This window comes from Arenibacter sp. F26102 (genome assembly GCF_023015865.1).
In the GTDB taxonomy this organism is placed as follows: Bacteria; Bacteroidota; Bacteroidia; order Flavobacteriales; family Flavobacteriaceae; genus Arenibacter.
Window position 1 is genome coordinate 57,672 of the sequence record NZ_JALKBC010000012.1, and the last position, 105,436, is coordinate 163,107.

The window sequence follows — 105,436 nt, forward strand, 5'->3', positions numbered from 1 at the left end:
ATGAAAAGGGCTTAAAGTTTGGTGTTTGGATTATCCGGGGAATCCCAAAAGTAGCAGTGGAAAAGAATCTGCCGATAAAAGGGACACGATATAGAGCAAGGGACATAGCAGACACAACAAGTATATGTGTGTGGAGCGATAAGAATTATGGCGTTGACATGAGTAAACCCGGAGCACAGGAATACTATAATTCATTGATAGATAAATTAGCATCGTGGGGCGTTGACTATATCAAAGTCGATGATATGGTACCAAATCCAAAAGAAATTATGGCAATTGCCAAGGCCATAGAAAATGGTGGGCATAAGATGATGTACAGTCTTTCGCCCGGCGATGTTAATTCCATGGATAATTTACCTTATTACAAAAAAGCTAACATGTTGCGTATTACGGCGGATATATGGGATAACATGTTAAGCATTGAAAAAGGGTTTTATGCTTGGGAAAAGTTTTTCGGTTTGGAAGGGAATGATTTTTGGCCCGACCTGGATATGATCCCGTTCGGTAGATTATGTGTAGAATCTCCTGATTTTTTGGAAGACATACCTGAAGAAGCAAAAAGTAGACAAAGCCTTTTTACACAGGATCAAATGAAAACATTTATAACACAAAGGGCACTCGCCGCGTCCCCATTATTTATAGGTGGCGACTTGCTAACGATGGATGATTTTTCGTATTCCTTGCTTACAAATAAAAACATGCTTGCTTGTAACCAAAATGGTGTAATGGGTGTAAATATTTATCGTGCTGGTAATCTTGATGTTTGGTTAACACCTAACAAAGAAGACCCTGGAAAAGGTTGGGTCGGAATTTTTAATCGAACCACCACAGACCGGAAGGTTAAATTATCAAAGTATGATCTTGGATTTACTGAATTCAAGGATAGTTACAACGTGGTTGAAAACACAAATGCCTTTAAATTGAAAGACATATGGAATGATTCTGAATTTATAATTGACAGTGATTATAAGTTCTTTGTTCCTGCCAACGGTGTAGTTTTTTTGGAGTATTCGGAATTATCAACTATTAAATAAACTATTTCGTAACGCCCAATAAAAGCCCCGAGGTAAAAATTATATAAATTGATGAATAAATTAGTTTTTTTTATGTCTGTCGCACTCGTTTTCTCTTGTTCGATAAAGCAGAACTTTAGACCTCAAAAAACAGATCTTGTAAACAAATGGGATACCCTTCGCCCGCTTGTTAATCCAGATAAAGGTTGGTATCATCATATGCTGGATAACGGTATTGAAAGCTACCTTGTTCAGGATGAAAATGATCTAACCACATTTATTGGAATGGACCATCTGTATCTTCGTCTGGCATGGGCTTTTCTTGAACCGGAAGAAGGGAAATATGACTGGTCCTATATTGATGATATAGTGGAGAAATACGTACCAATGGGGTATAAGATTTCTTTTCGTATCACCTGTAAAGAAACAGGGGGGGCTCCCGGCAGTGTTCCTATCGAAGTAGATGGAATAAGGTTTGCTACACCTTATTGGGTGAAAGAAGCCGGTGCAACCGGCATAGAGCGTCCTGAGTATGGATCAGCCTCATGGACTCCCGAATGGGGCAATCCGATCTACCTAGAGAAATTGGATAATTTCCATAGGGCTTTTGCACAAAAATATGATGGTAAACCTTGGGTTAGATACATTGATGTGGGAAGTATTGGTGAGTGGGGTGAAGGTCATACTTATTATTCTACACGTATTCCTCCTTCCAAGGAAGAGATCAAATCACATTTGAATTTATTTTTAAAACATTACCAAAATTCATTATTGGTTGTTGCGGACGATTTGCTCAAATATGGCAAGTCTGAAAAAGATGTTATTGAGTTGTTGATCTTTGCCAAAGAAAAAGGATTTACAATACGTGACGATAGTCCGATGGTAGAAAGTTATATAGAAGATTACAGGGATACATGGAGCGTTAGTCACCCGCATTTTTTCGAGGAGGTGTACAAGACCAGGCCCACTATTTTTGAGTCGGAACATTATGCTACAGTAAAAAAGGATGGAAACTGGATTGGTCAAAATGGTGCTGGCGTTATTCCAGGAGAAAAAGTAAGTGGTGCTGAAATATTCAGAAATGCAATGAAATTAATACACCCTACTTACATTGGGTTTCATGGTTATTTGAGGGAATGGTTAGCTGACAATCCGGAATTAACATTAGAGTTACTCAATCTTAGTGGGTATTGGTATTTCCCTCAATCTATTTATACTACAAATTATGTCGATGGTGAATTATCATTTGAGATCACATGGGAAAATAAAGGTGTTGCACCAGCATATTCTGTATATCAATTAAAGGGAAAATTAATTCCAGAGGATAATTCAAATGAAACTATCGAATTTGTAATTCAGGATTCAGGAAATAAAGACTTGATGCCTTTGGAGAAAACAACCTTAAAATATAAGGCCGCTCTACCTGTAGATCCTAACGGAAATTACCAATTAGCCATTCAGCTTTTTGATAAAAATTCAGGAGATCCGGTTGATATTGGATTAACTACCAATATAAAAAACAACGATTATTTTGTGATTCAAAATCTTTCTTTTTGAACCATGAATACAATTTTTTAAGTGGAATTTATGAAACGGGGGGGACAAGGTTAAAACTGTAAATAGTATTAAATGACAAGAATTAAAAATTACATATTTGTGTTTTGTGGGGTATTATTGTTTGCTACCGAATTGTCCGCACAACAATTAATCAGGTCCCGGCCTATAAAGGTTGATAATGTTTTGACTAATTCCGGAATGGGAAAAGATATTGATAGTTGTTATTCGTTTGGACAATTAATAATTAAGAATTCTAAATTTTAATCAATATGAAAATTAAATTTTCGTTTTTAATACTGCTGCTTACTAGTTTTTTTATTTCATGTACAGAAGAAGACCATTCTTTGAAAATTACCGAAATAAATATTAAGGCACCTTTTGAAATGCCAACCATTAAGATACCCGATTTTAGTAATTGTAAGGAGTTTTTAATAACCAGTTTTGGTGCAGTACAGGGAGATCAAGACAAAACAACAAAAGCTATTGCCGACGCAATTTTTCAAGCAAACAAAATTGGAGGAGGAATTGTGGTCATTCCTAAAGGAGTGTGGTCTACGGGAAAAATTCATTTTAAAAGTAATGTCAATCTACATCTAAATGACGAGGCCGTTCTTTTGTTTTCAGATAATCCGGAGGATTATTTACCTGCAGTTTCATCAACTTGGGAAGGATTGGAATGCTACAACTATTCACCATTAATTTATGCTTTCCAATGCAAGAATATAGCCATAACCGGTAAGGGTATATTAAAAGCTAAAATGGATGTGTGGACCGAATGGTTCAAACGCCCAAAAGCTCATATGGATGGACTTGTCCGATTGTATCATATGGGGGCAAAAGGCGTTCCCGTTAAAGGGCGTCAAATGGTTGGTGACAATGCCAATTTCCGCCCACATTTTATTCAATTTAACCGCTGTGAGAATATTTTGGTGGAAGGTATTTCAATTCAGGATAGTCCATTCTGGGTAATTCATCCTTTCCTTTCGAAAGATATTGTAATAAGGGATGTAAAAGTAAAGGCACACGGGCATAATAACGATGGGGTAGATCCAGAAATGAGCCAAAATATTTTAATTGAGAATTGCACTTTTGATCAGGGCGATGATGCAATAGCGGTAAAATCAGGCCGGAATCAAGATTCATGGCGCCTAAATACACCATCAAAAAATATTGTTATACGAAACTGCATTGTAAAAAATGGTCACGAGCTACTGGCAATTGGAAGCGAATTGTCTGGCGGAATTGAAAATATTTTTGTGGATAATTGTATTGTTACCGAAGAAGCAATGTCTTCAATGGATCACTTGGTATTTATAAAAACCAATGAACGTAGGGGCGGTTTTGTTAAAAATATATTTGTAAGTAACATTAAGGCCGATCATATAAAAGGTGGGATACTTGGGATTGAAACAGATGTGTTATATCAATGGCGTGATTTAGTTCCCACCTATGAGCGCAAGCTAACTTCAATAGAAAGTATTTTTATCGAAAATATTCAGGTGTCGGATGCACAGTTTATTTCTAAGATTTTGGGGCAGAAAGAGCTTCCTGTTCAAACGGTGATATTAAAAAATGTGAGAGTTGATTCGATTCATAATAAAAAGATAATACATGAGAATATTGAAGGTTTTAATTGGGTTGAATAAGAGATTCTGAACCATATTTTTAACAAATTACTATTCATATTTGACTATTTGGACATCTATGTATAGTTATTTGGAATTAGAAAAATAATTGATTGCCAGGAGACAATAGAGCCATATACCGTTGAACATGCCTTTCCCAAATATACCGGAAACAAAATTCAAGTAATTCCTCGGTTTATGGTTTAGATGCCCAACCTAAGAAATATTGACCAAAGTGAATTTGAATTTGTAAAAGACAGGTCTGGTGTAGATAACAGTGTATTTTCTATTGTTGAAGGTGATATGGTCCGTGTTGGGGCCCAGATTGTCCAAGTATTAAGTATTAATTAGAATACCGAGTATTTGTTACTCAGAAACTGTAAAATTAAAAAAATAAATAAAATGCTTGTAAAGCTTCATTAACAAACAAAAATTATGATTAAACAAAGTACCTTTTTGCTAGTGACCTTATGTTCGGTGTATTCATTTGCCCAAACCTCCGTTGTAGAAATTCCCGATGTCGGTGCTGCCGTGGCAACCAATATGGTTGATCTAACACAGAAATCTCCTTCGATATTGGTTGAAAGAGGTCCATATTTACAGAGTGGCACACCAACCAGCGTTATTGTAAGATGGCGAACGGATACAGCAACCGAATCAGTTGTCAATTATGGTACCAAATTAGGTGCTATGTCCAAAAATGTAACAAGCTCTGATTTAATTACAGAACACGAAGTTACCGTATCCGGATTAGTTCCCAATACAAAATATTATTTCAATATAGGCAACCGAACAGAGGTCCTGTCCGAAAGCGTTACTGGCGATATGTACGTAATTACAGCACCTACTGCGGGCACCAAACAATATGTGCGTGCATGGATTTTGGGCGATCCAGGAACGGGAAATAGTAGCCAAAGGGATGTTCGTGATGCGTACTACGATTACGTTGCTACTGCCCCAACAAACCAAGGCAAAACGGATATGATGTTGTTTTTAGGGGATAATGCCTATAACACGGGACAGGATGCAGAATATCAAAATGCTTTTTTTGATGTTTACGACGATATGTTCAAAAAATCCGTGGCATGGTCCTGTATAGGGAACCATGATGGCGATTCTGCAGATTCCGACACACAATCAGGTCCGTATTACGATATATTTACGTTCCCAACTGCTGGAGAAGCTGGAGGAACTCCATCGGGAACAGAGGCCTATTATTCCTTTGATTATGCCAATATCCACTTTATAATACTGGACTCCCATCACACGAGTCGCACAGTCGGAGGCCCTATGTACAATTGGGCACAGACCGATATTCAAAACACCTCACAAGATTGGATCGTAACCCTGTTTCATCATCCGGCATACTCCAAAGGGTCACATGACTCCGATGTTGACCATCGACCTATTGAAATGAGGGAAAACTTTATGCCCATGTTGGAAGCCAACGGGGTAGACCTTGTTTTAAATGGACATAGCCACTCCTATGAACGCTCTTATTTCTTGAAGGGACATCAAGGTTTTGCCCATACTTTCAACCCGGACGAAATTTCGAATGGCGGCCATACCGTAGGGGCAACAGGAAATGGGGACGGTAAGGAGGATAGCGATGGGGCATACCAAAAAACCAGTGAAGCTACAGAAGGTGCCGTATACATAACTACCGGGTCCGCAGGTCAAATATCTGGAGGCGATCTAAATCACCAAGCTATGTTTATATCCTTAAATAAACTAGGTTCATGTGTTATGGAAATAGAAGATGATGGAATGGGCGGACAAAACCTGATCGTGAAGTTTATAAGGGAAACAGATGAGATCGATGATTATTTCACTATCAACAAAACAGGTATCACCCTTAAAGCAAATGCAAACGGAAAAGGGCAAAAAAGTGCAGGGCTATTTTATGATTCAGACAATAATTTGGTCAAGCTCAAATTAGATAAAAAAGAACGGCTAAAGAAAGTGAAATTCTATAACAACATTGGAAAATTGGTAAAGAAAAGTAGAAAGAAAACTATCAATATCGGCAAGATGCCACAAGGGCTGTATGTTATTGAGGTCATTACAAACAAAAAAACGTATAACGAATCCTTGATCATAGAATGATTTTGCTAATTGATTAACAATCGGTGTACTTCGTATCAGAAGTTAAATTACAAACTTTTTATTTCTTGAATTTTGAAAATGAAAAAGGACGTTTAATGCTTCCTTGAATTGTCTAGAACGCCATTCGCAATGGAAATGCAAGGAAACAGGGCACATTAAATAGACAAAGGTTTGTTGTTAGCGGTTGGTGCGGCAAATAACAAATGAAGGGAACGAAATTGTGTACACCCCTGAAGGCTTTTTATAAGAAATGAATGCAAATACAACTATAGTCTTATAAGAGTTCCAAAAATTATTTCTATTAGGCTAATGAAATTAATTATGATGCTGATTTGATCGAGAAAATTGAAATTAAAAAATCAAAAAAAAAATGAAGGATAGAAGTAATACTTTCAAGTCTTCATCATATTATACCATTTTAATATCTATCTATTTATATTTAATTATTACTCTATGACCGCACAAAAAGACGCAAAACAATCTAGATTACTATCACTTGATTTTTTTAGGGGATTTACAATGTTTTTATTGATCGTAGAGTTTACTCTTCTGTTTGATCACCTTACCTCACCCCAACTTGAGGGCACATTTATTTATAATATTGGCCATCAGTTTCATCATCATCCCTGGCATGGCTTGAGGTTTTGGGATTTAATACAACCGTTTTTCATGTTTATTGTGGGGGTAGCAATGCCTTTATCATTCTTCAAAAGAATGAGCAAAGGAGATAGTTATAAATCCATATTGAAACATATACTAAAGCGCTGCCTACTCCTTCTTATATTGGGTTGGGCATTAAATTGTATTCCTGATGGAGTGGTTTTTCGTTTTCAAAATGTCTTGGCACAACTTTCTGTTACAATTATTGTGGCCTTTCTTTTAATGCGAAAACCTGCCATAACGCAAATTGCTGTTTCCCTTGGACTGTTGGTTCTAACAGAGATTATATACCGAAGTTTTTGGGTTGAGGGATTTGACCAACCATTTGTTTCCGACCAAAATTTTGGATCATGGTTAGATATGTTGATTTCAGGACAATTGTCACCTGGACATTGGGTTACCTTTAATGCAATCCCAACTTCTGCACATACAATTTGGGGCGTGTTGGCAGGCAGTCTACTGATGGGAAAAAGAACAAACAAACAAAAACTTCTATATTTAGTTATTGCAGGTGTAACCGGATTAATTATTGGTTATGGCCTAGATCCAATAACACCGATCATAAAACGAATTGCAACAACATCCTTTGTACTTGTAAGTGGGGGATGGGCTTTGCTAGCTCTTGCGGCCTCTTTCTGGTTAATTGATATGATGAAAGTGCATAGAGGGGTACAGTTTTTTGCAGTGGTTGGAATGAACCCTTTGTTTATTTATATTTTCGCGAGTGTGGGTGGAGCCGATCTTCTAGGGCGAATTATAAAGCCATTTTCAACAGCATTGTTTGGATGGACAGGGGAATTGGGTACAAATATAAGTACTTCCTTATTTGTAGCTTTTGGGCTATGGTACATTTGTTATTGGATGTATAAACGGAAACTTTTCATCAAAATATAATAATTTAAAAATCCGCATAATAGAATAACCATCATGGGGAATCCATTTTTTTAAAATGAATTTGTTTGTCCACACCAAGGATTAGAAATGGTGAAAACCCGGTTTATACTTTGCGACGATAATAATAAAGTGACAAGCCTTGGTAGGCTAAAAAAATTATCTAATGTTAATATTCTTTCAAATGTTCAATTTACCAAAATAGAGATTATGAAAAAAATTCAAAAACCCGCTCAATCAATTGTTTACATTTTGACAATTATTTTATTGATTTCCTGTAAAAATAAAAATATAGAGATTGAACCCAGTAGGCCAAACATCCTGTTTGCTATTATGGATGATGCTACATATGAACATATGGGGATTTACGGATGCGATTGGATAAAAACACCGAATTTTGACAGGGTAGCCAAAGAAGGCCTTCTGTTTTCCAAGGCATATACACCGAATCCCAAATGTGCTCCCTCGAGGTCGATAATATTAACTGGCAGAAATTCCTGGCAATTGGAGGAGGCAGCAAATCATTGGGGATATTTCCCAACAAAATTCAAGACCTATGCCGAAGTATTGGAAGATAACGGGTATCACGTTGGTTATACGGATAAAGGATGGGCACCAGGTATAGCAAAAAGCGAAAATGGTAGTGAACGTTTTTTAGTTGGAAAACCATACAATGAAAAACGTACAGATCCCCCTGGTGATTTTATTTCAACAAATGATTATGCCGCTAATTTTTCGGACTTTCTATCTGATAATAAGGAAGGTTCTCCATTCTGCTTCTGGTTTGGATCACAGGAACCCCATAGAGCTTACGATAAAGGAATCGGTATCAAACTGGGAGGTAAAAAACTTGAAGAAATTGACAAAGTCTATTCGTTTTGGCCAGATAACGAGACAGTAAGGGGAGATCTGTTGGATTATGCCTATGAAATTGAATATTTTGACCATCAATTGGGCAAAATGTTGAAAACTTTGGAAGATAGAGAAGAATTGGACAATACCGTCATAATTGTAACTTCAGATAATGGAATGCCTTTTCCAAGAGTGAAAGGCCAGGAATATGAACTTTCCAGTCACCTGCCATTGGCTGTTATGTGGAAAAACGGAATAAAATCTCCTGGGCGTACTATAAATGATATGGTATCCTTTGCAGATTTCGCCCCCACCTTTTTAGAATTGGCCAATGTAGAGCCTTCCAAAAATGAGATGAAGCCAATTATAGGTAAAAGTTTAATACCCATCTTCAATTCTACCAAATCAAAAAATATAGACAATTCAAGAGATGACTTCGTTTTATTAGGAAAAGAGAGACATGATGTTGGTAGACCTAATGATTGGGGTTATCCTATCCGTGGAATTGTCAAGGGAGACTTCCTCTTTATTCAAAATTTTGAAACTTCCCGTTGGCCAGCCGGAAATCCTATTACCGGATATTTAAATTGTGATGGTTCTCCTACTAAAACAGAATTGTTGGCATTAAGGAAAAACCCTGAAACATTCCATTACTGGGATTCAAGTTTTGGAAAAAGACCGGAGTTTGAACTGTATAATATAAAACAAGACCCTGAATGTATGGTGAATATTTTTGACAATCCTGATTATTCCAAAAAAGCAGAGGAATTGAAAATGCTTATGACAGATGAGCTAAAAAGACAAGAAGACCCGAGAATATTGGGAAATGGACAAATATTCGACAACTATGTATATGCCGATTCAAAAGGGGTTAATTTTTACGAAAGATATTTAGACGGTGAAGAACTTGGCACGAGTTGGGTCAACCCTTCTGACTTTGAGGATATGGACTTTGAAGACATAAATGACTGATAGACCGATTTCTTCTTTAAAGCAATGATTTAAAATTGATAAGCCTAACGAATTTCATTAAATATCAGAACCTCAAAAATATATTGTTACCTAATTAAATCCATATTGGATAATATAATTTCACCTATTTGTTAAAATTGAAAAACAAGAATAAAAGACTATGAAAAAATTACTATTAATTTCACTATTACTAATAACAACCTATAAGACATATTCCCAGAATAAGGAAAAAGTAGAGATAGCAATACTACAAGATGAATATTGGTGGGGTGGACTTAGTGCTATTGGCCATAACACTCCTTATGATTCAGAAACTATTGAGAGTCATGACCTTTGGGGAGATAACAAAGGAAATCAAGCGCAACCATTGTTGTTATCCAGTAAAGGCAGATACGTTTGGAGTGAATCTCCAATAAAGTATGTCTTTGATAAAGGAAAGATAACGGTCACCACAAGAAGCGGGGAAATCCAATCTGGAAGTGCTGGTGAAAATTTACGGGATGCCTACAATTTCGCCGTGTCCAATTTTTTTCCTCCAAACGGCAAAACGCCCGAAAAGCTTTTGTTTACGAAACCTCAATACAACACTTGGATAGAGTTGATCTATAACCAAAATGAGGATGATATTTTAAAATATGCCCAAGCAATAATTGATAAGGGTTACCCACCGGGGGTGTTAATGATAGATGACAATTGGCAGGAAAGTTATGGCACTTGGGAATTTTCACCGCGTAGATTCAAAGACCCTAAAGGAATGATCAAAAAGTTACATGGTATGGGATTCAAGGTTATGCTATGGGTTTGCCCTTTTGTAAGCGCGGACACAGAAATTTTCAGACATTTGGCCAAAGAAGGAATGCTGTTATTGGATGCCGATAGAACACAAGAGGTACTCTGGGCCAATACAGAAAACAAAGCAGCAATTATTAGATGGTGGAATGGGGCAAGTGCCTGCTTGGATTTAAGTAATCCTAGGACCCAAGACTGGTTTGAGCAAAGGCTAAAATTCTTAATGGATGAATACGGTGTGGATGGTTTTAAATTTGACGCGGGCGACGCTGATTTTTATACCGATGATATTATATCTTTTGTACCAGAAATCAACCCTAATGATCATACTACTTACTTTGCAAAATTAGGATTACAATTTCCTTTAAATGAATATCGAGCGTCGTGGAAAATGGCAGGTTTACCTTTGGCGCAGCGATTGAGGGACAAGAACCATAGTTGGAACGACCTCGAAAAGCTTATTCCTGATTTGATGTCCCAAAGTTTAATGGGATATGCATATACCTGTCCTGATATGATCGGTGGAGGAGAGCACCAGTCTTTTGAAAATTCCACAACAATTGACCAGGAGTTGGTGGTACGTTCGGCTCAGGTTCATGCTTTAATGCCAATGATGCAGTTCTCTGTGGCACCATGGCGAGTTTTGTCCGAAGAAAATAATCAGTTATGTCTTGAAGCCTCCCTTTTGCATGCCAAAATGGGAAGTTTAATACAAGAATTGGCGGAAGAAGCTTCAAGAACCGGAGAGCCTATAGTAAAGCCTATGGCCTTAGCATATCCAAATAGCGGATATGAAACCATAAAAGACCAATTCATGCTTGGAGACCATATATTGGTTACCCCGGTAATCAAAAAGGGAGAAAGAAAACGAAAAGTAGTTCTACCCAAAGGAAAATGGAAAGCGGAGAACGGTGAAACTTTTAGAGGAGGCCGCACCATTGAGATTGATGTTCCTTTGAGTCGTTTGCCCTATTTTACCAAAAAATAATACCTTAATAAGTAAGCTATGGCTTTCTTATAAAGTGTAAAATTTGAGTTGAGTTAGTTTAATCGAATGGGGAACAATGGGAAACTATTGTTCCTTTTTTTTTATTTAATTGAAGCGCTACTCTCCTATATACTTAGAAACGTCATTAATAATTACCATAAAAAATTGCTTTTCATTTCTAAATTCCTTCCTAATCTTTTTAAATGCAATGCGCATTTGACTTTCTACCGTCTTTTCAGAAATTGCCATTCTTATTGCTATTTCCTTGTATTTTATACCATCCCTTTTATTGAGTAGTAATATCTCCTGACACTTGGGTGGCAATTGGGCAATAACTAGTTTTAATCTCTTAATCTTAAAGTCAAGGTTGCTGTCTTCTTCGATTATATTTTCCTTCGCCATGCTATATTTCAGCTCATCCAGGATTTTATTTGTGCGTTGATTTTTTCGATATAGGTCTATAAAGGAATTATAGGCGCTAGTGAATAGAAAGTTCTTTAAAGATGGGCTTTCGAGTAAGTCAGGACGTTTCTGCCATAAACTAATAAAACAATTTTGGACTATATCCTTTGCCTGGTCGTGATTGTTGGTAAGTGTTTTAGTATACGCTAGTAATGGCCCATAAAGTTGATCAAATACTATTTTAAAGACATCTTTCTGCTGCGGCATATATGATAAAAAGTCTCCTCAGTATATAAGGGGGGTTGGTGGGTAAAGATAGCTGGTTAGTTACAAACTTTAAAAAAAAATAATTTTTTTAAGGGTTTTTTGCTTTCTATGCGTTCATGCTATGAATGTGCCATTTAATGTGTTAAAAATTAAGAGAAACCAAATTGAGAAAAATAATAAACAAATATTTAGGTGATACCATTGATGGTGTAGAAATGGAAAGACTTATGGTTTGGTTGGAAAAAGAAAAAAACCAAACCAAGTTTAAAGCCATGGTTGAGAACCATTATCATTTAAATTTGGGCCTACAAGAGGTGGATTTGGAAATGGAGTATTCCTTGCTGTTGACTAAACTGGACGGCCATAGCATTAATACAAGGCGTTCAATTTTCAAATGGTACCAAAGTGCCGCTGTTCTAATTGCACTGTTGGGGTTAGGTTATATTATGTATTTAACTCTAGGCTCTTCGGATGAAACCTATATTGATGCCAACGCCATTACTATAAAACAGGAGAATGGAAATATTCAAGTAATTAAGGAAGATGGTAGTGTTGAAATTGTTGATAGTAAAGGTAAAGTCATTGGCCGTCAAAATGGAGGTAATTTGGATTATAAAAATGTAGGGTCTACAAATGTGTACAATCAAGTTGATGAAATCCTGGCTTACAACGAATTGGTTGTGCCGAATGGGAAGAAAATGAAATTGATTCTTTCGGATAGCACCATAGTCCATATTAATGCTGGCACCCGTTTTAAGTATCCCATTAGATTTTTAAAAAATCAGGATAGAAAAGTGTTCTTGGAGGGGGAGGCCTTTTTTGAAGTGACGGAAGATAAGAGCAACCCCTTTATTATCAACGCCGATGATATAGACATCCGTGTACTGGGTACCAAGTTTAATGTTAGCTCCTATAACAACGATGAAAGTATAAGCACTGTCCTAGTCGAAGGCTCTGTTGAATTGTATCATGTTGGTAAAGATCAAGATAATAAAGACAAATATTTATTAGCCCCTGGTCATATAGCTTCTTGGAAAAAATCAGAAAACAATATGGCTATCAATATGGTTGATGTCAATGAATATACCTCATGGGTCAATGGACAAATTATATTCAAGATAAGACCATTTCCTGAAATTATAAAAGTATTGGAGCGGCATTACGATGTCTCAATTACCAATAATTATGATTTTTTAAATAGTCAACAATTTTTTGCGAAGTTCGATACTGAAACTATCGAGCAGGTAATGACCTATTTTCAGAATAGTATTCCCTTTTCATATACTAGGGTAGAGAATGAAATTATAATTAACAAACCATAAAACCGGATGCCTATGATTGAATTTTTTTTTTAGTCTCACCTTAAACTAAAAAAATCGGAATATGCTCTAACATATCCCGATTATAATAGGTGATTAATTTAATAACCACAAAAACGTATACAAAAGTATGAATAAAAAAATTACTCGTTTGGGGATAATATGTCAATTATTTCCCAATATCAGTTTAAAAATGAAGTTGACTACTCTTTTTTTAATATTAACCCTTTTTAGAATAGAAGCTAGTACCTACTCCCAAAATACCAAAATTTCATTGGACTTGGAATCAGTAAGTATTATGACTGTATTCAATGAAATTGAAGCTAAAAGTGAATTTAAGTTTTTGGGCAACCAGGATGTGATAGACAAAGGAATGTTAGTTTCTGTTCATGTCAACAAGGAACGAATCGATAAAATATTGACCGATTTGTTCAAAGGTACTAACATTTCCTTCGTAATTATTGATAGACAGATTGTCTTAAAGAAAGAAAAACCCAAAGTACAATTAATGGAATCTTCAACCTTTGGGTTGAAGGAGGAATTGGAGAAGCAAAACATTGTTACGGGAACAGTTACCGATGAAAATGGTACCCCATTACCTGGTGCCAATATTCTTGAAAAGGGAACCACGAATGGTACACAAGCGGATTTTGATGGTAATTTTTCCATTGTTATGGAAAATGAAAATGCCATTTTAGTGATTTCTTATATTGGATTTACCAATAAAGAAGTTCCCATAAACGGCCAATCGGTTCTTCAAGTGACCTTGGTTGAAGATTCTGCCAAGTTGGATGAAGTTGTGGTAACGGCATTGGGAATTACCCGTGATGAGAAATCGGTAGGTTATTCTGTTTCTCAGGTAGGTGAACTAGAAAAAACGGGAGCTTATAATGTGGCCAATGCACTATCCGGAAAGGTTGCAGGTGTTAATATATCTCAATCCGCATCGGGGATAGGTGGCTCTTCAAAGGTTATTATTCGTGGTAATAATTCATTGGTTGGTAACGGTCAACCGTTATATGTAGTCGATGGTATACCATTGAATAATGATGTCAGAGATGAGGCCGATAAGTGGGGAGGTACTGATTACGGAGATGGTATTTCAAGTATCAATCAAGATGATATAAAAAGTATTTCGGTTTTAAAAGGGCCTAACGCCGCCTCATTATACGGGCAAAGAGGAAGTAATGGTGTTATCTTGATAACTACCAAATCAGGGAAGTCTAGAAAAGGAATAGGTGTAACCATAAATAGTGCCTTTTCAATTGGAGACGCTGCGGTATTGCCAGATTTTCAAGATACCTATGGACAAGGATTAAATGGTGACTTTACACACCTTAGGGCGGAAGATGGTACTATATATAGTATGTCCGATGCAATCTCTGGAGGCTATACAGGTATACCTAAAGCTAGCGCAGGAAGAGATAGGCTAACAAGAGGAAGTTGGGGAGCAGCATATAATAACGAATTGTATGAAGATCAATTCGGTAATGTGCTTCCATATGTTGCCCAGCCCAATACTTTTCAAGAATACTTTCAACCCCAGATAACACAAAATAATACTGTTAGTTTAACGGGAGGTAATGAGGATGTAACTTATTTTTCTTCGTTTTCAAATTTTGAAGTTGACGGCTATGTTCCAACCAATGAAATTACAAGGAATACTTTTAATTTGAGGGTGAACGCCCAAGTTACACCGAAGTTAAAACTTGATGCCAAAATCAACTATTCCATTCAAACCGGCGTTAATAGACCCCAATTGAGTGATGCTGCGGCGAACCCGGTATATTTGCTAATAAGCCAGCCACGAAGCATCGCTGCTTCATCTCTTGAAGATTATACTTGGACAGAGGAGCAATTGGCTGGAGCGTTAGGAGTGGGAAGTAGAGCAATCCCAGGAAACGAAAAAACCTATGCAACCAATGGTTCAACGGCTAATCAATATTGGACAATCAATAATACACATAACTCTGATAAAAGAGATCGCATATTAGCTTCTTTGAATCTGAATTATAACTTTACAGACAATATTAGTCTTAATTTAAGAGGGGGTACAGATAGTTATACCTTTCAAAGACATGAATACCGTGCTATCGGTACTCGAATAACCTCAGACCAAAGAGGTGATATGGTAGAAGTTGTAGACAGGGTAAAGGATAATAATTTTGAGGCTTTAGCTACCTTTAAGCTCAATCCAATAAATGATTTTAACATTGAATTTAGCGCTGGTACAAGTCTTCAGAACAAGTTTTTTAGACGTGTAGGAAATACGGGTGAGCGTTTTAAAGTACCAGACCTTTTTATAATTCAGAACACAGAGCAGGTGACCCCAATATATGATCTTGTTGAATCTGAGATACAATCGGTTTATGGTTTAGCTCAAATATCTTATAAGAATTATCTATATGTGGATATTACTGGTAGAAACGACTGGTCATCTACTTTGTCCAAAGATAACAATTCGTTCTTTTACCCATCCGTTAGTACTAGTATAGTAGTTAGTGATGCCTTAAATATTTCAAGTCCTTTTTTAACTTTTCTTAAAGTAAGAGGATCCGTTGCACAAGCCGGAAATTCTGGTGATCCTTATCAATTAACGGGAGCCTATTCTGTTGCAAGTACTAGTTTTGTGGGTCATCCGACAGCTACTTTTTCGCAGACGATTGTGGATCCAAATTTAAAAAATGAGCTGACTACTTCTTATGAGTTCGGGGCAGACCTTAACCTTTTCCAAAATCGTTTGGGCCTTAATTTCACCTATTATTCCGCAAGTACTAAAAATCAAATTGTTAGTGTACCTGTTTCTGAAACGACTAATTATAATAATTTCAGGTTCAATTCCGGGGAAATCACCAATAAAGGGATAGAGGTATTATTAACTGCTACGCCAGTAAAATTTGAGAGTGGTTTTAGCTGGGAGACATCTTTTACTTTTGCAAAAAATAAAAATCAGGTTGTAACCCTGGCCGATGGTGTAGAATCCTTTCTGCTTGGAGAGGATAGAGGTATCAGTATTCTGGCTATACCAGGTGAGGCATTTGGTGAAATGTATGGAACAAGCTTTGCATGGTTAAAAGACAATGAGGGTAATATTCTAATTGATCCTTCAAGTGGTCTACCATTGAAAACAGCTGATAAATCTCCGCACCGAATTGGAAATGCGTTGCCCGATTGGACAGGCGGCTTTTCCAATACTTTTAGATATAAAAATTTGTCATTATCCGCACTTGTTGATATAAGGCAGGGGGGGCAAATATATTCACAAAGTTTACGTGAAGAAATTATTTATGGTACCACCAATAAGACTATTGAGGGTAGAGATGGTACTTATGTTGCCAAAGGTGTAATTGCAGAAAAGAACGTTTCCGGTGAGTGGGTGAGTACAGGAGCAACAAATACGCAACAAGTAAACGCACAAGATTATTGGAATGTAGTGGCAAGTTCTAAAGAAGATGTTATTTCTGAGGAAATGTTACAGGATGCCAGTTATATATCTATGCGTGAATTGACTTTGGGCTACCAGTTGCCACGAAAGATACTTTCAAAAACTCCTTTTGAAAATATAGGAATCTCTATTTATGGCAGAAACCTTTTCTATTTTGAAAGGCACACGGACGGATTTGCTCCTGAAGCAAGTGCGTTTAACGTAAATAATTCTTCAGTAGGTCTGGAATCTACGGCACTTCCATTATTGAGAACCTTTGGAATTAACTTGAATTTAGGATTTTAAAAACACATTTAATTATGAATAATAATAAAAATATAGTAAGTAATACCTTGCAAATTGCAGTGTTTTTAACTTTTGTATTCTTGCAGTCTGGTTGCACTGGTGATTTTGAAGAACTTAATACACCGCCAAAATCGGTAGTTTCTGTAGATCCCGGTTTGTTGCTTACAGATGTCCAAAAGAATATTGTTTTGGATGAGTTGGGAGAACTACCCAATAACATTCAAGGGTCATGGATCCAGCATTGGGCAGGAGGACAAATTTTAGGCCAATCAAGGTATATAGCACAACCTTTTGATTTTGATAGTTATGATAAATTGAGAAGTTTGGCTCTAATTAAACATGAACTACTTGAAGGCTTGGAAGAGGATCCAAAAGGTAGAACCAAACTCGCTATCGCGAAAATAATGGAGATCTATACTTGGCAAGGTCTGACCGATAAATTTGGTCCTATACCATATACTGAATCAGGAAAACCCATTGATGAGCTAATTATGCAACCCAAGTATGATTCACAAGAAAGCATCTATCAATCTTTGATTGTTGAGCTTGACTCTGCAGTGGCACAGTTAAATGCCACCGATGAATCTTTTGGAGATGCAGACCTGTTTTATAATGGAGATGTTTCACTTTGGACAAAATTTGCAAATTCCCTTAAATTGAGATTAGGTATGCGAATTAAATATGCAGATGCCGCATTATCTAAGACTACAGTTGAAAGTGCTTTGTCCCGTTTATTGATCGACAGTAATTCTGAGAATGCAAAAGTGCCAACAAGTAATGATATTACAAGCAATAGAAATCCTAACCTACGTCAATTTTCGTCAGGTAGTCCAGATTTGTTTTATTTGGCCGAAAAGTTTATCAATGTGCTTGTTGAGACTGAGGACCCAAGATTGCCACTTTTAGCGGCACCAAATGTTGCTGGTCAATTACCTGAATATCAAGGGGTAAAAGTTGCTGAAACTGACAATTACTACTCGGGCATTATTCGTAATCAGTTTTCAACACCATCAATTTATTTTGATGATAGTTATGAGATTCCGGTGTATGCATTTAGTTATGCTGAAGTCTGTTTCTTTAAAGCTGAAGCTGCCCTGGAAAATTGGGGAGGTTTTACAGATTTAGATGCTGAAATCTTTTACAAACAAGGAGTAATTGCAGCAATGTCTATGGAACCTTTTAATATTTCTGAAGCTGACATACCTGTATCCTATGCTACTGCAGAGTTTTCACTTACTGGAACCAAAGAGCAGAAATTGGAAAAAATAATGACCCAAAAGTGGATTCATTTATTTGGAAGGAACCAAGAGGCTTGGTCGGAATGGAGAAGAACAGGATATCCTGTTTTGAATCCTGGACCTTTTGCAGGGGGTGCTCAACTGATTCCTAGGAGATTAATTTATTCATCCGAAGAACAGTTTGTAAATAAGGATAATTATGATGCAGCAGTATCTACTCTAAGTGATGGAGATAGTTATGTATCAAAAGTTTGGTGGGATAAAAAATAACTTGGCCCAACCTACTTAAAAGTCTTTACAGGTTATTTATTTTTTATAAATAGGGGAGGGAAATTATTTTCCTCCCTTTTTTATGCTTAATTTTTTTGAGAACCCTTAACGCCTGCACTTTACCCCAATTTTGCTATAGTGTTGGAATTGAAGAGGACAACGGACGGACATATGGAATACCAACTAGAAACAAAGTGAGTTTTAAAATCTCATAACAAAGCCTTTCAAGTGCTTTTAACTTTCATTTCCGCATTTAATATCTGATCCACGGCAAGTCTGTATTTTACAGGATTTGAAGCCTTTTTTATGGCTTTATATGTTTTTTGGGGGTTGGAGGTAGATTGGGAAAAGAACTCCCAAAAACCTAGCATTTTCATCTTTATAGGTGTTGGCCCGGACAGGTACTCGTCATATTGCTGGTAAATGGTGTCATGAAATTCCGAAAATATGGACCATCGGTTTGAGGGATATTCAGTGGTGTTATTTTTTATCATACTGGGCAAAAAAGGATCGGCAATCAAACCGCGCCCGATCATAAAATGATCAATACTGGGAAAGCGTTTTTCCATAGCCTTAAAAGCGGCTACGCTGGTAATGTCCCCGTTATAGTACAACTTGTGTTTGGTGCTGCCAATGCATTTTTCGAATGCCGCCAGATCAACAGGGCCTTTGTAGAGTTGCTTTCCAATTCGAGCGTGGATAGCAATGTTTTTAAGCGGGTATTTATCTAAAATAAGAAAGGCCTCCAGAATTTCTTCCGGGTTCTCGTATCCCATCCTCATTTTCATCGATACCAAAATATCCGTTTCATTATGTGCTCTGTGCAAGACCTCGTTAATTCTATCAGGATTGCAGATTAGACCGGAGCCCATTCCGGATTTGGCCACCATAGGGTAGGGACAGCCTAAATTCCAATTCAATTCCTTATATCCTAAAGTTTGCACGTATTTGGCAACAAAAACAAACTCCTCTGGGTCGTTGGTGATTATTTGTGGAATCACCTCTAAAGAGGTGTTGTTTTCCGGTAGTATATCGTTCTGATAGGATTGCTTAATCTTTAGCTTGCCATTTAGCCTAATGTAGGGCGAATAAAAAGTATCTATACCCCCAAAGTAATGATTGAAGGCATTGCGAAACCTGAAATCGGTAAATCCTTGTAAGGGTGATGAAAGTAGGGTAGAGGCCATCTTTTTGTTTAGCTGGGCAAAGATAGGATAATTGGTTGATGGTTTTCACTAAGTGATTAAAATCAATAAATAGCTTCTGCCCATAGAGTTCATCCAGTTTTACCTTTCCAATCAACTATGGTTTAGCAAAATATAGTGGAATTATACAACACTTGGTAATAATTATGTAACGCGAGAACTTGGGAATAAGCTCACCTTTGTATGTTGGCCTCTGAAAAACGGCAACACTAAAAATTTAAAAAATAAACAAATGAAAAATTTATTATTTAGTGCAGTGCTTCTAATTTCTGGAACACTATTGGCTCAGGAAAATCCGAAGGAAGTAAAACAAGAGACCGAAGTAACAACTGTGAAAACAAACCATGGTAATAAAATATCCGCAAAGAGTGTAAAAGTAGTTACTAAAGAAACATCGGATATTAAGTTGGATAAAAGCAACCAAGACCGTGTAAAATCGGATACAAAAGTAGAAAAAGAAGTATATGTTGATAACGATGATAATACTGGTTATCAGTTTTTAACCAAAGAGACATATTTTATTTCCGATGGTGGTAAGTATGCCTTTTCTCCTAATGATAAAGGTTTTGGTATAAATTTTAATCCAGATAATGCCACATCGATAGAAAGTGCAAAATCATGGGCCTCAAGTAACGATGATTATTATATTGTAGAAGGGGAAACACATTCCGGTATTGGTCGTTTCAATACTAATGGGGATTTTGTGGTAGAATATTACAACAAAGACACCCAACAGGTGGAGGTAAAAATATATAAGAAAAACTAACATATAGTATTCACACAATTCGACGAGTCCTGATTTATTCAGGACTTTTTGTGTTTTAGAGGTTCAATATATCAGCAATAGTATTTAGAATCGAGGCCTGGATTTCGTCAATAAAACGGGAAAAATAACCACCGCTACTGGTTTCGTGAAAATAAGTTGGTATATAAAAGTCTAAAAAGAGGTTGGTCTTTTAATATAACCCTTGGTGGTAGGAGAGGAACGCCAATTGGAGGTGTTTTTGCCCTAGCTCAAACTATGAATAGAAGCCATCTTTTTGTTTAGCTGGGCAGAGATAGGATAATTGGTTGATGGTTTTCACGAAGTGATCAAAACCAATAAATCGTTTATGAAAGTCACCAAGCTTTATAGGGAACATATGGCTTAGGTCTGGAAGGAAACCTAGAGGAGGAACTTAAAAACCGATAGGACCAACCTTATGTTTTCCTAATACAGTTTAGCTTGTTAATTTATAATATTAATAGATCAAAAAATGTATTATGCATAATATTGATGTGTGTAAAAATGGTTATCCGTTATTCTGGGCTCCAAAGTTTTTTCAATTTTATTTTTAGGTTAAATTTAACGGCTAATCTTATATTCATGCCCCCGAAAAATGAAAATATTAAAGGCGAATCCAATTATTTATTAAATATTAACAACAACGGTGAATTTGATATTATTTTCAAATTATACTATCCAAGACTTTTGCTGATTGCTAATAATTATGTAGCCAGCAAGGAGGAGGCAGAAGAAATAGTTCAAGAAGTTTTTATCAAATTATGGAAGAATAGATCGGGCATTAATATAAAAACAAATAATATTAATGGCTATCTTTTTAAGATGGTCAAAAATGGTTGTCTAGATTATTTGAGAAAGAGCAAGAGGAAACTGGACTTGCATGGTTCCCATAAGCAAATAGAGGATGCGTTAAATTATGAAGCACTGTCCGATAATGATGCTTCAGATATAATAGTGGATGAATTGGCGGAGCAAATTAGGCATGCTATAGATCTTCTTCCTGAAAAATGTAAAGATGTTTTTGTAAAAAGCAGGATAGACGGTTTGGCTCATAAAGACATTTCGGAGAAACTTCACATTTCTGTAAAAACCGTAGAGAACCACATAGGACGGGCAATAAAACATATGCGCTTTCATTTACAGGATTATTTAAATTTATTTTAAAAAAAATCCCATTACGCTTGGGGGGTAGTTGGATTTATTTCGTCTTTATTATAAAGACATTATCTAAATGCAAGAAGATTTACTTCAAAAATACCTGGAAAACAAACTTGGCCCAGAAGAGAAAGAGCTTGTGTTTCGTTGGATAAAAAAGGGTGGTGGGAATCAGAAGAAGTTCAATGTACTAAAAGCTAAGCACGTTGCCGGTGCTTTAAAGAGCATTTCCAGAGAAGAGCCTGTATCCGCTTTCAACATATTCCAAAAAAAACGAAATCTAAAAAGGCTGTACCGTTCCCTTTCCTATGCAGCAATTGTTGTTCTATTAATATCTATCAGCTTTACTTTTTATAAGGATCACTTTAACATCCAACAGAAAAATTCATCCAACGCAAATCAGGATATTCTAATTGCTCATTCAGAAAATGGGGCTAAAAAGAAAATTATACTTCCCGATGGCAGTACCGTAATATTAAATATTGACAGTTATATAGAATATCCGATAAATTTTAAAAAGGAAACAAGGGAAGTTTCCCTTATCGGGGAAGCAACATTTGATATAGTCCACGATTCCCTGCGGCCATTTATAGTGATGACAGAACATTACAATGTTAAAGTTTTGGGCACCACTTTTAATGTAAAGTCATATCCTAATGATACGCAAACGGAAACCACCCTTATTACTGGCAAAGTAGAGCTGGTAAGGGAAAAAGAAGAGCCTATTATTCTTGCGCCTTCCCAGCAAGCGGTATTTAATAAAGCAAAAAATAAAATAAAAATCGGAAAAGTAATTTCCGAGGATGTAGTTGCTTGGCAAAAAGGAACCCTTGTATTTAAAAATACCCCTATGCAACAGGTTGCTCTGGATTTGGAGAGAAATCATAATAAAAAAATAATTATCAAATCATCTAAATTATTGGAATATGAATACACAGGAACATTGGACAACTTGAGTTTGGAGGAATCCCTTCAATTATTAAAGGTATCCTCCCCAATTGATTTTAAAATATTAAAATATGAAATTATACTGAATATGAAAGAATAAAAAAAAAGAGGATGTTCCAGCATCCCCTTTTTATAATATCAATCAATAAAATTATTGACTAATATCCAAACATTTCAAAATTATGAAAAAAAGCGAACAAAATGTGTTTTCGCTTAGAAAACAATTTCTAAGAATTATGAAGGTCTACGTAGTTTTAGTATGCATTAGTATGGCAAAGTTACTTGCTTCAAATGCGAACGCACAGACCATTACTTTAAAAGAAGAGGATACGGAACTAAGAAATATTCTAAATAGAATAGAATCCGAAAGTGCCTATTATTTCTTTTACAATAATAGTTTAATCAATGTTTCCGAGAAAACAAGTATAAATGTTGAAAAACAGGAAATTAAGTATGTGCTGAACCAGCTATTATCCGAAACGGAAATAAATTTTAAAATTTTTAAAAATCAAATTGTATTATTCCCTAGAAATGACCCTTCCCAATTAAGTTTTTTGAAAAAATTGGAGGATCTGGAAAAACAGGGGGATAATTTAGATAGTAAAAACGCTTCTCAAATTGATGAAGTAATCCAAAACCTCATTACCGGATCTGTAACCGATGAACAGGGGGAACCTCTGCCTGGGGTCTCAATTGTAATTCAGGGAACTACAACGGGCGTACAAACCGATTTTGATGGTAATTATGAAATTACCGCAAATAATGATGACGTACTGGTGTTTTCATACCTCGGAATGGATACACAAACCGTTATTGTTGGTGCGGAGATGACATTAAACGTAGTACTCAAAGAAAACTCGACCCAGCTTAATGAAGTTGTTGTAGTTGCCTATGGTACCTCGAGGAAAGAAGCAATAACAGGTTCTATCTCCTCGATTGCTTCAGAAAACATAGAGAAAAGAAGCATTACCAATATATCCAATGTTATAGAAGGCTCCTCGCCCGGTGTTATAGTAACGGCCCCATTAGGTCAGCCAGGTTCGGGACAAAGTATCCGTATTAGAGGATTTGGATCTTATGGATCTTCCAACGATGTCTTGTACGTTGTAGACGGAATTCCAATAAACGGTGATCTAAGTAGTTTAAATCCTGCCGATATAGAAAGTGTTAACATCCTAAAAGATGCGGGCTCAACAGCTTTATACGGCAACAAGGCCGCAAATGGCGTAGTATTGGTTACTACCAAAAGCGGTAAAAGTAAGGACGGACAGCTTAGGGTAAATATTTCTAGTTCTGTAATTAATAGGGGCACCAAAGAGTACGATAGATTGGGACCTGCAGATTTTTATGAAGCTTATTGGGATGCGAGACGTAATGCAATTGCAGTACCAGGGGTTGCCACCAGCGATGAACTTGCGGCAGCAAACCAAGCGACGGCAATCGGTATTTATGATGATCTGCTAAAGAACCCTTTTAATGTACCCAACGATCAAATTGTAGGTGTTGATGGAAAAATAAATCCAAATGCAACGCTTTTATATCCTGATGATCTTGACTGGGTAGGTGCATTGACAAGAACAGGAATTCGACGTACTGCCGACTTGAGTTTTAATAGCAAATCTGAGAAGAGCGACCTCTATGGCTCGTTGGGATATCTTGATGAGGAGGGCTATTTGATCAATTCTGATTTTAATAGAATTACGGCAAGGGTCAAGGGTAGTTATAACGCAACTTCTTGGTTACAGACCGGGATTAATTTATCGGGAACCCTTTCAAAGGCAAACCAGGCTCAAACGGCAGTTTCAGGAAGTACCATTAATCCATTTAGGTTTACCCGTAATATGGGATCCATTTATCCTATCTACGAACATGACCCTGTTACGGGTGATTATGTGCTGGATGATAGTGGGGAGAGAACTCTGGATCTAATAAGAGGGCCCGGAGCAAGTAGTGCCAGGCATATTCTATACGAAATTGAAAATGACACCCATTTGGAAGAAAGAAATAGACTTGATGGCAAAATGTTTGCTAAAATACAGCTGGCAAAGGGGTTGACTTTCACCAATAACATGTCTTACGAGACAGAAAATTTCTATGCCAGTGATTATTACAATGCGGAAATAGGGGATGCTGCACCCAGTGGAGAGGCTGCAAGAACATATATACGTACGTCAACCGCTGCTTTCAATCAATTGTTGAATTATGATTTTAACATCAACGATATACATTCCCTAGATATTTTGGCAGGGCATGAAACTCAGGATTTTAAAAGGACTTATTTATATACCAACATGTCAACCCAAATTTTCCAGGGTAATGAGGAACTCGCAAATTTTGTTTCCCCAAATGGTACAACATCATATATAGACGAAGTAAAAGAGGACAGTTACTTTGGAAGAGTAGGTTACAATTATGACTATAAATACTTTCTAAGCGGGTCTATTCGTACAGACGGTAATTCAAAATTCGCTGATGGTAACAAATGGGGTGTTTTTTATTCACTGGGAGGTTCCTGGAGTGTTCATCGTGAAAAATTCCTAGAGGATGTAAGTTGGATCGATAATTTAAAGCTTAGGGCGTCACAAGGGGAGTTGGGAAATGCCAATTTAGGAGATGGTGTATACTACCCATATCTTCCGCTCTTGGGTCTTGGTTATAATAACCAAAATGAGGCAGGGGTTTTAACGTCCTCATTAGGCTCTTCTGATTTGAAATGGGAAAAATCGGTACATACCGATGTTGCATTGGAATTTAGCCTTTTCCGTCGCTTGAGGGGATCGGTTGAGTATTTTAAAAAATTATCCAAGGATTTAATTTTCGCGGTGCCACTTCCCTTATCTGCCGGAGGAATAGTCTATGGCGATAGCCAACTGCAAAATGTGGGTGAGTTATATAACAAGGGGATTGAAATGTCCTTGACCTATGATATTATACAAAAGGAAGATTTTGGATGGTCTGCGACCATAAATGCTTCTACCATTCAAAACGAAATAACAAAATTACCTGAAGGACAAGAAACCATTTTAACGGATGACAACAAAAGACTTGAAGTAGGTAGAAGTCTATTTGATTATTATTTAAGGGATTGGTATGGTGTAGATCCTGCCGATGGGTCTGGGTTATATGTTGCAAATGATCCCACCGCCAGCGATGTTAGAACTATAGACGGCGTAGTCGTAACACCATTTGCCAATAACGCAAAAGAGGTTTACGCAGGTTCCGTTTTGCCGGATGTTTATGGATCTGTCAATTCTAATTTTAGATACAAGAACTTTAATTTCGATTTCTTGTTTACCTATCAGATCGGGGGAAATAATCTTGATAACAACTATGGGGATTTAATGTCTACTGGTACCTATGGAGCAGCGCTTCATACAGATATCTTAAATCGCTGGCAAGAGCCCGGTGATATCACTGATGTTCCTAGGGCAGATGCCACCATGGATGCACAATGGCAACAAACTTCAAACAGATTCCTAACGGATGCATCTTATTTAAGCTTGAGACAAATTAACGCTTCATATAATCTTCCGGATTCAATAAGCCAGAAAATAGGTGCCTCAAGTATAAGGTTCTTTGCGAACGCAGAGAATGTATTCAATCTCAACGCTCGAAAAGGCTTTAATCAGCAGCAGGATTATAGCGGAAACACATCCAATGTGTATATTCCAGCTAAATCATTTTCTTTTGGGCTAAACATAACCTTATAAAAATATAAATATGAAAAATATAATTATAAAACTAACCTTGGTCCTTCTTTTTAGTGTAGTGACCACTGGGTGTGATGATGAGTTTTTGGAAACCCAACCCACTAATCAAGTTTCTGCTGATCTTGCAGTGGAAACTACCGCAAATGGGATGATCCTTTTAAACGGATTACACAGGTCTTTGTATCACAAATTTTATACGCGTATAATTTTTAACGGTATTGGAAGTCAACTAATTATTAATGAACTGGCCGGTGATGATTTTGTTGATACCGGAAGTAATAATACTTGGACCACCGTTTATAAGTGGACAGCTTCTACAAGTGATACGGATTTGTTCACCGATTTTGCCTGGAGCTTTTATTACCACCTTATTGCCAATGCCAATATTCTCATCAATGGAATAGATGGAGCCACTGGAAGTCAGGCTGAAAGGGATTACATTAAAGGTCAAGCGTTGGTTTATAGGGCATTTGCGCACTATCAATTGGTTCAACTGTTTGCCGGGAGATATGATCAAGAAGGCGAAAACGCACAATTGGGTGTTCCTTACAAATTAAATACTGAAAATTTATTGGTGCCAAGGGATACGGTAGATAAAGTATACGAATTGTTGAATGCGGATTTGGATTTGGCCATTGAACTACTTGACGCAAAAAGTAGATTGAACAAATCGCACATTAATCAATCGGTCGCATTAGGAATTAAAGCTAGGGTAGCGCTTACTCAGGGTAGGTATGATGTAGCCATAACCAATGCCACTGAGGCCCTTGCCGATTTTACATTAATGAGTCAGGAAACTTATGCCGCAGGTTTCAAGAGCGATTCTGAAAATAACCCCGAATTTATGTGGGCTTCCCAAATAATTGCCGGTGATCAAGCAATTCCGTTTTCGGATTATGGCGCTTGGGTATCTAGGAACTTCAACGGGAATGCCGTTAGGGGGAATCCTAGGGCAATTACAAAAGTGTTGTATGATGAAATTTCGGCTACAGATGTTCGAAAAACATTATGGGACCCCACTGGTGAGCATCCTGATGTTGAATTGACAAGTAATCATAATAAGCACCCCTATACCAATCAAAAGTTTCTTGTGTTGGACATTGCCGACAGTAGAATTGATATTCCCTTGATGCGAGCTGCCGAAATGTATTTGATCATTGCAGAAGCCAATGCGCGTAAAGGTGGTGCAGACGGAGAAGCTGCCCAAGCCCTATTTAATTTGATTTCAACCAGAGATCTGGAATATACTTTATCTACCAATACCGGACAGGCATTGATAGATGAGATCATGATAAACAGAAGAGTTGAGCTTTGGGGCGAAGGTTTTAGATTTTATGATTTAAAACGTTTGAATCAGGATTTGGTCAGGGAAGTTGGTCCTGCCGATACCGGTACGCATCAAGCCTCATTCATAGGTAATGTTTCTTATGTGCCTGCAGGGGATAAAAGATGGGTGTTTTTGATTCCAAAATCGGAAATCGACGCCAATCCGTTAATAGAGCAAAATCCATTATAATAACCCAAGTTCTACCATTGGAAGGTGATAAGATCGGAGTTTAAAAGAAACTATCATCCTTATCCAAAATTTAAGTTTAAGCACTAGTAGAATAAGGTAATAAGCCCTGTGACCAATGCACTAACATCGTTGTTGTATTGTGAACGGGGTTTATAAAACAGCCAAACATTATCCAAGTTGATTTATCTCAAAAAGGTGTAGATCAATCTTCTATACCAGAATTTAAGTACAATTGAAAAACTGGGTTTTTAACAACTTTCCAATCCTATCTTAATACATAAACACCATCGAATGAAAAAATACTTAATACTAGGGATACTTTTTTTAAATATTTTGATCGGTTTTTCCCAGGAAGTTAAAAGAAACATGTCTATAAAAGACTTTTTAAGTATCCCTAGCATTTCCGATATCCAAATTTCCCCGGATGGCAACTCCCTACTTTACATTTTTACGGAAAGCAATTGGAATGCCAATAGGCAAATTAGTCATATTTGGCAAGTTGATAAAGATGGTAAAAATACAAAGCAACTAACCTTTGGGCTGGACAATGAAAGCGAGCCACTATGGTCTCCAGATGGAGAATGGATCAGCTTTTTAGCTAAAAGAAAGGAAGATAAGTACAGTCAAATTTATATAATGCCGACAGATGGTGGGGAGAGTAAGCGGCTTACGAATCATAAAACCTCTGTTTCCAATGTGAGCTGGTCGCCGGACAGCAAAAAACTTTATTTTACGGCTAACGACCCTTTTACAGTGGAAGAAGAAAATTTAAAAAGTGCTAAAATAGATGTGTATCCTTTTGAAGAAAACTACAAACAAAAACATTTGTGGGAGATAGATTTAGCAACCAATGAAAAAAAAATAACTTCGGGAAATTTTTCCATTCTAACCTATAGTCTTTCCAATGATGGAAATAGAATAGCAGTACATAAGTCTCCCAGTCCACTTTTGGACGACTCCTTTAAAAGTGAAATTTGGTTGATCAATAATGATGGAAGTGGTGAAATTCAACTTACGGACAACGGTGTTTCCGAAATTACAAATAACAGGCTATTTAAAACAGGGGCCCGAATTTCTCCCAACAATACATCCGTACTATTTACTGCTGCAGTGAACGGTAAAATGGAAGATTACTATAATAATAAATTATTCCTTTTGGCCAGCGATGGCAGCTCTGATATCGATTTGCTTACAAAAGATTTTCCTTATGAGGTTTCTGCCGCAGAATGGACTTCAGATGGCCGTAAGATAGTTTTAGTGGCAAATATGGGGTCACAATTCCAATTATGGCAGTACGAAACGTCTTCTAGAAAGTTGGTTCAGCTTACAGAAGGAAATCATTCCATAGGGCAGTGGACATATAGTCCCAACCAGGATGAGCATTTTGTTACCATTAAAACAATGGAAAATCCAGGGGAGATTTTCTCCTTTAAAAAGGGAAAACTAAAACAAATAACCCATCATAACGATTCACTAAAAGAAAAGTTCAATTTACCAAGACAGGAGGTTATTAGCTGGAAAGGAGAGGATGGAGTAACCGTGGAGGGAATGATCTACTATCCGCATAATTATAATCCTGAAAAAAAGTATCCATTGGTGGTGCAAACGCATGGGGGCCCTAGGGCTTCAGAAAAATACGGTATGTCCTTGCGCTACACTACCTATGTTCCAGTACTTACCGGAATGGAATATGTGGTGCTTCAACCAAACTATAGGGGGAGCACGGGTTATGGGGATGATTTCTTACGCGGAATGGTCGGCGGATATTATGACCAATCTCATCTCGATGTAATGACCGGAGTTGATTTTTTAATAGAAAAAGGTATAGCCGATCCGGAAAGAATGATAAAAATGGGCTGGAGTGCAGGAGGACATATGACCAATAAAATAATAACGTTTACCAACCGTTTTAAGGCCGCATCCTCCGGAGCTGGGGCAGTAAATTGGATAAGCATGTATTCCCAAAGCAATGTAAGATATAACAGAGATCCTTGGTTTGGGGGATCTCCTTGGCAAAAGGATGCACCAATTGAAGTTTATTGGAACCATTCTCCCTTAAAGGACATAAGTAATGTTGAAACGCCCACCCTTGTTATCGTAGGGGAAAATGACCCAGTGGTTCCAAAGGAACAATCGGTAGAATTGTTCCGAGCATTACAAAGCAACAATGTTCCATCACATTTATACATTGCTCCCAGAGAAGCTCATAGGTGGATGGAATTACAACATCGCTTGTATAAGATAAATGTTGAATTGGAGTGGTTTGCCAAATATGCGCTAAACAAGCCATATGAGTGGGAATATGTAAAATAACAGTGGTAAGGCCCTAGGTTTCAATTCGCGGATTACCAGAATGCTAATGGTGGATCAGACGATTTAAATTAAGGAGTTGATTTAATAAAATCGGTTTAAAAAATTATTCATTCAAGTAAAATAATAAATTATGGGCAAAGGGACTTTATTGATATTGATTAGTGTTTGTTTACTATCATGCTCGGGTAAAAAGGAAAGCATTGCCAAAGCACCCAACTTTGTTATTATTATGGCAGATGATCTTGGGTACGGGGATATTTCGTGTTATGGAAATCAAGTCACAAAGACCCCTAATATTGACCAACTTGCCAGGGAAGGAACCAGGTTTATAGATTTTCATTCCAATGGGGCAGTATGCAGCCCTACACGTGCAGCATTAATGACTGGAAAATACCAACAGCGTACAGGAATAGAGGGCGTGGTAACTTCCAAAAACCATAGGGATGTAGGCCTAGGGCTCAATGAAATTACCATAGCGGAAGAATTAAAAAAATATGATTATAATACCGGTATATATGGGAAGTGGCATTTAGGATATGCAAAGGAATTCAATCCCACGGAACAGGGTTTTGACGATTATGCCGGCTTTGTTAGTGGTGGTATAGATTATCATGCACATATTGATCAGGAGGGTAACCGTGACTGGTGGAAAGGAAATAAGATGGAGGATGAAAGTGGTTATGTCACAGATCTGATAACACAGTACGGATTAAAGTTTGTAAAAGAAAACAATCCCAAGGAAACCAACAAACCGTTCTTTTTATACCTACCGCACGAGTCCCCACATAGACCTTATCAAAGACGTATAGACCGAGTTCTGAGGGAGGTTGGTAAAGTGGGTAATCTGGCTGTTCAGGACAGCATTCAGGTCATTTACAAAGAAATGGTAGAGGTGATGGATGAGGGAATTGGTGAAATTATTGGTGCTCTAAAAGAAATTGGCGAGTATGAAAATACGGTAGTGATCTTCATATCCGATAATGGGGCCAATGAATACGGGAGTAATGGTGTTCTAAGAGGATTTAAAAATGAGGTTTATGAAGGTGGTAGCAGGGTGCCGGCCATTATTTCCTATCCCGGTCAGATAAAGGGAGGGACAATTAATTCCGAAACCGTTCTTACCATGGACCTACTTCCTACCGTGCTCGACTTTATTGGGGAGAAGCCCGAGGCTGCACAAATAGATGGTATCAGTATTAAGGACAACCTTCTTAATGCCTCCAGCTTACCGGAAAGGGATGTTTTTTTTGCGTATGAAGACTTAAGTTTTGTACGAAGTGGAAAATGGAAAATGGTTAGGATAACAGGGGAAAATGAATCTAATTATGAACTCTATGATCTATCAACCGATTTGTCCGAGAGCCATGATATTGGATCGGAGAATCCAGCTTTATTGAACGAAATGAAAATAAAGCTTTCAATGTGGGACACGGAAGTTAGAAAAGGGGTGAAGATGGTGACCCAATAACAAAACCTGTCTAATAAATTAATAGGAAGGTACTTATTGTAAGCGCAAGTGGTCAGCACACCAACATTCGGATTACTGAAACCTACTTCTATTTATAATACGCCTCTATGGCCAAATCTGAACTAAGTACAAGGCATTCATTATTGTCACTCTTGCTTTTTAAATAACGCAAAATTGCCCTAAGATCATTGGCGATAACCCTGGAGTTACCCAAATCGTCCAGGTAATTGGAAGGCAAGGCATGCCCATATAATACCAATAGTTCCTTATTTTTTATGGCTTGGTCTATGCGCGACATTATTTTTTCGATACTGTGATCTGAGGTTGATATATTACTTTCTATGCCAAAGCGTGCAAGATGTTGTTTGTCTACAGATGTATCGTACAAATCATTGTGATTATTGGTAAAGGCATAGTCGTACTCCGTATGCAATAAAGATAAAAATTCTGGACGCATATATGACATGGGCGTAACAAACCCATGAACAGGAATTCCATAGCTTTCAATCCTTTCTTTGGAATCCTTTAATTCCATCAGAACGGCTTCCCTATCAAGACTTGATGAATTGTTCATCTTGGGATGTGTGTGTGAATGCGATAAAATGCTTATTCCCTCCTCGGCATAAGATTTGTATAGTAGAGCTGTTTTTGAGTTCAGTTTATTCGTGGTGATGGCAAATGAAGGTTGCAAGCCAAATTCATCAAAAATGGATTTAACAAGGGAGTCGGTTGTATTTAGATCATCAAAAATGAAGCTGAATACAGCTTGTTTAGCAACTGTAACCTTCTTGAATGTTGGTTGTATGGTATTAGATCCAATTAAAAGGAAGAGGAGAAGTAAGGAGTAGATTCTCATAGGCTAATGGGTATTCTCTAGCCAAAGCCTCGACCTCGGTTTCATTTTCAGTGTTCCTGATGCCGTATCCAATTTTTGACCCGTAAAAGCATCCAAAAGGTCATCGACTTCCAATCCGTTTAATTGAAGTTCCACTTCTTCCTTGTTGTAATTGTGTAAAATGAGGTCTCCATTTTCCATGGGTTGCATGGTGATTCTGGTGGGCGCATTAAGTTCAATTTTTAATTGTTCGTTAAAGGCAGTGCGAATTACATTGGCCCAGGAAGTGGGTAGATCTAGTAGACCCAGTGGGCGAGGGCAGAGCAACACTTCCCCTACAGCCTTAAAATCGGCTTCGGAAAAGGTATGGGTATTTAAAACATATACCTGCCCATCTTTGCTTTTGGTCAGGTAAGGTATGGTGCTGTTGCCCGATTTCACTTCCAACAAAGCAGTGGCTTTTTTAATTTCCATGGTGGCCTCAATGTCCAACGGCCTTTCCAAAGTAGTTTCACTTCCATCCAAAATTATTTTCTCCGCACTTACTACCCCAACCTCCGGCTTTAGGATACCGGCCAATTTGGACAGTTTCTTGTTGTCGTCTACGGTTGCCAAAAATCCTGCTGTCATAATAATTCTTTTTCCTTGCTTGTGCGATGCCACTACCTTGCCCACAATGTTGGGATCGGCGGCAGCTTGGGTGGGTAAAAAGATGGTCGCTGCGTCTTCGGGATAGTATGCCGTTGGTATCAAGGGAATCCCAAACATGCCTATAAAGTCCATAATGTACAGATCGCCACCTGCGTCACTATGTGGGGGTTTATATCCGGCTACTCCATGAATTGGAGAGGTCTTTAGGGTTTTGGCCAGCCTTGCCAATTTTTCAAAATCCATTCGTAACAGATGATGTCCCGCATGGCCATTTACAAAACTCCCATAATTAAACATAACCAATTCGTTGGCCCCGGCAAGTACTGATTGATACGCCTGCTCTACAAAATCCAATGCATCGCAGTCACCATGATCAAACCAGGCTCCTCCGATCTTCTTACCCGCCAGTGACTTGATCCAACTATAATTCACAAAGCCTTCATAAGGTTGTACAAATCCAAACCGCTGGGTGTATTGTCCCCGTGTTTCCGTTCCTACCCAAACTTCGTCGAATAATTTTGGGCCGGTTTCCACATCATACCCGAACATGTGAAAACGATCGTACCACTGTGGATATTTAATGATCATGTGTATATCTGGATTAATGGACTTGGCCGGATCTATGAAAATAGAGGATGCTAATTCTGTCATCAATTGTCTGCGGTAATCGGACCAGCTGCGGTCTCCTTTGGCGGCCTTTGATTCCAAGCTGATATCTCCCGTACACAAAAAATCATCCACAATAAAGGTGTCAAAAATAGGAGCTGCGTCCAACATCACTTTCTTCATGTCCTGTTGGGTCTTTGGATTCTGCCAATTGAACCAACCGAGTTCGCCCTCCTGCTTTACCCCAATATCACCTCCGGGGACCGTGGCAATTCCGCCAACCACTTCAAAGCCGTTTTGAGTAAAATATGTTGTGGTCTCGGCCAACAGACTTGGTGCGACAACCAAACCACCACGGTAGACTTCCAAATACACTTTGGTGATGCCATTGGCCATCATGAGCGAAGTGGCTTCCCTTCTTCCTTCAGGGGTAGAAAGCAAGCGCTCCACAGAATGTGCGGTGATATATACGCTCAGCTTTAAATAGTCCTGATGAAGTTTGGCAAAACGGAAATTGTCATCCATTGCTGCGCTCGATTGGGAAAACCCTGAAACGGATAGGGTTAGCATTAATCCGGAAATAAATAGTGTTCTTATTAGATGGTTGGTTCTGGTCATGGATAAAATTAGGTCTGTTTTAAAAACCTCAATTTATGGAATAAAAAGCTGCTATAATTGGTAAATATTACCGAAACCTGACTTATGGTTACCCCATTTAGGGAGATTAAGTAGATTATAAATAATGAAACCTTGTGAATACCTAATTCCAAAATAACATGTGTTCAATGGATTTTTAATTGTTCATGAGTTGATAAGGGTAATGTTTTCCGGTCGAGCCAGCCTACCTGCCGGTAGGCCTGCCTTCTGGCAAGGTCGTCGCATCCCGATGGTTATCGGGAGAGACCTCATTTTACTGTTATAAGGGTCCTATTAGATACCTAAGTTGTTTTCTGTTTCTATTTTTATAGATATTAATGCTTTTGGATTTTTCCAACAATGGTTTCTAGGGCACTTTTTACTTTGTCAATTGCACCTGTTACTGCAAGATCTACAGTATTTGCCTGATTTGTGACGGCAATGGGTTGTCTGCCTTCAAGTCTGGCTTCCAATAGGCACGAGATATCATTGAATCCATCCTTTTTTCCATTTTCATCTTTCAAGTGTACCTCTATTCTACTAATATGGGATTCGAACCTTTCTAAGGCTTCGTTGATTTGAGAAGTAAAAAAATCGGCACTTCTTTCTTCTCCATTAAGCGTTTTATCGGTATTTATTTTAACTATCATGTTTTACAGTTTTAATGTTTTTTTAGCATTAGTTTCTAAAGGGCTATTTAGATTCCCTAAATAGCCTTTTAGTTCTTTGTTATGTATTCCTATTTCCATTATGGATAGGAAGTTTTAGTTCTTTTGGTCATCTCCTGGTCTCGGGGACTTAAATACATCCATTCCCTCTTTTCTATACTCCACCACTTGTTCCTTTATAAATTCACGGAACTCCCTGTTGCTCTGTCCAGCCTGTTTAGAGAATTCAGCTACTGTTTTGGTTATTCCTCTTAACTTGGTGTTCAAAAATGTTTTACTCATATGTACTAGTTTAAATTGTTAAGATGCAGTATACAGGTTTAATAGTGGAACCTTACCAATACTGTCTTAAAATCCATAGATTTACTTAACAATGGCCTATTCTATTGCTGTTCTTGTTAAAAAATCTCTTATATAGAACCATGGAAGAGCGCAAATTATCCAATTTCCAAAAATCAATTTCGCGATATCCTTTTTCTTCAGCACCTACAATGGCAGTCCTACCAGAAGGTGGATTCCAAATAGTGGAGGGATTTATTTCAACATATACATTGTATAGTCCATAGCTGCTGTGTAACCTATAACCAACAGTAGCGAATAGTTGGAAATAATTGGTAACTTTAAATGTTCCACCAATTATTTTAGAAAATGAAAAATTCCAAAAACACGGATGCCGAAATCCAAGGTTCCAGAAGGGCCTTTATTTCCAAGACCGCGATGGCTACTGTGGCCTTGCCACTCATGCCCAACTCCATGACCGCCGCTTTTGAAAATATGGTACCAACCTCAAAACCTTTCCCAATGAATTCAGAACTCCAGAAAAGCCAAATAGGTCAATACGGCCCTTGGTTGGCTGATCAGATGCAAGATCCGCCCAAATTGTCGTTCCGGAACGATCATTGGTCCAAAATTGAGGATTGGAAACCAAGCGCACATGCCAAGGCCGAAGAACAGATAGCAGAGCCTTTGATAAAGGATAATATTACCGTTACCCTTAAAAGGAAATTTAACTACGACGGACTCGACATTGAGGAACTTACCTGGAAATTGCCCTACGGAAGGGATGTGGAAGCTATTTTTTTAAAACCCGAAAACAGTACAGGGATGTTGCCCGCTGTTTTGGCCTTGCACGACCATGGCGGCCAGAAATACTTTGGCAAAAGAAAGATCACCAAGACTTCCGACAATCAGCACTTGCTCATGGAAGCACACCAACAAAGCTATTATGAGGGTAGGGCATGGGCCAACGAGATAGCCAAGAGGGGTTATGCCGTTTTGGTACATGACGCCTTTTCCTTTGCCAGCCGGCGGGTGTTTTACCAGGATATGGCCGGTATTGAATGGGGAGCATTGAAAGCGGAGGGACGTACAGATGAAAATGCAGAAGATGTCAGGAACATAGAAGCCTATAACGAATGGGCCGGCCACCACGAACACCTAATGGCGAAGTCCCTCTTCTCCGCGGGCACCTCATACCCCGGTATGGTGTTGGCGGAAGACCGTATTGCCTTGGATATTCTGAGTGCCAGAAAAGACGTGGATGCGGATCGTATTGGTTGCAGTGGACTCTCGGGCGGTGGACTCCGTACAGTTTATTTGGGAGGCATGGATGCTAGGATAAAATGTGCCGTTTGCGTAGGGTTTATGACCACTTGGAAAGATTTTTTACTGAACAAGGCGTACACCCACACCTGGATGACTTATACCCCGGGCTTGGCAAATTATCTGGATTTCCCTGAAATTATGGGGCTTCGCGTACCACTTCCTACCATGGTCCAGAGCAATAACCAGGACCAACTGTTCACCTTGCCAGAAATGAAAAAAGCCGATGGGATACTCGCTTCGGTCTTTTCAAAAGCCGGCCATCCCGAGAAATATAGCGGCAAATTCTATGATGGTGGACATAAGTTTGATATTCAGATGCAAACCGATGCGTTTAATTGGTTCGATACCTGGTTGGGGAAATAAGCAGTTTTATTAAAGAACATAACCATAAGTCAGGCCCACCGCTGGCGCGAGCCTGCCTATCGGTCGATAGGCAGGCTCGCACCTTTTATTGTCATTTGGTTTTTTTATAGATCAATTATATAAAGCTACTATACTTTTTAGTGTAATTCCATTAAAGCAATCGTCTATACATCCTTTTTCAACATAGCCGCAGGTAGAGATTAATCCATTATTCTCGGATTCAAAGTATGATGTGGAATTTTTTCTTTTTATTAACCATTCCTGTTTGGCCTTGTTATATATTTCATCTAAGGTTAATGCAGTGTAGGCACTGGTATGTTGGTGTTCATCACTATTAATTTCATTTTCAATCTCGGTCCATTCCAATTGGTCTACAGGTACAAATTCTTCTGCTCCGGAGGTGTATCTAAAAGCCCTTTCTATAATTACCCCGTTTGAAACTGTAATAGTTGTTTCCCACCCATAAGTTGTCAAAATAGACCCACTGGATACCACATACTTATATGAATTATTCGATGATGCCTTAAAATCCAACCAGGCTTCGTGGCTACTTTCAAAATCATTTTCATAGTTGATATCATCATCGTTGGAACAAGACGATATTGAGACGCCAATTAATAATGATACTATAAAATAAATTTTGTTTTTCATGGTCTATTTTTTTTAGTAGATAGGATATGCACCTATTGGTTGCGTCAAATTTTTGTGGACGTTCCAGCTGTTAGTTGCATAGGGGGGAAGAAACAATTGCCATTGCATAAAACTCTTGGCGGTAGCCTATAACCCCACCGCTGGCGCGAGCCTGCCTACCGGCAGACAGGCGGAGTCGAAGGGTCATACAAGCAAAGAAACCGAAGGTTCATGAATACCTTGAAATAACAAGCAGAAATCAATGAACTAAATCGAATATTCATGAAAACCGATCTAAAAATAGTAAAGCTAAACGGCAAACCTCAAATGAAATATCCTAAGGGGCTAGGCTGACCCCCACATTGGACAATAGGAAAGTATAGCCATAAAAAAAAGCAGTTCGGTGAAAGAACTGCTTTTAAATAGGGTTAAAAGGATTTGTAGTTTATCCTTTTACCGTTACTTTTTCTACGACTATAGATTTTACACCATTTTTATCGACCACTTTTCCGGTTACTTCAACCATTTCAGCAGCGTGCGAAATTACTTCTTTATAGGCGTCAGCTGCGTTGTGGTCTTCCACCAAAAGATAAACCATTCCGTCTTCGCTGAGAATTCCGGCAGGTAATCCTTTATCCAAACAGGCTTGGGCACATTTTTTGTGGCCTTGCCCTGTAGCATCTTGCGTAACATAACAAGATAGGTCCAAAACTTCTCCTTTTATAGTTTCACTGCTTTGGGCAAAAGCATTGGTAGAGAACATGAAAAGAAAAGCCATCACTAATAATCCGAAATAATGAGTTTTTGTATGTTTCATAGTATATGATTTTGTTAAACAAGCTTCCTTTAAAATTACAATTTAAATGGCATTTATTGGAATAATTGTTAAGAAATTATGGTGCGATAGGTAGAATTGTTTTCCAGAAACTTTAAAAAAAATTATTAGCTTAGTTACACATTATAAGCATTTTAGGTCTATTTTTCTTAAAATAGCTGCTTTTTGAATCTAAAATTATGAGTACTAGGTTAAAGATTGTCCTTGCGTTATTTATAGTCGTCCTGATTCTTCAACTTCCTGTGTTTAATCCTGAAAAAAATTATGTCGACGCTGATACCCATGTGGACATAACAGATAAGTACGAGGTGCCAATGGCTATCCAAATGGATCTGTATGTGGCTTGTTATAATTGCCATTCCAATTATACAGAAGATTATCCGTGGTATTATAATATACAACCCGTAAGCTGGTGGATGAACGGCCATATTAAGAAGGCCAAACAGGCCTTGAATTTCTCCGAATTTGCCACCTATCCGCCAGATACTGCTGCCAAGAAATTCGAAAACCTTCACAAGGTCATGAAAGAGCAAAGCATGCCGCTTAAATCGTACCTTTTGCTGCATGATGAAGCTAAACTAACGGACGATCAATACCAACATATTGCCGACTGGGCAAAGGAAACACAGAAGAAAGTGGAGAACGAAATTGATTCAACCAAAACCTTTTAAACAAGACAATTTTTGTTAAGGTGCCCCATTTGTAAGTAAAAAGGGGAAATAAGCAGCTACTATAATTTAGTTCCTTGGATTAAAATGGAAGATTTGATCGACTTTTCTTTGAGATGCAGGAACTTTTTTCGCTCCTCGTCATTTTTAAAATTATCAAAGTCTTCTTGCGTATTAAATTCCACCAAATGGATTTCATAAGGGGTCTCCATATTTTTTTCAATTACGGATTCCTCTGTGGGTCTAATCCGTAGGGTAAGTCTACCATTATATTTTAAAATAGTGGGAATGGCAGGTTCCTTGGACTGATGAAATATTTCTTCCTGTCCGGCTATAACGTAAATAAGTTGTGTTATGTAGATCATAGAATCAAGGGTGATTTTAATGTGGGTTAAATACAACAATATGCCAAGAGGGGAGGGCCAGGGCTGTTTAGGTGTTAGCTACAGTTTTATTGGCTCAATTGTTCAATCATTTTGTTAGCATAATCAATCTGACGTTGGTCATCGCTTGTTGCCATCTCGGTTACTTTTTTGAAATATTCAACCGCCATTTCGTTATTTCCACTTGTTCTGTAGTATTGTGCCAATCCAAAATACCCGCCAAAATAATTCGGAAAATTTGTTTTAACCAACTCGAACACTTTTAGTGTTTTTTCGGGTTCTTTTTTCAAATAACTAAAACCTAAACTGACTAAATCTTTTTCTACAATATCAAATTTAGTAGGGTCCGATTTTAGTTGACTAAACTTGTTTGTAATATTTTCTATTCCATTATCTTCAATGTCTTTATCAAGTAATATGTCAGCAGGAATAGGAATTTTACCATCGGAAAAATAACTAGCCAAAAAATAGGCTTTACGGCCCAGTCCACCATAATCTTGGGTATTGGTAAAAATTGCTACTGTAATCTTCTCTGAAGGAATCCGTAGGGAATAATTTAAGAAACCGGTAGTACTACCGCCATGCATTAAATACTTTCTATCATTTTTAATGTCGATCTGCCACCCAAACCCATAGCCTTTTCCATCGGTTTTTCCATGTTCGTCCCAACTTGAAAAGGCATCGTTTCTCAAATCTGTTTTTACAAGCGTTTCATCATATAAACTTTTATCCCAATGCACATAATCACTAACAGAGGAGTAAACACCACCATCGCCTTGAATGGCCGACCAAGTACTTTGGTCCTTATTTTCATATATGCTGTCATTGAATTTATAACCATAGGCACGATTTTTAATAGGTACCCCTTTTAGGTAAATAGTGCTATTGGCCATACCTGTTTTTTCAAAAATCTCCTTATCCATAAATTCTTTAAAAGTTTTACCGGACACCCGTTCTATAATCATCGCCAAAACAGCATAACCCGAATTACTGTATTGGTATTTGGAATTTGCCGGAAACAAAAGGCTGTCTTGCGCTATTAGAAGATTGAGCACATCTTTATCAACAAGCTGTTTTTCTCCTTCTTCTGTATATAATTTGTCGTAAGCTCGTAAACCTGATCTGTGCGACAATAAATTTTTTATGGTAATGTCTTTCCCATATTCCGAGAATTCGGGAATTACTTCTGTGAGTTTGGTGTTATAAGTTAGTTTTCCTTGATGTATTAAAACCAAAATTCCCATTGCAGTAAACTGCTTTGTTACAGACGCTAGTCTATAATTGGTTTCACAAGTGGCAAGGATTTTATTTTCCAAATCGGCATAGCCAAAACTTTGACACTCTTTTATGTTACCATCTTTTATGACAACAAAACTTGCGCTTGGCTTTTCGCCAATATAATCTTGGAACAGAAAATTGATTACATCTTGTTTGCTCTCCTTCTTTTCCACCAGTTGTTCGGAAGGCTTACACCCACAAATTAGGATTAAAAAGACTAAAGTTAAAGAGGAGTACTTCATTTTTTTAAACTTTACGTTAAGTAAGGTGGTTTAAACCATATATTGATTTTACCTTAATATGACTTAAATATCGGCTATTCTTCAGACCTATCCGAAAGTGCATCAAATTTTGCTTTCATCGTAGGATTGCCGTGGGTCAATTTTTTTATGGTTAGATCATCCGCTTTATTATTCGCCAGGCGGAGGTTGTTCTCCGATGATAACAGTGCGTCTTTTGTTTTTTGAAGATGACTAATTGTTTTGTCTATTTCATCAATGGCAGTTTTGAATTTGCGACTTGCCAAATCGTAGTTATAGGCAAAACCTTTTCTAAAGGCATCAATCTTTTCTTCAAAATTGGTAATATCCACATTTTGATTTCTCATCAAATTTAATTCTGCTTTGTACTTCAAGGAATTCATTGCTGCATTACGCAGTAGTGTTATTATTGGTATGAAGAATTGAGGCCGTACTACATACATTTTTTCAAATCTATGTGAAACATCAACTATTCCGGTATTATAAAATTCATTTTCCGATTCCAGGAGCGATACTAAAACGGCATATTCGCAATTCTTATCTTTACGATCCTTGTCAAGTTTAGCAAAGAAATCCTCATTTCTTTTTTTTGTCGCGGTTTCATCATTTTCATTTTTCATTTCGAACATAATGGAAATGATTTCATTACCGGCATCATCAGTTTCTCTATAGATAAAATCGCCCTTATTACCACTTTTAGAATCATTGTCTTTTTCAAAGTAGGCGTTTTGAAAAGCGGTTGCTCTAAGTTTGTTGAATTCCGTTTCACAATGTTGTTCCAAAGTTTCGCCAACCATTTTCGTAGAAAGTTTCTGTTTAAAGTCTTTTAAACGAGCAATTTCATCGTCTTTCATTTTGATGGTTTCATCCTTTGCGATAAGTCTGTTGCTAAACTGTTCCTTAATCGACTTTTCAAGTAACTGTGTCTCGGTTTCTTTAATCTTCAAATTATTAGCAAGATTGTCACGTTCTTTTTCAATGATTTTAACCGCCTCTGAGACCGACAGTTTTTTATCCATTTCCGCATTTTGGATTCTGGATTTCATTTCAGCGATTTCCGCTTCTTTTTTTGCCAACTTATCAGCTAAATCGGCATCACTGTTAGCTTTTAGTAGCGTTAGCTCATTGTTTTTTTTGGCAAGCTGTTCTTGTAATGCGTTTCTAATGTTAGCCTCTGCAAGCTTAACGGCACTTTCCTTTTCCTTCTCTGCAAGAGCCAGACGATTATTTAGTTCTTCTTCAAATTGATGGTCTCTAACTTGTTTAAGAATATCAGCAAAACCAGCCTCATCCACTTTAAAAGCCTTTTTACAATTTGGACAAATAATTTCGTTCATGTTCTATCTTTTTTTAATGCACCACGTTTCCTGTAAGGCGTCGTAGCTATTCCGCAGGGCAACAATGTTCTCATACATAATGTTACCGCACGGTCATTTTCTTTCATTAATGACTGTCAGTGTTGGCAAAGACATACTCATTTACAATTTTAGGTTTCGTTTTGGCTTGTGTGAATTGCAAAAGTATATTCCTTTTAGGGCTGGGTTAATTAATGATTTCTAATATTCGAACATAATTATCCAATCCTCCAATTTTTACAGTATCTCCAACAGATTTTCCTTTTAAGGCAATGCCTAAAGGTGTTTTAATATTTATTTTCTGAATTCCATTGGACTTTTCAAGTTTTGAAACAGTTTGTTCCACTAAATGAACTGTCAAATCCTTATCATTATTTAAATATTTTACTTTCACTTTACTATTAACAGTAATGGTTTCTTTAAATAATTCTGTTTGAATTTCCTCTTTTTTACTTAAAGCTTCTATTGATTCTTTTAAATTCGTACGAAGGTTTGGGGAAACTTTTGAAAGTTCATTTTCAATTATCGTTATATTATCTGTAAATGCTAATCCTGTTTTGGATTTATCCTCAAAAATTGAAGGACTGCCATTTTCAATACTCTTAATGAACTCAACTAATTTTTTTGTTTCTTTTTGAGGGTTTCGCCACCAATTTGTGCTCCATATTCTGTGAAATATAAAACCATGTCCTTCAAGAATTTTTTGCCTGTGCCTATCATGTAAATATGCTTCTTGACTTGAATGATAAGCAGCACCATCGCATTCAATGGCAATTTTCGGAAGTCCAATATGTTTCGTGTCATAAACCATATCAATCCTAAAACCTGCAAATTGAAGTTGGGGAATAATATTTGTTTCGTCAAAATGTTCGGTTAATGCTTCATAAACTTCTTCCTCAAATGGCGATTCGAGGTCTTCGTTTAAATTGTCAATTGAAGTGCTTTTTGCAGAATTTTCAGCAAGAGTATTCAAGACTGAAATTCTTGCATCATTATCACCATCACTAACAGCTTTTGAATAAGCTAAATATGCATACAAAGCACCTCTTCTATTATTTGAACCTTCACTTAATAAATGCTCTTTATAGTTTAAAAAAACGTCCTCGGGAATAGAAGTACAAACATATACTTTGTATTTGGCTCTTGTAACAATAACATTTAAAAGTTTATACCCTTTTTGATGATTAATTGAACCAAAGCGTTGGGCAAATTTCCCTTCTTTATTGATGCCATAAGTTGTTGAAAGAATTATCACATCTCTTTCGTCTCCTTGTATGTTTTCTAAATTTTTGACAAAAAATCCGTTTTCTTCGAGCTCTATAATTTTATCGTTAAAGTCCCTATGTTTTTCAAATTTTCTTCTTTCATTGATCTTTCCAAGAATTAGGTTTCGTTGATTGATGTTAAAAGTTGCAACCCCAACTGTTGGATATTTTCCGTTTGGAAGCCTTGAAATGTTGTTATCGATAATTGAAAGAATGGTTTCAGCCTCTGCATCATTGGAATTATCCGAATATGTTCCATTTACGGGAACATAATTTATTGGTACATATTCAAAACTGTTTGGAAGTGGTTTTAACCGTTGATTATAAAAAGCATAATTTGAGTAATCGATAAGATAAGGATGTCTTGAGCGGTAATGAAAATCTAAATGTTTTTTCTCAAAACCTAATTCAGATGCAAAATCAAGCAATGATTCACAATCTGAAAGAGAATTACTTATATCGTTTTTAATCTTATCTATTTCATCTTCAAATTCATCCTCATCATCAATTACTCCATCAAATATTTTGCTGAAATAATTTGAGGGTGGCATTTGGTGTTCGTCTCCTGCAATTATAATTTGTTTCCCTTTTAGAAGTGCTGGTAAATTGTCTTCTAATTTCAATTGACTTGCTTCATCAAACATGACTATATCGAAATATTGATTTTGCCCTTTAAAGAGGTTGCTTGCGACGTCTGGAGTTGTTAGAATAATGGGAAAGAAAGTAGTGAATAAATCCATATCCAACTTTACAATTTCTCGTAAGGATAATCTTTTATGGCGCTTTCCAGCTCGTTTGTTGTACAGATTTTCAACAGCTAAATTTGGATGTTTATTATCAAATTCTCTAGTTGCATCTATTTGTTTTGAAAACCAATACTCTCTAATGTATTTAATCTGTTCTTTTTCGAGTTCGGACAAAGATTTTCCCAATTCAATATGATCGTTGTCATTTGTTGGTAAATCTATATTTGCAGAATTTACAAGCATAGAATTAAGGTAGAAAATCAAAAATGTTTTCCTCCAATTTGTTTTTTCCTTTAATTGGTCAATGATTGATTTATGCTCGGCAGATAATAAATTGTAAAATTGAAACCACTTAAACTCAATAGAAAAAAGGTCATTTTCGTTTGCAAAAAAGCATTCTTTTGAATCAATTAAAGTCTGGATTTGAGAACTTAATGTATTGTGTAAATTGCCATTTAATTGATTATTTGTCCAATTTTGTTCTTTTATTTTAGTCTTTAGGCTTGTAAAGCTTGCTTTTATCGTTTGTAGGAGTTCTGTGTCAAATTCCTTTTGAGTAGATTCAAGTAAATTAAGAAATTTGTATTCATTCTGTATTTTCGATTGAAATTCATTTTCTATTCTCTCAATAATTAACTTATACTTTTTTAGAATATTTTGATTCTCTTTGATTGAAATAGAAAAATTAATATTTTCAAAGTCCTTACTATTGTTTATTCTTGATGAATAATCTTTAAAAAGGGAACTTAATAATTTTTGGTCATTAAGTGTAGTCTTCTTTTCTTTTGAGAAGATGGAAAAGGTTTTGAATAATAAGCTATTTGTTTTTTCCTGATTTAAAAACTCATTGTTTGTTTCGTGTTTTTTTAGAAGGTTTTGGATAGAAGTCTCAATATCACAGATTGCGGTTTTTTGCAAGTTAAATTGCGCATTTCTTATTTTGTAATATTCTAATTCATAACGTGATATGTTATCTAATAATGACTTTAATTCCTTTTTATAGATTGAATAATCTTCTTCGATCTGCTGTTCTATAATAAATGGATTGTCTCCAACTAATTTTGTAGAGTTTATAAATGAAAGTTTTAAATGAGGTTTATATTCATCATATAAATTCTGTCCTTTCCGAATTAGTTCAAGTAATTGATTGAGTTCTGCTGATTCATAACTGAAAGAATCTTTCGGTAAATCAAGATTGTATTCTTCAGAATTGTCTTTTAATTCAGATAATAGAGTCCCGACAATATGAGTCCAATTTTTATTGCCGACTAAATTTTCACCTAATTTTTTATGTCGCTTATTTATTGAATCAATTAAAGTTTTTGATTTTTCAATAATGTTATCTAAAGATTCTTTAGAATGAGTGTATCTATATCTGCGATATGAAGAATTATCTACTCTATCTCGAACGGAATCAACGGCCAATCTTCTGTCTTTAACAATGTCTTTTAAAAGAACGCATTGATAATTAAGACCTTTATCATTTAGTGCATTATAAAGAACCTCTAAAGCCGTACGCTTTTCGCAAACCACAATTGTCTTTTTTTGATTTTCTAAAGCGTTTACTAAAATGGCTGTAAGGGATTGACTTTTTCCTGTTCCCGGAGGTCCTTGTATTAAAATGTTTCGAGAAGCTTTTAACGCATGTAGAATTCCTTGTTGTGAAGGGTCTGTTTCAACGGATGAAATTGGCTGAAATGAGTGTTCTTCCATATCCTCAAGGTCAATGGTAGCTCCTTTAAGTTCAAGTAAATTACCATAATCGTGTATTATGTTTTGTTTTTGAACTTCAAATATTGAAAAAAGCCCTCCAAAATCAATAAATGAATTATTAGATGTTAATGGTAGTTTTTCGTAATGGTTTTTTTCAGGAATGGATTTTATTTCATCAAGTTTTTTCTCAAATGTTTCGCGTAAATCGTTTGGAGTTGAACTATTTATTGATTCTATGATATTTACACATATATCTAAAAGTTCGGCTCTGTCGATTATTCCATCATCCAAATGTTCAGTAGAAATTTGATCAATCTCAATTTTTGAATCATTTTGTAAATGATTTATAAGAACTTCATTTATGTAGATTGGATCATCCTCGTTTCGAAGTATTTCCCAAGTATTGAATTCTTTGGTTCTTCTAATTCGTAATGACCAGATTAAAATAGGAGCAACAGTTAGTTTGTTATCTGATTGATCTCGTCTTACAAGTATTGGAAATCCAAAGCCAAATGTATTTATTCCTTTTTCAGATTCTATTGCATCGGTTTGATTAATTAAATTTTCAAAAGACTTGGTGATTTTGACAAGTTGTGTTTGGTCTTCCTCAAAAAGCGAGTTAAGGTCCGGAACATTATCTTTCCAACTAATTTTGAACTTTAGAGGTAATTCCGTTAATAAAGAATTGATGAAGTTCTTAGGAAGATTTTCGTCTATATGAGATAATCTTGTTAAGTCAAATTTATATCTTGAACGAGCTGGAATTGCATTTAAATGGACACCTCTTCGACTACCAACTTTAAGTCGGTTTTGTAATTCAATCAGTAGCTTTTCGGTAATCTCCATATTTTTTGGTTGATTTTAGGTCAATTAAAATAAGCTCTCATTTTTAATTTTATTTGCGGCTTTCCGCATTTTTGATCGAGCTTAGAAAATAAGCCAAATATGCGGTTTGTGTGGTTGGCTTTTTAAGCATAGCATACAACGTGTTTGTATAAGATTAATTGCGTAGTTTAAGCAACAAATTTAGCCAACAAACCACATAGAAAATGCGAGGATTTTCGTTAATAGGTTTGTACTATTAATTAATTTTATACAGTGTTTACTCCAGAAATTCATTTAACATATTGATTGTATTTGTCAGCAAACTCCTCAGAGTATTCCGCATTACTAAATAAAAAAACCTCAAAAACTCCAGTGTTGCTCTTGAAAGTCAATTCTCCATATCGTGCTATGGGAATTTTATAATTATCTTTAAATCTTCTGTCAGGTGTTCCGTCTTTGTTTACTTTTGCCCAAGTTTCTCCGACGATTTTACTGTCTTTAGGTATTTTTTCAGTTTCGAGAAAATTCATAGATTCATATGTTATATCTAAATTATCAATTTCTATAAGTCCGAAATTTTCCTTATTATTAAATAGTGCAGCAAAACCTGGATATATGTAAATATTGCTGCCATTTTGATTTTGAAAGCACATAGCCTCATAAATAGAATTTAAAAATGGTATTTTCTGGTAACTTATTTTTGTAGGCTTACGTTCAATGCTTCTGTTGGCAGAAGACCGATTGTCCTCATTTGGAATTGCGCTTGTCATATCCCATATAATAGAAGACTTTAATAAATTATCAAATGCAAGTTTTAGTTTCAAATACTTTTCATCGAGGACTCTATCCATATGAATTTCTATATCAATATGGCATTCTTTAACTTGTTTTTTTAAATTACCTAAATATTCCTTTTTCTCTAGATAATCGTTATCAAACCATTTTATTAAAAATCCAATTAAAAATACTTTTGATATTATTCTTAAAGTATTTGAATTTTTCACCTTACTTTCAAGTTGTAAAATTTCTTTTTTAATTGCAACCATTTCTTTATTTGCTGCAACTAATGTTTCTTTTAATTCTACTAAACCTTGTGTAGTAACTTCTGAAGCATTTTTACTTTTGATTTCGCCTCTTAAATTATCTGGAAGGAAATAATTTTCAGTTTGTGGAGATTCGTTTAAGGGTTTTTCAGGAGTTGAATTGTTGGAATTCCAATTCGTAATATTTTTTCTGTCATAAATTCCTGTTCCAGGAATTCCGGTGTTTAAATAAGCTCCATCTTTATTTAGGTTAACATTAAATCCATTTATTCCTAAAGTGGTACTTATTCCACTGGCACTAAAGTTTACATAAAACCCCGGAAATAGTTTTTGTCTTCTTCTAAATTTTAATCCCATAATTTTTTGTTATATTGGTGCTAAAGGTCTTGTATATGAAAAGTAGCAGATTTTTAAGCACTAATTTTTCGGTTTATAACTGACCTTATTTTTATTATTTATCTTTTGTTTAAGCACCAAAACCGCTATTTTTTATATACGTTGTTGGGCGTTCGTTATTTTTATTCCGTCAAAGAAATAGTTCAAAATATACTTATCAAACTCATCTAAATTATTTGTCCTTTCGATAGTCATTTCTTTACCAATTTCATTAAGTTGTTCAACTACACTATGAATTGTCAATTCGTTATTATAAAAATCAATAACATTAGATTCGTGTAATTTTTTTGATATCATTCGCGGTAAACCATATTCCTCTAATTGAAACACAACCTTTGGAAGAAAAGCGTGAGAACACCGCTTTATGAATTTTGAAATATCATATTGTTTGTCCTTTAAGATTCTTTTTTGCAAGGTGTTTAAGTCATTTAATAAGGCTGAAAATTTATATGTTACGTTTCTTTCCAAAAGGAAGAATTTATCAATACCTACGTCATAATCTTCAAGTTCTTTCAATAATTCAGGAATAGATTTACGCCAATTATATGCCATTATCTTAATGAATTCAACGAATATTTTATAGCCTGTATCCCAATTTCCTGGTTGTAATTTTATAACTTTATACAACAGTCTATCCCAATTTTCAGGTTTAAATTCATTCAAATAATATAATCCATTCCATTCATCAGGATTTGTTGTTAAGTCAATAGCAATTGTCTTGATTAATTCAGAATTGCTTGATTGAAATGCAGATTCTGCCTTTAGGTCCTCATATACTTGAACGCCTATAAGTTCACCCATTTCATCATTATAGATTTTCAATTTTGCAACTTGTTCTTTAGTTAGCAATCCTTCGTATTTCGTGTCGTCTAAATCTCCTAATATTTCATCCGGGAATGGAATATCTAATTGTGTTTGACCTTCAATTGGCGGTTGTTCTAAAATGTAGATTTTGCCAATAAAGTGTTTAAACATTCTTCCACCTCTACCAATAATATTTTTGTAAGTGAAGTCATCTAGTTTTGCACTTCCTTTTCTATTACGCCATATTATTACATTTTCTGCTGATGTATTAACACCTTCTATAATTGAGGATGTTGAAATCAAATTCCGAATACCTGTTTCTTCTTCAAATAGTTTTACTTGAATTTGACTTAATGAACGATGCAATCTGCCATTGTGAACGCCTATTTCACGACTAATTAACTTTGTTAAACTCCAATTGACATCGTAGTTTTTAGAAAGCCAATCTGCAAACATTTCAAGCAGTTCATTTTTTACAGGTTCGTATGTATCTAGAAAAAGATAAGTTAAACTATCAATATTTGAATATGTTCCTGCATAAATCAAAGATTTCCCTCTGTTTTCAGATAAAATTTCTAATAGTTTTTCGCTCTTCTCTTCGTTGTTGTTAATTTGATTATATAATTCGTGTTTTTCTAAAAAGACTGTATTAAAATCAAGCCTGATAAATTCCATATCTTTAGTAAATGGATTACTATCTATAGACGTGATATTTGGGGCGAGATAATACTTTTGATTAGATTTCGCTCCGAGTCTTATCATTGCCCTGATTAAGCTTGGTGACCTTTCTTTATCAAATTTGCTACTAGCTTTATAGAATTCATCAACAATCATTATATCAAATGATTCTACAATATTGATGTAATTCATTGCTCTTTCTTGCGGAAATATAAAGATGTTTTTAGCAGACAATTCAACATCAGAGGTAGTTATGATTTTATATTCGTGTGCGAATTTTTTATAGAGCCTTCTTCTAGTTTCATCTGTTAGAGCTAATGTTGGTACAATAATTAATACGTTGTTAGGCTTTTTGATTTTGATATAAGCATCAATCACAAAGCTTTTACCAAAGCTTGTTGGTGCACTAACCGCAATATTCCTGCCCTCTAAAAGACTTTTAAGTAAAAATGATTGTTCTCTATGAAGTGTTAGCGGTTTTTCTTCACCAACGTCCACTTTAAAAGCATTATAAATAAATCGTTCTTCCCAATTAGACGTTTCGGGTTCTAGATAAGGGAAAAGTCCTGTTTCCCTGATTAAATGATTAACCAATGGATTGTAAGCTAATTCATTAGTATTGTGGTAGTCCAACAACTTAATGAGTTCTTGTCTAGCTTCATTTTCTTGTTTACCTATCAGAAGCTCGTTAATTATATGGCATTGGTCAAAAACTTGTTCTTGCATATCTAATCTCTATGAGCTTTTGCTATTTGAATAAATTTATCTACGATTTTATCTTTGTCTGCAATAGGAAACAGGATAATATGAAAATTAATTTTCTCGTATAAATGTACGTCTGTACATTTTTGAATTTGTTTTTTAAAATATTGTGTTGCTCTGTCTTTGTGATAATCAATCATCCCTTGTTTATATTCTGCTGTTAAATCTGTTCCTGCTTTTGTTTGTTCGCATTCGTATAAAAGCAAAATTGGAATATTTAAAATTGGTTTTATTTTATCAATTGATACATCTTGTGAAAGACTTGCTTTTATTTTAGCTTTTAAATCATCTGAAATCTCGTCAAAATCGTTGATGTCGCTTAAATTGGTAATTATGCTATTCTCTTTTTTGATTTTCTCCAAACTAATAGAGTCTTTCACAGAAGCTACAATTGTGTCCAAACGAGCATTTTCGATACTGTTATAAAATTTAGACTCTCCAAACCATAGTGAAAATGAATCTTTTGATTCTACCACAATGTGAACACTATCAGAGCCTTTGGCTTCATCTTTTGTGTTTTGTTTGTAAAAGATTTTAGGTACAATTGGAAGAGCAGAATAGTGGTCTTTCATTATTCCATAAAGAACGATTTCTGCGATTTCACTACCTCTACCAATTGCATCTACAGACTCTATTAGTCTTAATTTTTTTGCAGATTCAGAAAGAATTGAACCTGCACCATCATTCAACAAGGCTTGTCTTTCGCTATGGCTTAAAGCAGTTTCTTTAATGTTATTCCAAACATATTTTTGAAACTTTTCATATCTCCATTCTCCATCTTCAAAGTCGTTAATAATTCCAAGAACCGATTTGTTGTCAGTCGGACTTAAAGTGTCGTCTAACTTAACGTCATCAAATATGTTATTTACGATAATTTCAAATTTCATTCTCGGTTTTTTTTAATGACGCCCAACAATTGGATATCATCATTGATGATATACTACTTATAGCAAACTATAAAGCAACTAGACCGCACCTAGATACCTATTAGTGTCCTATAATTCCTATTATTCCAATAAAATTTTCTGTGTTGGGCAGCGGGGGGAGTACTACAACCAGGAGTTTGTTTCTAACCTTCTAAGTTAGCAAATATTGGTTTTGGAATCCGCTTAATCGTTGAAGTCCTAATATATCCGTTGAATGGTATTTCTTGGTGTTCCTGGGGGAGGGGTTGGTACGGGTAACAAAAATCCAATCTTTGGGGTGTATTGATAGCCCTGCACTGTTTAACGGGACGTTAAAGTTTCACCGGTTATAAGCATTCAAACGTTCCATGATAGTAGCATCATCTATTTGTAGTCCAATTAAAAAGTCGTAGGCCTTTTTTGAAATAAATTTGTTCTTGTTTTCTAGAATTCTTACCACAGATCTACACGTTTCAAGGTCGTTTACGCCATGTTTTGAATACAGTTTTAACAGGTCATCCAATTGCTGTCCATTTAATTGATGCAACAAATCTCTAGACGCATTTACAACCTCTAAACTCAGTTCAGGAGCCTGTCCCAACTTTTTCAGCAATTCCTTCTGGATACTGTGATTGACATTGGCATACATGGAAAATAAATGCTCTTGCAAATCGGTAGCTTTTAAATGAACAGGTTCTACAGCTTGAATAGCGCTATATGCCAAATAAAAATCATCGGAAGAAACAATTTCCAAAAGAGACGTCTCTAGATCTGGTGTCAGTTCTGTTGCACTGCCAATTCTATTCAAAGCCCACAGCTTATCACTGTTATCCGGACTTTGTAAAATACGATTTATCAATAGGGGTGTCAACTGTTTTTCTGTGAGTTCTGAAACTAAATCCATCGTTGGACCATTTATTACATTCCATAATTTATACGTGGTATAGGCGGCCCCCTTTACTACCATGTCTGCTACACCTTTTGAAGTGGCTCCGGAAACAGCATCAGCAGTTCCTTGCTCCTTATTGGGTTGCTCTACCAGTTTTTCAAAAGATACCACATCTAAGGGCATTGATGAATCTGCCAATAATTGGTGTAATCGTTGGTATTCACTTTTAGAAAATGGTTCGTGGTCATATTTACTCAAAAACTCCCCTTTTAGCAATTCAAACCCTAAATACCTGCCCGTAATATTCCAGTAAACCACAATGTTCAACAACCTACATTCTTGGTCCATACACACTTCACCTGTTACTTTTTTATAGTAATGCAGCGGTAGGTCATCCTTTGTCTTGCGTAAAAAAATAGTTTCATTGGTTACTGTGTCCTTATAAGTCTCAACAATTAATGGTTCGTCAGCAGCACTACTTTCAATGGTAGCCACTTCCCAATATTTTATGGATTCTTTTTCTTGTAAAAAAGAGGTTAACACCATCCCTAATAAACCAATAATTGCCACGGTAAAAAAACGGAACTTGATCATGCGGTAATTCTCTATTTTTGAGCGGGAACAATGGCTCCATGTTTTTTCAACAGTTCCTTAATTTCATTGATATCCACTTGTTCAGGAGAAACACCTTGCTTGCTGGCCAATACCGCAGCTACTGCTGCTGCTTGTCCCATACCCATACAGGATGCCTGAACGCGGAGTGCAGAATTAGCCAATCTATCACTACTCACACAACGACCCGCTACCAGAAAATTCCGGCTTTGTTTCGGAATTAATGATCGTAACGGAATACACGCTACCACATCAGGTTTTAAAAATTCTTGATAAATAGATTTTCCTTCCCTATGCAGATCGATCGGATAAAAAGAATGTGAAATAGCATCGTCAAACACCTTTCCAGAGGTATAATCATCCTTGTTCATTTTATACAAACCGTCTATTCGATAGGTTTCTCGAACGGCAGTTTCCGTTTTTAAATCCACCAGTTTCAAATTCTCACACCCCGGAAAAGTCTTTAGCGTTCTTACCAATTTTAGCAAGGTATTTCTTCCTTCATTATTGGCCTTGGTATGTACGTCGGATGTAGTGGAATCTGCACCCGGTACATATACATAACTATAGGGAACATAGGTGTGCTCCCGACTTTCCCTTTTTGAATTTTCGAGCATGTTTTGTCTCAATACGCGGTGGTATTTTTCTGGAATCTTGGTTAAATCAAGTGAATCATAGTTATAGCCTCCCAATCTAAAGATCAGGGAGCCAGGTTGTGTATCTTTTTCTCTTAGCACATCATAACCGGCCATCGATGCAATCAATGCATTTCCAGTACAATCAATTATTTGATTGCAGACGATGGTTGTTTTTGTTCCTTTTCCAACGGATTCAACGATCCATTTTCCCTTTTTAAATTCAATTTGTGTTGGAGATTCATAATAACGAATATCCACACCAGCCTCTAGGCATTTCTCTTCGGCCAATAAAGTATATAATGACACATTTATCGTTACTTGATGTTTCCAATGGCTATCTGGAACCTTAGAGAAATTGGGCAATTTATCTCCATTCAACTCCACACAATCCATCACTAATTCCCAACCTATACCGCCAATAATTTGTTTGCCCCAAGCATGGAATATCCCCGGAAAGGCAACGCCGCCTGTAGTGGTAGTTCCTCCCAACTGACTCCCACTTTCAATCAAGATCGTTTGTGCTCCGGCTCTGCCAGCCTGAATAGCGGCAATAGTACCAGCCGTACCACCACCTACTACCAATATCTCTGTAGTTATACTTTCTTCTTTTACTTTATATGGCGCTACGAGCGATTCTCCCTTTGCAAAGGATGGTGTTACCATTCCAAGAGAGACTGCTCCCATGGATTTTAACATTGATCTTCTTTTCATGTAATTGATTGTTTGACGATAACACAAATGTAAATAATGACAATCTAATAACTAATCCGCAATATCATGCACTAGATATTTTTTTCTTTTGAGTATTTGTATGTGCAGATGATTCAGGACGGGTTATAATTAACCGTAACTGCCGGCCGGTAGGTAAGCCCTAATTTTATATCTTGTTACCAAGATGTTATTCGCTACTATATAGTGTTATTGTCTTATTATAATTCAGTTTCAAATTCTTTCATCATGTTCGTTAATTCCTCAACAACCTCAGGAAATTGATCTACCACATTATTTTTTTCACCTATGTCCGCATCAAGATTATATAGAGAAACAGGAAAAACACCACTTTCCTCTAAATCCCACCCTCTGGATTTTTCAATATGAAGTTTCCATTTCCCCATTCTAACAGCTTCCATTTCACCGTTTCTGGCATAAAAATAAAACGGCCGTTCTGGTAATTTGGTAGTTTCAGGATGTAAAAGATAATCGCTAATATCCAAGCCATCCAATTTTAAATCATTGGGAACCTTTGAACCAGAAATTTTTGCAAGTGTTGGATATAAATCCATTGTGGTAGTAAAATCACTACTAACCACTCCTTTAGGAATTTTTCCTGGCCAAGCCACTATTGCCGGTACGCGCTGACCTCCGTCCCATGTTTCAGCTTTTTTGCCTCTCAGTGGTTTTGCAGAACCAATCCTTGGTCCATTGTCAGAGGTGAAAATAAAAATAGTATTATCATAGATTTTTTGTTCTTTCAGCGTTTTTACGATCTCTCCTACACTCCAATCCAATTCCATAATAACATCGCCATATAATCCTTTTTCACTTTTACCTATAAAAGCAGGAGAAGCGTGTAGTGGTGTATGTGGCATATTTTGGGCAACATACATGAAAAATGGTTTCTCACCTCTATTTCTTATTTGATCAATGGCCTCTTCAGTATATCTTTTGGTTAGATAGTCTTGGTCAGGACCGCTTTCTATCAATGTTTTGTTTCTATAAAATGGAAGGGGAGGGGATTGAAAATCAATCTCCTTATAATAGTAATTATCCATGTCATTGGAATAGGGCACACCATAAAACATATCAAAACCCTGATTATTTGGCATAAACTCCTCTTTATGACCCAAATGCCATTTCCCGATAATGGAAGTTGTATAACCATTGTCCCTTAGTAATTCTGCCATCGTATATTCGTTCAATGAAAGCCCACCTTCTGAAAAGGGGAAAAGAACCGCTTCGTGAAGATTGTATCTTTTAGGATAGCGACCTGTTAAAAGACCGGCCCTAGAAGGCGTACAAACTGTTGCTGGAACATAAAAATTTGTAAAACGAATACCTTCAGAAGCTAAACGATCAATATGAGGAGTCTCAAAACCTTCTACACCATAGCACCCCACATCTGCGTATCCTTGATCATCGGTAAAGAAAATGATAATATTGGGTCTGTTTTTTGAACTGTCATTACTAGGCTGACATGCTGTAATACCAAAAATTATAAGTACTACCAATTTTGATATAAATGGTTTAATCTTAATGTGCATTGCAATCTTCTTTTTATTAATTGTTGGCAGCAGTTATTATTTATCCGTTCCAAATTCAAGTTGTCGCTTGTATTCTTTTTCATCAAAATAGCCTTTTGATTCTTGGATTAATCCATCATCATTTAATGTCCATTCTTCAAATCCACTAATTTTAACTTTCTTTCCTGTTCCATTTGGTACGTCATTTGTTCCGGTCAGTGTCCAATAGAATCGTTTTTTGTCAGATTTAGTGACTAGACTATCCATTGAAACAATCATATCAGGAAAAGCGTCCATAAATCCTTTAGCAACATTTGTAATGGCATTTCTACCAACGGCAGGTTCTCCGTCATTCACTTGTAATGAACCGTCTTCAGCATAAAACATAGCAACAAAATCAGGTCGGTTACTACCCCAGACTTGGGCATAGTTGCGTGCACAGAGATTTAAATCGAATTCTCTTTCTTCTTCGGGAATCCGCTGAGCGGTCCATGAAATACTTAACAGTTTCCATTGGTCGCTGTCTTTCATCATTATAGCATGATTGACCTCATTGCTAGTGGCAACACCGAATTTTGAAATGACGGTAGGAATTATTACTGAGGCCAATCGATCTTCGGTTATATTTATCTTATACGAATTGGCGGATTCTAAAATAGGCTTTGGATCTTTCATATCTCGGATGGTTTGCAAATACGAGTCAATAGTCATCTCTTTATGCTGCCATTGTCCATCGTCCGGATACGTATATGCGATAATGCCCTGGTCGAAACTCAGGTCATCCAATTCTTGAGCATCCCGGTTTCCAACTGCAGCCAAGATCCTTTCCAATATAGCTTTTATTTCTTTTTCAGATTGACTTGATGTGCTTTCTATTTGGTCTGAAGTAGTGTTTTCTGAAAGTTCTTCTGAGCTTTGTTTAGATTTACAACTCACAATCAGCAAGGCTAGTAGCAAAATTGATAAAATTTGATTTCTTGAAGTTTTATTCATAATCAGTTTCTTTTAATTGCTGCCAACGGTCTTTATAAACTCCCGTTTTAATGGCGATTATTGTTTGTTGGTTATTGTTTTTATATCTACTTATTTTCATTAAAGGATTACTTTAAAGCACTATGAAGCACCTTATAAAACGCTGTAACCTGATAAGAAGCTAGCTGTTTTGGCTGGGTCCAAGCAAGTTTGATTGTTTGGCAAAACCAATGCAAACGCAACTACAGGTACTTCCAAATATTCTATCTATAGTAAAAGTAAACCAATAAATATTAAATGGTTCAATGAGAAAACAAACTCCATCCGAGCCGTCTAAATATTTTATTTCGATAACTTATTGGTCATCAACTTGTTCACTATAAATTATTATATTTGGTTAATAGCAGACTTACAAAGAAATGGCATATACCAATAAGTTGAACCAAAGTTATATCTATTCTGGCCTTAAACTATCCAGAAAGATTGGGTCTGGAATAACAATGACATACTTAACGAAACATAACCTGAACGATTGAGGAATTTGGCTTTTGAGAGGTTGCGCGTATTTGATATTAATCGTTGGAAAATCGGTTATGTAAAAATCAGGTTGGACCAAGAAAATTTACTATAAAGATGCTGTTTCCGGTGAATGGAAGCTGTTGGACTATGGAGTGGTTGCTAATTTCAATTAAAACAGGGATTATTGCTGGTCTGTTCCCAAGGACAAAATGAATATTAATACTGTAATTACCCAGAATCCGGGCTATGTAAATTAAAGATTATGACTAAAAAAGGTATTGTTTCATTAGAAGGCTCTGACCGAAGGTCCTTCATAAAAAAAGCGGGGGCAGCTACACTTTTTAGTGCAGCGACCCTAAACGCTGGTTTTGCAAATCCATTCCTTACACAGAATAAAGTATTGAAGGTTGGCTTGATAGGTTGTGGTGGTAGAGGTACGGGTGCGGCGGTACAGGCACTAAGTGCAGACCCTGATACGGTTTTGCATGCTATGGCCGATATTTTTGAGGATAGGCTGAGCAATTCTTTGGAATTGTTGAAGAAAGAACATGGGCAACGAGCAGATGTGAAAAAAGAAATGCAATTTGTTGGTTTTGATGCTTATCAAAAATTAATTGATTCCGGAGTGGATGTAGTGCTTTTGGCCGAGCCCCCGGGATTTAGGCCAAAACACTTTAGCGCGGCCATAGACGCTGGTAAACATGTCTTCTATGAAAAACCCGTTGCCGTGGACGCGCCTGGGGTACGTAAAGTCTTGGAGGCTGCAAAAAGAGCCAAAGAAAAGAACCTTTCTATAGTTTCTGGCCTCTGTTTTAGATATGATTTACCGAAACAGGCCCTCTTTGGAAAAGTATTGGGTGGAGATATAGGGGAAATAAAATCTATTTCCTCAGTTAGAAACGGGGGTGAACTTTGGCATAAAGAACGTCAATCGGATTGGAACGATATGCAATATAAAATGCGCAACTGGTATTATTACAATTGGTTGAGCGGGGATTTTATTGTAGAAATGTTCGTCCATAGTACGGACATGATTTCCTGGGCCATGGGAGAACGAATGCCATTGAGTGCAACCGGGGTAGGTGGAAGACAGTGGCGTACGGATAAAAAGTACGGCAATATTTATGACCACTTTGCAGTGGAATTTGATTACGGGGGTGGTTTAAAAGGAAATGTTTCCACAAGGCAACTTAATGGAGGGTCGTCCAGAAACTCTGTAGAAGTCGCAGGTACATTGGGAAATGCATTTTATCAGGGAAATAGGCACGAGATTTGGGGCAAAAATGAATGGAAATATGAGGGGGAAACAAACGATATGTACCAAAGTGAGCACGACGGATTGTTTAAATCCATTCGTATGGGCAGCGCTATAAATGATGGGGAAATGGCCGCCAATAGTACCTTGATGGCTATAATAGCTAGAGATGCGGCTTATTCCGGACAAACGATCAGTTGGGAAGAGGCCATGAACTCCAACGTATCCCTTGGTCCCGAGAACGATGAGTACAGTTGGGATTTAAAATATGATGGTCCAGGAATAGCGGTTCCGGGAATCACCACAATGATTTAATTATAGATTTAGCAATTTAGAGGTGAAGAGTACTCAAAATTGCTATTTTTATGGGAATACTTTATTCTGCTGTAACTAAAACTACGTCCGGTAATCTGTTAAACAGCTATTTTATTTTGATAAATAATTTAACCTTAAAAACATGAAGAAAATTTCGATTAAGAGAAAATCTGCCCTTTTATCGGTATTGATAATTGTAATGATTGCTTTCCAGGCCGAGGCCCAGAATGAAGCATTTGAATTTGAATTTGGAGAGGAGGATACCTTGGAGAATTTGATTTCAGGGAAGTCGGGAGAAGAATCTACCATTAAATGGATCAATGTGAATACCGTTAAAGAGGGGTGGACCGTGGGTGCAGATGGGGTATTGGTAAACTTGGGCCATCCAATTGGGGTAGTAAGATCGGAGAAACAATATGAAAACTTTATTCTTCATGTAGAATGGCGACATATGGAAGCAGGGGGCAATTCTGGAATATTTGCATGGAGCGGTGCCGATCCAAAGGGAAATTCCCCATTGCCGGACGGTGTTGAAATCCAGATGTTGGAATTGGACTGGGTAAACATAAATGCAAAAGATGGTGTTCAGCAGCCCATAGCCTATGTCCATGGGGAAGTTTGGGGTGTAGGGGGAGTGGTGACCCTACCAGATAATCCAAGGGGGGAAAGAAGTAAGTCCGTAGAGAATAGATGTAAGGGAAAGGGAGAATGGAATACCTATGACGTAGTATGTGTAGATGGAGTCATTAAACTTTCTGTTAACGGTAAATTTGTAAATGGTATTTCTAAATCCACTCAGAAGAAAGGTTATTTCTGTCTCGAATCTGAAGGTGCGGAGATTCATTTCAGGAATTTAAAAGTAATAGAGTTGCCGCCAGGGGTAACTACTGCTGAGCAGATAGCTCCTTTGCTTAATAAATAGTTGGGAATCCTATGGATGAGTAACAACAAGTCCGATTATAAAAGGTGAGGTTTTCCGTTGTTTCCAAAGCATAATCAGTTTCAACCCTTAGAATTCATTGCATAAAAAAATATAACCAACCAACTCACCTCCATGAAAAACTCAGTAAGATTGCGTTTATCCGTTCTAATGCTATTGGAGTATTTTATATGGGGAGCGTGGTATGTTACCATGGGCACCTATCTGATGTCCTCGTTGGAGGTAAATGCAACCCAAGTGGGGGCAGCATATGCAAACCTTTCTATCGCAGCCATTATTTCTCCTTTTTTCGTAGGTCTGGTAGCTGACCGATTTTTCTCTGCACAAAAGGTATTGGGGACATTACATTTAATGGGTGCTGCCACCTTATATTATATAAGTACCGTGGAGCATTTTCAAAAATTTTGGTGGTTAATTTTGCTATACACATTGTTGTATATGCCTACGATGTCCTTGGTTAACTCCATTTCCTTTTCGCAAATGGAGGATCCCGATAAGGAATTTCCACGGATTAGGGTTTTAGGAACCGTGGGCTGGATAGCAGCGGGACTTTTAATAGGGTTTATGGAATTGGAGACTTCTTTTATGACCTTCCGCATTGCGGCATATTGTTCTTTGGTGCTTGGTATTTTAAGCTTCTTCTTGCCAAGTACCCCGCCTACAGGTAAAAGCGCAAGCATTTCTGCCATATTGGGACTAGATGCCTTGGTTTTATTTAAGAAAAGGTCATTTATTGTTTTTTTTGTCAGCTCTATTCTAGTTTGTATCCCATTGGCTTTTTATTACAACTTTGCCAATCCTTTTCTGAATGACATAGGGATGGAAAATGCTGCAGCTAAAATGACTTTGGGGCAGGTTTCCGAACTTTTATTCATGTTATTGATGCCCCTTGCTTTTAGAAGGCTCGGAATTAAAAAAATGATGCTGATAGGTATTTTTGCTTGGGTAATACGTTATCTTTTATTTGCTTATGGGGATATAGGTCCAGGAATTTGGATGTTGTATTTTGGAATTATATTACATGGTGTATGTTATGATTTCTTTTTTGTTACAGGACAGATCTATATTGATAAGAAGTCCAAACCCTCCTTTCGAAATTCCGCCCAGGGGCTTATCACTTTTGCAACATATGGGGTGGGAATGTTTATTGGCTCATTTGTTTCAGGAGCAGTAACCGATGATTTTCTTGTCAACATTAATGACATCTTGAGCTACCAATGGGAATCCATTTGGTTGGTTCCAGCAATAATTGCTTTATTGGTGGGTTTGTTATTTATGTTTTTCTTCAGAGAAAAACTTGTAGGCACCTTAGAAGTAGACAACAAGGTGCCGCACATTTTACCTGTAAAGGACAATAGGGGTCAAAAGGATTTCGAGGGCGGTTTAGCCGATAGTGCTGATCTAAAAACGGAAAGATAATTCCCTAAAGTATGTACTAATAAAATTTAATAATAATATGGTTAATAAAAGCAGTCCGGTGCGTGTTCTGGTAGTGGGCTGTGGAAATATGGGTGCATCCCATGTAACGGCTTATCACAATTTAAAGGAATTTAAAATCTCGGGTTTGGTTTCAACTGGCAAGAGTAAAGAGGTTCTAAACAATAAGTTGGGAGGTTCTTATCCGTTGTTCAACAATTTTAAAGCCGCTATGAAAACTACTGATCCCAATGCCAATTAATACCAATATCAGATAAAAACTATAAAAATTAAACAGATGAAAAAATCATGGATTGCCTTATTAATACTATTAACGATTTCTTGTGGTGAAAAGAATGAATATTATACTTTGGACGATTTTGACAAGGTAGAAAAAATTGATACCCACATTCATGTTTTTGCAGATCGGAACAGTTTTGTAAATCAAGCAAAGAAAGACAATTTTCGTTTGCTGAATATTATGGTCGACCTTTCAAAAGGCGAGGAACTTATTAAAGAACAATATGATTATTGTTTTGCTCAAAAGAAAGGGCATCCTGAGGATTATGAGTTCGCTACCTCCTTTTCCATAGAGGATTGGGATAACCCAGACTTCACAAAGAATACCATTTCCTGGTTGGACAAGAGTTTTAAAGAAGGGGCCATAGCTGTAAAGGTTTGGAAGAATATTGGCATGGTTTTTCGTGATAAGGATAACGAGCTAATAATGGTGGACAATCCCAAGCTGGATACCATATTCGATTATTTAGCCAGTAATAAGATACCATTGATAGGTCATTTGGGAGAACCAAAAAACTGTTGGCTTCCCCTAGATGAAATGACAACCAACAACGATCGGAAATATTTTTCGGAACATCCACAGTACCACATGTACCAACACCCGGAACTACCTTCTTATGAAGAACAGATGGCTGCTCGGGATCGTATGCTGGAAAAACACCCCGATCTTGTGTTTATTGGAGCACACATGGGGAGTCTAGAGTGGAGCGTTGATGAATTGGCGAAACGGTTGGACAAGTTTCCCAATATGTCCATAGACCTCGCTGCCAGAATGGGGCAAGTTTTTTATCAAACTGTAGAAAATAGGGAAAAGGTACGTGCCTTTTTTATTAAGTACCAAGATCGGATCCTCTATGCAACCGATTTGGCCGATGATGGCAAGGAAAATGTCAAAGAAATGCACAAGGAGATGCATAAAATGTGGCTAACGGATTGGCGGTTTTTCGTTACCGATGAGGTTATGGCCAGTGATCTGGTAAATGAAGAGTTTAAGGGATTGAAACTTCCTAAGGAAGTTGTGGATAAAATATTTTATCAAAACGCAAAAAAATGGCTTAAGATGTTTCCAACAAATGGCATTTGATATTATGAACAGTTAGGTGATTAACTTAAAAGAAGAAAATTTCTAATATCGTCGATTCAATGATATTTTCTGTGGTGTAAAGTATGGGAGTACTACAACCAAATGTTTGTGACTATTCTTCTAAGATAACGATTATTGGGATCGGTATTTGCTTAATCGATAAAATAATGCTTTGTTTGCTGAACGTAACTTTTCATTGACTATCAATTGGTTCATAATTACAGTTTTTTAAGGTGCTGCCAATTCAATGCGATTATTTAAAAAAAAGTATATCCAAGTCATCTTCCTTATGCATCATAATTTAGATTTTTTTCCCACAATAGCGAAGCAAAAACCCATGAACACAAAAAATGATATTACATCTGCATTCTTTGGTCTTTTTTTATTTTTAGGAATACTATCAGGAAATGCACTGCTGGCTCAAAGCAATGACACGGCAACCTTACCCGAGTTTACTGTAGATGTATCCAAAACCATGGGGGGTTTCAAGCCCTTGAACGGGGTCAATGGCGGTCCGAGAATTAGATTGGGAAATGCATTTGACAATAGTGAATATTTCAAAACCTTTGGCCCTCCACATGTACGCCTGCATGATACACGATATTCCGATGAAGAAACGGTTGATATCCATACCATCTTTCCAAACTTTGATGCCGATGAAAATGACCCGGCAAACTATCATTTTCAAAAGACGGACCTTTATATAAAGTCGATCTTGGACCTGGGCGCAAAAGTAATATTTAGATTGGGTGAAAGTATAGAGCACGGGGAACCAAAATTTTACATCCATCCTCCGGCAGATTTTGAAAAATGGGCGCGCATTTGTTCCCGGATAATGCAGCATTATAATATGGGTTGGGCCGATGGCTTTAAGTGGGATATTCAATATTGGGAAGTTTGGAATGAGCCGGACATCGCAGATTGCTGGTCAGGAACCCAAGAACAGTATCTTCAATTATATGAAATAACGGCCAAGACCTTAAAAAAACTCGATGCCAACCTAAAAGTTGGAGGTCCTACAATCGCCTTTAACATGGACAGTGAGCTTGGCGAGGCTTTCCTTAAACATTGCAAAAATACCAATTCCCCTTTAGACTTTGTTTCCTATCATATCTATAGTAAAAGTACGGACGACTTCATGAAAAGAATAGAAATATCCAACGCTACCATAAGAAAACATGGGTTTAAAGATGTGGAAATCAGTCTATCCGAATGGAATTACATACCATACTGGCCCGATGGCAAAAACAGAGCGGAATCGCGAGATGTATTTGCCCAAACCACCGGCGCCCCTGGCTCAGCCTTTACCGTCTCAGTTTTATCCTATATGCAGGATACAGAACTGGATATGGCGCAATACTATTCCGCTTTTGGAACCATTTTTCGTATTGGGCTTTTTGATGAATCAGGAATACCCAAAAAAGCAATTCATGCATTGGAAGCCTATCACAAAATGGTACAATTGGGCACGCGGGTTTCTACCGTTGGTAATAAACAGGAAACGGGTGTTTCTATTATTGCATCTACTGATTTAGGTGGGGGAAAAACAGCAGTTTTAATAAGCAATTTTGAAGATGAAATCTCTCGTTATAAACTCCAGATCAAGAATATTCCTTTTAAAAACGAACTGAAGTGTAGCGAATATGTATTGGACGATAATCACAATTTGGACTTGGACCGCGAACAAATATTAAGCAGCAAAGATTTCAGCCTCATAGTAGACCTGCCAAAATCGACCGTTAGATTACTTCTTTTTGAAGCTCTGTAAACTATCAAAAACATTAAATCCCTTTTTCTCCACACTACTATCGCCAACGGATAGCTAAATAGGAGGGAAGGGGTGCGCTAATGTACTGCAGTTTGATTCTGTATTATGCGTTAGGCCTACAGAGGAAGGAGGTTCAAGAATACTTTATTCTAAATAAGGTGAGTTCTATCAATTTCTAATGGTTAATAATTAGTATATGGTAATGTTGTCTGGTCGAGCGCAGTCGAGACCTCATTTTAATGAAAAAAGCCTCCAATACCTCTCGACTGCGCCTGTCTACCGGCCTTTAGATTTGTATTATAAATATAATCTATTGTTTGAGTTCTATCAATTTCTAATGGTTATTAAGTAGTTTGTGGTAATGTTGTCTGGTCGAGCGCAGTCGAGACCTCATTTTAATGATAAAAGCCTCCAATACCTCTCGACTGCGCCTGTCTACCGGCCTTTAGATTTGTATTATAAATATAATCTATTGTTTGAGTTCTATCAATTTCTAATGGTTATTAAGTAGTTTACGGTAGTGTTGTCCGGTCGAGCGCAGTCGAGACCTCATTTTAATGAAAAAAGCCTCCAATACCTCTCGACTGCGTCTGCCTACCGAAGGCAGGGACCACGGCTGCATCCCCGCAGCAACGTAAGGGATATAGCCAAGAGCCCGACCGACCTAAGAGGGAACGCCCAAAGGAATAGGGCAAGTAATTAACTTTACTTCCTTGTTAGGCTCTGTCCACTATATAATTCAGTTCTGTTACTCCGCAATTAAATTGGTGGGTTGACAATAGTTTTAGTTTTGTTTTGTCTTTGATACCCTTAAACAACGGAATGCCCTGGCCAAGAATTATAGGGTTGACAAATAGCCAGTAGCCGTCTATTAAGTTCTGTTGCATAAGTGAATGTGTTGCCGTTGGGCTGCCAAATAGCAAGATGTCCTCACCTTCGCCTTGGCCGGATCGTTTTATGTCATTAATACTGTCCGAAGGCTTGTCGCTTATTATTCTTGTATTGCTCAAATCAGCACCTTTCATTGTTCTGGACATAACAACTTTGTGGACTTTGGCATACCACTTGGAATGCTCTATATCGTGCTTGGAGGCTTTAGCCTTGTCTGCTGCAGTAGGCCAGTAATTTTCCATCAACTGATAGGTTACCCGGCCATATAATGCAGTGTCGCCCTTGCTTATCCGTTTCCCTACATGATCAAAAATTTCTTCGTTGAGTTTTATCCAGTCCATTTCTCCTTTGGGTCCTGCTACAAAACCGTCCAGCGATATGTGCACAAATGATATTATATTTCTCATAAAGTTCTGTTTTTAATGTTGTTTAGGGTTTGTTACTGTCTTTTTACAATGAAGTTATTGGGCTGGCAATCTGAGTCTCCATGCAGTCTTCTTAGCCTCCATAGACTTTTCTTTCTCCCATTGCGTCTATTTTAACTACCCTTGTATTATTGTTTTTAGAAAACTCCATGATCCATTGAGTGCCATCCGGAGCGATCATTCCTCCACAGGGAGACCAACCAGATTCTGAATGGAATGCCGTTGTAATCTTACCAGCAGCGTCTATCTTCTTAATTTTACTTGCACCATAGACAGCTACGTACACATTTCTATCCGTATCTTTCCAAATCCCAAATATGTAATGACGGTCTGCTACACCTTCAAAAGGCAGTTTGGTTTCCTTGAGATTATCGGCAATAAGGGTTATATTTCCAGATGGGGATACTTTTTTTATTTCCAGCATATCCACTACATACAGATTGTTATCATATTTTGAAAAATGTGTCCAGCGGATATCCTTAAACTGATGTTTGGTGAATTTGGAATTTTCGCCATTTATGGTCTGTCTCATTAGAATTTGATAATCCCCAGACTTCTTTGCCCAATAGGAATTGCCTTCCATATCCCTTATCAATGTATTGTTGTCCAAAAACCCTTCAACATCAGGAATTGTTTTTTCAAGTACCCCATCCTTGCTCAAACACCATACATAATTGCCCCACTTGTCGGTAGCTTCTCCCTCATACCATTCATGCTCTCCGAAAATATCACCGTTTGTATCAAGATAAAGTTCATGTGTATGGACATTCCTTACCGCTATCGACCTTTCTCCGTCCGGTGATATTTTCCAAACATGGGTCAGGTCTGTGTAGAATACATTGCCGTTACCATCCATAACAATGCCAACTCCCGGGTGTGCTTCTGCAATGGAAAGACACAAGAAGTAATAGAAAAAAATTAGGATCAACCTATTCATTATACCTTGATTCAAGTTGCATTTCGCCAATTTTTGTAAACATGGTTAGTCGTTGTTTGTTCTTTAATTTCAATCTGCCATTATTCAATTTTGATATGGTTCCATGCTATTGCCAGACCAAATCCCAATGTTAAATGCACTATGCCCCATAATATGGAGACGGCTACTATGCCTCCGAGAGTAGGGAAAAATGTAACACCAAGCCCAATGGCAAGAGCAACGTTTTGGAATGCCACCTCAATTGCCACTGCTCTACGTTCCCCTGCCATAAGTCCGGCCAGCCATCCGATTCCCCAGCCTAAACCCACTGCAACAACGAAAGTGAATAGAACAGGAAATAATGCGGTTTGAGCTAAAAGTGCAAGGGACTTAAAGTTGCTCCCAATGATCATTGCAACGATTACGGCAAATACGATACCTGCCACTAAACGGACCGCTCTACGTATTCGATCCACTATAACCGGTCGCTTTGCGCGTAGGAGCATACCGGCAGTAACTGGAATAATCAACATGATCTGCAAGGTCATAATCACCCGCTGCGGATCCATACTTATATTCTGAAGTACTTCCTGAGTAGATGGGTTCATGGAAGCCCAAAAACCGAACAACAACGGTGTAAGTACGATACTGAAAAGTGTGGAAATTGTAGTCATACTTATGGAAGTAGCCACATCCCCTTTTGCTACCCCGGTAAGATAGTTGGAAAGTGCTCCAGCTGGGCAACAAGTGACCAGTAAAAGTCCGAGTGCAATACTGGGTGAATCGGTTAGGTACAAACCGGTCAGAAAGGCAATCGCAGGCAAGATTCCAAATTGGGCAACAAGTCCGATTGTGGGGGCCTTTGGCTTTTTGAGTACTCTTCGCAGCTTTTCCCATGTCAAATCCAAGGATACTGCAAAAACCAGGAAGCCGACCATGATGCCGACAATTAAACCGATTCGCGGATCGAAATTAAAAGGGATCTGATTGATGTCTTCCATCGCTCGTTCTTTTTAGCTGATAGTAGTGGGTTTCATTCCAAGCATACAATGGGCACCAAATTTAACCTGATCATTATATTCAGTTTTACAATTCATAAAGCCGGCATCGCGAAAGGCTTTTTCAAGATCTGCAAGTTGATGGAGATAAAAGCCTTCTGCTGCAACAGGTTTAAATTTTATAAAATTCTCCCTGACAGGAAAAGTTACCGCTACACCTCCGTTGGGTTTAAGAACACGATACATTTCTCTGAATACGGCGCCCGGATCTTCAATAACATATGCCGTGGCAACTGTACATGCTTTGTCAAATACACCGTCTTTAAAGGGCAACGCGTTGCCTGCAGCCTTAAGTAGATTCACCTTTCCTTCGGAGATAAATTTGGCATTTTTCCTAGAAGCCATTTCAATTGCAGTATCTGAAATTTCTACGCCTGTCACGGTCCCATTGACCGCTCGTTGTAAGAGCAATTTAATGTTGGCACCATTTCCGAAACCTATTTCGAGGATATCATCATCGGGTTGTATATCCATGAGGTCTACGGTCCAGCGTGCATGGGCAATAGTCATTCTCGTCATCCAGGCAAACAAAATCTTGCCGAATACTCCTCTCGGGTATTGCATCTGTTTTCCGATTGACTTCACTAAATTCATTACTCCAAGAGTTTATGTTCAAGAAAATTAAAAACTCGACTCCCTCAATTGCCGTACTTTTCGAAGCAGCAATGTAACCTTCGGATATACTAACAAGTTACCAAATTTTCAGCAAATTATAAACCCATCAGCCTGTCTTTTAATTAGGCAAAGCAGATTTTTTGTACCTCCCAATGGCCTGCCCGAATAAAAAAGTGGGGTAGGTACCGCTTCGGGGGTGTGCGAGTTTATTTTTTTTAATATTATTTTAAAAGCAAAATTTTAAACATTTGGCTAGCGTATAATTTTGGCTTGCGTGAGTTCCTAAATAAAGACAAAATGGGGGTTTAAACACCAAGCCTACATAACCTTATGGGTTTTGTGTGTGCTACCTTTTTATTTCTTCACTTTTTTTAAGGCATCCAAGTATTTATTGTTAACACCCTTATCTGTTTCCTGTTTAATTAGTTTCTCAATTTTTGGTATTAAATCTTTGTTGATTTCTGTTTTGAGCTTTAAAATTTCCGCAAGGGCATAAGCTATTGCCCACCGAACAACGGTTCCCTTGTTAGTTGCATTATCAAGCAATTTTTTGGTTGGCTCGCTTAAACTATTTGGAAATTTCTTTGCAATGTTCCCGATTACCTTCGCACTTTCCCATTTTACTCTTGGCTCATCATTTGTCAATGTATGGGTCATGTATTCCAGTAGAGGTTCATCAGCAATTTCTGTAGTCTTCTTTGTTGCGCACTCAACAGCCTCAATGCAGGTTGCTTTATTAACCGGAGATTGATTTTCTGCGAAAGACAAAAGTTCATCCAGCGGTAAATCCCCATTTACCAGCCATTGACAGATCTCTTTGGCCTTAGCTCTAGCTTTTATCGATTTTTCTTCAAATAGTTCTTCTATTGTCATATCGTACTATTATTAATTCCACGCAACGGTGCGTATAAGGAAGTTAGCGTATAAAAAGACACGGAACTTTCGGATTATACACGAGCCGATGCTTACTTATCCGATACTTAAGATCACTCATAAGTGTTTAATAACAAGTTTCTATATATATTAAGTCGATTGGCGTCCAGCAATCATATTAGTGATTGCCTGACAGGCTATTTATCGGGGTATTTTTTTACTATCCGTCAATACCATTAAAATTATTCTTCCGCGTCTGCCAACTTCTTGGTATCCACAAATTGTTGAAAGGCGGTAATTTTTCCTTCATTATTCAGCGTCCATAGATGGGCAGCTTGGGCATTATAGGGCTTTCCAGTTGCTTTTACTTTAGCATCGTAACGTAGGGTGGCCAAGACCTTGTTCCCATTCATGCCGTGGATTTTAACATCCTTCAAGCCAAAGTACTCATGGTTGGCTCCAAGGCGAGCAAAAACGCCTTCTAAAATTGCATTTGGACCAATATAGGGATTGCCGTCTGAAAGCGAATTACTTTCGGCTTCGTTCCATTCAATATCTGAATGCATTGACCCGAGAACCGTAGGCATATCTCCGGTAGCGAAAGCGTTGTAAAGATTCTCAATAACTTGAAGGTTTTGTGTGTTTTCCATAATTTTTGCTTTAAGTTAAAAAATGTATATCAATTTCTTTTTAAGTCTTTCGTACATCGGATTCTTTCTTTCTAAGGACTCTATAAGTCCAGGTTCGCTTAATTTATTTCGTTCAATTCTTATTGCAACAACTTACTATATCTAATATTTGCCGTGGTTATTTCTTTTTACGAAATCTATCTGATAGCTTTTTGGAACTTTCTCAATTAATCAGTCCTTTTTTGGGCAAAAATCCAGTCCAAAAATCCATGGGTGTTTTTAACTTTGTCCCAGATAATATGCCCAGAAGAAAATTCCGTATACTTTGGACTTCCTCCAGCTTCCCTTATAGCATTGATCATATTCCGTGTCAAATCTACTGGTACCGCTTTGTCATCTTTACCATGAAATGCCCAGATGGGAATATTGGTCATCTTTGATGCCAAAACTGGATCTCCTCCTCCACAAATAGGTACAGCGGCGGCAAACTTTTCTGGTTTTACTCCAATGAAATGCCAACTACCATAACCTCCAAGTGACATGCCTATAACATAGCGTCTTTTGTCATCAATGTTGTATTCCTGTTCTAGATAGTCCATAGCTTCGAAAACAAGGCTTGAAATATCCGGTTCGTTTAAAACACCTCCGAAACCAGCGTTGGAAGGGCTTTGGGGCATGAATATAAAGGAAGGATATTTTTCACGATTCTCGTCGGTCGCCAAGAGTTGTGCGGTGCTTGTTGCTTGCAAGTGAATCAAATTGTCCTTTCCAACACCACTGCCATCGTGTAAGTTGACCACTAAGGGGTACTTTTTGTTGCTATCGTAATTTTTGGGCAATAACAACCGATACCTGAGTGTGTCATTTTGAATGTTCACATACGTTCTAGCTTCAAAATTACCTGCTAATAGTTTGGATCTCGCCACTTTCCCTTTTTCCCAAGAGTATTCAGAAAAACCACTGTTCAATACCACAATTATTCCAATGGTGGAAATTATTCCAAGTGTATTGCTTATACCCGTTAACAATTTAGAAGGCTTAGAATTGTCCTTGTTTTTAAACAAGGACAATTCCTCTTTGAAATTCAGTATATAAAAGGTAAGGGTCAGGCTTAATGCTACTAAAAACCATGGAGTAATTCTTTGAATGGTAAGGGGAATAGTTTCGCTTGTGGTGTATATGGACCAAAACATAAGTGCGATCAGGCTAAGCTCCAACGATAACCCTATAATCCCTACCCAAAATAACCAACGTTTATGTCTTGTCCCAGAGGTAAAAAGGCTAACGGAATAGATTGCCCCAACAGATAGCAGCATTATAAAAGCCTTCGGGATAAATTCCCACAATTCCCGATCGGATAGGGCCGTGTACACCCACAGAGTATAGGCTAAGGTGGCTACAAAAGTTGCCACAAGGGTTAATAATGCAATTGTATATTTTTAATCCGGAAATACCAAATCAATATCAGGTGAACCACTATGGTAATGACACTCATTAAAATAAACCATGGCTCGAAATACGGGCTAAATAGGTAGAACCGAAATCCCGCAAGGGATTCAACAATAATTTGAACCAAGGAAACCACAATTTGGAGCCCAATGATGAAGATGGCGAACTTATAAACGTTCCTATGATCAAAATCAGTTTTCATTTTACATTTTAACTTTTGAGCATGGTCAAAATATTGTGCAACTTACTGAAACTGCAACAAGTTGCTATACTTAATTGAGCAAATTTTAGGTCAACAGGACGGTACCGGAATACTGTTTAGTGGTCTATAATTCTTATTAATGCAATAAATTTTCGTTGGTGTATAGAGGAGGGAGTACAACCAAGAGCTAGATTCTTAGCTTCTAAGGTAACAAATATTGGTTTTGGTATTTGTTTCATAGATGAAATACAGGATTCCCCGTTGTATTACATGTTTTCTTTGTCTACCCATTAGTGGTTCATATGTAAAATGCCAAGAAGGGAATATTGATTCAAAAACTTTTTTGAATTAAGGTGAACGGATAGCCAAGTAGGGGGTAAGGTGCTATAAAGGAGACAGAAACCTCAAGTTTAATCATTTGATAATCTGTTATTTGAGATTCAATGTCACTCACCATTATAGCGGTAAGGTCGAAGGAATATAAATATCAAAGCTGGACCCCTTGTCAATTTCGCTGCTTGCTGTGATTAAACCATTGTGATTTTCTACGATCTTTTTTACGATTGCAAGCCCTATTCCTGTCCCTGGTATTTTGTCCTTGTCGTGAAGGCGTTTAAATAATTCAAAGATGTGGTCTTTGAATTGGGGGTCAAATCCAATTCCGTTGTCCGTTATTGTAATGTGACAATATTCCTCGGCAGGTAATTTTTTATCGCTATTTACGTCGCTACTCTTTATAATTTCGCTCTTTACTATAATTAGAGGCGCTAAGTCCGGTTTTGAAAATTTAAGGGCGTTGCCAATTATATTTTGTATTAGCTGGTGAAACTGAAAGGGAATGACTTGCACATCGCACTGTCCAACTACTTTAATTTTGGCGTTTTTTGCAGTTATGGTTTCCGTAAAATCTTTTTTTACCAATTCTATTACGGAGTTGAGATCAGTGATTACAAATTTCCTTTCTGAAGTAGTTGTACGGGAGTAACCAAGTAAATCGCGAATCAAGGATTGCATACGTGTTGATGCATCACGCATTCCCAGTACATAGCTTTTCCCTTTTTCGGATAAGTTTTGTGATTCATCGTCAATTAAGCGGGTTGAGAAAATCTGTATTTTTCGCAATGGCTCCTGCAGATCGTGGCTGGATATGTATGTAAAAGATTCTAATTCTTTGTTGGCGATAATTAATTCTGTTGCCCTTTTTTCCCTTAAATCGCTTTGAAAGGCAAGTTCCTTGTTGGCTATAATCAATTCCGAGGCCCTTTTTTCCTTTTCTTCATTTTGAAATGCAAGTTCCTTGTTGGCAATGACCAATTCCGCCGCCCGTTTTTCTTTCTCTTCGTTTTGAAAGGCAAGTTCCTTGTTGGCGATGATCAATTCTGCTGCCCGGTTTTCCTTCTCCTTGTTTTGTACAATGAGTTCCTTGTTGGCAACGACCAATTCCGCCGCCCGCTTTTCCTTCTCCTCGTTTTGAATTATAAGTTCCTTGTTGGCGATAATCAATTCCGCTGCCCGCCTTTTTTTCTCCGTATTTAGAAAAGCAAGCGATCTGAGAGCCTTGGCTAATTGAATTCGTATCATATCAGGTAATTGATAAAATATAGTTTTCTTTTTGAGGTCGAGGTGATGGCCACATGTCAAGTGTTAACACTTTTTCAATTGATTTTACCAAAAGCTTAAACGAAGAAGGTTTTTGAATATAGTAATTTGCGCCTTGTTCATATGTTTTATCAATATAAACATCACTGGCCGATGTTGAAAATATAACAACAGGAATATCCTTTAGCTTTGGCGCATTTCTGATTTCCTCCAAGCATTGAAAGCCATCTTTAAAAGGCATGTTCAGGTCCAGGAAAATTACGTGGGGTGGTGGATGTTGGATTAACATCTCGAGATTTTTCATCAATTCCAGGCCATTGTTGGAAAGTGTAATATCAGTTGGGAGGTTTACTTCCTTAAGTGCATCTATAAAAAAATCGCGGTCATCGGCATCGTCATCAGCAAGAAAAATATTTTTCATTTGTGTCTATATATATGCCTTAGAAAATCTTTTAAGAGAATGTCTTTAGGTGTTATAGGCAGTTTTACAAAGCAATAATGGTTTAACGGGTGTTGGGGCCATTTTTCTGTAGGCGGTGATAAGCCTTGGTGCTACCAGCAACAAAGGTCGGCTTCAGAAATTGATTCAACATACAAATATACTTATTAATAGCTTACAATGGAATATTTGGTTAATATCCGTATGCAGCTTATAAGAGAAATGACGGCACTTCTGAAGTATCATAATTGGCCATTTTTCAAAATCGGTTTGTAGTGTGGGCAGTGTTATAAAACGTCCCTTTTATAAAAAAGATAGGTATATTCTCAAAGGAAACAAAAAAGTGTAAATAAAGGACCCTTAATTTACACTTTAGAAATTTTAATTTATTGGTGACCATAGCTTTAGATATGTTTTTGGTTCACTTATCCAATCTGGTTTTAGTAAAGCTAAGGTTTCAAAAAACGTTTGTTTGGATTGTTTTTCAGAAATAAACAAGACTAAACAACATAATTATATAGAACGTAAAAAGGATCAAACATTTTCTCATAATACTATATTTATTATTGCTCTGTTATTGCTAATATGGGCTTAAAAGCTCACTGGTCCACAGGCTATTTTCCAAATGGGTTGATTTGTAGTCGTGAAAGAGCAAAGTTTTTTAGTTCCTGCTCTTTTATTTGCATCCAACATAAATTGGAAGCACTTACCGACTATCAGTATTTTTTTTTAAGATGGGAAGATGTCCTCGTTTTTACCTATTAGTTTAATATTATTGAGTTCCAGCAAAATTGTTTGTAAGGCTAAGGCCGATTCCCGCTCCCTGACAGTAACGGAACTTCCATTATAATATATCGGTCTAAGGAAACTCTTCAATTTTCCAAGAATTCTGTTAAGCAAATTATTCTCGTTCCACGTATCCATATGTTCTGATTAAAATACTATTGAAAGCAAAGGTGAGAAGTAATGAAAGGATTAATGTTATATAATTATCCTAATACTTTACATAATTCAGCTGATTTTTAAATTCTCAAACACCTGGAGATTGGTATCTTGAAATAAAGGATGGGACTCAGAAACTTCTTTGTCGGCTAGCTGTTACGTTTTCGATATTTAGCATCAATTATATATGCGATACGGTTAATCCCGGTTATTTGTTATTACCATCTTTACTAGAATACTTGAGAAAGGAATCAACACTGATGAATATGGATACAATAAGCATAGGAACCCTTGTAAAACTCAAGGAAATCATGAGAAGGAATAAGGAAGTGGAAAAAGCCTATCACAATGCCGCCAACAATTCAGATAACAAAAAGCTGATTCACTATTTTCGGCGAAAATCCAAGGAATGGAAAAATTTTGGGGAATCTCTAAAGATCAAGGTAAGGGCTGCTTTACCCGCTAGTGGCGAACAGAAAGTAGAGATGGATGTCATGGAAATGCCCTCATTGGACAATGGTGATACAACGCTCAAAAGATTCTCCCAGAGGGAAAGGGCGGAAGTGGACGAATATCGCAAAATTTTGGAGGGGCAAAAGCTTCCTTTTGACATTTACCATTTAATAAGAATACACAAGATGTGGATTGAAGTGGACCTGTCAAAATCAATGCTATGAGCTACATAATATAATCTTAACCCAATACTTCTTGCCAAAGGAAGTGGACAGAATGTTTGAAGAAGCATTCTTGTCTAACCTTAAGTGAATGACTTTTTTTTTAGGTAGTCCGTCCTCACCCCATTTAACAGTTCTAAGTAGGGTGGAAGGCCTTAAGGAATGGGATAGGGACTAGACTCAAGACCCTTGTTATTGTTTTTTAATGGCTTTCGTCAATCACGGCTTTCTTTGTTGGATTCCTTTCAATATTCATTTTCTAGTTAGTTTTTACAGCTTTGATCATTTCCAACACCGATTTGTGTGGCCTACCTGCTGCTTTTTCAAAATCGGAACTTACATCGTTAGCGCCAATTTTAATCCCTTCGTATATACCGGCTATTATAGTTCCTATAAAATCGCCTAAGGCCTCTTTTCTTTCTTGCTCATAAGCCTCCACAGAAACAGGATTATAGGTCAGATTTGCACCATATACTAGATTAATAATTCCTGCTAATTCTGCCTGGGTAATGGCCTCGCCCACAAGCTTGTAAACTTGACCGTTATGCTTTGCATCGAGAAGCATTTGCGCATAGGCATAACCCAATTCTTCCCTACTGGTATAGGCACATCTTCCATCTGCAGCACAATTTCTGATCTCGCCCTCTTCTACATAGTTGTCAATATACTCAAGGTCCGGTTCTATGTATATTCCATTTCTACCGATCACCCAATCCAATCCGGATGCCTGGACATCTTTTTCGCTCTCGCGATTGCTTTTTACCACAGGGCTGAATGCGGTTTTATTTTCTTCCCCTACAATACTGGTGTACACAATTTTTTGCACTCCGTTCTGTTTTGCCGCTTCAATTACATTTCTATGTTGTTGGATTCTTTTTTTGGGATCGTCCATACCCGAAACCAAAAGAACGGCATCAATACCTTGTAGGGCCTTATCAAAATCCTGGCGTTTGTTGTAGTCACCCTTTCTAATTTCAATACCCAGATGTTCTGCTTTTTCTGGGGTACGGGCTATGCCTATTACATTCTCTTTCCCTATTTCCTTAATAAGTTGTTTTACAACTGCTGTCCCCAATTGTCCACTTGCCGATGTTACCGCAATTTTCATAATAGTTATTTTTGATTCAATTTAATGGTCTCCCATTCCTTTTCAAGTATTTCAGCTGTTCCTAAATGATCAATAATTCCACGTTTAAACACTTTTTTAATGTGCTTTTAGGCTTGTTTTCGTATCCGACTATGATAGAACTATGCACAAGCATTTTTTCAAAATCAAAGACTAGGGTTAAGGAGTCCTTTTTATCTGTTTCGTACCATTTGATCTAAGGAATATCACAACCAATTTTACGGGAAGGATAAAGATTATCCTTGTTTCCATTTTCTATTGTTGGTCCCGCAACCCATTCAGATGTTGCTTTGCAATATTTAAATTTATTTTATTATTTGGTATTGATTTGTATTAAACCAAGGCCAGCACTGAATATAGCAAGAAAATAAATGTAACCAATTTTGATTTCATATTCTATGATTTTAGAATTTGGTACAAAATTGGCCCTAAGAGTAATAATCCGTTGTTTAAATATGGGTAAACAATGGTAAATATGGGCGCGAAACCGCTATATGTCGGTTTTCTACCGTTTTGGGTCATTTTTAATTTATTCAGTTCTATTAACTGGCCATTTTGTTTAACATCTTCTTTTGGCCGCATCGATTGGTACCATTACTAACTTGAATGGTTCCTGTAATGCGAATATGATCAATAATCATATAAATGACGCAGGTCATTTACTTTGTTTTGTTAAGTCACTATGTTTGTTTCATCCATTATTATGCTGGTGAATCAAATCATTAATTAAATTCTGGAACCTATGTCTGGTAAAAATAGAAATTTGTGCATCTCGGCGAGTTATTTATGGGCGATCATCTTATTATGTATTGGCTTGCTTATAAGTAGCTGCAATGAACAAGCACGTGGATTTGCATTACCTGAAGGAGACATTGAACAAGGAAAAGTGACCTATAAGCGCTTCGCCTGTAATGAATGTCATAGTATATCAGGGATAGAGTGGAAGGGAGAAAGCGATAGTCTCCAAATCCATCTCGGCGGGGAAGTATCTACTCGGAAGTCTTATGGAGAACTTGTTACTTCGGTTATAAATCCTTCCCACAAGATTGCGCGGGAATATAAACAAAAAGGCGTTACCGAAGAGGGCCTTTCCAAGATGAAGAATTACAATGAAATTATGACCGTTCAGGAACTAATTGATTTGGTTGCTTTTCTTCAAACGGAATATAAGTTTAGTATACCTTCAATGCAATACCATCCTTATTATTGAGTAGATTGGGAGCGGGTATATAGTTTAGGAGAACCAATATTAAGAAATTGCATACATCCAAGTAAATACAAGTCCTACCAATCTCCTCAAATTGAACTCGGCTATTCTTCTTCGATAGTTGGCTGTCCCTTTCTCGCCAAAACATATTTACAGGTCAAATGCCTTTTCATATTCCGACCCAAACCGATTTAACTAAATAAACCCATCGTCATTATATAAATATACCTCAGGCAGAAAAGCAAATCGATGATATTCATATGGTGAAGAATGCTATTTAAGGGATGCCAAAAGTTTTCTGGGGCATTTGGGATACGTCTAAAGTTCATACAGCAAAAATGATAAATACTTTAAAAGATAAATTATGAAAATGGTAGAGGTTACACCCGACAATGCTGTTCAGGAGACTTTATTTTGCATAAAGGACACCAAAAGACAAGGATTCAAGGATAAATTAAATTGGTTTGAAAAGCGCTATAAAGAAGGGGTAAGAATTAAAATCTTAAAAAACGATGAAGACAAGATGATCGGGTTTATTGAGTATGTTCCCGCCAAAAATGCCTGGCGACCTATAGATGCCGATAATTATATGTTTATTCATTGCACCTATATTTACTCTAAAAAAGAAAGAAATAAGGGTTATGGTTCTATGCTTATTGAAGATGCTGAAAAAGCAGCAAAAGCCCAGGGTATGCATGGTGTATGTGTAATAACAAGTAAGGGTGGTTGGCTTGCCAATAAAACCATTTTTGAGAAGAACGGGTTTGAACAAATAGAGGTAAAGGATAGGTTCGAACTACTTACTAAAACATGGAACAGTAAGGCCGAAAAACCTAGATTTCACAATTGGACCAACCAACAAGAAAAGTACAAAGGTTGGCATCTACTTTATGCAGATCAGTGCCCCTGGAACGAAAAGTCTGTAGCAGCTATATTAAATGTTGCAATGGATTATAACGTAGATTTAAAAGTTTCAAAAATAAGCACGGTAAAAGAAGCAAAAATGGCACCTTCTGGCTTTGGTATTTTCAACCTTTTGCATGATGGTAGGTTGCTAGATGACCATTATTTAAGCGCAACTCGATTCAGAAGTATATTGAAAAAAGAACTCAATATTGCAAACTAACATAAGGGCCTGGACATCACATTTAATAATTAAGCTTCTTTATAATGGAAGTAATATGGGTATATGTTTATCCTTTATTATTTTTTTGACACTAACAGCCGCTTCTAGGCCTGCGGCCAGAAAACAATTAAAAGTGCATTTCCCGGAGAAGTAGGAGCAAGTCTGGGTCTCCACAAGAACAAGTTATTCTCCCTTAGTATTCAGTTGCCCTCATTATAGCGCCAGTATCAATATTTATGATGCGATATATAGGGAAGTTGCAAATTCCCATATTTGAAAATATTCCCAACCTGATTCAGATCATTGTAGAAAATCATACATGGTGGTTTCTTTACTCAAAATCATAAAATGATCGTTGTCCAAATATTAGGATTTATTTTTTTATTCTTGATTGGTCTTTTGTTTGTTCCGATCGAGCTGTATATGGATACAAGCTCGAATCAATATCACTTGCGGATACGGGGTCTGGCCAAGGTAAGTCTTGAAGGGGACCAAAAAGAATTGTTGCGAATTAGGCTCAATATTCTCTTTCGGAATTTTTATTTCTATCCTTTCAAAAAGAAGCGTACGGACAAATCAAAAAAAATAAAAAAAAAGAAGGTCAAGAAAACAGGGAAGGGTATCGGTTTTCGGAGGATCGTACGTCTGTTGAATTCGTTTACGGTTAAAAAAATGTTCGTGAACATGGATACTGGCGATTGCCTATTAAATGCGAAACTGTTTCCGGTCTTTGCTTTCATGAATTATCGTTGGGGAAACTTCAATATCAACTTCGAAGGCAAAAATCAAATGGTTTTGTACTTGCAAAACAGGCCTATTTATCTGCTCAAATCATTTATTAACATTTAAATACATAAATCATGGAATTAAACTTTGAAGAATTATTGGGAAAGATTACTGACTTTATAAAGTCAGAAGCAAAGACGGAAACCGTTGTGGGTGAACAATTTGAACTGGGCGAATTCAAATGTGTACCTGTTATAAAAGTGGGAATGGGTTTCGGCTCGGGTGGCGGAGAAGGTTCACAACCCAAGACCGGTAAAGGTCAAGGTGGTGGTGCCGCTGCGGGAGTGGGCATAGAACCAATTGGGTTTTTGGTAAGCAAGGGAGAAGAAATCTCCTTTTTAGCGTCAGGCAAGACTCATGGATTGGCAGCGGCATTTGAAAAAGTGCCGGATCTGATAGAGAAACTGGCCAAAAACAGGGGCAAGGAAAAAGAGGCCGTAGAAAGCTGAAATTACAACGTTGACCATAGGGCAAACATGGATTTTATAAGAGAAATTCTGGTTGCCCTTTTTGTTGTCAATAAAATATGTACCCCGAAAATTTCATGCTAAATTCACTAAGAGAGCCATAAAAAAACGGATTGGCAGTAACCAATCCGTTGATTTTTAAAACTTAAATTATGCAGCGAGAGGGGGGCACGCCCCCAACCACCGAGTTATGAATTCCTTCTTGTATTTTTAATATTCCCTAAATACGTGGCTTCCCAGATGCTAGTTTATAAAAATGTGTTCCCAAACATGTTCAGTTTCGTGTTCACTATTGTTATTAATAATCTTGAAGCAAATTAGTTGTATTCTTGTAGTTGAACTATTTTTTGGTGACAAAACGTTTCTAGTCACTATTTCTACCATTTTTATCATAAAGTAAAAACAACGTAAAAGTGTTTATGAAGTTGTGGCATTTGAAAAATGTCAGCTCCAATTGACCCATATATGGAGGATTGTATAGGAAACATCCCATTCGGCATTGGGAAATATGTAGCCAAGGGAATACTAGGACCGTTTCGGGCAAGAATTCACCCCAGAAACGACCAATATTAAAGATAAATTGTTGAATTTAGAGATGTCCTTAAACTTGTAAGACAACAAAAGTGGAAACCTACAATTGTTTACCAATATTCGAATCAGTTTAGGATATTAATTTTCAGTAAGGTGGATACCCTTTGATTTTAGATTTAGTTGTTGCTGTAGTAATTTTTTCGATCGCCTGTGTTCCTAAAACTAAACTTTTGACCGAGAGTTTGTGCCATCCATTTTTAGTTTTTAATCGCCTTCGCTCAATGAGAAGCTACCGTCTCCATTAAAATCAGTTAGGATTATCGTTACAGACCAAGTTCCTGCAGTTCCAGAAGATGATACACCAGAAAAGCTATCAGGTTCCAAATTTCCTTTTAACGATTTATCCAAAACAATAGTTCCATCTGCGTCCCTTACTATCATTTGAAATACACCTCCAGCAGAAGCTGTTATGTCGGCATTGTATTCTACTGTAGATAATCCGTTTTGATATTCAAATGTTTCGGAATTGCTACCACCATTTCCAGTAAAATCGCCTCCGATGTCGCCGTTCGGTCCTTCATTTAGAGTAATATTGGCAGATAAGTTGCCATCGTCATCATCGTTGTCACATGCGACCATTAAGGTCAAAATCGAAAATAACGTCAATACTATAAATTTCGGATTCAAATTTTTCATAATTCTTTAGGGTTGTTTCTCTTTAATGTACATAACGCTTGCTAATGATTTTTATTACTTGCTGATGATGATGGTGTTTATCTCGTCGACCAGATTGGTACGCTTGGGGACCGGAATTGGGTTAAAGGAGGAGCTTCCTTTTCCCTTGGGACTTTTATATAGGTATGGCCCTTTGCTGTCCTTACTTTCTTGGAAACATATCCATTTCATGTATTGCTGCTATTGGATTGTTGGTTAATATCATAATCCAATTGCGCATCAAGCTCACCTTCCTGTATTTTAACACCACGTTTTTAAATGGATTTTAGCAATAAATTGAGTTCATCCCCCTGTCTTGAATGGCTTTAAAAAGTCGTCGTTTAAGAGGTCTTCATCTTTCATAAGTGTATAAATTTAAAATTAAACAATATCGAGGTTCGCAACCCTCGATATTGTTTTGTTTACACACTTAGTGAGATACTATCAGCATGGCAATAGTTGTGATGCCAATTGGGCGCCAAGTAGGGGTGTTCATAAATGGAATTATTACTGCTGCTACGATAATTAACATAGGAATTACCTTAAATACAACTGTGTATTCCTTTAGAGTACTTTCGGAACGTTCAATTTTGGATTCAACAAAGGCAGATATATCAGCGTTAAACGCATTTTTAAATTAAGTAATCCTAGATTTATTTGTAAAAAATAGACCAAGCCCTAGGGTCATAAATAACAACCCTGCTACCAAGTTTGGAATTACGTATGCATTTGCCAAATCCGTTTTTCCCAACTGCCAAAACCCAATGCTTGCGGTTAAGAATAAAATTGAAAAAAAGATGAAAAAACGTGTTGAGAACACTTCGAATTTTGCCCATTCCAAAGCTAACTTTAATATTTCCATTGTTTAATTCAGTTTATATTTTTCTCTATTCTGTGTTGGACTTATACCTTCTTTCTTCTTAAATATCTTGAAAAATAAGGTGGATATTAAAATCCTAATTCGTACGCTACTTCTGCTACTGTCTTATTCGGTTGCAATAAAGTATTCTTTGCTTCATCAATCAGGTGTAAGTGCAAGTGTTCGGTTGTAGTCTTAGCTGTTTCTTACTTAAGCGTATCGCTTAAGTAACGTTGCGAAACGGACATTTTATCAGCTATTTGTTCTATGCTCGGAATATCTTTTTCCTGTAGTTGTCCTGATTTAAAATATTCAGATATACGCCGATTAAACTTTTCCAACAAAATTTTAGACATTTTTGTCCTCTTTAAAAACTGCCTTTCGTAGAAACGATTGGCATATTTCATCAACGTGGCCAATTGAGAGATAATACTTTCTTTGCTAAAGGCATCTTGATTGTTTTGATACTCAATTTCAATATTTTCTACTGTCGATTCCGTTAGCTTTTCTTCCTTTGGCGATAGGTGCAATACTTCATTAGTTAGTAAGAAATGAAACCATATTTTTTTATTTGTTGCGCTAGTTCTATTCCTTTCAGAAAATCTTCGTGAAAGTTTACTGAAAAACCTTTTTGTAAATAAAAGTTGGGATTACTTTGCCGCTATTCATATGGATTCTATATTTGCCGCTTATTTTAAATTAATCTAAATAAGAATAGAATGAAAATTGTGACCTGGGCAGCAGCCCTTTTTTTATCTTTTAACGCATATTCACAAACCAGCATTAAAGGAAAGATTACCGATGAATCCAATCAACCTCTCACCGGCGCAACCGTATATATTGAGGAATTGAAGAAAGGCACCATGACCGACCTAAATGGGGAATATGAAATTACGGACATCAAGGAAGGCTCTTGGACAATTGTCCTGAGAATGCTGGGTTATAAACTGCAAACTAAAAAAATCACCATTGGCCCGGACACTTCGATGACCTTTCACGTGGTTTTAAAAGAAGATTTAAACAGTTTGGATGAAGTCGTGGTTTCCGCTAGCAGGCATTCCGAATATCTTTCTGAAATTCCTGCTTCGGTTACCGTTGTAGGCCTTGCCAAATTGGAGGAGTTCACACAATCTACCTCGAACATCAGCGAAATTCTGGAATTTACAGTCCCGGGACTTGCTGTTTCTACCGGTACCTTTTCCAATTGGGGACAAACCCTAAGAGGGCGTTCACTATTGGTCATGGTCGACGGCATCCCACAATCTACCCCTTTAAGAAACGGACAATTGGGAGTGAAATCCGTAAATCCCAATGACATCAGCCGTGTAGAGGTAATTAAAGGGGCCACGTCCATCTTCGGTAATGGGGGCAATGGTGGTTTTATCAACTATATTACCAAAAATCCAGCTACCGATAAAAAAATTGAGGGGACTACCAATATCTGGGGCTCAACCAATTTGGCCAAAACAAATGACGCCTTGGGCTGGGGCATACATCAGTCCCTTAAGGGAAACCTGAATAGATTCAGTTACTACATCAGCGGTAGTTTGGAACAAACAGGTAATAAATACGATGCAGATGGAGTTCCTGTTCTCCCGACCTACGGTTTTGACAACACTGACATCTACAGCACATTTGGAAAATTGGAATATTTACTATCAGACAGGCAAAAACTGACCCTTAGTGGTAATATCTACCATTCCGCTCAAGATAGCCCCTTCATTCCGGTAGCGGCAGAGGTAGAAGTCTTTAATGAGGATGGGGATTATTCCCTTGTTCCAGGTTACGGCGTAAAGGGGACCATTGTCAGGGAAGAACCTACTGGGACGACCTTGGTAAATGGACAATTAAAATATAGTCTCAACAATATATTCAAGGGAACTACCAATTTTGAAACGGACCTTTATTATCAAAACACTGAGAACGTATTTTTCTATTCCGACAAATTTGAAAATGGCGGACAATCCGTAATAAATGCCAAAAAATATGGTATCAGACCCAACTTCAATACCAGTTTTGGTTCATATGGCCCAACAAATATATCCTTGACCTATGGGGTAGACCTTTTAAAGGACAAAACAAATCAAGGGCTTTTGGATGGGAGATTGTGGGTGCCAAATATTGAATTGATCAACTGGGCACCCTACGCGCAATCTACCATAAAACTTAACAACCAATGGGTTCTTAAAGCAGGTTTGCGATATGACCATATGAATATGGATATCGTAGATTACAATACCCTTCCCTATTCCGCTAAAAGCGATGGCAATTTCAGTCCATCCGTAGCTGTGGAAGGAGGAAAACTTAATTTCAACAATCTGGCCTTTAACTTAGGGGTTCGGTATATAGAGCACCAAGAATTTACCCCTTACATAAGCTATTCCCAAGGATTTTCAATTGCTGATTTAGGCTCAATACTAAGGTCAGCCGTAGCCGAGAACATTAATGATATCCAGCTGGAACCCGCGGTCACCAATAATTATGAATTTGGGTTCATATCCAAATTCAATAACTTTCAGCTGGAGGCAGTGGGCTATTACAGTACTTCCAATCTGGGCACAGGCGTTGTATTTGTGGATGAGATCAATTCTTTTGTACCCTCAGAACAACCACAACGAATTTATGGAGGTGAGATATCCGTGGATTATTTTAGTTGGGACAAAAAATGGCAAATAGGAACCTCATATTCTTACGTAGAGGGGCTGACCCATAGTGTCGGTGACGAAAATAACTTGACCTATTTGGGAGGTGATGTTATAGCCGCTCCAAAATGGACTACATATATTAACTGGCAGCCCACAGAAAAATTAAACACATCACTTAGAATGACCAATCTGGGTGATAGAAACCGATTCGATCCCTTTATCGATGCCAACGATACTTGGGCCTATAGACATACGCAGTTCCCTGTGAGTGGTTATACTTTACTGAATCTTTCTGTGGCCTATCAATTAAAATCGAACCTGTCCCTTTCCTTAGGGGTCAACAATATATTGAACGAATATTATTTACCTGCCCGATCTCAGTGGGCCGCACCTTTAAAAACCTTTACAGGGGTAGGAGAGGGAGCCAACGCAAAACTAGGACTTAGGTACAATTTTTAAACCATAGACCCCGTGTTTGACTATTCTCAAACATGGGGCCTATTTTAAACAATTACTTCTTTGATTATTTTTAACAGGTTTATCAGGAATTTACATCTTTGGCTTGGTCTTACGTGTGGCCTTATCGCGTCGATCTCAGGATTAACAGGTTCGCTATATATTTGGCAACCTGAAATAACATCGATGCTCAATCCCGAGCTATTGACAATCGGGCAAAATAACCCTTTACACGATACTAGTCTGTACACAACGGCCTCCAATTTAATGGAACAACACGGGGATAGTATTGCCAAAATAAACTTGCCGTATCGGCAGCAACAGACTATTTCCCTGATATACAAAAATGGTGAGACGCTTTATTACCACCCCTTTACTGCCGACTTTCTAGGTGAAAAATCGGCTTCCATTGAATTTTTTGAGGATTTATTGAATTTTCACCGCACTTTGGGGATTCCGAAAATTGGAAAATATATCACTGGAACCAGTACAATATTATTTTTCCTCTTACTTTTGAGTTCGGGAACCTATCTGTGGTGGAAAACCTATAGCACTAATTTTATCAAGGGATTCCAAATTAAATGGACAGCTAAGAAAAAGAAATTGAATTATGACCTTCATAAGGTTTTGGGAGTGAGCTTTTTTATCCCTCTTATGGTTATAGCTTTTACCGGCGCTTATTTTACATATAGTACTTACTACAGAACGGTACTTAGTATATTCGATGATACCGAAATAACCAAGTTAAACCTAGAAGAGCAGACCATTGGTAGCGCCAAACCCTATCAAGATTACCTACGTACTCCAGACAAGGACTACGACCTTCGTGCTGTCATCCTTCCCAAAAACAAACAGGAAGGATATCATTTTAGATATATCGAGGATAGGTTCCTAATGGCAGGGCTAAGAAAAACCAAGGAATTGAAAATTGATCCAACAGGAACTATTACTAGCCTGACGGATTTTCAAACAGATTCCAATGGTAATCGGATCGCTGCGCAATTCTATCCCGTTCATATAGGGGAAATAGGAGGGTTGTTCGGAAGAATCCTGGTTTTTATTTCAGGTCTAATTCCAATAATCCTGTATATAACTGGCCTAAGGTTGTATTTATTAAAAAAGAAAAAAAGATTGATCTAATTTAAGCCATATTCTCTTAATCATCAACTTAGTATCTTGAGCAACAAAATCCCGATTTATCTTAAGGTTCGATTTAATTACAACACGTTTGGAGAAGCCATTTATACACGCACAAACACTACTTATTGTATAAACTATTTTACCTAATAAAACTACAGAAATAATTAGTTCGAAGTATCCACAGGATTGAATTTATCGATGGCTGGTTACAGGGATGGTGGCAGTTATGGTTCAATAAACAATAGAACCTATTTGTGTGTAAACACTGATGCAGGGGGATATCTTTAGAAGAAGAATTGAAGCTGCAAGCCCATCTTGCTTCAGGTTTACTAATTCATTGGGAACTTTTGCAATTGGCGTACGTTTGGTAAAGAACCAATAACAGAACATTATACTGGATAATTTTATTAAGTTTAATCCAAAAAGGCATTGCTGTAATACAGAATCAGATTCTTTGTTAAATCTATGCATCCTATTGATGTGTGGATAGAGATTATTGACCCTTTTTCCTGCAAGTTCCTGATAATACCTCGTTTACAAGTAAATGGAAGCCATAAAAAAACGGATTGGCAGTAACCAATCCGTTGATTTTTAAAAACTTAAGTTTTGTAGCGAGAGGGGGGCACGATCCCCCGACCTCCGGGTTATGAATTTGAAAAAAATCCTAATCAACCCCTTAATATGTACTTAATTTTATAAAAACGTTTACGAAATCGTTTACTGTATTAATATTAAATTTTAACCAAAATACACTGTTATTTTTGGCTATACAAATTCTATTAAATATTCAGCAATAGTGAATGTATTAATTTGGTTTAGAAACCTCTATTCTGTAGGAAATTAGTTTACTGAATAGTAAGAAATAAATTATGCAAAGGGCTTTTTAGGCTAAGCTTTTAAATTATTTATTTATGTAAATTTCGTATTAATTAATGAGTTTACATTCAATAAGTTAACGTCGTATTTACATTGTTACTTTCACTTGGTTATATGGATTATATCACCCTTAAATTAGATTGATAAATTTCTTTGTGTTTGAAATGTTTAATACTTTTTTTATACATTTAACTAAATTAGTAATGAATATTTGAATTATTTTTAATGGAATTGCCAAAAAATTTCCAAAATAACAACTTGCTTTGTGGCCACCTCAAAAACGGTAATCAAAAGGCGTTCAAATCTCTATTTGAGCAATATTGGGAGGCCATGTTCTTAAAGGCAAATTCAATTCTTCGTGATAGGGAGGTAGCACAGGATATTGTGCAGGAGATATGGATAAAATTATGGAACCAAAGGGAAAAATTAGAGATTTCAAATTTTGAGTCTTATATTTTTCGCTCTGTCAGTTATGGTTGTTTTAAATATTTAAGGGACAATAAATTTACTACTTCTCAGCTTCAAATTATTGATTCTTTGTCGGTGTCTAATCCTGACGTTGATAATCAACATAATTTAGAGGCAACTCAAAAGGTTATAGACAAGTCATTAGAAGAATTGTCTCCTAGGTGCCAAGAAATTTTCACATTAAGCCGTCTGGAAGATATGCCAAATGAGGAAATTGCCGGGAAATTGGGTATTTCAAGAAGGTCCGTGGAGAATCAAGTTTCCCTTGCTCTAAAAGTAATAAGAAGGCATTTAGCCTAACTTCACTTTATTTCTTTTCTCTATTCCTTATTTTTAAGTTAGTACATAAAATTACTTACAATTTGCCTTATTGTTAGATTTTAAAGTTTTATTTCCATTAACTAAATGTTAAATATATGTTAAATTAGGTTTTTAGATGTGAGTCAAAGGTACTTTATGGTTCTTCATAATATAGGATTATAACTATGCAAGAACAAGATTTTAGAAAGCTGTTGGACAAGTACCTTGAGGGGTCAATTTCTGAAAATGAAAAAAAACTTCTGAAAAAATTTGAAGAAGAGCTGATTTCTGAAGACAAAAGTCTGCACTTTAAAAGTGAGACAGATAAGAAAAGGTTTAAAAATGTTTTGTGGAAGGGTATAATGCTTAACACCATACGAGGTAAGCGTTTACACTTAAATTGGCGGGTTGTCTCTTCTGTTGCGGCCATACTGGTTGGTCTTCTGATGGTTGGGTACTTTTACTTTCAAAACAGCAGCCAATTGCTTAATGACGCAATTCCAAACAATGTCATTACTTTAGAATCGGAAGATGGCAGTATAAAAATTATTGAAGAAAATGGTTCTGTTACCTTAACAAATAGCGATGGTAGTGTCCTAGGTAAACAAGCAGGGAATGAACTGGTTTATTCCAATTCTGAGGAGGTAGAAAAATTGGTGTATAATACCTTGTCAGTGCCTTTTGGCAAAACTTTTGAACTGCGTTTGTCTGATGGAACCAAAGCACACTTAAATGCGGGGTCGTCGCTAAAATATCCTGTTAAATTTTTAAAAGACCAAAAAAGAAATGTTTTCATTATTGGAGAGGCCTTTTTAGAGGTAGCTAAGGATTCCCTACGTCCGTTTATTGTTAATACTGGTAAAATGAGTGTAAGGGTTTTGGGTACAAAATTCAATGTTTCGGCTTATCCCGAAGATGAGACTTCTGAGGTAGTATTGGTGGAAGGCGCAGTTAGTCTACACCAGGCTCATGATAAATATGACCCACAGAATGCTGTCTTATTAGAGCCAGGCTTTAAGGGTAGCTTTAACAAGAAGAATAGCCTTATCACAAAAGATTCGGTAATTACAAGCCTGTATACATCTTGGATGAATGGAGAACTGATATTTCGCAATATGTCCTTTAATAATATTGTTAAAAAACTGGAAAGACACTATAATGTTTCTATCGTGAATCAAAACAAGGAATTGGCGACTAAGAAATTCAATGCCAACTTTGGAAACCAATCTATAGAGGAAGTTCTGCAGGAACTTAAAGTTAATTATGGAATTGATTTTAGGATAGGGAACACAGGAGACATAACTATTGAATAACAAACCTAAATTAACCAAACAGAAATTAGCCAATGAATAGAAACTACTAAAAATCAAGTATCACTTTGACTGAAAAACAAAAAATCGGAAAATGCTCGAACACTTCCCGATTTGGTAAAAGTGATTAATGTAAAAAAAATAACCACCTAAAACACTTCAAAAGTATGAAAAAACTTCTTAATACAACTAGAAGGCGCAAGCATGTATTTAAATTTGACCTTAAAATGAAATTGAGTATACTATTTTTATTGGTCACTTTTTTCTCCCTAAAGGCCAGTGACAGCTATTCACAGCGCACTAAAATTACATTAAAACTTAACCATGTTTCTGTAGGACAGCTTATAGATGAGATTGAGGGTACAACTGAATTTCAATTTGTTTATAAGATTGAGGATGTTGATTTAGATCGTACTATTTCTATCAGAGCGAATAATTACAAGATAGATAAAATATTAAACCAAATCTTTGGAAATACAACAACAACTTTTAATTTAAACGACCGACGAATTTATTTAGTGCGCCGTAAGGAGACTACTATTACCAGGCCATTAAAAGTAGACACTGACGTCCCAATTGTGCAAAATGAAATTCGAGGTACTATTTCGGATAAAGATGGCGCTCCTTTGTCAGGTGCAAATATTGTTGAAAAAGGGACAATCAACGGGGTGACTGCGGATTTTGATGGGAATTTTTCTATTTCAGTGACCGACGATAAGGCCATTTTAGTCGTTTCCTATATCGGTTTTGCTAACAAAGAAATACCAATTAACGGACAGTCTAATATTTCCGTAGTATTACAAGAAAGTGCAGCAGGCTTAGATGAGGTTGTAGTTGTTGGTTATGGTACTGTTAAAAAGAGAGACCTCACTTCTTCTGTTGCAAAGGTGAGTGGAGAAGCCTTAGAAAATAGGGTGGTATCAAGGTTGGATGAGGCATTGCAAGGAAAATTAGCTGGTGTAACTGTGCAGCAGACTAGTGGTGTTCCTGGTGCTGCACCTGTAGTAAGGGTTCGAGGCACTGCCTCAATTACCGAAGGAAACCAACCGCTTTGGGTCATCGATGGAATGCCAATAGAAGATGCTTCTATTATTGCTAATGTAAATATGAGCGACGCAGAAAGTATCGAAGTACTCAAAGATGCTGCTGCTGCTGCTATATATGGCTCAAGGGGTTCAAATGGGGTGATTATTGTTACCACAAAAAGTGGTAAATCAGGTAAACCTAGTATTTCGTACAATACCAGTTTTGGCTTTCAGAAAGCAGAAAAAACAATTGATTTTCTAACTGGTCCAGAACAAGGAGAGATTTTGGCGGAATATAGAGCATGGCAGTGGGCGAACAGTGGGGGTGATCCGAATACTCCCAATGATGACAGACCTAACCTCCAAAGAATTGACCCTAACTGGTTAACAGGTAATGTCGGTGATTACGACGTTCAAGATCTTATTTATAGAACAGCTCCCACCCAAAATCATAACCTTTCACTTACAGGGGGTACCGAAAAAACAAAATATTTCATGTCCCTTGATTATTTAAATCAAGAAGGCATTACAATTGGCACTTCTTTTGAAAGGTTCTCTATAAGAACAAATTTAGAAACTAAAGTAAATGACCTTATCGATGTTGGTCTAAAAGTTGCAGCCAGTAGTTCAACTCAGATGAATGCCAGTACAGAAGGAAAAGATGGACAGGTGAACAATGCACTTTTAAATGCATCATTTATGGATGGAGGTGATTATTACTTTTTAGATGACGGATTCACATTTAGAAATGATTATGATTATTACTACGGATTAAGAAATGCAGGTAATCGTCTTTATGCATTAGATAATTTAGAGCAAAAATACATAAGACCTCAAGCTTTGGTCAATGCTCATATCAATCTTAACCTAGCTGATGGATTAAATTTCAAAACAGCCGCTTATTATAGATACAATGCGGAGAAGTTTTCTGAAAGAAAGGATATTATATTAGGTGGCGGAAACCCCTCTGCCAATATATCAAATTTCTATTCTAGTAATTGGACTATAGAATCTACTCTTAATTATGCAAAGCAATTTAATAAACACTCTATTACCGGATTGTTAGGATATAGCTCACAAAAGGAAAACTCTGAATCTTCGAGTATTTCTGGTCGTGGTTTTCCTAATGATTTATCCTTGACCTTGAACAACGCAACCGAAATTCCCAGTTGGGGCGAGTCAATTAACGAATGGTCATTAGTTTCAATGTTTGCTAGGGCGACCTATGGCTTTGATTCGCGTTATTTATTGTCGGCCAGTATTCGTAGAGATGGTAGTTCAAGATTCGGTGCTAACAATAAATGGGGTATGTTTCCTGCTGTTTCAGGAGCATGGAATATAAGTGAAGAGGCTTTTATGGATAATGTAGATCATATAAGCAACTTGAAACTTAGAGCCAGTTACGGAAAGACAGGGAACAATAGAATTGGTAATTACAGACACTATGCGACTTTGTCAACTGCCAATGTTACACTAGGGTCTGATGAATCAATTGTTAGCGGTTTAGTACCTGGTAGTTTTGCTAATAACGACCTTACATGGGAAAGGACAGCTACTACAAATTTAGGGCTTGATATTTCTTTTCTAAAGAATAGAATTAATTTGTCTGTTGATGTATACGAGGCTCTTACTGAAGATTTATTACTCTCGGTACCCCTTCCGATAGTTTCCGGTTTTTCTTCAACCATTCAGAATATTGGAGAAGTGAGTAACAAAGGGATAGAAATAGAATTAATCTCAAATAATATAAACTCCGATAATTTTCAGTGGAATACGCAATTCAACTATTCCTACAATAAGAATGAAGTATTAAAAATGGGACCCAATGATGCTCCCATCCTTGATGGTGAATGGTATTCTAGGGTAAGTCAAACAGCTGTCGGAGAGGCCATCGGCAGTTTTTACTTGTGGGAAACTGATGGTGTTTTTCAAAATCAAGCAGAAGTAGACGAAGGGCCTATTTTTAGAGATGAAGGAGTAGGCGATGTGCGTTTTGTGGATCAAGATGGCGATGGCGATGTAGATGCAGATGACCGTACGGTACTTGGACAACCTATGCCTAAATATAATTTTGGGATTACAAACACTTTTAAATACAAAGATTTTGACCTTAGTGTATTTCTAAACGGAGCAGGGGGGCATAAAATATACAATATACAAAGCAGGGGTTTCAGCACTGCACCAATATCACGTTTTAATATGTTTGGTTTTTGGGCTGACCGTTGGAGGTCAGAAAGTGATCCTGGTGATGGTTCTACTCCTAAAATCACTTCAACTACCGGAACCAATGGAGCAACCCCACAACAAGATAGATGGTTGTATGACGCTTCATGGTGGAGAGTGAAAAATGTAACACTTGGGTATAATTTTCCGAAAAGCGTTTTGGAAAAAATCAATATGTCTAGACTGAGGTTTTATGTATCTGCCGATAATTTGTTTTTGAATACAGATTATATTGGTTCGAATCCTGAAGGTGTGTTTGGACCAGGGTCCGCAAGCAGGGGTACTAGCCAATCTGAAGGTTCTGCTAGTAGGAGTTGGGGCTATGATTATGGAAGTATACCATTACCAAAAACCTTTATGCTCGGTTTAAATATTACTTTTTAAAATTAGAAAAATCATGAAATATATATATATAATGTACAGGGCTACATATTTTTTGACACTTATTTTGTTGTTAAATGCTTGTAGTGAAGAATTTTTGGAACTTCCTCCTCAAACTAGTGGAACAGTTGATCAATTTTACACAAATCAGTCTGATTACGAAACTGCAATTGCAGGTGTTTATGCTGGATTCTCGAGTAATGTAATAGAGTCGATGAATTTGGAAGAATACAGAGCTGATAATCTTACAAATTTTGCTTATTACTATAATGAAATTTCGTCAAACCAATTCGAACTAAATACAACGATTCGATGGTGGAATTTGTTTTCGTCAATAGTATCCCCTGCTAACACAATATTAGCGGGTATAGACGAGGTTGAGATGGATGAAGATGTACGAAACAGGATAAAGGGTGAAGCCTATTTTTTGCGGGGTTACGCTTACTACACTATGAACCTTTGGTTCGGAGGGGTACCTATGGTAACAACAAACCTTTCTGTTGAGGAATCATATAAGTTAGGGAGGTCTACTGAATCTGAAATTTGGGATCTTGTTGAGTCTGATTTGTCACAAGCAGTATCACTATTACCGACATCGACAGATATTGGAAGAGCAGATAAATATGATGCAGAAACTTATTTGGCAAAAGCTTATATGCAGCGTCAAAAATGGTCAGAGGCTGAAATAGCTTTGGAAGATGTATGGAGTAATAGCGGGGCATCGTTGGAAACAAACTGGACAGATATGTGGACTTTAGAAGCAGAAAAGACATCAAATGAGTATATGCTTTCTGTCGTTTTAAGTCCTGCTCAACCCAATAATAATTGGGCAGCGCAGTATTTGTTTATTGAGGATAATACAATTACTCAGGGTAATTTTAATTATAAACCAGGCTATTACGAATCTTTTGAAGCAGGAGATTTGAGAAGGGATGAAACCCTAGGTTTTTCTCCAAATCAATTGCGTGAGGAAAACAGGAAGTATGACTTTGGATTAGATTTAACCGATTTGCGATATATTGGTGATATTGTAGTCATCAGATTCGCTGATGTACAATTATTATATGCCGAAGCTATTTCAATGGCTGCGAACGCTCCACAACAGCGGTCATTAGATTTAATAAATGATACTAGAAATAGAGCGGGACTCACAGACTTGACTTTGACAGACGTTCCTTCACTGAATGCCTTTGTTGAAGTATTGTTAGCGGAACGCAGATCAGAACTGGCCTTTGAAGGTCATCGTTATTCTGACCTTAAAAGGCATAATCTACTTGTTGAGAAAGTAAACGCAATAGGATCTGAATATAACTTTGATGATACGTATAATTATGTGCCAATACCTCAAGCAGAAATAGATAAGGTAGGGTCAGATGTATTATTGCAAAACCCTGGATATTAAGTTTTTTTAGTTAGTTGAATCTGAGGAGACCTGTAAAACGATAAGTTTTACAGGGATTCTCCTTGGTTTCATTTCTTGGTGTTGAACCTAATGCCATTGAATATCTACACACAAACACACACAGTTTAGTGGCTGATGACTGTATCATAGTATAACCTTAATGGTTTTACTTGAGATAAAATTAAGTACGCTTGTGTGCTTCAAACTCGCAATTACTTATAAATAATATAATGAATAAAAATATATTAAGTCTAGTATCGAATGGGACAATAGCTATTTTAGTCTTAGCCTTATTGGGTTTTGGAATATTTGTTGGAAAAAACATCTATGATAATCAAAATGATGTTTTTAAACATGAAAAAATTCTCAAAATCAAGAGAGTGGCAATCGCCGATGCAACTCCCGAAAATAAAAGAAATGACCAAGCGTCTATTATTCGATTGGACGATGGGCGATTGTTGGTTGCTTATGGGCATTTTGGTGGTGGTTCGATGGATCATGATACGAGCTCGATATATTTTAAAACATCGGAAGATGATGGTGATACATGGAGCCACAAAAAAGAACTTATCTCTAATCTTAATCTAGGCACACATCTTCCTTCTTTGTACAAAAAAGAAAACGGAAATGTTTTGGTGGTTTTTTTCGTTAGAGAATCCAATGATTCATATACCTCTACTATCAGACAAATGGAATTTTCACCCGATCTAACTTCAATAATCAAAGAAAATCGCATTTTGGTTCCTGGCAGCTATTCGCCCACTGGCTCTGACAGGCTATTTTATGATGAGGTGAACAATAGATTATTAATGCCATACCCCGAAAAGTTAAAGGGCCCAGGATGGAGTATGGGTACTTTATATCAAACTAAAATTCTAGTAAGTGATGATTTTGGAGATACTTGGCAAGACAGTGGTATCATTGTGAATGGGTTTAAAGATGACAGAGGCTTTGGAGGTGCTGTGGAAGCAGGAATCTATAAAAATAAGGACCGACTAACTGTATTTTCTAGAAATATTACGGGTAGGGTTGGAGCCTGCGATATTGTATGGAACGGTAAAGGGTATACGAAAGACAATGAGTACAGAATGAAATTGAAAGCTAAAAATACCCAATCTTCGATCAAATATGTGGAACTATTAAGGGGGTGGGTCGCAACTCACTCTAGATTGGTTGATACAGATACTCCAGGGACATATAATAGATATCAACTAGATGTATCTTTTTCAAGCAATGGTGTGGATTGGAATAAAATCTTTACAGTAGATGATGTAGAGCAAGTAGGAGGCTCAACTGTAAATAATGTGAACATTTATATTGAAGACGACCAAGTATTTATCACATATTCCTTTAATGATGAATCTGCAGATAATGAACATAATAATACTTCTAGCCTAAAGCTATTAAAACTGCCTTTAACGGTTTTTTAAAAGGCGGAAAATACAAGTTTTTTTTATGAATAATAAACTGGGTGTTTCTATCAATAATAAGAAACGCTATGATTCTCCATTTTTTTATAGTGGAATTAATCTAGTTGTGAATAAATTAAAATTCAATATATAAAAATTATAGAAATAGAATATTATGAAAAATTTAATCTGTTTGATACTATATGCTGCCTTTATTATTTCAGGCACACATTTGGAAGCCAATACAATTCCTAAAAATTTGACCTCAAAAACAATAATGGCAACTTATTATGGGTCTCCTAATGGTAACGGTTCCGCTTGTACATTAGCTAATCCATGTTCCCTAGAAGGAGTTCGAAACAAAGTCCGAACTGTTAATAAAAATATGAGCGGAAATATTATCATAAAATTACTTCCGGGCACATATGTAAGGAACACAATGTTTAAGTTGAATACCGAAGATTCTGGCACTAATGGCTTCTACATTATATATGAAGCCAGCGATAAATTAAATCGACCTGTTATCAGCGGCGGTCAACAAGTTTCAGGGTGGACACTACATGATTCAGAAAAGAATATTTATAAAGCATCCGTTGGAAACAAAGTATTTCGACAGCTTTATGTTAATGGAAACAGAGCTACTAGATCCAGAACTCCAAGTACAACCGAAAACATTCATTATGGTCCATATTTCGAAGGAAATTTATCTGTAAGTACCGCAAATAAAACAATTCAGATACCCGCTTCTGAAATTGAAAATTGGGATAGGTTAAATCAAGTTGAACTAGTAATGATACCACATTGGTATCACCTTAGATTACGTATTGATTCATTTTCTAAAAGCGAAGGTATCGCTACTATAATACCTAGTGAGCCAGAAAGAAATAGTGCTCTTTTAAAAAAGGATGAGTTTTACAATAAGAATGGCGATACCTATTACTATTTTGAAAATGCCCTTGAGTTTTTAGATAGTGAAGGAGAATGGTACCTAAATACAGATAACGCAACAGTATATTATAAGCCAGGGGTAAACGAGAATATGACCTCTGATACTATTGTGGTGCCTAGCAATGTTGAATCTTTAATGAGTATTTATGGTACACCTAATAATCCTGCTCATCATATCCAGATAAAGAATATCGAATTTGAATATACTAACTGGATGCAGCCAAGTAAAAAGGGCACTTCAATGACGCAGGGAAATCAGATTAGTGTAGACCTTCGAAATGATGAGGGAGAGGTAGTCCCTTCTCCAGGTTTTGGTGTAAAATATGCAAACAACCTTCGATTTGAAGGTAATGTGTTTAGCAAACTGGGCGGTGTAGGTATAGAATTTTACCAAGGAACAAATAACATCGAAATCATTGGGAATGTTCTTTATGATATTTCGAGTAACGGTATCGTATTAGATATTACAACAGGTAAAAACCCTATAATACATAATCAATTAACAGAAGTGGTAGTGGCCAATAACTTTATAACCAGAGTTGGTCGTGACTACTCTAATGGGCAGGGCATACTTGCGGGATTTGTGAAAGATATTATCATCGAACACAATGAAATTTCTGATTTTGGTTATTCAGGAATGCAGATAGGGCAGCAATCTGGCGGTAATGTTGATGTAGGAATGGCAAATAATATAATTCGAAATAACGAGATACATCATATCGGCCAGCAACATGATGATGGCGCGGGTATTTATACACTTTCCCGACAGCCAAGAACACGTATTTATGAGAATTGGGTTTATAAAATTCAAAAGGGTCCTTGGGCGAGTACATATAATCTATCTGCAATTTATCAAGATAATTACAGTGAGTTAATCACAGTAGAAAGCAATGTTCTTGAGATGAATGATAATGATATATATGAGCAAACTCGAATTGGGGCAAAAAATAATTCATATTTAAATAATGATAGTAAAGATCAAGCGGTTATTGATAAAGCTGGTTTACAACCAGCTTATACTTTTATTAAGAACGTAGTGCCACCAAAAGTATCAGATTCATCAAATACAAATTCCATAAATAAACTAAAGAGATAGCACTTGATATTTAAGATGAGATTGGTGAAATAAACTAACAGTATTAGAAATAATAAATTAATTCATGAAAGACTTTTTCAGCGCTTTTCTAGCACTTTTCATTCCTATACTTCTCATAGGTCAAAACTCCTTGAAAGTAGATTATAAATATGCCCCCGATTGGTATGCAACGAGTATTTGTTTTCCTGATGACACACATAAAACTCTTGTTGGTCCATTGGGGCAATTACTGTACGATTACGGAAAAGGAGGGTTTTTTCGCGTTTCAAGTAAAACGGGGTTCAGCACGGTTATACAGATTTTGCCTGATGAACAAATGAAGTTTGAAAGTCAAAAATTGTTTTCAGCAAAAGTGCCGATAGTTGAAAACCATGGTAATTTTGACCAACTTGAAATTAAGCAAGAGTTTTTTGCCTACAGTTCGAAAAACTTAAATGAATATGGAAAAAAGGACAATTGGGAAGCTCGAAAAACAGCACCTCGAGAAGATATTATTCTTTCGCATATTACCAACAATTCATCCCAAACAAAATCTTTTGAGCCATTGGCTATTATCAATTCAAAACATTCGGTTTCGGTTGAAGGTAAAATTGCGACTATTACTGATAGCCTAAAAATAAAGAAGCGTCTCATCTTTAGTTCAGATGTAACAAACGTGCGTCAAAATCTAGGGGACGATAAAACTTTGATATTACTTGAGCCAGTTGTTTTAGCGCCTGGTGAAACAAAGGTTATCGCTGCTATTTATGACAATGGTATAAAATCTACCTTAACCAAAAAATTGGTCGATAACCCTGAAAGTACTATTGTAGAACTACTGAATGCTCGAACTCAAAGTATTTCGTATTGGGAGAACGAATCATCTGTTCCTTTCGGCCATATTACCATACCAGATCAGCAGATTCAAGATCTCATTACATCGTCTTTGCGAAATATTTGGCAGGCTCGGGAAATATTCGAAGGAAAATATAGCTTTCAAGTAGGGCCAACCGTATACCGTGGGCTTTGGATAGTTGACGGGGCCTTCATTCTTGAAGCGGCTACGATGGTGGACAAAGGTGCTGATGCTAGAGACGGTCTTGCTTACATGTTGTCTTTCCAGGAACCGAATGGAAAGTTTGGTAAAATGGAACCTAATTATTGGAAAGAGAACGGGATAGTGCTTTGGGCATGTGTTAGGCATGCCATGCTTACTCAGGACAAGGAATGGTTGAAATCCATCTGGCCCAAGTTGAGCAAGACCGTCGATTTTATAAAAGAAATGCGGCAAATGTCTTATGAAAATGACCTTGATCTGGATGACGGTTTAATACCTCCAGGACAAATAGACGGAGGATTATTAGGAGCCGACGATAAAGGTGAGTATACCAACACGTATTGGAACCTTATGGGCTTGAAGGCTATAATTGGAGCCGCAGATTGGATTGGAGAAAAAGCAGATGTCAAGGCATGGCAAAAGGAGTATGACGATTTTTATACCACATTTCTAAAGGCAGCGGAACGTGATATGGCGGTAGATACCTATGGAAACAAATACCTACCTGTAACTATGGATCCTAAATACCATTCATTGCCTCAAAGAGCCCAATGGGCTTTTTGCCAAGCTGTCTATCCCGGACAGTTATTTGATCAGGATGACCTTTTGGCTAAGGGAAATATGGACATGTTAAATACGACCCTGCAAGAAGGTATGGTTATGGGAACAGGATGGATTGTTGATGGCATTTGGAATTATTTTGCCAGTTTTTACGGTCATGCCAGTCTATGGATGGGTGATGCAGAAAGGGCAGTGCAATCTCTATATTCTTTTGCCAATCATGCATCACCGTTATTAACTTGGCGCGAGGAACATAATCCACGCGACCTACCTAGACACTTTGTGGGCGATATGCCACATAATTGGGCAAGTGCCGAATTTATTAGGCTAGCCGTTCACCTATTGGCAATAGATCGAGGTAACGAGCTACATCTTTTCGAAGGCCTACCTAAAGAATGGGTCAAAGCCGATATGGTAACTGCCCTAGATCAAATTTCCACACCGTTCGGAAAATTGACCTTTAGCCTCAAAGTAAATCAATCGGGAGATTCAGCCATATTAAAGATTGATAAACTTTCCGATTCTTCCTGCGATAAAATTGTGGTGCATTTAGGCAGTTGGACCACAGAGAATAAATCGGAGGTAATAGAATTTGATCCGTCAAAGTCACATGAGTTATATATTAAAATAAAATAGTTGCGAGCACTGAGTTTTTATTGGTTTCTGTTTTCTATTCAAAATTGTAAAACCTAATTAGTAATACATAATATAAAATGAAAAATAAACTCTTTAGTCAATTACCGAACTGGTTAATTGGCGTATTGCTATTAGGCTTATTAAGCATTGGAATTTTCATGGGTATAAAATCTAATGATAATCAACATATTAATATAAAGAATCAACAAACCATAAAGAGAGTCTCAATAGCCGATGCATCCATAGGTAATTCAAGGAATGACCAATCAACTATGATTCGTTTAAACGATGGCAGGTTATTAGTCGCATATTCACATTTTGGTAGTACGTCTAAGGATCATGACAAAAGCGCTATATATTTTCAAACATCGGCTGATGATGGTGATACTTGGAGCACTAAAGAAGAACTTATAGCTACCATTTCACTTGGAACTTATATTCCGTCTTTATATAAAAAGGAGAATGGAAATGTGTTACTTATCTTTTCGGTGAAAGAATCCATTGAACCAAATACAACTTCCATTAGGCAAATAGAATTCTCACCAGACCTTACTTCTACTGTAGTAAAAGAACATGTATTAGTTTCAGGGGGCTATTTTCCCACAGGTTCGGATAGACTCTTTTATGACAAAGTTCGTGAAAAATTATTGATGCCCTATCAGGTTTTAATAGAGGGGCCAGGTTGGAGTGTCGGTAGTAAGTACCATACGCAAGTTCTTGTAAGTGGTGATGATGGAGATAGTTGGGAAGATAGCGGTATTATTATTGAAGGATTTTTGGATGACAAAGGTCTGGGAGGTGCGATGGAACCTGGTATTTATAAAAACAAAGACAGGTTAACAGTGTATTCTAGAAATTTAATCGGTAAAGTTGGCGCTTGTGATATTGTATGGGATGGCAAGGGTTACTCTAAAGATAAAGAGTATAAAATGAGATTAGAGGCTAAAAACGCAATGTCTTCTATCAAATATATAAAACTTATAAGAGGTTGGATTGCAACGTATACTAGATTACGTGAAACAGATACTCCTATTTCATATAATAGAGCTCAAATTGATGTCTCTTTTTCTAGCAATGGTCTAGATTGGAAAAAGGTTTTTACTGTTGATGATATAGAGCAAGTAGGGGGAGATATGATAAACGAACCCAATATTTTTATAGAGGATAATCGAGTTTTTATTACTTACTCTATTACCGGAAATGTCGAAGGTACATACGATTTAAAATTATTACAATTACCGTTAACCGTATTTTAAACATGGAGAGTTTTTTTTGAATTAAAGGCAGGTGATTGAAATAAGAATGTCTCTAAAGTATGATTCTCTTTATGTAGCATTAGATTTTGAATACCAATTAATGGATGTTAAGGATGAATGGTATAAAGGGTTAAAGGCTTTGCATTTCAGTGGGTCATTATATGATTACTGCTAGAGATGTGATTTTGAAGCCTGTAGGTGAATTTAATAATAGAACAATAATGGTAGGAGGTAATCATGTCGAACACAGGTTGAATGGTGTCAAGGAAGTTGAGTTTGACTATAAATCTGTTCATTTGGATTCGCTATATCGGATTAGCAAGTATAAAGGCTATCCGGAATTTATTAAAAAAAGAAAAGATCATATTGTCATGCAAAAACACAATGATGATGCCTGGTTTCGAAATATAAAAATCAGAAAGTTAATTAGAATTTAAAGTCTTTTAAAACCAATTCAAACATGTTTCAAAACATAGATTGTAAGACAAGTAAACCTCAAAATGGATAACCTTTAAAATGAAAAACTTCAATATCAGTTCTAGGCAAGACCGCACCTATGATGCAATTGTAATCGGTTCCGGAATTAGCGGTGGTTGGGCGGCAAAAGAATTATGTGAGAAAGGTCTAAAGACTTTAGTTTTGGAACGTGGAAGAAATGTGGAGCATATAAAGGATTATCCAACAGCTAATACCCCTTCTTGGGAGTTTCCACATCGTGGTAATATTCCTTTTAAGACAAAGAAAGAAAATCCTATAGTTAGTCGTTGTTACGCCTTTTCCGAAGCAACCGAACATTTTTTTGTAAAGGATAAAGAACATCCATACCAGCAAGAAAAGCCTTTTGATTGGATACGAGGGTACCAAGTAGGTGGAAAATCACTAATGTGGGCAAGGCATACACAACGTTGGAGTGACCTTGATTTTGAGGCAAATGCTAAAGAAGGCATAGGAATAGATTGGCCCATTAGATATAAAGAATTAGCCTCTTGGTACAGCTATGTAGAAAAGTTCGTAGGTATTAGTGGTAATAGAGATGGGCTAACCCAATTACCAGATGGTGAATTTTTGCCTCCCATGGAAATGAATTGTCTAGAAAAATATGCTAAAGAGGCATTGTATAAGAATTACAATGATCGACATTTAATTATTGCCAGAACCGCCAACCTTTCTGTTAAGCACCTGGGAAGAGGGCCATGCCAATATCGTAGTCTTTGCAAAAGAGGATGTCCGTTCGGAGGCTATTTTAGTAGCAATTCGGCTACATTACCAGCCGCCCTTAGTACGGGGAATATGATCTTGCGACCATTCTCGGTAGCACATTCAATTATTTATGACGATGAAAAGGGAAGGGCTACTGGTGTTAGAGTTGTAGATACGAATTCTAAAGAAGTCATTGAATATTATGCCAAAATAATCTTTGTAAATGGATCAACTTTAAATTCTACTTTACTACTGATGAATTCAAAATCTTCACGTTTCCCTGAAGGACTTGGGAACGATAGTGGGGAATTAGGCCACAATCTTATGGATCACAATTACAATGCTAAGGTACTTGGTGAATATGATGGTTTCAAAGATAAGTACTACAAGGGGAGAAGGCCAACGTCTACCTACATACCAAGGTTTCGTAATTTTGGCACTGACGTTCAAAAGAACTTTAAGCGGGGCTATGCTTACGGTTGCGCTGGCTTCCGTTCAGGTGGTTCAGAAACAAGTAAATTAGAAATTGGGCTTCCTCTAAAAGAGGATTTAACCTCGTTAGGATCTTGGAAGATGGCTATGCATGGTATGGGGGAGTGTCTTCCATATCACGAAAATAAGGTGAACTTGAGTAAGGATAAAGTAGATGAATGGGGTGTACCGATTTTGAATATCGATGCGGAGTATAAGGCAAATGAAAGAGCCATGGAAAAGGATATGGTGCAAACGGCAATGGAAATGATGGATAGCGCTAATTTCAAAAATATCGTAAATCAAAAAGAAGAACGAAATTTTGGACTTAACATTCACGAAATGGGTACAGCCAGAATGGGAAAAGATAGTAAGACTTCAGTGCTTAATAAAAACAATCAGGTATGGGGTGCAGAAAACGTATTTGTTACAGATGGTTCTTGTATGACATCTAGTGCCTGCCAAAATCCATCTTTAACTTATATGGCGCTAACTGCCAGAGCTGTAGATTTTGTAGTTAAAGAATTAAATAAACGAAATATTTAAATAATGCAAAGAAAAGAGTTTCTAAGGGGAATAAGTGTTATCGGTGGAACTACATTAATTAGTCCTTTAGCCATTTTACAATCATGTAATTTTACACCTAAAATTAGAATACAGCTAACGCCTGCCGATATAGTGCTTTTAGATAGTATTGGTGAAACCATAATACCGACTACAACAGATAGCGAAGGGGCTAAAGCAGCAAAAATAGGAGAGTATATGGTGAGTATGGTAGATGATTGTTTTGAGCCTGAGATTAAAGAAATTTTTATAAATGGTCTGAATAGTTTGGACCAAATTTGTGCAAAAATCGATAATAAATCTTTTGTTGAATTTTCGAAAGAACAGCGTTTGGAACTTTTAAGAACGTTACAAGATGAAGCTATAGCTTACAACTTAGCTCAAGCAAGTAAAGTAAGGCCTTTGCCTCATTATTTTGATTTATTAAAAGAGTTGACAATTAACGGCTATTTTTCTTCTGAAATTGGTATGACCCAAGCAAGGGAATATTTGCCCCTACCCGGAAGTTATGAATCCTGTATAGACATTAAACAAGGGCAGAAAGTTTCGGCGATGTAGTTGGATGAATTTACTTTTTAATTAGATAGTATCCCATTAACTTTGGTTTCATTAAATTCAAGTATTAATTTTATATTATCTCCTACTTTGTCTGCAATTCTTTTCATTCCTAAATCATTCAGATGAGTTCCGTCAACTGTTCCTTCGTGATCGTAACCAATTAAACCATTACTTGATAAATAGAACAAATTATTAATACCGGCTTCTTTGGCTTTATCATAGGCGTTTTTTAATTCCTTATTTTGAGATTGAATATATTCTAAGCCACCAAATATTGTGTCATTCGTTTTTTGAAAATAGGAATATTCTCTTATGATGCTTTCTATTAACGTGAGTTCGACTTAAGAAAAGGCATTCACGTATTGCAGAAAAAGTAGGTAATAGGTATATTTAGGCGCTATCAGTATCAGTGTAACTACTTGATTTTAAGGTGTATAATTTGTATTTTGGATAGAACAAACCCCCGAATATGAGTCTTCAGCTCTAAAAACGGGATATTATCTAAATATGTATTACCAATATACGCAGATTTGACAATTTCCAGCATAGATTTTCTTTCACATCGCAAACACAGAGTTCGATCTTTTTCTGGATCGTTTTTTACAGGGTGACCTAGGTAAGATAAATTCTGCCATACCAAGGGATAGCTTGGTGGACACCTTTGGTATGGTCGATCATAAAAAAGGGCCCGTTTCGATTTTCGGCCCTCAGGGCAAATTGGCATTGATGTTCCATAAACATTATGCTGTCTGCTCTGACAAACGTTTGATAGAGCAGCTCAACGGCAATATCGATTATCAATTCTTTTGTGGCATCCATTTGGACTTGCAATAAAAAAGTGGACAATGAGATAAGAGTCATGCAGCTACGTTATGATTATACAATTCTGTTTCAATTTCCTCTATTGTTTTATATCCCTAATAAGAGTATATTCTTTTTCGGTTATACCAGGTTTCTATCTATTGGAAGACTGATAATTCCGCTTCTGATCTAAGTCGATATCTTTGGTTGTACACCCATTCCTCTTTTAGGCTTTTAAAGAAAGATTCGGCTACTGCGGTATCCCAACAATTACCTTTTCTGCACATGCTTTGTTTTCCCAATCCAATATAGCTTTTAAACCTGAGTTCGATCTAAGCTTTTAATAAAATAATGTCAATTGTGAGGTGTTTTCTGTTTCAAATTTGATTCCCGGTTTTTTTCTTGAAAGGAGTAGGCGATAAGGCTGGCCACCAAGTTGGTAATGAAGTTTCCAAAGCTTCGGTGGCGCGAATGTTCTGCCTGGCAGATATTCTTGAGCTGGTCGTTTAT

74 protein-coding genes and 2 pseudogenes (1 of these 76 running past the window's edge) are annotated in these 105,436 nt (G+C 37.0%); 42 read left to right on the plus strand and 34 right to left on the minus strand.

Annotated features, from left to right (window positions below):
• The 7 genes from MWU78_RS16265 to MWU78_RS16295 all read left to right on the plus strand — a co-directional run.
• Positions 1-1,034: the 3' portion of a glycoside hydrolase family 27 protein gene (locus tag MWU78_RS16265; RefSeq protein ID WP_246999637.1), read on the plus strand. It extends 394 nt beyond the left edge of the window; only the last 1,034 of its 1,428 coding nucleotides appear in the window; its start codon lies beyond the left edge, outside the window; it ends in the stop codon at positions 1,032-1,034.
• Between the two features lie 72 nt (positions 1,035-1,106).
• Positions 1,107-2,570 (plus strand): beta-galactosidase, encoded by a 1,464-nt coding sequence (locus tag MWU78_RS16270; RefSeq protein WP_246999639.1) that lies wholly within the window; start codon positions 1,107-1,109, stop codon positions 2,568-2,570.
• 269 nt (positions 2,571-2,839) lie between these two features.
• Positions 2,840-4,216 (plus strand): glycoside hydrolase family 28 protein, encoded by a 1,377-nt coding sequence (locus MWU78_RS16275; protein ID WP_246999641.1) that lies wholly within the window; start codon positions 2,840-2,842, stop codon positions 4,214-4,216.
• 414 nt (positions 4,217-4,630) lie between these two features.
• Positions 4,631-6,301: a metallophosphoesterase gene (locus MWU78_RS16280; protein ID WP_246999643.1), complete on the plus strand. Its 1,671-nt coding sequence runs from the start codon at positions 4,631-4,633 to the stop codon at positions 6,299-6,301.
• 453 nt (positions 6,302-6,754) lie between these two features.
• The gene (locus MWU78_RS16285; RefSeq protein WP_246999645.1) at positions 6,755-7,855 is read left to right on the plus strand and encodes a DUF5009 domain-containing protein; all 1,101 of its coding nucleotides are present in this window, start codon (positions 6,755-6,757) and stop codon (positions 7,853-7,855) included.
• 207 nt (positions 7,856-8,062) lie between these two features.
• Positions 8,063-9,676: a sulfatase gene (locus MWU78_RS16290; protein ID WP_246999647.1), complete on the plus strand. Its 1,614-nt coding sequence runs from the start codon at positions 8,063-8,065 to the stop codon at positions 9,674-9,676.
• Between the two features lie 160 nt (positions 9,677-9,836).
• Positions 9,837-11,453 carry a glycoside hydrolase family 31 protein gene (locus MWU78_RS16295; protein WP_246999649.1) on the plus strand — a complete coding sequence of 539 codons (1,617 nt, stop codon included), beginning with the start codon at positions 9,837-9,839 and terminating at the stop codon, positions 11,451-11,453.
• 117 nt (positions 11,454-11,570) lie between these two features.
• Here the strand turns inward: MWU78_RS16295 and MWU78_RS16300 are convergent, their stop codons facing one another.
• Positions 11,571-12,122 carry an RNA polymerase sigma-70 factor gene (locus tag MWU78_RS16300; RefSeq protein ID WP_246999651.1) on the minus strand — a complete coding sequence of 184 codons (552 nt, stop codon included), beginning with the start codon at positions 12,120-12,122 and terminating at the stop codon, positions 11,571-11,573.
• Positions 12,123-12,286: 164 nt separating this feature from the next.
• Here MWU78_RS16300 and MWU78_RS16305 point away from each other — a divergent pair, with 164 nt between their 5' ends.
• The 3 genes from MWU78_RS16305 to MWU78_RS16315 all read left to right on the plus strand — a co-directional run bounded on the left by MWU78_RS16305 (position 12,287) and on the right by MWU78_RS16315 (position 18,679).
• On the plus strand, positions 12,287-13,444 hold the full coding sequence (locus tag MWU78_RS16305) for a FecR family protein (RefSeq protein WP_246999653.1): 1,158 nt from the start codon (positions 12,287-12,289) through the stop codon (positions 13,442-13,444).
• 127 nt (positions 13,445-13,571) lie between these two features.
• Positions 13,572-17,171, plus strand: a complete 3,600-nt coding sequence (locus MWU78_RS16310) for a SusC/RagA family TonB-linked outer membrane protein (RefSeq protein ID WP_246999655.1) — start codon at positions 13,572-13,574, stop codon at positions 17,169-17,171.
• A gap of 14 nt (positions 17,172-17,185) precedes the next feature.
• Complete coding sequence (locus MWU78_RS16315) at positions 17,186-18,679, plus strand: SusD/RagB family nutrient-binding outer membrane lipoprotein (RefSeq protein WP_246999657.1); 1,494 nt, start codon at positions 17,186-17,188, stop codon at positions 18,677-18,679.
• A 224-nt stretch (positions 18,680-18,903) separates the two neighbouring features.
• Here MWU78_RS16315 and MWU78_RS16320 read toward each other — a convergent pair whose 3' ends face one another.
• Complete coding sequence (locus MWU78_RS16320; protein WP_246999659.1) at positions 18,904-19,866, minus strand: tRNA-dihydrouridine synthase family protein; 963 nt, start codon at positions 19,864-19,866, stop codon at positions 18,904-18,906.
• 250 nt (positions 19,867-20,116) lie between these two features.
• On the opposite strand from MWU78_RS16320, the gene MWU78_RS16325 reads away from it, so the two are divergent.
• From MWU78_RS16325 to MWU78_RS16355, 7 genes are all read left to right on the plus strand, one after another.
• Positions 20,117-20,650 (plus strand): hypothetical protein, encoded by a 534-nt coding sequence (locus MWU78_RS16325; protein WP_246999661.1) that lies wholly within the window; start codon positions 20,117-20,119, stop codon positions 20,648-20,650.
• Between the two features lie 600 nt (positions 20,651-21,250).
• A complete protein-coding gene (locus MWU78_RS16330; RefSeq protein WP_246999664.1) occupies positions 21,251-21,832 on the plus strand; it encodes an RNA polymerase sigma-70 factor in 582 nt (193 codons plus the stop codon).
• 67 nt (positions 21,833-21,899) lie between these two features.
• The gene (locus tag MWU78_RS16335; RefSeq protein WP_246999666.1) at positions 21,900-22,871 is read left to right on the plus strand and encodes a FecR domain-containing protein; all 972 of its coding nucleotides are present in this window, start codon (positions 21,900-21,902) and stop codon (positions 22,869-22,871) included.
• A gap of 169 nt (positions 22,872-23,040) precedes the next feature.
• A complete protein-coding gene (locus MWU78_RS16340; RefSeq protein WP_246999669.1) occupies positions 23,041-26,481 on the plus strand; it encodes a SusC/RagA family TonB-linked outer membrane protein in 3,441 nt (1,146 codons plus the stop codon).
• 10 nt (positions 26,482-26,491) lie between these two features.
• The gene (locus tag MWU78_RS16345; protein ID WP_246999671.1) at positions 26,492-27,997 is read left to right on the plus strand and encodes a RagB/SusD family nutrient uptake outer membrane protein; all 1,506 of its coding nucleotides are present in this window, start codon (positions 26,492-26,494) and stop codon (positions 27,995-27,997) included.
• Positions 27,998-28,288: 291 nt separating this feature from the next.
• The gene (locus MWU78_RS16350) at positions 28,289-30,310 is read left to right on the plus strand and encodes a S9 family peptidase (protein ID WP_246999672.1); all 2,022 of its coding nucleotides are present in this window, start codon (positions 28,289-28,291) and stop codon (positions 30,308-30,310) included.
• A 130-nt stretch (positions 30,311-30,440) separates the two neighbouring features.
• On the plus strand, positions 30,441-31,778 hold the full coding sequence (locus MWU78_RS16355; RefSeq protein WP_246999675.1) for a sulfatase-like hydrolase/transferase: 1,338 nt from the start codon (positions 30,441-30,443) through the stop codon (positions 31,776-31,778).
• Between the two features lie 88 nt (positions 31,779-31,866).
• On the opposite strand, the gene MWU78_RS16360 is transcribed toward MWU78_RS16355, so the two are convergent.
• The 4 genes from MWU78_RS16360 to MWU78_RS16375 all read right to left on the minus strand — a co-directional run bounded on the left by MWU78_RS16360 (position 31,867) and on the right by MWU78_RS16375 (position 35,456).
• Positions 31,867-32,634, minus strand: a complete 768-nt coding sequence (locus MWU78_RS16360; protein ID WP_246999677.1) for a polysaccharide deacetylase family protein — start codon at positions 32,632-32,634, stop codon at positions 31,867-31,869.
• A 3-nt stretch (positions 32,635-32,637) separates the two neighbouring features.
• Positions 32,638-34,488, minus strand: coding sequence for a hypothetical protein (locus MWU78_RS16365; protein ID WP_246999679.1), 1,851 nt, complete (start codon positions 34,486-34,488; stop codon positions 32,638-32,640).
• Between the two features lie 353 nt (positions 34,489-34,841).
• Entirely contained in the window at positions 34,842-35,156 is a 315-nt protein-coding gene (locus MWU78_RS16370) for an HPF/RaiA family ribosome-associated protein (RefSeq protein ID WP_246999681.1), read from the minus strand.
• A gap of 114 nt (positions 35,157-35,270) precedes the next feature.
• Positions 35,271-35,456, minus strand: coding sequence for a hypothetical protein (locus MWU78_RS16375; protein WP_187585884.1), 186 nt, complete (start codon positions 35,454-35,456; stop codon positions 35,271-35,273).
• A 366-nt stretch (positions 35,457-35,822) separates the two neighbouring features.
• Here MWU78_RS16375 and MWU78_RS16380 point away from each other — a divergent pair, with 366 nt between their 5' ends.
• On the plus strand, positions 35,823-37,142 hold the full coding sequence (locus tag MWU78_RS16380) for a hypothetical protein (protein ID WP_246999683.1): 1,320 nt from the start codon (positions 35,823-35,825) through the stop codon (positions 37,140-37,142).
• 111 nt (positions 37,143-37,253) lie between these two features.
• Here MWU78_RS16380 and MWU78_RS16385 read toward each other — a convergent pair whose 3' ends face one another.
• Both MWU78_RS16385 and MWU78_RS16390 read right to left on the minus strand, forming a co-directional pair.
• On the minus strand, positions 37,254-37,793 hold the full coding sequence (locus MWU78_RS16385; RefSeq protein ID WP_246999685.1) for a hypothetical protein: 540 nt from the start codon (positions 37,791-37,793) through the stop codon (positions 37,254-37,256).
• A gap of 424 nt (positions 37,794-38,217) precedes the next feature.
• Positions 38,218-38,589, minus strand: coding sequence for a hypothetical protein (locus MWU78_RS16390; RefSeq protein ID WP_246999687.1), 372 nt, complete (start codon positions 38,587-38,589; stop codon positions 38,218-38,220).
• A 197-nt stretch (positions 38,590-38,786) separates the two neighbouring features.
• On the opposite strand from MWU78_RS16390, the gene MWU78_RS16395 reads away from it, so the two are divergent.
• Complete coding sequence (locus tag MWU78_RS16395) at positions 38,787-39,278, plus strand: heme-binding domain-containing protein (RefSeq protein ID WP_246999695.1); 492 nt, start codon at positions 38,787-38,789, stop codon at positions 39,276-39,278.
• A 59-nt stretch (positions 39,279-39,337) separates the two neighbouring features.
• Here the strand turns inward: MWU78_RS16395 and MWU78_RS16400 are convergent, their stop codons facing one another.
• The 11 genes from MWU78_RS16400 to MWU78_RS16450 all read right to left on the minus strand — a co-directional run bounded on the left by MWU78_RS16400 (position 39,338) and on the right by MWU78_RS16450 (position 57,060).
• Complete coding sequence (locus tag MWU78_RS16400) at positions 39,338-39,640, minus strand: hypothetical protein (RefSeq protein ID WP_246999697.1); 303 nt, start codon at positions 39,638-39,640, stop codon at positions 39,338-39,340.
• 86 nt (positions 39,641-39,726) lie between these two features.
• A complete protein-coding gene (locus MWU78_RS16405) occupies positions 39,727-41,178 on the minus strand; it encodes a serine hydrolase domain-containing protein (RefSeq protein WP_246999699.1) in 1,452 nt (483 codons plus the stop codon).
• A gap of 74 nt (positions 41,179-41,252) precedes the next feature.
• A complete protein-coding gene (locus MWU78_RS16410) occupies positions 41,253-42,533 on the minus strand; it encodes a DUF2130 domain-containing protein (protein ID WP_246999701.1) in 1,281 nt (426 codons plus the stop codon).
• Between the two features lie 205 nt (positions 42,534-42,738).
• Positions 42,739-47,121: an AAA domain-containing protein gene (locus MWU78_RS16415; protein ID WP_246999703.1), complete on the minus strand. Its 4,383-nt coding sequence runs from the start codon at positions 47,119-47,121 to the stop codon at positions 42,739-42,741.
• A 269-nt stretch (positions 47,122-47,390) separates the two neighbouring features.
• The gene (locus tag MWU78_RS16420; protein WP_246999705.1) at positions 47,391-48,500 is read right to left on the minus strand and encodes a DUF4236 domain-containing protein; all 1,110 of its coding nucleotides are present in this window, start codon (positions 48,498-48,500) and stop codon (positions 47,391-47,393) included.
• Between the two features lie 132 nt (positions 48,501-48,632).
• Positions 48,633-50,747 carry a DEAD/DEAH box helicase gene (locus MWU78_RS16425; RefSeq protein WP_246999707.1) on the minus strand — a complete coding sequence of 705 codons (2,115 nt, stop codon included), beginning with the start codon at positions 50,745-50,747 and terminating at the stop codon, positions 48,633-48,635.
• Between the two features lie 2 nt (positions 50,748-50,749).
• Entirely contained in the window at positions 50,750-51,670 is a 921-nt protein-coding gene (locus tag MWU78_RS16430) for a DUF1837 domain-containing protein (RefSeq protein ID WP_246999709.1), read from the minus strand.
• A gap of 358 nt (positions 51,671-52,028) precedes the next feature.
• Positions 52,029-53,171 carry a hypothetical protein gene (locus MWU78_RS16435; RefSeq protein ID WP_246999711.1) on the minus strand — a complete coding sequence of 381 codons (1,143 nt, stop codon included), beginning with the start codon at positions 53,169-53,171 and terminating at the stop codon, positions 52,029-52,031.
• 11 nt (positions 53,172-53,182) lie between these two features.
• Positions 53,183-54,538 carry an FAD-dependent oxidoreductase gene (locus tag MWU78_RS16440; protein ID WP_246999714.1) on the minus strand — a complete coding sequence of 452 codons (1,356 nt, stop codon included), beginning with the start codon at positions 54,536-54,538 and terminating at the stop codon, positions 53,183-53,185.
• 218 nt (positions 54,539-54,756) lie between these two features.
• Positions 54,757-56,088 carry a sulfatase gene (locus MWU78_RS16445; protein WP_246999716.1) on the minus strand — a complete coding sequence of 444 codons (1,332 nt, stop codon included), beginning with the start codon at positions 56,086-56,088 and terminating at the stop codon, positions 54,757-54,759.
• A gap of 36 nt (positions 56,089-56,124) precedes the next feature.
• The gene (locus MWU78_RS16450) at positions 56,125-57,060 is read right to left on the minus strand and encodes an ester cyclase (protein ID WP_246999718.1); all 936 of its coding nucleotides are present in this window, start codon (positions 57,058-57,060) and stop codon (positions 56,125-56,127) included.
• Between the two features lie 760 nt (positions 57,061-57,820).
• Between MWU78_RS16450 and MWU78_RS16455 the strand changes: the two genes are divergently transcribed.
• From MWU78_RS16455 to MWU78_RS16480, 6 genes are all read left to right on the plus strand, one after another.
• The gene (locus MWU78_RS16455; RefSeq protein ID WP_246999720.1) at positions 57,821-59,128 is read left to right on the plus strand and encodes a Gfo/Idh/MocA family oxidoreductase; all 1,308 of its coding nucleotides are present in this window, start codon (positions 57,821-57,823) and stop codon (positions 59,126-59,128) included.
• Between the two features lie 142 nt (positions 59,129-59,270).
• A complete protein-coding gene (locus tag MWU78_RS16460; RefSeq protein WP_246999722.1) occupies positions 59,271-60,050 on the plus strand; it encodes a DUF1080 domain-containing protein in 780 nt (259 codons plus the stop codon).
• Between the two features lie 132 nt (positions 60,051-60,182).
• Positions 60,183-61,487, plus strand: a complete 1,305-nt coding sequence (locus MWU78_RS16465) for a nucleoside permease (RefSeq protein WP_246999724.1) — start codon at positions 60,183-60,185, stop codon at positions 61,485-61,487.
• Between the two features lie 37 nt (positions 61,488-61,524).
• Positions 61,525-61,746: a Gfo/Idh/MocA family oxidoreductase gene (locus MWU78_RS16470; RefSeq protein WP_246999726.1), complete on the plus strand. Its 222-nt coding sequence runs from the start codon at positions 61,525-61,527 to the stop codon at positions 61,744-61,746.
• Between the two features lie 36 nt (positions 61,747-61,782).
• Positions 61,783-62,868, plus strand: coding sequence for an amidohydrolase family protein (locus MWU78_RS16475; protein ID WP_246999728.1), 1,086 nt, complete (start codon positions 61,783-61,785; stop codon positions 62,866-62,868).
• A gap of 337 nt (positions 62,869-63,205) precedes the next feature.
• A complete protein-coding gene (locus MWU78_RS16480) occupies positions 63,206-64,636 on the plus strand; it encodes a glycosyl hydrolase (RefSeq protein WP_246999730.1) in 1,431 nt (476 codons plus the stop codon).
• 716 nt (positions 64,637-65,352) lie between these two features.
• Here the strand turns inward: MWU78_RS16480 and MWU78_RS16485 are convergent.
• The 9 genes from MWU78_RS16485 to MWU78_RS16525 form a co-directional block, all read right to left on the minus strand.
• Positions 65,353-65,934 (minus strand): dihydrofolate reductase family protein, encoded by a 582-nt coding sequence (locus MWU78_RS16485; protein WP_246999732.1) that lies wholly within the window; start codon positions 65,932-65,934, stop codon positions 65,353-65,355.
• 91 nt (positions 65,935-66,025) lie between these two features.
• Positions 66,026-66,889 carry a hypothetical protein gene (locus MWU78_RS16490; RefSeq protein ID WP_246999734.1) on the minus strand — a complete coding sequence of 288 codons (864 nt, stop codon included), beginning with the start codon at positions 66,887-66,889 and terminating at the stop codon, positions 66,026-66,028.
• An 80-nt stretch (positions 66,890-66,969) separates the two neighbouring features.
• Positions 66,970-67,869, minus strand: coding sequence for a bile acid:sodium symporter family protein (locus MWU78_RS16495; protein WP_246999736.1), 900 nt, complete (start codon positions 67,867-67,869; stop codon positions 66,970-66,972).
• Between the two features lie 12 nt (positions 67,870-67,881).
• Entirely contained in the window at positions 67,882-68,490 is a 609-nt protein-coding gene (locus tag MWU78_RS16500; protein ID WP_246999738.1) for a class I SAM-dependent methyltransferase, read from the minus strand.
• A 405-nt stretch (positions 68,491-68,895) separates the two neighbouring features.
• Entirely contained in the window at positions 68,896-69,414 is a 519-nt protein-coding gene (locus MWU78_RS16505) for a hypothetical protein (RefSeq protein WP_246999740.1), read from the minus strand.
• A gap of 242 nt (positions 69,415-69,656) precedes the next feature.
• Positions 69,657-70,064: a nuclear transport factor 2 family protein gene (locus tag MWU78_RS16510; protein WP_246999742.1), complete on the minus strand. Its 408-nt coding sequence runs from the start codon at positions 70,062-70,064 to the stop codon at positions 69,657-69,659.
• Positions 70,065-70,270: 206 nt separating this feature from the next.
• Positions 70,271-71,455 carry an alpha/beta hydrolase-fold protein gene (locus tag MWU78_RS16515; protein WP_246999744.1) on the minus strand — a complete coding sequence of 395 codons (1,185 nt, stop codon included), beginning with the start codon at positions 71,453-71,455 and terminating at the stop codon, positions 70,271-70,273.
• 695 nt (positions 71,456-72,150) lie between these two features.
• Positions 72,151-73,275: an ATP-binding protein gene (locus tag MWU78_RS16520; protein WP_246999746.1), complete on the minus strand. Its 1,125-nt coding sequence runs from the start codon at positions 73,273-73,275 to the stop codon at positions 72,151-72,153.
• Position 73,276: 1 nt separating this feature from the next.
• Positions 73,277-73,714 carry a response regulator gene (locus MWU78_RS16525; RefSeq protein ID WP_246999748.1) on the minus strand — a complete coding sequence of 146 codons (438 nt, stop codon included), beginning with the start codon at positions 73,712-73,714 and terminating at the stop codon, positions 73,277-73,279.
• A gap of 1,226 nt (positions 73,715-74,940) precedes the next feature.
• On the opposite strand from MWU78_RS16525, the gene MWU78_RS16530 reads away from it, so the two are divergent.
• Entirely contained in the window at positions 74,941-75,351 is a 411-nt protein-coding gene (locus MWU78_RS16530; RefSeq protein WP_246999750.1) for a PA2169 family four-helix-bundle protein, read from the plus strand.
• Positions 75,352-75,607: 256 nt separating this feature from the next.
• Here MWU78_RS16530 and MWU78_RS16535 read toward each other — a convergent pair whose 3' ends face one another.
• Positions 75,608-76,456, minus strand: coding sequence for an SDR family oxidoreductase (locus tag MWU78_RS16535; protein WP_246999752.1), 849 nt, complete (start codon positions 76,454-76,456; stop codon positions 75,608-75,610).
• Between the two features lie 832 nt (positions 76,457-77,288).
• On the opposite strand from MWU78_RS16535, the gene MWU78_RS16540 reads away from it, so the two are divergent.
• The 3 genes from MWU78_RS16540 (at position 77,289) to MWU78_RS16550 (ending at position 80,042) form a co-directional block, all read left to right on the plus strand.
• Entirely contained in the window at positions 77,289-77,684 is a 396-nt protein-coding gene (locus MWU78_RS16540) for a c-type cytochrome (RefSeq protein WP_246999754.1), read from the plus strand.
• A 361-nt stretch (positions 77,685-78,045) separates the two neighbouring features.
• The gene (locus MWU78_RS16545) at positions 78,046-78,807 is read left to right on the plus strand and encodes a GNAT family N-acetyltransferase (RefSeq protein WP_246999756.1); all 762 of its coding nucleotides are present in this window, start codon (positions 78,046-78,048) and stop codon (positions 78,805-78,807) included.
• Between the two features lie 860 nt (positions 78,808-79,667).
• Positions 79,668-80,042, plus strand: a complete 375-nt coding sequence (locus MWU78_RS16550; protein WP_246999758.1) for a spore germination protein GerW family protein — start codon at positions 79,668-79,670, stop codon at positions 80,040-80,042.
• Between the two features lie 813 nt (positions 80,043-80,855).
• Here the strand turns inward: MWU78_RS16550 and MWU78_RS16555 are convergent.
• Positions 80,856-81,287 carry a hypothetical protein gene (locus MWU78_RS16555; protein WP_246999760.1) on the minus strand — a complete coding sequence of 144 codons (432 nt, stop codon included), beginning with the start codon at positions 81,285-81,287 and terminating at the stop codon, positions 80,856-80,858.
• 1,083 nt (positions 81,288-82,370) lie between these two features.
• On the minus strand, positions 82,371-82,694 hold the full coding sequence (locus MWU78_RS16560) for a hypothetical protein (protein ID WP_246999762.1): 324 nt from the start codon (positions 82,692-82,694) through the stop codon (positions 82,371-82,373).
• 189 nt (positions 82,695-82,883) lie between these two features.
• Between MWU78_RS16560 and MWU78_RS16565 the strand changes: the two genes are divergently transcribed.
• The 13 genes from MWU78_RS16565 (at position 82,884) to MWU78_RS16625 (ending at position 104,125) form a co-directional block, all read left to right on the plus strand.
• Positions 82,884-85,268: a TonB-dependent receptor gene (locus MWU78_RS16565; RefSeq protein WP_246999764.1), complete on the plus strand. Its 2,385-nt coding sequence runs from the start codon at positions 82,884-82,886 to the stop codon at positions 85,266-85,268.
• A gap of 60 nt (positions 85,269-85,328) precedes the next feature.
• On the plus strand, positions 85,329-86,405 hold the full coding sequence (locus MWU78_RS16570; RefSeq protein WP_246999766.1) for a PepSY-associated TM helix domain-containing protein: 1,077 nt from the start codon (positions 85,329-85,331) through the stop codon (positions 86,403-86,405).
• A 1,101-nt stretch (positions 86,406-87,506) separates the two neighbouring features.
• Positions 87,507-88,049, plus strand: coding sequence for an RNA polymerase sigma-70 factor (locus MWU78_RS16575; protein ID WP_281503861.1), 543 nt, complete (start codon positions 87,507-87,509; stop codon positions 88,047-88,049).
• A gap of 185 nt (positions 88,050-88,234) precedes the next feature.
• Complete coding sequence (locus MWU78_RS16580; RefSeq protein WP_246999771.1) at positions 88,235-89,362, plus strand: FecR domain-containing protein; 1,128 nt, start codon at positions 88,235-88,237, stop codon at positions 89,360-89,362.
• A gap of 164 nt (positions 89,363-89,526) precedes the next feature.
• Positions 89,527-92,991 carry a TonB-dependent receptor gene (locus tag MWU78_RS16585; RefSeq protein WP_246999773.1) on the plus strand — a complete coding sequence of 1,155 codons (3,465 nt, stop codon included), beginning with the start codon at positions 89,527-89,529 and terminating at the stop codon, positions 92,989-92,991.
• 13 nt (positions 92,992-93,004) lie between these two features.
• The gene (locus tag MWU78_RS16590) at positions 93,005-94,390 is read left to right on the plus strand and encodes a RagB/SusD family nutrient uptake outer membrane protein (RefSeq protein ID WP_246999775.1); all 1,386 of its coding nucleotides are present in this window, start codon (positions 93,005-93,007) and stop codon (positions 94,388-94,390) included.
• 230 nt (positions 94,391-94,620) lie between these two features.
• Entirely contained in the window at positions 94,621-95,820 is a 1,200-nt protein-coding gene (locus MWU78_RS16595) for a sialidase family protein (protein WP_246999778.1), read from the plus strand.
• A gap of 154 nt (positions 95,821-95,974) precedes the next feature.
• A complete protein-coding gene (locus tag MWU78_RS16600; protein WP_246999780.1) occupies positions 95,975-97,843 on the plus strand; it encodes a right-handed parallel beta-helix repeat-containing protein in 1,869 nt (622 codons plus the stop codon).
• A 64-nt stretch (positions 97,844-97,907) separates the two neighbouring features.
• Positions 97,908-100,076, plus strand: coding sequence for a hypothetical protein (locus MWU78_RS16605; protein WP_246999782.1), 2,169 nt, complete (start codon positions 97,908-97,910; stop codon positions 100,074-100,076).
• Between the two features lie 77 nt (positions 100,077-100,153).
• Positions 100,154-101,332, plus strand: a complete 1,179-nt coding sequence (locus MWU78_RS16610) for an exo-alpha-sialidase (RefSeq protein WP_246999784.1) — start codon at positions 100,154-100,156, stop codon at positions 101,330-101,332.
• A gap of 161 nt (positions 101,333-101,493) precedes the next feature.
• Positions 101,494-101,769 (plus strand): family 16 glycoside hydrolase, encoded by a 276-nt coding sequence (locus MWU78_RS16615; protein ID WP_246999785.1) that lies wholly within the window; start codon positions 101,494-101,496, stop codon positions 101,767-101,769.
• A gap of 79 nt (positions 101,770-101,848) precedes the next feature.
• Positions 101,849-103,549 carry a GMC family oxidoreductase gene (locus tag MWU78_RS16620; RefSeq protein ID WP_246999787.1) on the plus strand — a complete coding sequence of 567 codons (1,701 nt, stop codon included), beginning with the start codon at positions 101,849-101,851 and terminating at the stop codon, positions 103,547-103,549.
• A 3-nt stretch (positions 103,550-103,552) separates the two neighbouring features.
• A complete protein-coding gene (locus MWU78_RS16625) occupies positions 103,553-104,125 on the plus strand; it encodes a gluconate 2-dehydrogenase subunit 3 family protein (RefSeq protein WP_246999790.1) in 573 nt (190 codons plus the stop codon).
• A 612-nt stretch (positions 104,126-104,737) separates the two neighbouring features.
• Here the strand turns inward: MWU78_RS16625 and MWU78_RS16630 are convergent.
• The 3 genes and pseudogenes from MWU78_RS16630 to MWU78_RS16640 all read right to left on the minus strand — a co-directional run.
• The gene (locus MWU78_RS16630; RefSeq protein WP_246999792.1) at positions 104,738-104,986 is read right to left on the minus strand and encodes a hypothetical protein; all 249 of its coding nucleotides are present in this window, start codon (positions 104,984-104,986) and stop codon (positions 104,738-104,740) included.
• 56 nt (positions 104,987-105,042) lie between these two features.
• Positions 105,043-105,243: pseudogene (locus tag MWU78_RS16635) on the minus strand (IS3 family transposase); the annotation flags it as partial.
• Positions 105,244-105,280: 37 nt separating this feature from the next.
• Positions 105,281-105,436 (minus strand): annotated as a pseudogene (locus tag MWU78_RS16640) (IS982 family transposase); the annotation flags it as partial.

Bases quoted from the DNA above. Each gene is read 5' to 3' on its own strand.
- MWU78_RS16270 (WP_246999639.1), top strand. From the start codon at position 1,107: ATGTCTGTCGCACTCGTTTTCTCTTGTTCGATAAAGCAGAACTTTAGA.
- MWU78_RS16275 (WP_246999641.1), top strand. From the start codon at position 2,840: ATGAAAATTAAATTTTCGTTTTTAATACTGCTGCTTACTAGTTTTTTT.
- MWU78_RS16280 (WP_246999643.1), top strand. From the start codon at position 4,631: ATGATTAAACAAAGTACCTTTTTGCTAGTGACCTTATGTTCGGTGTAT.
- MWU78_RS16285 (WP_246999645.1), top strand. From the start codon at position 6,755: ATGACCGCACAAAAAGACGCAAAACAATCTAGATTACTATCACTTGAT.
- MWU78_RS16290 (WP_246999647.1), top strand. From the start codon at position 8,063: ATGAAAAAAATTCAAAAACCCGCTCAATCAATTGTTTACATTTTGACA.
- MWU78_RS16295 (WP_246999649.1), top strand. From the start codon at position 9,837: ATGAAAAAATTACTATTAATTTCACTATTACTAATAACAACCTATAAG.
- MWU78_RS16300 (WP_246999651.1), bottom strand. From the start codon at position 12,122: ATGCCGCAGCAGAAAGATGTCTTTAAAATAGTATTTGATCAACTTTAT.
- MWU78_RS16310 (WP_246999655.1), top strand. From the start codon at position 13,572: ATGAATAAAAAAATTACTCGTTTGGGGATAATATGTCAATTATTTCCC.
- MWU78_RS16315 (WP_246999657.1), top strand. From the start codon at position 17,186: ATGAATAATAATAAAAATATAGTAAGTAATACCTTGCAAATTGCAGTG.
- MWU78_RS16320 (WP_246999659.1), bottom strand. From the start codon at position 19,866: ATGGCCTCTACCCTACTTTCATCACCCTTACAAGGATTTACCGATTTC.
- MWU78_RS16325 (WP_246999661.1), top strand. From the start codon at position 20,117: ATGAAAAATTTATTATTTAGTGCAGTGCTTCTAATTTCTGGAACACTA.
- MWU78_RS16330 (WP_246999664.1), top strand. From the start codon at position 21,251: ATGCCCCCGAAAAATGAAAATATTAAAGGCGAATCCAATTATTTATTA.
- MWU78_RS16335 (WP_246999666.1), top strand. From the start codon at position 21,900: ATGCAAGAAGATTTACTTCAAAAATACCTGGAAAACAAACTTGGCCCA.
- MWU78_RS16340 (WP_246999669.1), top strand. From the start codon at position 23,041: ATGGCAAAGTTACTTGCTTCAAATGCGAACGCACAGACCATTACTTTA.
- MWU78_RS16345 (WP_246999671.1), top strand. From the start codon at position 26,492: ATGAAAAATATAATTATAAAACTAACCTTGGTCCTTCTTTTTAGTGTA.
- MWU78_RS16350 (WP_246999672.1), top strand. From the start codon at position 28,289: ATGAAAAAATACTTAATACTAGGGATACTTTTTTTAAATATTTTGATC.
- MWU78_RS16355 (WP_246999675.1), top strand. From the start codon at position 30,441: ATGGGCAAAGGGACTTTATTGATATTGATTAGTGTTTGTTTACTATCA.
- MWU78_RS16360 (WP_246999677.1), bottom strand. From the start codon at position 32,634: ATGAGAATCTACTCCTTACTTCTCCTCTTCCTTTTAATTGGATCTAAT.
- MWU78_RS16365 (WP_246999679.1), bottom strand. From the start codon at position 34,488: ATGACCAGAACCAACCATCTAATAAGAACACTATTTATTTCCGGATTA.
- MWU78_RS16370 (WP_246999681.1), bottom strand. From the start codon at position 35,156: ATGATAGTTAAAATAAATACCGATAAAACGCTTAATGGAGAAGAAAGA.
- MWU78_RS16375 (WP_187585884.1), bottom strand. From the start codon at position 35,456: ATGAGTAAAACATTTTTGAACACCAAGTTAAGAGGAATAACCAAAACA.
- MWU78_RS16380 (WP_246999683.1), top strand. From the start codon at position 35,823: ATGAAAAATTCCAAAAACACGGATGCCGAAATCCAAGGTTCCAGAAGG.
- MWU78_RS16385 (WP_246999685.1), bottom strand. From the start codon at position 37,793: ATGAAAAACAAAATTTATTTTATAGTATCATTATTAATTGGCGTCTCA.
- MWU78_RS16390 (WP_246999687.1), bottom strand. From the start codon at position 38,589: ATGAAACATACAAAAACTCATTATTTCGGATTATTAGTGATGGCTTTT.
- MWU78_RS16395 (WP_246999695.1), top strand. From the start codon at position 38,787: ATGAGTACTAGGTTAAAGATTGTCCTTGCGTTATTTATAGTCGTCCTG.
- MWU78_RS16400 (WP_246999697.1), bottom strand. From the start codon at position 39,640: ATGATCTACATAACACAACTTATTTACGTTATAGCCGGACAGGAAGAA.
- MWU78_RS16405 (WP_246999699.1), bottom strand. From the start codon at position 41,178: ATGAAGTACTCCTCTTTAACTTTAGTCTTTTTAATCCTAATTTGTGGG.
- MWU78_RS16410 (WP_246999701.1), bottom strand. From the start codon at position 42,533: ATGAACGAAATTATTTGTCCAAATTGTAAAAAGGCTTTTAAAGTGGAT.
- MWU78_RS16415 (WP_246999703.1), bottom strand. From the start codon at position 47,121: ATGGAGATTACCGAAAAGCTACTGATTGAATTACAAAACCGACTTAAA.
- MWU78_RS16420 (WP_246999705.1), bottom strand. From the start codon at position 48,500: ATGGGATTAAAATTTAGAAGAAGACAAAAACTATTTCCGGGGTTTTAT.
- MWU78_RS16425 (WP_246999707.1), bottom strand. From the start codon at position 50,747: ATGCAAGAACAAGTTTTTGACCAATGCCATATAATTAACGAGCTTCTG.
- MWU78_RS16430 (WP_246999709.1), bottom strand. From the start codon at position 51,670: ATGAAATTTGAAATTATCGTAAATAACATATTTGATGACGTTAAGTTA.
- MWU78_RS16435 (WP_246999711.1), bottom strand. From the start codon at position 53,171: ATGATCAAGTTCCGTTTTTTTACCGTGGCAATTATTGGTTTATTAGGG.
- MWU78_RS16440 (WP_246999714.1), bottom strand. From the start codon at position 54,538: ATGAAAAGAAGATCAATGTTAAAATCCATGGGAGCAGTCTCTCTTGGA.
- MWU78_RS16445 (WP_246999716.1), bottom strand. From the start codon at position 56,088: ATGCACATTAAGATTAAACCATTTATATCAAAATTGGTAGTACTTATA.
- MWU78_RS16450 (WP_246999718.1), bottom strand. From the start codon at position 57,060: ATGAATAAAACTTCAAGAAATCAAATTTTATCAATTTTGCTACTAGCC.
- MWU78_RS16455 (WP_246999720.1), top strand. From the start codon at position 57,821: ATGACTAAAAAAGGTATTGTTTCATTAGAAGGCTCTGACCGAAGGTCC.
- MWU78_RS16460 (WP_246999722.1), top strand. From the start codon at position 59,271: ATGAAGAAAATTTCGATTAAGAGAAAATCTGCCCTTTTATCGGTATTG.
- MWU78_RS16465 (WP_246999724.1), top strand. From the start codon at position 60,183: ATGAAAAACTCAGTAAGATTGCGTTTATCCGTTCTAATGCTATTGGAG.
- MWU78_RS16470 (WP_246999726.1), top strand. From the start codon at position 61,525: ATGGTTAATAAAAGCAGTCCGGTGCGTGTTCTGGTAGTGGGCTGTGGA.
- MWU78_RS16475 (WP_246999728.1), top strand. From the start codon at position 61,783: ATGAAAAAATCATGGATTGCCTTATTAATACTATTAACGATTTCTTGT.
- MWU78_RS16480 (WP_246999730.1), top strand. From the start codon at position 63,206: ATGAACACAAAAAATGATATTACATCTGCATTCTTTGGTCTTTTTTTA.
- MWU78_RS16485 (WP_246999732.1), bottom strand. From the start codon at position 65,934: ATGAGAAATATAATATCATTTGTGCACATATCGCTGGACGGTTTTGTA.
- MWU78_RS16490 (WP_246999734.1), bottom strand. From the start codon at position 66,889: ATGAATAGGTTGATCCTAATTTTTTTCTATTACTTCTTGTGTCTTTCC.
- MWU78_RS16495 (WP_246999736.1), bottom strand. From the start codon at position 67,869: ATGGAAGACATCAATCAGATCCCTTTTAATTTCGATCCGCGAATCGGT.
- MWU78_RS16500 (WP_246999738.1), bottom strand. From the start codon at position 68,490: ATGCAATACCCGAGAGGAGTATTCGGCAAGATTTTGTTTGCCTGGATG.
- MWU78_RS16505 (WP_246999740.1), bottom strand. From the start codon at position 69,414: ATGACAATAGAAGAACTATTTGAAGAAAAATCGATAAAAGCTAGAGCT.
- MWU78_RS16510 (WP_246999742.1), bottom strand. From the start codon at position 70,064: ATGGAAAACACACAAAACCTTCAAGTTATTGAGAATCTTTACAACGCT.
- MWU78_RS16520 (WP_246999746.1), bottom strand. From the start codon at position 73,275: ATGATACGAATTCAATTAGCCAAGGCTCTCAGATCGCTTGCTTTTCTA.
- MWU78_RS16525 (WP_246999748.1), bottom strand. From the start codon at position 73,714: ATGAAAAATATTTTTCTTGCTGATGACGATGCCGATGACCGCGATTTT.
- MWU78_RS16530 (WP_246999750.1), top strand. From the start codon at position 74,941: ATGGATACAATAAGCATAGGAACCCTTGTAAAACTCAAGGAAATCATG.
- MWU78_RS16535 (WP_246999752.1), bottom strand. From the start codon at position 76,456: ATGAAAATTGCGGTAACATCGGCAAGTGGACAATTGGGGACAGCAGTT.
- MWU78_RS16545 (WP_246999756.1), top strand. From the start codon at position 78,046: ATGAAAATGGTAGAGGTTACACCCGACAATGCTGTTCAGGAGACTTTA.
- MWU78_RS16550 (WP_246999758.1), top strand. From the start codon at position 79,668: ATGGAATTAAACTTTGAAGAATTATTGGGAAAGATTACTGACTTTATA.
- MWU78_RS16555 (WP_246999760.1), bottom strand. From the start codon at position 81,287: ATGAAAAATTTGAATCCGAAATTTATAGTATTGACGTTATTTTCGATT.
- MWU78_RS16565 (WP_246999764.1), top strand. From the start codon at position 82,884: ATGAAAATTGTGACCTGGGCAGCAGCCCTTTTTTTATCTTTTAACGCA.
- MWU78_RS16575 (WP_281503861.1), top strand. From the start codon at position 87,507: ATGGAATTGCCAAAAAATTTCCAAAATAACAACTTGCTTTGTGGCCAC.
- MWU78_RS16580 (WP_246999771.1), top strand. From the start codon at position 88,235: ATGCAAGAACAAGATTTTAGAAAGCTGTTGGACAAGTACCTTGAGGGG.
- MWU78_RS16585 (WP_246999773.1), top strand. From the start codon at position 89,527: ATGAAAAAACTTCTTAATACAACTAGAAGGCGCAAGCATGTATTTAAA.
- MWU78_RS16590 (WP_246999775.1), top strand. From the start codon at position 93,005: ATGAAATATATATATATAATGTACAGGGCTACATATTTTTTGACACTT.
- MWU78_RS16595 (WP_246999778.1), top strand. From the start codon at position 94,621: ATGAATAAAAATATATTAAGTCTAGTATCGAATGGGACAATAGCTATT.
- MWU78_RS16600 (WP_246999780.1), top strand. From the start codon at position 95,975: ATGAAAAATTTAATCTGTTTGATACTATATGCTGCCTTTATTATTTCA.
- MWU78_RS16605 (WP_246999782.1), top strand. From the start codon at position 97,908: ATGAAAGACTTTTTCAGCGCTTTTCTAGCACTTTTCATTCCTATACTT.
- MWU78_RS16610 (WP_246999784.1), top strand. From the start codon at position 100,154: ATGAAAAATAAACTCTTTAGTCAATTACCGAACTGGTTAATTGGCGTA.
- MWU78_RS16615 (WP_246999785.1), top strand. From the start codon at position 101,494: ATGATTACTGCTAGAGATGTGATTTTGAAGCCTGTAGGTGAATTTAAT.
- MWU78_RS16620 (WP_246999787.1), top strand. From the start codon at position 101,849: ATGAAAAACTTCAATATCAGTTCTAGGCAAGACCGCACCTATGATGCA.
- MWU78_RS16625 (WP_246999790.1), top strand. From the start codon at position 103,553: ATGCAAAGAAAAGAGTTTCTAAGGGGAATAAGTGTTATCGGTGGAACT.
- MWU78_RS16630 (WP_246999792.1), bottom strand. From the start codon at position 104,986: ATGACTCTTATCTCATTGTCCACTTTTTTATTGCAAGTCCAAATGGAT.